The following is a 115,343-nucleotide window of genomic DNA, read 5'->3' as shown; positions in this document are numbered from 1 at the left end:
AATCACTTTTTAAAATTGGTTTTTTCTCAAACAAACGAATCTTAGGCGGTATTTGTTTTGAAGTGATTTTAATTGCATGTTTGATGTATGTCCCGTTTTTACAAAAATTATTTGGCACCACCGGCATTCAACTACAAGATTGGCTATTTCTAATTTGTATTCCTCTACCTCTGATTATAATTGAGGAAATCCGCAAGAAAATGATTCGCAAAGCTTAAATTTAGCAAAAAAACCATCAAGGCAGACCTTGATGGTTTTTTTAGCTTATTTTTAATGAACAGGATGAGCTGCATGTGTTTGGCGATGATTTAAAATAAAGCCTACTACAATGGTAATGACCGGTGCCAACAAAGGAAAAAAGGCAAAAGGGACATACGCCATAGCACTCACTTTTAAAGTACCCGCGATAAATGTACCGCTAACCCCCCAAGGAATCAACGCATTCACACTAGCACCTGCATCGGCTAAAGTTCTAGTTAAATAGCGATTGTCTAATTTCGCTGTTTCAAAAGATTTTTTGAATGTTTCTCCCGGTAAAATAATCGATAAGTACTGTTCCCCCACAATAATGTTTACCCCGATACTGCTAAGAGCGGTCAAACCGATCAAACGAGACGGACGATCCATTTTACTTTTTAGTGCTTCAACAATATTTTCCACAATTTGATATTTCAATAATAAGCCGCCTAAAGCCAACGCTAAAATAATGAGACTGGCCGAACCCAACATACTCATAATACCACCACGGGATAAAAGTGTATTCAACTTCTCACTAGCTGTTTTGGCCGTAAAACCATTCATTAAAATAGTGGCAACTTTTTGCACCGTTAAAGTATGATCATGAATAAAACTAAGTCCAATCGCAACGCTGGCGCCTGTTAATAGTGTCGCAATCGCTGGAATCTTCTTGACTGCCATAATAAATAATATAATCAAAGGAATTAACGTCCAAGGTGAAATCCAAAAATTATTTTCCATATTGGCAATCATTTCATTCACACTCGTCAAATTAGCTGTTTTACTTGTATGACCTAAAAAGACGTATAAAATAAAACTAATCACAAAAGCAGGTAAATCGGTGAAACGCATATTGGCAATATGTTGAAACAAATCAATTTCGCCAATTCCAGCTGCCAGATTGGTCGTATCTGATAGCGGTGAAATATTATTGCCTAAAAAAGCCCCCGAAACAACTGCTCCTGCTGTATACGCATCGTGAAAGCCTAAAATATGGCCAATCCCTAAAAAAGCAATTCCGATCGTGGAAATTGTTGTAAATGAACTTCCTACGGTTAACCCGACAATCGAACAAACGACAAAAACTGTTGGTAAGAAAAAACGTACCGAGATAATTTTAAACCCATAAACCATGATCGTCGGAATTGTTCCTGCTAAAATCCAAGCGGCCACTAACACGCCAATTAATAAGAAAATAATGATGGGAATAATACCTGGGGTAATGCCACTGATAATCCCTCCATGAATATCATCCCACGAAAATTTTTTCATGCGACCATATAATAATAGCAGCATGAAAACAAATAAAATCGGAACATGAGGACTTAGCTGAAAGCCGATAATTAATATTCCCAAAATTGCTAACATGGCTGCCAAAACCGCAGCACTTTCTTTGGTTGAAATTTTTTTCATGTAAATACCTTCTTTATTTTTTCAAAGTAAAAACGCCCTGCCGCAAGGACTTACGACAGAACGCTTAGTAAATTGTTAATGACTATGGTGCAAGTGGTCTGCAGAAGAGTCAGTAACAGCAACTTTCCAGTCATTTTTCTTAAAGTGATTAATGACCAAAGGAATAACAAACATCACAACTGCAATAGCTGCAACTAACAACGCATTCGCTAAAGTAGATGTCCGTAATGTCGCATACGTAACGACAACGATTGAAAATAGCAACATGATGCTAACAACCCATACAAAAGCATTCCCTTTTTTACCAATTCGGTAAGGACGAGCCATTTCAGGATGATGTTTCCGTAATTCTAAAACGGAAATTGCAATTAGAACATATACGATACAATAAACGATTGTCGTAGCGTTCGTTAAAGTTAAGAAAACAGTGCTGACATCATCCATAACCCCATACAATAACGCAAATAGTGAAATAACGATCGATTGCGTCAAGACAACATTTTTAGAAACGCCATATTTATTTTCTTTTTGGAAGCCAAACTTAGGTGGTAAGAAACCTTCTCTTGCAACTTGAATAATAGTTTTTGAAGGACCAGTTACCCAAGCAGAAAGTTGTAACAAGACACCAATAAACACCATGAAACTGAAAATATTACCAATAATTTTTGGCAGACCCAAAATTTCGCAATAAATGATGATTGGTTGGGTAATATTGGCCAATTCCATTTTGCCCGCTGGGACTACATTGGCAACAAGCATTGCATTAATAACGTTTAGTAAAACTAAACCAATTAAAGCGATGAAAACTCCCTTGGTATAATTTTTCGTAGAATCTTTCAAACGAGGCATATAAACTGAACTCATTTCAATCCCAACGAAAATAAAGCTAATACCTGCTAAATATTTTAATGTTTCAATATGTTGCAAGTCTGGTAAAACCTTTGACCAAGAAAAAGCACCCAAATATCCATTTGATACTAAGCCAACCTTGAAAAAGGCAAATAAGCCAAGTACAAACATTACAACAACGGGGATATATACGCCTAACCAAACGCCGATGTTACCACCGACTTTGGCCATATCAAATTTTAAATTCAAAATGGTAATAATCCAGTAAATAATTAAAATACAAGCTAAAACAAACCAGTGATTATTGCCTAATGCGACATTACCAAATGTATTTCCTAAAAGTGGGCCTAAAGTTGAGGCTACCATTACCATTCCTGGGAACATTTGCACCCATAGTAACCACGCAACTACAAAACCCCATTTGCTACCTAAGGCAGTTTTTACCCATAATTGTGGGCCGCCTTCTTCTGGCAACATGGTAGAAAGTTCACCGGAAATCATTGAGATTGGGCCGGCAAAAAAGACAACTGCAAAAATTGAATAGAAAATTAATGTCCATCCAACTGCTGCTAAAGTTGGGATACTCCGAACGGTGGCACACAAAGCCATTGTTAGACCAATAAAAGTCCCCAAACTAATTTTATTAATATCTGACTTACTCACTTTTGACACGCTCCTTAAAATTGGACCGCAGTCGATCAGTTACCTGACGGCAACTGACCCTGCCGTCTACTGACTGATTAGTGTGCTGAATGTACTAATTTTTCTGCATAGATTTTTTCCAATTTTTCTTGAAGCGCAACTTTGATTTTTTCAGCATATTGTTCAAAGTTTTCTTCTTTATTCATATATGGTGTCATTACGCTGGCACGCAATACGGTAATTTTTTCCACCCGACGCCATTCAGCATCTGAAAAACCAAGTTGGTTAACAAATTGTAATGGGCTATCACCATAATCAGGCACAGCAAAGTCAGTATGTGAAGTTAAGAATTCATTACCATAAATGCTTCCCTTGACATATGAAGAGTAGTCATAAACATCATGATTTAATTTATTCATTGCTTCTAAATCATCATTACCTTTTTCTTTGAAGACATAGTCTACCATGTTGAAATCAGGATAAGTTAATGGGTGTACTTCAATTTCTTTATCGCCAACTTTAAAGGACAAGTTATTTAAGAAGTTAAAGAAACGGTGTGAACCTTCAATAGATGCCCCCATTAATTTACCATACCCGGCAACATTCAATGGTAAAACATGATGTGCAGCCCAAACACTGGCAGCTGTTGCACCGGCTTTGGAACCTTCTAAGATATAAGCGCCTAGTAAGGCAGGAATATCAGCGCCTTTTTCAAAAACGTAAGTTGCAAAATAAGAAATTACGTCCCGCATCCGAATATCTTGGATAACAATCCCACCAGCAGAATAAGGAACATAACCCATTTTATGCGGGTCAATTGTAACAGATTCAGCTTCTTTTATGGCACGATAAGCATTGTACACTTCTTCTAAAATATAATTTTTATTTTCAGTGAAGACCCCATTTTCAAAATGAACATCTTTTAATTCTTCAAATGGGATAAAGTTATTATCTTCGTCTAAGAAAATGGCACGACCATAACCACCATAAGCAGCGTCTACGTGCAAGTAGAAATAAATACCGTCTTTTGCTAAAACGTCGCGTAGGGCAGCAATTTTATCGATTGGGTCGATTGCGCCTTCTTCTGTTGAACCAACAACACCCACAACACCTAAGATTGGTGTTTTATCAGCGGCTAAATTGCGCACGATTTTTTCAAGTTCATTAACATCCATCCGGTAATTGTGATCCACTGGTACTGGAATAACTTGATCCAAGCCAATCCCAATAATGTCAGCAGCTTTCAACCATGAGTAGTGTTTTGTTTGTGGAACTAACCATTTTCCTAATTTTTCTAGGTTTTTACCACTACGGGCAGAAGCAGCTTTAATATCATCAATTTTTTCGGGCACTGTTGCAAGTAAGTCCATAATTTCTTTCGTAGACAAATTCAAAAGTTCCCATTCTGACTTACCACTAACCAATTCTGGTGTAACTTCTTTCATGGCAAGCGGTAATGATTTAATGTTGCGGGCATACCATAAGCCTTCTAAGTTTGCTAAAGAACCGTCAGCAACAATATGTCCCCAACCATCGCTATAGCTCATTAATTGCGCAAATTCACGCCCTACTTCTTCTTCCATTTGGCTTGTAGCAGGAGATGATTCATAGGCTACGTTATTGCCGTTCCAAAGCATAGCAAAGTTATAGGCTAACAATGATGGCATTAACGTTTCTGAGTTCATATGTCCCCAGTAACGTCCGGCAGTATGCCATGGGACAGAATGACTGCGCATCCGTGATGAAATTTCAGATAAAACATCTTCCATTTTGTTGACAGTGTTTTTAAAACTTTCACTGCTTTTTTCTTCAGGCGTAATAATTGGCATGTCTTGTGGCATGTAATTTTGGCGCCAGCCTAAATGCTCGTCTACTAATTCGTTTAACAAAGCTTTGTAAATTTGGCCATTTTCAGCTTTGTCCCCAATAAATAGGGCATTTAGATTCAAATCGTTTCCTTGTTCACTCATGATGAACTCCTCCTAAAAAAGTATTGATAAAAATTTTGTCGTCTGTAGGTTACACCTGTTCTTTTTAAAAGGAAAATCATATCTGGACTGTTTTTTAATCAAATTCTTAATTGTTAAATTGTTTTAAAGTTCAAGTCAATTGTGAAAATTTAATAAACCAGTCCGCATGATACTTTTTATCTGAAAATTCTAAACAGATGTAAAAACAATCGTTATTTTAAGTGGCGGAATTTTAGTCAATTTTTTTATTCGTGAATTATTTTTAGGTTAACCTCAATCTGATAGTCATTATCTTTGTGAAGTCATTTTATTTTACATACGATAAAAAAAGAGCACTCTGTCAAGACAGAATGCTCTTTTTCGTAACGTATTAACAGTGATCTTTACTTTTTTAAGACCAGTTCATCATTTGAAATGGAAAATGAAAATCATTGTTTTTCAAGGTAAAAAATTATTGAATTCTAATTTAATACTTTGGCCAAAAAGTATTTTTTCTTACCTTTTCTGATAACAACGAATCTTCCTTCGAAATGATCAGATGGTGTTACGACAAAATTTAAATCAGTGATACGATCACCGTTAATACTTATAGCTCCGTTTGAAACATCTTCTCGTGCTTGACGTTTTGATGGTTCAATTTTTGTTGCTACTAATAATTCCACGATATTTTCAGGGTCGTTGGAAATTTCAACTGTTGGCATTTTGCCAAAACCTTGTTCAATTTCAGTAGCATTTAAATCTTTGATATTACCAGAGAATAACGCTTCGGTAATTTTTTGCGCTTCGTCTAAATCTTCTTGGCTGTGAACAAAGCGGGTCACTTCTTCAGCTAAGCGGCGTTGTGCTTCCCGTTTTTCCGGTTCAGTCGCAACTTTTTGCGCTAATGTATCGATTTCTTCTTTATCTAAGAAAGTAAAGAATTTCAAGTATTTAATGACATCCCGATCATCTTGGTTCAACCAAAATTGGTAGAATTCAAATGGGGAGGTTTTCTTAGGATCTAACCAAACAGCGCCTCCGGCAGTTTTGCCAAATTTCGTTCCATCTGCTTTTAGCATTAAAGGAATTGTTAAACCAAAGGCTTCTGCTTCTGGTCCTTCTAATTTTCTGATCAAATCAAGACCAGCTGTAATGTTTCCCCATTGATCGGCACCACCGATTTGAAGTTGTACACCAAAAGTTTTGAATAGGTGTAAAAAGTCGATGGATTGTAAAATTTGGTATGTGAATTCGGTAAAGGAAATCCCCACTTCCAAACGACTTGAAACAATATCTTTTGCCAACATTGTGTTAATGTTGAAGTTTTTACCGTAGTCTCTTAGAAATTCCAATAATGAAATTTTTGATAACCAGTCAAAGTTATTTACAAAACTGATGTTAGCATCTTTACCAAATAACTTGCGCATTTGATTGGATAATGCATCCACATTATGTTGCACTGTTTCCATTGTTTGCAAAGTTCTTTCTGTTGTACGACCACTAGGATCCCCAATTGTTCCTGTTCCACCACCGATTAAAATATAAGGACGGTGGCCCGCCAATTGAAATCTTTTCATCATCATGAAAGGAATTAAATGTCCAATGTGCATGGAATCACCTGTTGGGTCGACACCACAATAAAGCGCAATGCTCTTTTCATCTACGAGTTTACGTAGACCTTCTTCATTGGTTTGTTGGTTGATGGCATCCCGCCACGTTAATTCATCAATAATATTCATCTTATTGACCTCCGTCTATATTTATGAAAGCAGTAAACTGCTGGCATAGCAAAATTTTATTTTGTTATTAAAAAATGTTTTTTATTACACGACGTTCAAATGTAAGTAATTTTTAATTTAGGATATAAAAAAAATCCCTTGGCAAAATTGCCAAGGGACGAAAATTCGCGGTACCACCCAAATTATATGCTATAAAAGCTAGCATATCACTCAAACATTTAACGCTGTCGCGCGGCTTTACGCCAAGACTCCGGAAGTGTAATTCACACAATTAGCATGTACTGGTTTGCAGCTCCACCAGCTCTCTTTAACAGCGGCTATTGTCCTACTGTGTTTCCATCACAGTCATCATTTATTAATGTGTCTACATCATAAAACTGTACAATCGGTTTGTCAACAAGAAAGACGTTATTTTTTTCAGAATAACATTTTTTGAAATAAAAATTACAGCGCTATTTTCCCCAAAAAAATTAGCTGTCACAGCATAATTATTCATAGTGAATAAGCTATGGTACATCACTTTGACAAGCTTTTTCCATCGGTATAAAAATTGCAGGTGTCACCGACAAACACCTTACTATAAAATAACAAAAAAAAGGCTGGGATAATAGGATAATCCCAGCCTCTTTCACTTTATTTATTCTTTACCCATCGCTCTTTGGAAAGCTTTCACAATTTCCACGACTGGAATAATCGCAAAGGATGAACCAACAACAATTCCCCATTGATATAAATCAAGATGTGCAACGCGGAAGATATCATTTAATCCTGGTACAACAATGATTACCATCATCAAGAAGAATGAAAGTAAAATTGCCCAGTTGAATGATTTGTTGCGGAATGGCCCAACTTTAAATAAGGATTGGTGAACAGATTTCACGTTAAATGCGTGGAATAACTGCATCAAGCCTAGGGTTGCAAATGCCATGGTTAAAGCATCACTATGAATTGCTTCATAAGTTGCGTGTACTGGCCACTGGATAGCAGACCAATAAACAAATAAAACCGTAGCCGCTTCTAAAATACCTTGATAAATGATACTTGAGAAGACACCGCCAGAAAACAAGTTGGAGTTGCGTCCTCGTGGTTTATGACTCATTAAATCTTTTTCAGCCGGTTCCATTCCCAAAGCAATTGCTGGGAAAGTATCCGTTACTAGGTTAATCCACAATAAATGAATTGGCAATAAAGTATCCCAATTTAACATCGTTGCAATAAACAACGTCAAAACTTCACCCAAGTTAGCTGCCAATAAATATTGAACAGCTTTTTGAATATTAGAGAAAACTTTACGACCTTCTTCTACAGCCACAACAATTGTTGCAAAGTTATCATCAGCTAAGACCATATCAGAAGCCCCTTTAGAAACTTCTGTACCGGTAATACCCATACCAACACCGATATCTGCTTGTTTTAAAGCCGGAGCATCATTAACACCATCGCCTGTCATCGCAACAACTTTGCCTTCTTTTTGCCACGCTTTAACGATACGCACTTTGTGTTCTGGAGACACACGGGCATAAACAGAATAGTTTGCAACTTTTTGCGCAAACTCATCGTCAGACATTTGATTTAATTCAGCACCTGTTAAAACGGCAGCATCATCCCCGGCTTTAATAATCCCAAGACGTGCCGCAATTGCTTCTGCGGTATCTTTGTGGTCACCAGTAATCATAATCGGACGAATACCGGCTTCTTTGGCTACCTTAACAGCATCTGCAGCTTCAGAACGTTCTGGGTCAATCATGCCGACTAAACCCGCAAAGATTAAATCATTTTCGACTACTTCTGTTTCTAAATCAGTTGGAATAGCGTCCACATATTTATACGCCATACCTAAAACACGCAATGCTTGTTTGGCCATATCTTTGTTATTGCTCAAGATTTTTTGTTCTTCAGCGTTTGTCATTGGTTTTACTTCATCGAATACTTGATACTGTGTGCAACGACCTAGTAAAACATCTGGTGCGCCTTTAACAGCAACTAAATAGCGACCATCTGCTTCTTGGTGAATGGTTGACATTAATTTACGATCTGAATCAAAAGGTAATTCTGCAACCCGTGGTTCTGCTGCTACTTTTTCAGTAACATCAAAGCCTTGTTCTTGTCCAAATTTCACAAGTGCAGTTTCTGTTGGGTCCCCAATTAATTCGCCTTCTTGACTGAATTTTGTGTCATTGGCGTAGTTCATAATTTTAAGGGCCATATTGTTATCTGGAATATGTTCAGACGATGGATATTGACGATCATTGGTATAAAGTTTTTCAACTGTCATTTGGTTCAGCGTTAACGTCCCTGTTTTATCTGAGGCGATGATATCTGTTGAACCTAATGTTTCTACCGCTGGTAATTTACGGATAATCGAATTACGTTTTGCTAATACTTGCGTACCTAAAGCTAAAATAATTGTAACGATTGCTGGCAAACCTTCTGGAATTGCAGCAACGGCTAGAGATACAGAGGTCAATAGCATATCCATCCAAGGTGTACCGTTAACTAAAGTTCCAAACAGGAACATGATCACAGCAATAACTAAAATTGCAGCTGTTAAGAATTTACCTAAGTGATTCAAGTTATTTTTCAGTGGTGTTTCGGTTTCATCCGCAGCTGCCAACATACCTGCAATCTTACCAACTTCGGTATTCATCCCTGTATTTACAACTACACCTTTACCACGACCATAGGTAACATTACTGTTGGAATAAGCCATATTAATACGGTCGCCAATACCAATTTCAGTACCTTCTAAAACAACCAATTCTTTTTCTACTGGTACAGATTCTCCAGTCAAAGCCGCTTCTTCAATTTTTAAAGAACTAGACTCAATCAGACGCATATCAGCTGGAACAACATCGCCGGCTTCTAACAATACGATATCCCCAGGCACAAGATCTGTACTCTTAATTGATAACGCATGACCGTCTCTTACAACATTGGCATTTGGTGTGGACATGTCTTTTAAAGCTTCAATCGCAGCTTCTGCTTTTGACTCTTGGACAACACCCATCACTGCGTTAATAATGACAACTAGCAAAATAATGATGGAATCAACCGGCTCGTGAGGCGCAGAAATAATTGCGGCAACCAATAAAACTAAAATCATCAAGTCTTTGAACTGTTCAAAGAACTTTTGGACCATTGATTTTTTCTTGCCTTCTTCCAGCTCGTTTTCACCGTATTCACTTAGACGCTTTTTGGCTTCTGCGGCACTTAGACCGTCAGCAGTTGCATCTAACTCTTTTAGAACCTCATCTGGCGTTTGGGAATAAAACGCTTGGCTCAACTGCTGTTTTTTGTTTTCTTCTGACAATTTTGTTCCTCCTTTGAAATTATCATCCACAAGTCAGCTAAAAAAAATAGACTTGTGTATGTGCATAACATACATAAGTCTCACTAATTAAGGCAACACCAGAAAGTTAATTTCGGTTGGTGATGTTGCCACAGCTTATGCTGCTAGTTACTCCCTCATGAAAACATATAAATACAAGAAACATTATATAGTAGATTGCAGCCATGGGCAAATACTTTTCGCAAAAATCCATGGTAGAAACAAATTAAGGTTAGCTTTTTTTCGCGCTTCTTTTTCCTAAAAAAAACGCTGATTAAATAATCTTTGCCACTAGCTTTCAACTCTTTAAAAGTTAGAAGAAAATTTTCGAAAATTGTTGCACAAATTTTTGAAAATTCTATACTTTACTTACAGTTTAAATAAAATAATAAAATAAGCCATATTACTTACGTGAAAACGTAAGTAATATGACTCGTTTCATTAGGCGATCACTGAACCATTTGGCATTTGTTTTGGTGCCTCCACAATGGCTAAGTTTCCTTTTTCATCTTCTGCTGATAAGATCATCCCTTGACTCACTTGTCCCCGCATTTTTCTTGGTTTCAAGTTCGCTACGATTACGACCTTTTTACCAATCAGCGCTTTAGGATCAGGATAAAATTCCGCAATCCCCGATAAAATTTGGCGATCTTGACTGTCACCAGCAGCTAGACGAAATTGTAATAATTTGTCTGCCCCTTTGACTTTTTGACAGTCAATAACCTCTGCGACTTTCAATTCTACTTTATCAAAATCATCGTATTTAATTTGTTTTTCTTTTACTGAAACCAATTCCGTTTCTTCTGGATCCCATTTTACTGCTTCTTCTGGGTTACTTACTCCTTCAGTCATTTTCTTTTGAATGTAAGCAACTTCTACTTCTTGATCCAAACGAGGGAAAATTGGCGTACCTTTGGCAACAACTTTCGTATCACGTGGAAATTCCCCAAAACGTAGATCTTTTAAGTCCATTGTTTCTGGATCCAAGCCTAATTGTTGGAAAATTTTCTTTGGTGTTTCAGTCATAATCGGTTGTAATAAAATTGCCGCAATACGCAGACTTTCAGCTAAATGCACCATCACACTGTTCAATTCAGCTTTTCTTTCTTCATCTTTGGCTAATACCCAAGGCTCTGTTTCATCAATATATTTATTGGCACGAGAAATCAACGCCCATACTTCTGATAAAGCAACGCTAAATTCCATTTTATCCATCGCTTGGTGATAACGCCCCACCACATTTGCCGCTGTTGTTGATAATTCACTATCGAAAGCGGTAACTTTTGATGCATAGGCAGGAACATTGCCATCACAATATTTATTAATCATGGCAATTGTACGGTTCAATAAGTTCCCCAAATCATTGGCTAAGTCATAATTTACCCGCGCAACAAAATCTTCTGGGGTAAAGACACCATCAGAACCAAAAGGCATTGCCCGCAATAAGTAGTAACGCAGAGCATCTAAGCCGTAACGTTCCACGAGCATTTCAGGATAAACCACGTTACCTTTTGATTTACTCATTTTGCCATCTTTCATTAATAACCAACCGTGACCAAAGATTTTTTTTGGCAATGGTAAATCTAATGCCATTAACATAATCGGCCAATAAATCGTGTGGAAACGAACAATTTCTTTGCCTACCATATGCACATCTGCTGGCCAATACTTGTCAAATAAATGCGTATCGTCTGAACCGTAGCCCAATGCCGTAATATAGTTTGACAAAGCATCGATCCAAACATAAACAACGTGTTTTGGATCAGATTTAACTGGAATCCCCCACTTGAAAGTCGTTCGTGAAACCGCTAGGTCTTCTAAACCTGGTTTAATAAAATTATTGATCATTTCATTTTTGCGCGATTCCGGTTGAATAAACTCTGGGTGTTCATTGTAATATTCTAGCAGGCGATCTGCGTATTTACTCATACGGAAGAAATAAGATTCTTCTTTAACCAATTCAACTTCATGACCACTTGGCGCTTTACCGCCAATCACTTTACCATCTTCATCACGATAAACTTCGGCTAATTGGGTTTCTGTAAAATACTCTTCATCAGAAACTGAATACCAACCTTCGTATTCTCCTAGGTAAATATCACCTTGTGTTAACAGTTGATCGAAGATTTTTTGAACAGCCGCTTTATGATAGTCATCTGTTGTCCGAATAAATTTATCGTAACTAATATCTAATGTCTTCCATAATTTTTGAATGTCTGCGGCCATTTTATCCACATATGTTTGGGGTTCAACCCCCAACTCCAATGCTTTTTTCTCAATTTTTTGACCGTGCTCATCAACACCAGTTAAGTAAAAAACATCAAAGCCCATTAAACGTTTGTAACGAGCAACGGCATCACAGGCGATTGTCGTGTATGAATTTCCGATATGCAATTTGCCGCTGGGATAATAAATTGGGGTTGTAATATAAAAAGTTTCTTTGCCAGCCATGGATTTTCCTCCTAGTTAATAAAAAAGTTAAATGACTTACCTTAAAAATACAGTCAAAAAAATAAAATAAACACCAAAATAGGCTGCTAACCGTACTTTAACCAAGGTAGTCAAACTAATTTTCAAGTACACATCACGTAAATGATTCTTAGCTAGTATACCACAATTCCAACTTTCTTTAAGTCCTTTTCCTTGTAAAAAACATCGGCAAATTCATTTTCCCTCTATTTCGTCGCCTTAAAAAAAGTTTTTTTGGTATAATAAAAGAGATTAACGAAATTGAGGGAAATAATATGACTAAAAAACATCGTCTTTTAATAGCGGCAATTGCCATTTTAACGCTCTTGCACATGGTATTTTGCGCCTTTTACAGCCGCTTGTACGGCTATTTTAATTTACAAGATAACTTACGACTATTTCTTTTAGCAACATTAATATTTCGCGGGATTTTCTTGGCTGTTATTGCGATTTCAGGCTTTATTAGCCTAAATGACAAAGCTAGTAAAGTAACGCCCTTTTATTTGATTTTCTTTTTGTTTAATTTGATTATTCCATTTGTTTTTAATTAAAAGTAGAGGTGAGCCGTTTATGCCAGAATTTGCAACATTAGCTGAAGAAAAACAATACTATGAACAAGTCGCCACCGAAGAAGAATTTCTCCAGTGGTATAAAAAACAAGATCACCCAGAATACGAAAAGCCATCTTTAACTGTAGACATGGTTTTAATGTGTTACAACAAAGAAGAAGATCAATTAAAAATGCTTTTAATCAAACGAAAAAGCCATCCTTACCGTAATTCTTGGGCTCTTCCAGGTGGTTTTGTTATGCCCAATGAATCAACGGATGACTCTGTCTTACGAGAAACGCAAGAAGAAACTAGCGTCGAAATTTCTAAATCAAATATTGAGCAGCTCCATACTTTTAGTACGCCTAATCGCGATCCTCGGGGTTGGGTCGTCACCGTCAGCTATTTAACTTTTATTGGTGAAGAACCACTAAGTGCCGGTGATGACGCCGATGACGTTCGCTGGTTTACGATGGAAAGAAAAGGTAGTGAGCTTTATTTAACCAGTGGTCACGATGTTGAAATCATTTTGAATTTAAAAACCGGCGCTTCTTCTGGCAGTGACTCTTTGGCTTTTGACCATAGTCAAATTGTCTTAAAAGCATTCAACCGGGTAGCAGAAAAAATGGAGCATGAACCGCGCGTCTTACAAGTCTTAGGACCAACTTTCACGATTACCGAAGCTCGTAAAGTTTTTGCGAAATTTTGGGGCATGGATTTTAAAAGTATTGATCATTCCAACTTCAAAAAAGCTATGTTGCAATACTTTGTTGAAATCGGAGAAAAACCATTGGGAATTGGTCGTCCTTCAAAAATTTATCGTTTAAAAGATGATGTCCTGTTGGCAAAATTTTGATCAAAAAAGCTCTCGGTACTCATTTAGACCGAATAATCAATCAATTTTTTAGAAGACTTCAGCTTATTTTTTAGCTGGCTGGTTTACAAAATCAGCTAAAAAAACGTCATTAAGGCCAATGACATTTAACTGTCAGCCTTTAATGACGTTTTTTTATTTGGTTTATCATAATTAGTGAACGGATTCCTAGAAACAAAGCCAAGCTTTTTTATCCCCTAGGCGAGCCCTGGAGTCCCTTCCAGTTAAACTGTTTAACTGATTTTTCGCACCGTTTTAGCGGCTGTTAAAAAAATCACTTTTTTCCCGTACCAATTGGCTTTATACTGCAACTTAACTAAAAAACTTTGCCAGTCCGCCAACGTAAAAGATCCCTCTATCCCATTTTTTGGGACTTCAACATATAAAAAATCATAGTTTTTAATCAGATGCATTGTTAGTTCGTCAATCCACGCTTTTTTTTGCTGTTGCTTATGATGGTACAATTTTTGTACCTTTAATTTTTGTTTTTGATAGTTTTTGGCCTCTGCCAATCTCACTTTGCGTTGCTGTGCACTTTTGGCTTTTATTTCCAATTTTCGTTTGGCTTTTTTTAACTTGGTTTCAAGGTCATTTACACAAAGTTGACGACAAAATTTTAATTGATTGCCTACAACAAGCTGATTTGGAGCAAAACGTAATTCAATTTCAGTTTTAGTCTTAGGCAAATGACAAACTTCTTCTTCACATAATAATGAAACATAAAACTGTTGCAAATTCTTTGCAGTAATTGTTGCAGATTTAATTTTGCCTACCACTTTTCGATGACAAACAACGGCAATGGGCTGTTTTAATTTAGGTACCTTCAATAAGTTATCCTTTAACCAGATTGTCTGTTGCTGATTATTCGTGGTGTAAGACTGCCACGTACTTTTTTTGATCTTCATTTTTGGATGCCCACTTCTACCTTGATAATAATTTTGAAATGCGCGCGCTAAATTTCGTTGTGCATTTGCTAATGCCAAGCTATCGGTTAATTTTAAAAAAGGAAATTCCTTTTTTAAGGCAGCAGGTGTCAGCTTTTTACTTGCTTCAATCGTATTGAACTGACGCTGTTTTAAAAGCGTATTGTACGTAAAGCGAACGCAACCAAAAGTTTGAATTAAAAATTTTTGCTGTGCTTTGGTTGGATAAATGCGAAACTTGTAAGCCTTTAGCACTTTCCTTTGGTTTTTCCCCATAATTTCCCCTTAAAAAGCATACTCCCCAACAAAACAACAAGCCGGCAATTGCTGGTAACTAGCAATTACTTTTTCTTCAATATAAAATGCAACACTTGAATTTTCTGAATATTGCATCTTTTATCTTTGTAAACAATTTTAAAGAATCTTCTGAAAAATTGCAAGTCCGTTTTTACTTCTGAAAAATTTATACATTCCAATTAAAAATACTCGAACACCTTTAGTTAGCTAGCAGACCAACTTTAAGGTTATTCGAGTATTTGTTGTGCTTATTTATTCTTCTGTTAGTTCTTCAAAATCACCAATTCGCTTTGCCATAATAATATCTGGTTTAAACCAGCCGTTTGCGTCTGGAATCACGCCGGTAATTTGATAGCTCATTTTTTGATAAAAACTGTAGGGGTGATTCTTTAGATTTTTTATTTGCGCAATCGTGCCAAAAAGATCGTGATACAAATCCACTTGACTTAACGTTGTTTCATCATTTTCGTCATCGGTACCTAAATAAATAGTAATGCCACCGCGAGATGCAATTTCAGATTCTAAAAAAGATACTAAGCGAGCCCCGATTTTTTGACGTCTAAAATCAGAAACGACAACTAATGGATGCATTTCCCAGCCGGTTTGACCATATTGTGGAATTGCCCCAACAAAGCCGACTAAGTCATCTTCCACCAATGCGGCTACGGCAATACGCTCTGGTGCTAACAATTTTTCAACTTCTGCTTTTGCTGTTTGTCCATAATCTTTCGGCCAAGTTTTCGCTAAAAGATCCGCCAACTGGTCTCTTAAAATCCGATTATCTCGTTCAAATTCTGTAATTAACATTGGCATGCGCCTCCTGTAGTATTATGGGTAGTTTATCAATAATTAGAAAATGTCGGAAATAAAATGCTTTTTACTTCTTTTCAATGAAAAACGCAACGTCATTTTTAGCTTTTGGAAAAAAAGCACGCTGTTTAAGTAATAAGCCAAAACCAGGGCAAAAAGGCTGACCGATGATAAAAAAGTTGAGATAAAAGCCAGGCTGACTTTCATCTCAACTTCAAAAATTTTTCTTTCGGATATCTGAGTGGACGTTAATTCATCTCAACTCCTATTTGCAAATAAACAGTGTGACAAAAGGAGCTTCTTTTGCGATAAGTGCAATTCTTGAAGAGGTAGCGCTTGTTCCAACCGATCTTAAGCTTGCTGTTTTTGCTTTTGTTTTTGCTTTTGTTCTTGCATTTTTTTACTACGTAATTGCCCGCAAGCCGCATCGATATCTGTTCCGTGTTCTTTGCGAATAACACAATTAATCCCATTGCGTTTTAAAATATCGTAAAAACGTAAAACATCCGCTTTATCACTGCGGGAGTATTGATCGTGCTCACTAACTGGGTTATAAGGAATCAAGTTCACGTAAGCTAATTTTTTCTTATCTTTTAATAGATCTGCCAACTCTTGCGCATGATGTGGGCGATCATTTACATTATTTAACATAATATATTCAAAAGTCACCCGTCGATTTGTCTTTTCAATATATTCGTCGATTGCTTCCATTAACACTTCAATTGGATAGCTTTTATTGATGCGCATCATGGAACTTCTCACTTCATTATTAGGTGCATGCAATGAAATCGCCAAGTTAACCTGTAACCCATTGTTTGCAAATTCTTTAATTTTACGCGCCAAGCCACTAGTTGAAACAGTGATATGGCGAGCACCAATGGCTAAACCTTTGGCATCATTAATGACTTGAATAAAGTTCATCACGTTATCATAATTATCAAATGGTTCACCAATTCCCATTACCACAACATGGGAAACACGTTCATCTTCACCGCGTTCATCAAAGTAATGTTGAACCAACATAATCTGCGCAACGATTTCTCCGGTAGTTAAATCCCGTTGTTTGCGCAAAAGCCCACTGGCACAAAAAGTACACCCAATATTACAGCCAACTTGGGTCGTGACACATACAGACATTCCATATTCTTGTCGCATCAAAACAGTTTCGATCATTAATTTATCGGGCAACTCAAACAAGTATTTGACCGTTCCATCACTCGCTTCTTGCACAACCAGTTGTTTTAATGGATTAACGATGAAATGCTCTTCTAACTTTGCGATTAAATCTTTAGATAAGTTGGTCATTTGGCTGAAGGCTGTAACCCGTTTTTCATAAAGCCATTCCCAAACTTGGGTCGCTCTAAATTTCTTTTCGCCATTTTCAATAAACCAATGAATTAATTCTTCTTTATTTAAACCATATATCGATGGTTTCATTGTAGGTTTTCTCACAATTTTTCCCCTTTTTGACAGATTTGCTCCATACTATAACAGATTTATTGTCCTTATTTCAATAAGGGCAGGATTTTTTTATAGAATAAGAAAAATTTAAAATTCAAGTGTGGCTAAAAAGTATGCTAACTTTTTAACGAAGTATCTAAAAAATTGCGACATATTGGTATTTTTATCATAAAAAATAACCACTTTATCTGACTTGTTCCCTATTTTACTTTTTCAAAAGCAAGAAGGGAAACTGCAAATAAATAGTGGTTATTTTCTCAGGTGCGGCTAAATTACGCCGTTACAGCTTGATAGACTTTTCGGAAGTAAAAGATGCGCGCAACCAAGTAATAAATAATTTGGATGACTACAAAAACGCCAAGAACTTCCCAACCAGCTAGCTGCATCCCCATTTTAAACATATGATACATGGCAGTTAGTGCCACTGCGCCATGAATAACCGACACAATAATTGGGGTAAAGAATAAAATACCGATTTGTTGATAAATCATCTTTTTCAGCTCTTTTTTGGCCAAGCCCATTTTATAAATCATCTTGAATTTTTCAATATCAACATCCATATCACTATATAAACGGAAATATAAGAAACTACCGGCAGATACGAAGAAGACAATACCAATGAAAATTCCGACAAATAAAACAGGTGCATAACTTTGGATAACCATATCTTTCATAAATTCGACTGAAACGATATCAGTATTTTTTTCGACCGCTTTACCGGCTTTAATCTGATCTTCTACACTTGCATTCGGGGTAAACCAATAAACATAGTGATTTGGTTGATAATCTTTCATTGCAACTTGATCACTAACGACATAAGTTGGTATAAATGTACTCAAAATGGAAGTATCTTCTTCTTTTGTGACTTCTAAATTACTACCTGCCACTGTCACATTTTTTGTTGTTGCTGCATTTTCCATCCCACTTGTGTCTTTTAATTGAATCGCAGTCCCCTCTTTTAGCGCTAAGGCTTCCGTTTTAGTAGCCTTGGCTAATTTATTGTATTCACTTTGGCTAATAACTTGAATACCTTCACCAGTATAAACACTCACGGGTACTTCATCAGCTTTAATATCATATTTTTCAAGCGCGCTATTTACAGCCTGCACCGAAGTTTCTTTAGCATCAAGTGCTTGAAAGGCATATGACGTAGCATCCATATTACCTACCAACAATTGACGGAACCCATATAAAGAACCAATTGCTGAAAAAGCTACGGTAGAAATAATCGCAACTAAAAAGAAGGAGCGCGCATTATCTTTCATCCGAAAAGCAAGATCTGAAAAGACGACCATATTGGTTTTCTTCCAAAAGACTTTTTCGTTTTTCCGTAATTTTTCAATAATCCAAACACTTAATTGATCAAACAAAAATTTCGTGCCCACAATAACTACAAAAACAACTGGTAGAAAAACGATAATGACCGCAGTTTCTGGTGCTAGTAAGGCAGTAGCGTAACCTGCTGCAATCAAAACTACAGCTAAAATACTTTTCCAACGAGAAACTTTAAAGGAGCCCTTACCTAATTCACCGGCTTTTAATAACGTTTGCACGTTTAGTTTAGGTAATCTAAATTGAATGACAAAGGAAATGACAAAAAACAGTGCCATAAAGGCCACAACAGTTAACGCTAATGCTTTAACCGGAAAATAAAAGCCTAAATCAATTCGCATTAAAAATTTTGATAGCCATAAAATAAGCTGTGAAAATAAAACACCTACTAGACTACCACTAATTGTCGCAAAAAAACCAATGACAATATTTTCAATAAAAACCATCTTTCGTAACTGTTTAGGGCTCATCCCTTGAATCATTAATAGTCCGAATTCTTTTTTTCGGGATTGTAAAAAAACATCCATGGAATAAAGAACAAAGAAAAAAGCAAAACCGTAAATAATGATTGCGGCTCCTAGCATCCCCACTTGGGCTTTTGAATTTAAGGCATCCCCAACAAGTTTGGGATGAAAAGCAAAAACGCTAAAGGTGAAAAAAACCATCACCGCAAATAAAGTACTTAAAAAATAAGCAAGGTATAGGTGTTTGTTGCGCATCGTATTACGCACAACGAATTGTCTAAAATTCATTGTCAACCCCCTCAATTGCGGCTAATTCCTCCATGATTTGGTTATAAAAGGCTTGCTGACCATTTTGGCGTCTGATTTCATGAACCAATTCTCCGTCTTTAATAAATACGATTCGTTCACAGTAGCTGGCTGCCAATGGGTCATGGGTTACCATTAAAATTGTAGCTTTTTCTGCTTCATTTAATTGTTGCAATAAACCCATCACGTCTTTTGATGACTTGGTATCTAAATTTCCGGTTGGTTCATCGGCCAAAACCAATTCTGGTTGATGAATCATCGCTCTTGCAACTGCCACACGTTGCGCTTGTCCGCCGGATATTTCAGCAATCCGCTTTTTCAATAAATCCCCGATCCCTAAGCGACTTGCGACTTCTTTAACCTGACGTTTCATGATCGCTACTTTTTCACCATCTAAGGTTAGCGGTAAAACGATATTTTCTTCCACTGTTAATGTTGGTAATAAATTAAAGCTTTGAAAAACAAAACCCAGTTGATTGCGACGAAAAGCAGCAATCTCTTCTTGATTTAACGCATGAGGGTCTTTGCCATTTAGCAAAATCTTGCCACTAGTTGGTTCATCAATTGTGGCCAATAAATTTAGAAATGTTGATTTCCCACTTCCTGAAGGTCCCATAATACCGATGAATTCACCATCGTCGACTGTTAAGTCAATTCCTTTTAGTGCTTCATATTTCATGGTGTCCCCATAAACTTTACGTAAATTTTCAACTTGTAACATCTTCGCACTTCCTTAGTCATTCGTATTTGATAAAAATAATTTGTCTGATTTACCTGTTACAATCAGACCTCCTGTTTACTCTTTTAGTTTACGAAACTTTCAGCTAACACAAAATAGATAGGGCTAACAAGGGCCTAACACTTTTGTTAGGTGTCTTCATGTAATAAATAAATTTGATTGGTACAAAAAAACCTGAATAACTAACTTTTCTTATCCCGCCATAAGCTTCGTAAGAAAAGTTAATTTTCAGGTTTTATTTTTGAACTTTTTGAACGCTTAGAAATTTTTTGACTTTATTTTCCCTGTTCTTTTTGCTTTTGTTCTTTTTGTTCCAGTTCACCGTATGCGTTACGAGCAAAGGTATTCCCGCTTGCGGCTCCACTATTACGTGATAGACGGGCGATTTTACGCAATAAATTTAGCAAGAGTTCTTTCATGCTTCACCTACTTTTGGCAAATAGCAAAGCTAAAGCAATCCTTCACCCCTATGCTATCCTCCCAATTTATATCTTCTTTATTGTTAAGAAAAGCTACTATAACTCCCTTAATCCTTACGTGATCCGGGTAAAATATTACGAAATTGGAATTACTGTTGGAATTTAAAAAAATTTCGCCTTATTGTAAACATTAGCGTTTACACAACTTGATCTGAATATGTTTACCACAAAGCATAGCCAAAAGGGAACAATATATTTTTAGCGTTGAAAATGAAACTATTTATTCAAAATCTTGCGGAAGTTCTTCTGGTTCACTTGGTTCAATTAAAACTTTACGGGGTTTACTACCTTCTGAAGGCCCCACAACACCATGCATTTCTAATTCATCGACTAGGCGTGCTGCTCGGTTGTAGCCAATACGAAAACGGCGTTGCAGTAAAGAAACACTGGCAGTTTGCATTTCAATGACTAAATCTTTTGCCTGTTCATACAACTCATCTTCTGGTTGTGCATTGGCGCCACTGTTTGTTTCGTCTTCTTCGGTTACCATCATTTTCTCTTCATACTCAGCACCTTGTTGTTCTGTGATGAATTCCACGACACGTTCCACTTCATGATCGGAAATAAATGCGCCTTGAACACGAATCGGTTTATTTTCGCCCATTGGTAAAAAGAGCATATCGCCACGACCAAGTAGTTTTTCTGCGCCATTGCTATCTAAAATGGTACGAGAATCTGTACCGCTAGAAACAGCAAAGGCCATACGTGAAGGAACGTTTGCTTTAATAATCCCGGTAATAACATCGACACTTGGCCGTTGTGTAGCCAAAATCATATGAATACCCGCTGCTCGTGCCATTTGTGCTAGGCGAATAATCGCATCTTCCACTTCGTTTGAAGCAACCATCATTAAATCCGCCAATTCATCGACAATAACAACAATAAATGGCAAAATCGGATTGTTTTCCCCATGACTTAAATTACGGGCTAAAATCATTTCATTGTAGCCGGTAATATTTCTAACACCAGCTGCGGCAAATTTCTCGTAACGTTCTTCCATCTCTTTAACTACTTTTTGCAATGCTTGCGCGGCTTTTCTAGGATTTGTTACAACCGGAGTTAAGAGGTGAGGAATACCATTATAGACATTTAATTCCACCATCTTTGGATCAATCATCATTAATTTGACTTCATGAGGTTTTGCTCGCATCAAAATGCTGGTGATAATCCCATTGATGGCTACTGATTTCCCGCTACCAGTGGAACCAGCAATTAATAAATGCGGCATTTTAGTTAAATCAGCCGTTTGTACCCGCCCGGAAATATCGCGGCCAAGTGGTACTTCTAATAATTTATCAGGATGATCTGGCTGTGCCTCAATGACTTCTCTAAAGGAAACTGTACTGATACTGCTATTGGGAACTTCAATCCCAATTAAAGATTTTCCGGGAATTGGTGCTTCCATCCGCACATCTTTTGCCGCTAGTGCCAATGCAATATCATCGGTCAAGCTAACAATTTTGCTAACTTTAACACCAACAGCCGGTTGCACTTCAAATTTTGTTACTGCTGGTCCTAAACTAGCCTTCACAACTTTGGCATCGACGCCAAAACTTTGGAAGGTTTTTTCTAAGACTCCAATATTGTGTTCAATTTTTTGATACTCATCACTTTGATCAGTCGGTGGTAGTGAATCTAATAATGCAACATCTGGCAATTGATAATCACGATCTTCTGCTTCTGCAGGAATTTCAAAGTCTAAATCTTCACCGTCATCTGGCATTTCTGCCGTAGTTTCTGAAAGATCTGGTGTATTTTGCATTTTAGAATCCATTTTGGGTTTTGCTGCCACTTTTTCTTGGAAGTGATCAATCGGCACAAAACTCAATTGTTCAGCTTCGACTGCCGCGTCAACTTTTTCTGTCGCTGCCAATTTTTCTCCAGCAGTCATGGGACGCACTTGATTTTTTTCATTGCGGGCCAACTCTTCTTTAGCCGCTGCTTTTTCTTCTGCAATTTTTTCGGCCTTTCTCGCCGCTTTTTCTTCTTGTCGCGCTTTTTTCGCCGCTTGTCGCGCAGCTTTTTTCGCAGGATCACCAGCTAAAAATTCTTGTAAATTATCCCCTATATTTTGCAAGTGTTCTACTAATTCACCGCCACTCATCATGCTGACTAAAAACAACCCTACTATTGCAAGTAAGAAGGCCAAAAAATAGCTCCCCACTTGGGAAACAAGAAAGTAACTTCCCTGATACAAAATTGCCCCCAACATACCGCCGCCGACATTTTGACTAACTTGATTAGAGCGAATGTCTCCTAATAATGTTCCCCAAGTCGTAGTGATAATATTGGGTGTGCCGCTAATCACATTGCGGAATAATAGAGCATGCAAAAATAATAACAATGCCGCATAAATCAGCAAGCCACCAAAAAAGCGGCGAAAACTTTCAAACTTTGCTGCTGTCGTTTTAACCATTAACCACAAGCCATACAAAGCTAAAGCCACAGCCAAGATAGGATACGTATTTCCACCGATAATTCGCAAGCAATTTGCAATTAAGGTGCCTAAAAAGCCTAACTTAAATAAACCCAATCCGGCAAATATAATAAATGCGGCGCCGATTGCCGCCAACATCATTTTTTCTTGTTGCTGTTGTTGTTTTTTAGTCACGCGTTTCTTTTTCTTCTGGCGTTTTGGTTGTGCCATTTTCAATCCCTCATTTCATCTTCTCCATTATACAAAAAAAAACAGGCGAACAAAAGTTTTGTTCAGCCTGTTAAAAGTTATCTTTTCGCAATTATTTTGGGGCGACATCTTCACCAAACCATTTTTCAGAAATCTTTTTAAATTCACCGTTGTCTTTTAATGTTTTAAGTGCTGTATTAATTTTTTCTACTAAAGCCTGATCATTTTTTCTTACGCCAATTGCGTAGTCTTCATTTTCAAAAGGACCTTTGATGATATTGTAATCATCCATTTGCTTTTTCTGCGTTAAATAATAATCAGCGTAGACTTTATCGATTAATAAGCCATCGATTCGCCCATTTTCTAAATCAATAAAGGCTTCGTTAAAGCTAGCGTATAAGACCGCATCATTATCGGCCACAATATCTTTTAATACTTCTGGTTGCTTTGTAAACAAGTCATACCCAGAAGAACCTTCTTGCGCGCCTAAAATTTTTCCCTTCATATCCTTAAAAGCAGTTAATTTACTTTTCTTTGGTGTTACTAACACTTGGTCATTTTCCATATACGTATCTGAAAAAAGAACTTTTTTCTCCCGTTCTGCCGTTTTGGAGTAGCCATTCCAAATGACATCAATGGTCCCGTTATCTAGTTCTGTCTCTTTCATAGACCAATCAATGGATTGAAATTTGACCTTTTGTCCTGTTTCTTTAAATACTGCTTTGGCTAAATCAATATCAAAACCAACTAAATTTCCCTTCTTGTCTTTAAACCCCATCGGCACAAAAGTATCGTCTAAACCCATAACAACTTCTTTTGGTACTTCGTTTGCTTTCGTTTTAGGATTTTCCTCTTTGCTTGCACAAGCCGCCAGTAAACCCAGACTTGCCACTACTGTTAATAATGCGCTCCATTTTTTTAATTTCATTTTCCAAACCTCCATTTTTTCCCATTTATTTTGGTGATACTTTTAACGTTTGATCAGCAATATGTTCGGCAAAGGCCCAATCATGGGTAACCACAATTTGAGTGACGCCTTCTTTTTTCAAAGATAAAATTAGTTTTTCCACTTGTTCTCTTAAGGCTGGATCTAGAGCACTCGTTGGTTCATCATAAGCTAGAACTTGCGGGTCCATTGCCATCGCCCGAGCAATCGCCACCCTTTGTTTTTGACCACCAGACAATTGGTAAGGATAACTTTGTAATAAATCTTCTAAGCCTAGTTGAGCTGCTAATTTTTCGGCTTTTTTAGTATAGACAGCTTGTGTTTCTTTTAAGACTAACTTTGGCGCCAAAGTTATATTTTCAAAAACGCTCAGGTGAGGAAATAATTGAAAGTCTTGAAACACCACACCAACAACTTGTTCTTGTTCATTTAAGGCAGTGGGATTAAAGGCTTTACCGTCTAATAAAAACGTCCCGCTATCTGCTTTTTCCAAACCTGCCAACATCCGTAGTAGCGTTGTTTTTCCTCCACCAGAAGGACCCACAATAGCTAAAATCTCGCCGTCTGGAATATTTAAATCCAAATTTTCAAAAATATTTTTTTTACCAAAAGCCTTGTTAATTTTTCTTAATTCCAACATTTCTACTTCACCTGCCTAACGGTAATAATTTAATTTATTTTCTAAAAGTTTCATAATTAACGTAAATAAACCAGTCATTACTAAGTATATCAAACCAACACCAACTAACGGTAGTAATGTTGTATCCCGTTCCATCGCAATTTTGCCGATACGCATCATATCTGAAAGGCCTAAAATGTAAACCAATGAAGTATCTTTTACTAAATTAACAACTTCATTTCCCACGGAGGGAAGAGTAATTTTTACAACTTGCGGAATAATAATTTTTTTGATTGTCTGCATTTTACTTAGGCGTAATACTTGGGACGCTTCATATTGTCCTTGGGGGATGGATTGAATCCCGCCACGAAAAATTTCAGCAAAATAGGCAGCATAATTAATCACAAAAGCCAATAGCGCTGCATCAAAGCGATCTAAAACCAAAGCTGGTAGCAATAAAGGCAACCCATAAAAGATAAAAATTAACTGTAGTAGTAAGGGTGTCCCCCGCATTACCCAAACATAGACTTGCACCAATAGTTTGAAAGGTTGCAGGTGACTCGCTAGAACAAAAGCTAAAATAATCCCTAGCGGAATCGATCCCAATAGCGTTAAACCAAATAATTTTAATGTGATGCCTGCACCAGACAACAATTGTGGTAAAACAGAAATTAAATAATTCATTTGTTTCTCTCCTTTATTTTTCTAATTCAAAAAAGTGGAAGACACTGGGTCAGACGCAACTTTTTAACCTGACAAATTAAAAAGCAAGTGTATGAATCCCTCACGGTCTATCTTTTGATAAACGAAAAATTTTCGTGTGAAAATTTTTACTTCCAGATAAAAAAAGCCCTCTGACTTTTACATCAGAGGGCGTAACAACGCGGTGCCACCTCTTATTTTTTACTTTTTCACAAAAGTAAACTTAAGCAGTCAAATCAAAATAGCAAAGCTTAAAAACTTCCTTGTACTAAAAAACAAATGGGAAATTTAAGAAAAATTATACCCAACCGTAAATTCCGCCTTCGTTTTTTAGCACTAGTTTGTGAAGTTTGACTATGGTAACAAAGGAATTTACGAGAAATTCGTAATCCGACTATAAAAAAAGTCCTTTAGCGCATGCGCTAAAGGACGTAAATTACGTGGTTCCACCTTTTTTTACTCTTGTTTTACAACGAGAGCCTCCATAAGTCATCTATCAATGACTGCTGCTGTAACGGGCATACCCGGATTTTCTTACTTTTATTTCAGAAAAACAACTCCAAGATGTGGTTCACAAATTGCCATCGTCTCTTTTCACCAACCAGAGACTCTCTTTGGATAAACAAACTTGCTACTCTTCTTATCGATGTCGTATTATTAGGTTGTCTTTAACTTTAAAAGGTCAAATGCATTTTGTCAACTATTTTCTTTGAAGGGAGTTTTTTTCATGACTGCAACACAACAAGAAGCGTACCGCCTGTTAGCTGATTTAAATATTTCTTATCAACGAGTGGATCACGAGCCCATTACTTCTGTTAAAAACGTGCCCTTCTCATTACCTGGACCACAAGTAAAAAATTTAGTTTTAAAGCCTCGCAAAGGCGAACATCGTTTTTTAGTCATTTTACCTGATGAAAAGCAAGCAGATTTGACACATTTAGCCGAAATTTTAGCGGAAAAGCGTCTTTCTTTTGTTTCTGAAAAAAATTTGTTAGAATTACTCAATGTGCCTGCAGGTTCAGTCACACCTTTAGCTTTACCAAATGATCATGATCACAAAATCACAGTGGTCATAGACAAAGCCATTGATCAAAATGATACCGTTGGTTTTCACCCAAACATCAATTCAACGACGTTAATCATGCAATTTGCTGACTTTGCCAAACTATTAGATCATCTTGGCTACAAGCCGCTTTATTTAGCAATTTAATAAAATTACGAGGTGTATTTGCTCTTATGTTATTCTTATTTATCTTCACCCTAATTGCCGGTGGTGCCGGCTATTTATTTTATTTATTAACAAAAGATTCAATTCGCGAAGTTTATGAACAATTAGATGACAAAAACAAAAAAGTTCGCAAAATAAAAGCAGTCTGTTTAGGGGTTTTTCACTTAATTGCCTTTTAATCGATAAAAAAAGCGGCAGGAAATTGTCCAGGGTTGAGCTATAAGACCAAGATTTACGAAAACGGCTTTTTCTTTTTAGCAAATTTCGACTTTGATCGCAGGATTTATTCGTGAAACTAGGCAATTCAAAAGAATGGACAGCGCTAAAACATTCAAAGCAATGTTGTTTTGCCAAAAATTTATACTCCTTCCATAGATGAAAAAAACGTCTTTTAGCATGTATCAATCGTAACGGGTTAACTTTTCGATTGATTAGCTAAAAGACGCTTTTTTTATGTAATTTTAAAGCTTGAAAAAATATGTACTATACCAGTAAATCCAATCCCAAATATTTCAAAACTCCTAACAACACACCTGCCAATATAATAACAGATAAAATCATAAATAATATCAACCCAACTAAAAACCGACCTCGACTTCGCATTGACAGCCCTCCTTAAAATGTTCTACTTGCATATTTATACTAGCATGTACGAAGCCAATTCTTGAAAAAATGTGAGATATTTTAGTGCTTTAACCCACTTTTTTTATATCCTTCCCACCTAAAAAAAGATTTATTAAAAAACACAGCTAAAAACTTATAAATAACGATGTTATGTATTAAAAATTCATTTCCCCTCGATAAATCACGCGACAAAAAATGTTGTTTCAAAGTCTTTTACACGCAGTAAAACAACTTTGAAACAACATTTTCTTTTTTAATTTCTCATTTTTTTATCAGATGATTACTCAGAATAAGAACACACTGTATCGTTATACTATCTTTTGCATTTGATTAGCATCGGTCTTTTTATTTATTGTGCATCATAGGCAGTTAATATAACGTTGCCATTTAAATATTCACCTAAATAGATTTCGCCAATCCGCTCATGGCCTTGTTTTTTTACCTCAGCTTCTAGCCAATCGCTGTCTTTTTCAATGATTTCTAATAAATCAAAGTTAGCTTGCCCATCTACTATAATAGGATAGCGGATCATTTCTGCACCATATTCAATCACATTTAACTGGCCATTTTGTTCCATCACAGCCAGCTTCACTTTCTCCACTTCAAAAATACCATTAGAACGTAGCTTAAACATCAAATCATTTGCAGAAATACCAATACGTAGGCAATCTTGCACATTAACAGCCCCATTGCGAATTAACGTGACCGGTGCGCCGTCTATAACGCGTTTGACCCAACGATTGTGTTCTTTTGCAAATTTCAAAACCAAAACTAGCAGCGTCCAAATAATTAAGACCAATACAAACTGCAAGACAGTAATGGCTTCATTATAAATCACACCGCCAATAATGCCCCCTAAAACGAAATTTTGTACTTGATCCATGGGTGAAGTTGGAGCCAAATTGCCTTTACCCATAATCGTAATTTGTAAGATTAAACAAATTAGGCCTAAAGCAAACTTAGCCAAAATTGGTAAATAGTAACTCATTTTATTTCCCCCTATTTTTGTTTCACAATTTGGTCTTTTGATGTCAACAAAGCAACCGAATCCAATTTGAAATTCGTACCATCTTGACTTAATGTTACCCGGTAACAATCATCACCAATCAACACGAGCATTTGATCAGACAAAGTCGTGCTGTTTACATATACTTCTTCGGGTGTGACAACTTCATCTTGTGCCACTCTTTTAACAAAATGCACCATCTGAGATGATTGAGAATGATTGGTTTGATCTTGTTTGTAATCAGAATATTGCACCCCTAATAAAAAAAGCAGCAACAACAGCATAATAATCGTTAAATCTCGATATTTGGTATCTAACCGATGCCGTAAATAAGCGCTAAATACAAAAATCAAAAAAAGCAAGGCGGCAAAAATCAGCCCATATTTGATATAGTCGTTTACGCCAGCATTATTTTGCAAATAGCTTATGCCGTAAAAAGTCATTTTAACTCCTCATTTCTTCATATACTTATCCTTATTTTAGCATGAAGACGAATTATTCTTGATATATTTGATTTTTTTACAGCTATTGTTTGACATTGCCCTAAAAAGTCTTGATAATGTAGCTTAATTAGGGGAGTAGCACATAGATGAGCTATGGTTTTAGATCAACAACTCGCGTAAATCGCTGGTCTAAAACATAATTGCCAGACCTAAGTTAAACCAAAAATTCACTAATAAAAAAATTTTGGTTAATTTAAGCAAACTTAGGAGGAAAAAATGAGTCAGCAAAAAATGTCAAAAGTAACAGCAGCTGGTCTGCTAGTCGCCATGGGGGTTGTTTACGGAGATATCGGGACAAGCCCTCTTTACGTTATGAAGGCGATTGTAGAAGAAAACGGTGGCCTAAAAAGTTTAAATCCCGATTTTATTTTGGGCGCAGTTTCTTTAATTTTTTGGACGTTAACTTTTTTAACGACCATCAAATATGTAGTGATTGCTTTAAATGCCGATAACCACGGTGAAGGTGGGATTTTTTCTTTATATACTTTGGTCCGTAAAAAAAGTAAATATCTCATTATTCCAGCCATGATTGGCGGTGCAGCTTTACTAGCCGATGGCGTCTTAACGCCTGCTGTAACCGTGACAACAGCCATCGAAGGGCTTCGCGGCATTCCTGCTTTTTATGAACACTTTGGGATGAATCAAAATATCATTGTCATTATCACCTTAATTATTTTATTGATTTTATTTACGGTGCAACGTTTTGGGACAGATGTTGTCGGTAAAGCATTTGGACCGGTAATGTTTTTATGGTTCACTTTTTTAGGTGGGATGGGACTTTTCCATTTTGGTCAAGATCTATCGGTTATTCGCGCTCTAAACCCGCTGTATGCCATTAAACTTTTGTTTAGTCCAGATAATAAGTTAGGAATTTTAATTTTAGGAAATATTTTTCTAGCGACTACCGGGGCAGAGGCTCTCTACTCGGATATGGGACATGTAGGAAAGAAAAATATTCGGGTCAGCTGGCCTTATGTCAAAATTTGTTTATTGCTAAACTATCTTGGGCAAGCAGCTTGGCTTTTAAGTGTTTACCAAGATCCTAAAACACAAGCAATTGAACAGTTAAATCCATTTTTCCAAATTTTACCGGCAAGCTGGATGATCTTCGGTGTCGTCTTTGCTACGATCGCTGCTGTCATTGCTTCACAGGCTTTACTTTCAGGTTCTTTTACCCTTGTTTCAGAAGCGATTAAGTTGCGCTTGTTACCGCGCATGAAAATTATGTACCCTGGTTCTTCAATTGGGCAAATGTATATTCCCGCGGTAAACTTTATTTTATGGCTAGCTTGTTCTTTAATTGTTTTAACATTTAGAACCTCTTCTCATATGGAGGCTGCTTACGGACTATCGATTACCGTTACGATGTTAATGACCACCTTGCTTCTTTATTTTTATTTGGCCCAAAAACGCCACAATCGTTTATTGGCAGCTTGTGTGAGTCTTTTCTTTGCCGCAATTGAAACTATCTTTTTTATTTCCAGTGCCGCCAAATTTTTACATGGAGGTTTTGTCGCAGTCATTATGGCCCTTTTCATTTTAGCTGTCATGATTATTTGGGAGTGGGGCAATATTATCCAAGAAAAAGCCAGCGATACTGTACATCTAAAAGAATATGTACCACAATTAACTGCATTGCGTAGCGACGAAAGTGTCCCGATGTATCAAACAAACGTCGTCTTTATGGTGCCCCACGTTACAAATGATGAAATCGGCAAACAATTTGTTTACTCTATTTTGGATAAACGACCAAAACGGGCGCAAACGTATTGGTTTGTCAACGTCATCGTAACAGACGAGCCTTATACTAAAGAGTTTTCAATTGATACATTAGATACTGACTTTATTGTAGTCGTTCGCCTGTATTTGGGCTTTCGCGTCAACCAAGAGGTCAATGTTTATGTCCGTCAAATTATTCACGATTTAATGAAAGACGGGCGTTTACCAGAACAACCTCAACGTTATTCCTTAACACCTGGCCGCATTGTTGGTGATTTTCAATTTGTATTAATTGAAGAAGAATTGTCCAACAATACAGAATTGGATAGGTGGGAACGCCAAATTATGCAGGCAAAACTCTTTATTAAACGCCATACCATGTCTCCTGAAAATTGGTTTGGACTAGAGTATAGCGATGTCTTATACGAAACAGTCCCACTAATCATCGGCAAGATGAAAAAAACGCGTCTTATCGAACGATCAAAATAAAGAAAAAGAGCTAGGATTTTTATCCTGGCTCTTTTTCTTAGAATAAACGTTGTTAAATTGCCTGTAATAAATCGTACTGGGATTGATACAAGTGATAATACAAACCCCGTTGTTTCATTAACTCTTCGTGATTGCCACTTTCAGCAATGACGCCCCCAGCTACATAAAAAATACGGTCTGCATTTTTTATCGTTGATAAACGGTGCGCAATAATAAAGGAAGTTCTTCCTTTTAGCAACTGTTGCAATCCTTCTTGCAATAGTTCTTCTGTTTTGGTGTCAATACTTGAAGTAGCTTCATCTAAAATTAAGATTTTAGGATCCGCCAATAATGCTCTGGCAAAGGAAATTAATTGACGCTGTCCTGCCGATAGCGTACTTCCTCTTTCTTCTACCACTGTTTCATAACCATCTTTTAAATCCTTAATAAAATCATGGGCTCGAACAACTTTAGCAGCGGCGATAATCTCGTCTTTACTAGCATCGAGTTTACCATAGCGAATATTTTCAATAATGGTTCCAGAGAAAATAAACGTATCTTGCAGCATAACCCCCATTTGACTCCGTAATGACTGTAATGTCACCGCGCGTACATCAATGTCGTCAACTTTAACACTACCGGAATTTACATCGTAAAAACGACTAAGTAAATTAATTACAGTGGTTTTACCCGCTCCAGTAGGCCCAACTAATGCAATACTTTGGCCAGCTTCCACATGGAAATCAACACCATTTAAAATATTTTTGCCCTCTTCATAACGGAAAATTACATCTTCAAAATCAACATTTCCTTTAATTGGCGGTAAAACTTTGGCATCTGGTGCATCTTGAATATCGGGAATTTCATCTAACGTTTCAAAAATCCGTTCCAAATAAGCACTCGCCGTAATTAAAGAATTATAAAAGTTTCCAATATTAATAACAGGATTCCAAAAATTATTGATATAGCTTAAAAAAGCAATCAAAGTCCCCGTCGTGACATTAACCCCTAAAGAAGAGATACCAACATAATAAATAATACAGGTTGTCAAAACGGCAATATTTTGCACACCGGGCCATAAAAGAAATTGAATTTTGACAGCCTTCATCCAAGAAGTCCGATATTCCCCACTAACTTCATCAAAAACACGGGCGTTTTCTTTTTCCCTGGCAAAAGATTGCGTAATCCGAATCCCTGCAATACTTTCATGAATATAAGCATTCAGATTAGATTGTTTGTTACTCAATACTTGATAGGCTTTTCGCTGCTTATTTTGAATTATCAATACCATGACAAAAAGGACTGGCAATAAGATCAAGCTGTATAACGTTAAACGGACGTCGATAAAAAACATAAAAGCTAAAGTAATGACGACACTGAAAATATCTGAAATTAAATTAATTAAACCATTACTTAATAAATCGCTCAGGGTATTAATGTAATTTACAACCCGAATCAAAATTTTGCCATGGGGACGATTATCAAAATAAGAAAAAGGCAATCGTTGTAAATGTTCAAAAATATCAAAACGCATATCTTTTAACATATCTTGCCCAATTTCTGTGATGTGCATGATGCGATAGTGCATGCACCACCCAATCACCACTAAAGACAAAAGAAAAATCCCGCCTAAAAACAACAAACGATTACTGTCTTGTTGCGGAATAACAGTATCAATAGCAATTTTGGTTAGATAAGGACCTAACATCCCCAGGCCATTGGCCAAAATGATGGTAGCCAACACGACAAAAATCGCTTTTTTATAAGGTGCGACATAGCTTAATAGCCGTTTTAAATCGCCCCAGCGAAACTCTTGGGCTAACTCTTCATCTTCATCAAAACGATTACGCGCCATCTTCTTGCCCCCCTGTCAAACCAAGCTGCTTACGATACACTTCATAATATTTTCCACGCTTTGTAACTAATTCTTCGTGGGTTCCTTGTTCTACGACATGACCTTTTTCCATTAAAAGAATCAAGTCCGCATCTTTGACAGAAGAAATGCGATGGGCGATGACAAACGTCGTTTTTTCTATCGTCAGTTTTGCCAATTCGTGCTGAATTTTCGATTCTGTCTCCATATCCACAGCCGACGTTGTATCATCTAAAATTAAGATAGAAGGATTTTTTGCCAAAGCGCGAGCCAAGGAAATCCGCTGTTTTTGCCCACCAGACAAGCCCACGCCTCGTTCTCCGACGACAGTCTCATACCCTTGTGGCATCCGCGCAATAAAGGAATCGGCATCTGCAACTGTCGCCATTTGGCGGATAAAGTTTTCATCAGCATAAGGATTACCAAAAGCAATATTATCAGAAATAGTATTTGAAAATAAAAACACATCCTGCATTACCATGGAGATATTTTCCCGCAATTGTCGCACGGGATATTCTTTTGCATCTTTGCCATCAATCAAAACGCGTCCTTTTGTCGGGTCATAAAAGCGACCAACTAAATTTACTAACGTCGTTTTACCAGAACCGGTTTCCCCTAAAATACCGACTGTTTTACCTGGTCCGGTTTTAAAACTGATATTGGATAAAACATTATGTTCCGGATCATCTGAAAAATGAAAACTAACATTTTCAAAGACGACTTCTCCTTTAATCGGATTAAGTGTCTCCTCTTCTTCTACTGGAATACTTGATTTTTGCCCTAGTAATTGACGAATCTTAATACATGCGGCGTTAAAGCGCTGGACATCATTGATTAACCAACCACTCATCCGCAAAGGATTATTTAACATCCACAAATAACCATTAAAAGCTACCAATTGCCCTAACGTCATGTTACCGCCAATAACCAAAATTCCCCCGAAAACCAGTGTGATGACTGCTAATGTACCAGCAAAGCCATCCAACCATGGTAAAAAGCGGGCCGAGACTTTAGCCGATTCCATATTGCGTTGTTTAAAATCTTCGTTGTATTGCTTAAATTTATCTAACTCAAAATCTTCTCTAGCAAAAGCCTTTACCACTCGGTTACCACCGATATTTTCTTCTACCATAGAATTTAATCGTGAAAAACTCTCCCGTATTTCAAAAAACTTAGGATGCGCCTCTTTGGCCATTTTATTAGTTAAAACAAAAATAATCGGCGTAACGATCAACAACGCCAAAGTCAGCTGCCAACTAATAAAAGCCATCACGATGACTGCTGCCAAAAACCATAAGACACACTCTACGAGATTGTAAGTTACCCATGCGACGAAATGCCGAATTGCATCCACATCCCCTGTCATGCGCGCCATGATATCGCCCACCCGCGTATGGTTAAAAAAATCAAAATCTAAGCTTTGCAATTTGTGATACATATCCTCTCGCAAGGCATAAATTGCATTTTGACTCATTCTTTCACACAAAATTTGATACAGGTAACGGACAATTGTCCGAAAAACAGTTGTACCAATCATCAGTGCAATCAAAGGTAGTAACCACGTTTTTTTCCCTTGATTAATGACATCATCGACAATTAATCCTCCAACATAAGGATTCACCACAATTAAAGCAGCATTGATTATAATAAATAAGCAAATAAGGCCAAAATGATTACGCGATTTTTTTACATACTGCCAAATCCATTGCATATTAGACATCCACTCACCTCCAACTTCTTGTCTATAAACATCTTAGAGCAATCAATTGGAAAAGAAATGGGATATCTTCTTTAAAATGATGTAAAATATTAACAAAGACGATTTTCAAAATTTATTATTCCATTATTTTTTTAATCAATTTTTTAAAGCGATTGCAAAAATTGTATTTTATTTTATTACTTAGACTATTTTTAGTTAAATACAAAATATAGGAGCCTATCATGCATTTAATTAACGCCCAGACTTTTAATCCCGAAATATTATATCTCTTTGATGCCTGTTGTGATGAAGACTGGGTCGGTGAATTTCACGCCCACGATTTTTTAGAAATTTCTTTAGTGCTAGAAGGCGAATCCGAGTATTTTTTTGAAGACTTACCTCAAACAACTATTCGAGCAGGACAAGTTTTATTGTTTAACCCGGGCTACCACCATATGGAGCGCCATGTAAAACAAACGTCTCATCAATTGCATATCGGTATTAAGAATTTTACTTTACAAGGTTTGCCGAGAAATACATTTCCCCATAAAAGTCCCATTTTAAATTTGGGTCGTCACCAGCAAAATGTGTTGCAAATCGCTTGGCGCCTCTTAGAAGAACTGTATCAAGACGCACCAGAAACCCTTGTTTTGCGCAAAATTCTTGTTAGTGAAATGCTGGTGCATATTTTACGCGGCTTAGATGATACCAACGAGCGGCAACCGACTTTTCTTTCCAGTCGCCAACAACGGCAGCAAAAAATTGTTAACGATACTATTTACTTTTTGGAAAATCATTTTAAAGAAGAAATAACATTAGAACAGCTGGCACAAGCACAGTTTGTCAGCCCAGCCTACTTATCGCGCCTTTTTAAAGAAATAGTCGGTGAAAGTCCCATCAATTACTTAATCAAGTTGCGTTTAAAAGAAGCAAAGCATTTATTAAAGACGACACCTTTAACGATCAAACAAATTGCTCAAGCAACAGGTTATCAAGATGCTTACCATTTCAGTAAATCTTTTAAAAAACAATTTGGGATTGCCCCTTCTGGTTTAAGCGAAAAAAAGACATCATAGTTTTATAACTTTAGTGAAAAGTTTTGATTTGAGGAATTCTCCTTGCTATCTGCCTTTTTGTAGTGTATATTTTTAACAGCAAAAAAATTCACCTCTGAAAAATTATTTTAATAGCTGCGGCTGTTAATTTTTTTCAAGTCATCCTTTAACATAGTCCAGAGAGGCTAAGAAGGGTCCGTTGCAAATCAATTGGGGAAGTTTATCTCCATTGTAGCCATTGACGATCCTCCTGCCTAAAAGGGTAGGATTTTTTTGTACCAATTTTTTAGGAGGATTCTCATGGAAGAAAAAAATGATATTCACTTTCACAATGATGATGTCGTCTTAGACATCCACGATCGACCAGCGCCATTACATTGGTTTGGCCTAAGTTTGCAGCACTTATTTACTATGTTTGGCGCAACAGTTTTAGTACCTATCTTAGTTGGGATTAATCCAAGTATCGCTTTAGTGAGTTCAGGACTTGGCACACTTGTCTACTTGACTGTTACGAAAGGAAAAATTCCAGCCTATCTCGGCAGTAGCTTTGCTTTTATTGCGGCAATGCAAATGTTAATGAAAACAGACGGCTATCCTGCTATTGCTCAAGGTGCATTGACTACAGGTATGGTTTATCTCATCGTTTCATTTATCATCAAAAAAATCGGTACCAATTGGTTAGATAAAGTTTTACCACCAATTGTTGTCGGACCAGTCATTATGGTTATAGGTCTTGGCCTAGCTAGCAACGCCGCCAACAACGCCATGTACAACGCCAGTGGAGCATATGATTTCAAATATGTCGCAGTTGCATTGTTGACGCTTGCTGTAACGATCGTCTTCAATATGTTTTTAACAGGATTTCTAGGTTTGATTCCGATTTTATTAGGTATTATTTCTGGCTACTTAATTGCATTGGTTGCTGGTATCGTTGACTTCCAACCTGTTATTGACGCTCCTTGGTTCCAATTACCAGCCTTTGAAGTCATGTTTGTACAATATCAACCTAAACTTTATCTAAATGCCATCACAACCATGGCTCCAATTGCTTTTGTAACAATGACTGAACACATCGGACATTTGATGGTTTTAAACAAATTAACCAAACGTAATTTCTTTAAAAACCCCGGGATGGATCGTACACTAATGGGAGATGGCTTGGCACAAATCGTAGCTGGATTTGTAGGGGGACCACCGGTTACAAGTTATGGCGAAAACATCGGTGTACTTGCTATTACTCGTGTTCACAGCGTTTTTGTAATTGGCGGTGCCGCTGTTTTAGCTATCGTTTTAGGCTTCGTAGGAAAATTAAGTGCATTAATTTTAAGTATTCCTGGCCCAGTTATTTCTGGTATCAGCTTTGTTTTATTTGGAGTTATCGCGGCTAGCGGACTAAAAATTTTAGTTGAGAATAATACCAACTTTGATAAAAAGAAAAACTTATTGATTACTTCAAGTATTCTTGTAATTGGGATCGGTGGTCTAGTTTTTGAAGCTGGTACCTTCACATTATCGGCTATGGCGTTATCGACGTTAATCGGGATTTTCTTAAATCTAGTTTTGCCAGACCGTTAAATAAGAAAGGCGCCATGAACTTAATCGGCTCTTTAGTAATAAGATAAAAAGCTTCGTGGACACCCTTAGCTTTTAAGCAATATAAAAAAAAGTACCAGGGCAAAAATCTTGCCACGGTACTTTTTTTATATACGACTTTTCCTCAAAATAAGACTGCGTTTTTTTTGAAACAAAACGTTTCTGTTACGCTTTCTTTATTTTTTCAAAAATTCTTTTATTTCAGCCTGTGTTAACGCTTGCCATGGCGCCTCGTCAGAATTTGCCCCAGATTTTTCTGGATTTTCACCTTGATTCCACCATTTCGCTTCGTAACCAACGCCTTCAAACATAACCCGATCGCCGCTATGATAAACGACTTCGCTATTCCACTGAAGATAGGCATCGGCTGGTAATTGGACTTTGGGTAATGGTTTTTCCCCAGGTAAAACGGGTCCGACTAATTCCCATGGAATTTCACTTGATTGTAAAACTGGACTATCTGGTGCCTCGCCTTTTGTCCACCACTTTGCCCGATAGACATTGTGTTTCCAAACAACTTTAGTTCCTGCCAAATATACCCCTGCTTCTTGCCAAATTTCATAAGGTGAAGTTGCTGGATCATCGGCTTTTTGCAACTCTTCTTCACTTAATTCAGATACCGTTTCTCGTTTTGCATCTGCTTTGATACTTCCAGTCAATCCTTCTTTTAGTAGGTTGGCAAATTCGCCTTCTTCTTGTTTTACTCCAGTGGCGTGATTGGAAACTACTTGCGTGTTAATATTACTTTCTCGCGATTTGCGGTCACGATTGGCTGACCACATCGAAACGCGACCTAAATTTTTCTTTTTGGCAAATGTATTTAACTTGCGCGCGTCTTGCAAAGTGAAAACTTCAGAAAGAACATCATTTTGCCCAATCATTGGTGTTGCACCTAGCTTGGTCCATAATGTTTCATTGGTCAAATTAATATCTTGTTCTTGATACAAGATTTTTAATTGACGATGCGTTTGTTTTAACGCATTAATTGAATTTTCTGCCATGGACAATTTTTTATCGCGACTATCCCCATAATTCATAGTCATAATATTGACACCCGCTAAGTCAACACTAGCTGTTAATAATGTCGCCACTGCATCTGTTCCATCTTTGGTTAATCCTTTTGGTGTTGCTGGTAAGGTCAGCCAAATCGCTAATTTTTTATTTGCCTTTTTTTGTTCGGCTTGTAACTGCGCTAACGCCTCTCCTCGGCGTTTTCCTGCTTCTTTATCCGTAAGTCCTTTGTTTTCTAAATCTAAATCAATGGTATTTAATTCATAACGGTCGATGACACTTTTATAGGCTTTAGCAAGTTCTGCTGGCTTTTGGTAGGCCAATGCTAATTCATCATTTAATAAACCACCAAACGAGACAATGATCTCGCTGCCTTTTTGACGGAGACGTGCAATTCTACGATCCAAATCTAAATCGTTACTGGCTTCATCTAAAGAATATGCTGCCCCCCAACTTGGTTTTTGTCCATTTTTTTGGGCCACTACAAAAGATAAGACCACATTATCAGCGTATTGTTCAAATGCGTATTGCGGCGTTAACGTCGTATCTACATAAGACGCAAACCAAGGTGCAGTAGTTTGCTGTTTTACTTCTTTTTTCTTTGTTCCTGTCGCTACTAATTTGTCGCCATTCAAAAATAAAGTGACCGCCCCACCGATAATTACTAACACAACGAGACACCGAAAAAGCGAAAGGCGTCGGCTTTTATTTTTCTTATCATTGCTCATCACTTATTTTTCCTCCTGTGGGGTCACACTTTGGCCTAGGGCAACAGATAATGGTACTTGTTCTGAATCATCGCCATAATACAAAACAGAGCGCCAATTTAATTCTTCTTTTTTGCGATCCTCACCTGCATCTTTTGTTTTGACATCAACAAAAAGCCAGTTGATAAAATTGCAAACAAAGTCCACAATGGTATTTTTAATTCCAATATAAGCTAAGGCTGCCCAACTTGCCGTAAAGGCATTGAAGCCGGCAAAGATTGCGTTTGGAAAATTTCCGGCCGTATAAGAACGCCAGCAAATAAAAGCTGAAAAAGTAATAATTACAAGCGGCGCTAATAAATAAAGCGTTGGCGAAGCTGTGCGGTCATTTACTTTTGGTGTTCGTGCAAAAGGAATTTTTTCGCCGGTTAGATATTGTTGAATGGATTTCACTACGCCAGCTAAATTAACAGCTAACAAAATTAAATTAAAACCATAAATTCGTAAAATATCCAAGCGTTTATACCGACAGTAATGTAAATCACTCGCCATTGCGATAAAATACGGCGCTGCTGCACAAATAATATAAACACTTAATAAATTATCATCAAAGGGATAGGCTAAAAGGAAGATTAGGCCAAAACTTGCCCAAGCAATTGAAGCCATATAATTTAAGCGCATGAAAATTTCCATCATTTTAAGTGGATTTCCTTGTTGGCGCCGCTCTTTTATTGTGGCAAATAATTTGGGTAAAATTAATAAACCACCATTCGCCCAGCGTCGCCGTTGAATAATTAAAGAACCAAAATCCGGCGGTGTAGCACTATAACTTAAACGCTCCGGATAGTTATACAATTCCCAGCCATGTTTTTCTAAGTCAACACTAGACTCTGTATCTTCAATAACGGTTCTATCTTGAATAAACCGTCGGACTGGAAATCCTTGCACGATTTCTGTTTCGGCAATATCTTCTAAGGCACACTTGCGGATAACTGCATTCGCCCCTACCCAAAAAGTCGCCCCATAATGGGTTGTTCCTTGGTGCAAAATATGTTGAATGTCTGTCGTCGCACCGGCAATTCGTTCAATTCGTGAAGGACAACCGCGAAAAGAAGAATAAGGTGTTTGCGTTACCGCGATTTTTTCGTTTCCAGGTTGATTCAATAAATAAACTAGGCGCAGACAATATTCTCTTAATAAAAGTGAGTCTGCATCTAAGGTTAGTAAAAACTCACTATCTGGTACTACTAAATCGGCTTTTTGTGCTGGTGCTACTGGCAATAAGACTTTTCCGACTTCAGTCTTTTTGACTTGATAATTTTTACCCATTAAGTCGATATAAGAATTCAAATTCATTGCCTTATTGGCCTCGTGGGATAAAGAAATATATTCTTTACGTTGGAAGTAGTCCACCTCTGCACCAAAAATCCAAGTTAAGCGGCAGTATAATTGTTCAACCCGTTCAACAGGTAACTGACTCTTTTCTTCTACAACTTTTTCAACTGCCTTTGCAGTAATTGCTAATTCTTCTGCTAAGTCTAAAATGACATGATTCACAAAAAAATCATCCACGTGATCTTCATGCGGTTCGCTGGCAGCAAAATTTTGTAACCATTTGACAGCAAAATGATATTCGGCAACGACTTTTAACAGCTCCTGATTTTTAACAAAATTGGGCTGTTGTCCAGCTTTAAATTGCTCCAGAGCCTTTTTAAAACGTTGATGCGGTTTTGCCAACAGCTGATTAATGTCGCGTGCCAATTGCTTTGTCTGTTGTAGTTTAGCTGCCGCTTCTGGTGTACTCGGATTTGGTTTATCATCGATTAATAGTCGAACCAATACTTTAGGGTACTCTTGCAAAGCAGCGGATAATAGCGTTTGTCGAATGACGGTAACTTCTTCATCATAAGAAGGAACCAAAACGGTAATATCTGATTGATTTTTGGCAAAGTAGCCGTCCAACATTTCACGGGGAATGCGTTTATGCGCTTTAAAGCGTAATAACGCCCCTTGGCGCGAAAATAAATAAATCATTGCCGAAAAGCAAAGCGTGGTTACGATAATAATATAAAGTGCCGCTTCCACCGCTTTTTGAAAACTGCCATTACCCTTGGTAATTTGATAATAAATTGTCGATGCTACGTACACTGCCCAAAACACCATTGTCAAAATAATGTAGATTCGATTTAATGTCACTTTGACAACGGAAGCTTTCTCGTGCTGCTGTGGTAATGGTTGCATATTTTTTTCTGTGTTAAATTGGCGCTTCATCTTCTTGTTTTCATCTCCCCTATAATTATTCCCCTTAAAATCCCAATGCGATGCTACTACACTCGTCATTATCTAACTTTATAATTGTCAGAAAATTGCGAGCATAAAGTCACTTGTGCAGTTTAACACAAAGTTTTTTTACATAACAGTTATAATAAAATGGCGAAATAATTGTGAAAAATGAATTTTATCTCTAAGATTATCTCAACTTTACTTGCTAAACACTTTAGAAAAAACGCGTATTTATCACGATTCTTTTTTTGCTGATAAAATAAATTGGCGCAGTTTTTCGTTGTCTTATTATAAAAAAATACTCGTGATAAGTTCGATAACATATGTATTTTTACAAAAATTTGCTCATTTGGTTTTGTTATCAGCATAAGAAAAGAAGATTTTTTTCATATACCAGCCGGAAAAATTAGAAAATCAAAATAACAAATAAAATATATTAAATATGACTTATTTTGACAAATAAAATTTTACTTTGATTTTATTACAGCGTGAAGATGCAACCATTTTACTAAAAAAAGAGCACACCTACTTGGCTGTGCTCTTTAAAGGACTTTATTTTACTGTTGTTGATTCAAAATTTTAAAAGGATCAGTCTTCTTGTTTTAGTGCTGCCTTCAAGGCTAAAGCCAATGGACTTTCTGCAGCTTCTTCTTGTTGACTGTATTTCTTCACTAATTTTCGTTCTTCGTGTTTGGTCATCTTTTTATTGCGGGCTTTTTTATCAGGAATTTTTTCTGTGATCCCACAATATTTACATTTAAAGAAGGCACCATTTTTGCCTTCTAAAATTTCCATTTTTTTATGACATTGCGGACAACGATGATTGGAAATTTTGGGTTCTTTTCGCCGGCGATAGCTACACTCGCTATTGGAACAAAGATAAATTTTTCCATCTTTGGTATTTCGTTCCTTTAACTGAGAGCCACATTCTGGGCAAATTTTCGTTGTTAAGGAATAATCTTTATAGGTCTCCTTGGAATTTTTAATTTCACTAACCAAACGGGCCGTATCTTTCTCAATTCCTTTTAAAAAGGCGGTCGCAGATTCTCGTCCTTGTGCAATATTTTCTAAGCTTTTCTCCCATTTTGCCGTTAACTCTGGACTAACCAAGGAAGTATTGACTAGGCTCAACAGTTGGCGCCCTTTTGGTGTAACAGCTAAAGCATTGCCACGACGTTCCATTAGTTCTGATTTTAATAATTTTTCAATAATCTCTGCTCGAGTAGCTGGTGTTCCTAACGCATATTTTTCCATTTGTTGTAATAAACTGCCCTCAGTTGCAAGTTTGGGCGGTGTCGTCAGTTCTTTATTGATCGCAAATTGCCCTTTGACACTTTTAACCTGTTGCCAGTCAGTTTTTTCAGCTACTTTTTCATTAGCTTTTTGCCAACCACTTTGTAAAACTTTTTCTTGTCGGAAAATAAATTCACCCTCAGGAAATTGGACAACTGCCTTTACATTAACGGTAACATATTGTTCTGCAAATAAGCCTAAGAAGCGTTCTATAATAAGGTGATAAATCCGGCTTTCGTCTGTAGACATCTTTTCAAAGCGAGGCCGCTCTTCAGTCGGAATTAAAGCATAGTGGTCTGTTACTTTGCTATCATTGAAAACAGCTTTTTGTTTTACTTGGGCCCCATTTTTTAAATATTCTTTTGCCCGCGCATCCACATTTGCTAGTGCTTGAAGTCTTTCTTTTAATGTTGCCGCCACATCTTGTGGTAAATATTTCGAATCCGTCCGAGGATAGCTGACTACTTTATGGGTTTCATACAAGCTTTGGACTAATGATAATGTCTTTTTCGCTGAGTATTGATACAGGCTATTTGCTACTCGTTGTAATTCCGTTAAATCATAAGGCAATGGAGCAGACTGTCTTTTTTCTTTGGTCGTGACATCTGTTACTTTACCAATTTGGTTTTGCCAATTCGCCACAACAGCTTCTGCTTCATTCCGGTTTTGAAATTGTTGTGGATTTTTCAATTGCAGGCGCCCTTTTTCATTGCCATAAAGCAGATCCACCGTGTAATAAGTTTGTGGGATAAATTTTTCGGATTTTTCTTGCGCTTTTGCCACTAGTGCAAGTGTCGGCGTCTGTACTCTTCCGGCACTTAGACTGTCGTGATATTTGACAGTTAAAGCACGGGTAACATTTAAGCCTACCAGCCAGTCAGCTTTTCCTCTGGCAACAGCAGATTGGTATAAATTATCGTATTGTTTTGCCGGTTTTAATTGGTTAAAACCCGTTTTAACAGCTTTGGTTGTCTGAGAAGAAATCCATAGGCGTTCTAATGGTTTAGTAAAACGAATCCATTCAAAAATATAGCGCCCCACAGCTTCACCTTCACGTCCACCATCTGTGGCGATAATCCCACCGGTAATATCTTTTCGTTTGGCTAAATTTGCGATTAATTTTAATTGACGATTTGTTTTAGGAAGTGGCTTAATGCCGATGTGTTTTGGAATCATAGGCAAGGTTTCCATATTCCAAGTTTTCCACTCTTGTTTAATATCTTCTGGTAATTTTAATGTTAATAAATGACCATAGGCCCAAGTGATGACGTATTGTTCATTTTCAAAATAATCTTTTCCCTGTGGCTTGGCTCCTAATACTTTAGCAAAGTCTTTGGCCACACTTGGTTTTTCAGTTAGTACTAATTTTTTCCCCATACTGGCTCCTTTAAGAAAATTAATTGCAATCTTTTTTAAACATCTTGTTTATGATGTAAAATAATTCAATTTTTCAAACGCAATTTTGATAAATTACGTGCCTTTCATTATAACAGCTCCCTTAAAAAAGCTAAACTGCTATTAAACAATCTTACAAACTCTATTTAAGCTAGTCTTTAGTTTTTTTGATTATGAGACTTTCGACAATAAAAAAGCTTAAACCAGCCACCACAGCCAGTTCAAGCTTACAAATAATGATTAGTTGGCAACTTTACGTTTACAAACTCGTAATTTACCTTCACCGTTGATGGTTTGACACAAACGATTGGAACTTTTTTCAACTACAGCGTTGTAGTCTTTCAATAAAGCTAATCCGGTATACTGCTGCAAGTAATCATCACATTCTTCACACCAACGCTCATCGCTTTCATTCCAAAAAGCAGCTTGGTAATTCGGATGTGATTTCAAATTTGAAAAACGCGGGCTCAACTCAAGCCACTTATTTTCGTAAAATTGTTCTGCCGCTGTTAAATCGTTAAAGGTATACTCTTCTGTTACATCAGCTTGCCAATCTTCAAAAAACCACCACGGCTCATTATCCCCATACATTATAACAACCTGGTACATAGTTTATTGCTCCTTTTATTCCCCATTTGCATTAATCATACTCACGAAACGTGTGGATGACAAGAAATTCGCACCAAACTTAAATAACTATAATTATTTTTATTTAATTTGATTAAGTTTGTGAATTTTATTCTTTTTAAGAAAAAAATTTTGACAAAAATAGGCAAAAGTTTTTGCTTAGGATGCTTATTTTTTTAAGCATCCTAGACGATTGTTTTTCAAGCGGATGCTTAGTTGCCTATTTTATTTTTAAAGTTATAAAATCTGTATTTTTTTATTACTGCTCTGTTTTAAATTAAGTATAGAATAGTTTTCGTGAAACAAAACACTTTTTTTATATTTCTCATTATTTTTTTCAATAGATAAAAAAGAGAGTTAAAAACAAAAAAATACCTGAATATCAGGCATCTTCTGATCTACAGGTATCAGAAGACGCCATTTATTTCAGATATTTCAAAATTTTATTCATAATGATCATGTAAATATTGTAAAACATTCGGTGCTAATTGGGTAGCCGATTCATTATCTTGACGATTTTCTAACATACTGATAAAGAGATAGCCACTATTTTTTCCTTCATAGGCAAGTAAGAAGCTATTTTCTTGGCCCCGTTCATCTTGTTTTTCTTTAATTTCGGCGGTACCTGTTTTAGCAAAAAGTGTAAAGCCTAGACTGCTTAAACTATGAGCCGTACCATTTGGATCACTTACAACAGCCTTTAAGTCTTCATTGACTTTCTCTACACTGGAAGATTTTACAACTGCGGTTTTTTCTTTTTCTTTCGCATCTGTTACAAGCTTGGGATAAACCAGCGTCCCTTCGTTAGCAAAAACAGAATACATGGTAGCTTGTTGGATGGGATTAATTAGCAGTTGCCCTTGCCCATAACCGGTATCGGCTAACAAAATTTTGGAATCAAAACTTTTTTCGTTGCTAATTTGAGCGGGATTCATCGCTAGTGGCAGATCCATTTTTTCACCAAAAATAAATTTGTCTAAGCCACTTCGAAAAGCTTTTTCACCCATTTTCAATGTTTCTTGCGCCATGTAAATATTATCGGAATAAACCAACGCGTCTTTTAAGTCCACGCTGGCTACATCAGCTACCCGCGTGACATAGTAATCTCCCCAAGAGGAATCTTGTTGCCACTTCAAACCATTAATCGCTAATTTTTCGTTAGGATTTAGACTACCATTATCTAATCCAATCGCAGCTGTAATTGTTTTAAAGGTTGAACCTGGTGCATAACCTGTTACCAAACGATTTAAAAATGGTTTCTTTTCATCTTTTTCATAAGCATCATAATCTTTTTGGGAAATCCCATTCGTCATCTTATTAGGGTCATAGCTTGGGCTGCTAACTAAAGCTAGTAAATCGCCAGTTTTTGGTGCATTAACAACAGTCGCACCAGATTTTTCAGCCAACGCGTGATAAGCTAATTCCTGTAGCGTACTGTCGATAGTTAACTGCACTGTTTTGCCATCTTGCTTGGTATTTTCTAGTAAAACAGTTTTTTCGTTTCCTTTTTCATCGGTAATCGCTAATTTTCCTCCTGCTTTTCCCCGCAGCGTTTCATCATAAGCTGCTTCTAAGCCCGCGCGCCCAATTTGTCCTTCGCTCGTTAATTCCGGATGTTTTTTCAAATCTTCAGCCGTAATTTTACCTAAGTATCCCACTAAATGTGCTGCCGCTGCTCCTAAAGGATATTTTCGCCCCGTAATTTCTTTAATACTTGCACCTGTGGGCAAACCTTTTGCTTCATCCACAATTTTTAATGGCACAAAATAATCTGGCTTTACCCAGCTTTGTTCTAAAGCTTGCGTAATTTGTTTTTCAGTTAAATTGTAATCTGTGGCGATTTTCTTAATATTCTTTTCTTTTTCAGTACCTTCACCTAGTTTTTGCGGTACTACGCCTAATTGTTGCAGTTGTCCATTTTCTGCTAGAGGCTGATTGTTTCGATCTAAAATTTCCCCGCGCACAGGTTCATCTACTGTTAGACTTACTTTATCTTTGCCACTCATTTGAGGAAAAATCATATTTGGTCCCCATTCCAATTTAGGCTGCTCTTTTTCATAAGCCAAATACGTTTGGTACTTTAAATTTTTCAACTGACCCATAGCTGTTGCAAGCGACAATTCATAGGTCACTTGATATTTGTTATCTTTTTGTTCTGTTATTTTCAAATTAGTCATTTTGATATTTTTTGCATCGATTGCAGTAAAAATATTTTGATATTTTTCGATAATTTCTTTGTTGCTGTAGCCATTTCTTTGCGCAGTATCTGCTAACAATGTTTTAGGCAGACTTTCGTATTTTCCTTGCGCCAAATAGCGGGTGAAATCTTCCACGAGAGCTATTCTTTGTTGCTGTTTTTTTTCTGCTGTAACATGAATAATAAATCCCGCTCCTGCTACTAGCAATAAAATAATTGGAACGATAATAAAAATCGGCTTAAACGCCTTCTTTTTTTGATTCTTTTGACTTCTTAAATGTTCTGTCATTTTTATGCTCCTAATAAAATAGTTATTTTATTTTACCTTATATCCTGGCGTATATTAATTTAATGCACGCATTTTTAATAAAAGTTAACGAATTTCTAGAACTATATTTGTTTTATTTTAAACATAATAAAAAGATGCACCCGAAGGCACATCTCAATTTTTAGACATATTGTAAAACTTTTTCTTCTTTATAAGCACGGTCAATTAATCCGCCGCCAAGACATTTATCCCCATCATAAAAAACTACTGCTTGTCCGGGTGTAATTGCCCGTACAGGTGCATCAAAAATGACTTCGGCTTGGTCATTAGCTAACAAGCGGACAGTCACAGGAACATCAGCCTGACGATAACGGAATTTAGCCGTACATTTGAATTCTTGTGGCATCTTTTCATTGGTGGTGAAATGAATTGTACTTGCATCCAAACGATCTGCATACAATGCTTCATGATGGAAGCCTTGTCCAACATAAAGCGTATTGGTCGCCAAATCTTTTCCGACCACAAACCACGGATCATTTGAACCACTGCCGCCGCCAATCCCTAATCCTTGGCGTTGACCGATTGTATAATACATTAACCCATCGTGCTCACCTTTCACTTGTCCATCAAGGGTGACCATCTTTCCTTTTTTCGCAGGCAAATAGTTACTTAAAAACTTCTTGAAATTCTTTTCGCCAATAAAACAAACCCCTGTAGAATCTTTCTTCTTCGCAGTTGCTAAACCTGCCCGCTCAGCAATGGCACGAACTTCTGATTTTTCCATGCCACCTAATGGAAACAATGTTTTAGCCAACTGTTCTTGAGATAATTGACTTAAGAAATAAGTTTGATCTTTATTATTATCCACACCCCGTAACATGTGAACGACGCCATTTTCATCTTTTGTAACGCGCGCATAATGTCCAGTGGCCACATAATCGGCACCTAATTCTAATGCATAGTCTAAAAAGGCTTTGAATTTAATTTCCTTGTTACACATAACATCAGGATTTGGCGTACGGCCAGCACGATATTCTGCTAAGAAATATTCAAAAACGCGGTCCCAGTATTCCTTTTCAAAATTGACTGAATAATAAGGAATCCCGATTTGAGCGGCTACTTGCGCAACATCTTTATAATCTTCAGTTGCAGTACAGACGCCGTTTTCATCTGTATCATCCCAATTTTTCATGAAGATACCTACGACATCGTATCCTTGTTCTTTTAGCAAAAGTGCGGTTACAGAAGAATCCACTCCGCCACTCATGCCCACGACAACGCGTGTGTTGCTGTTGTCTGTCATGTAATCACCATCATTTCATTGTTAATTCCGAAAATTTAACGATTTGAAGGTCGCAACTTTTCAGTATTTGTCATTATACAACAGATGGCTAATAATTTCATGTACTTGTTTTTAAATTAGGATTTTCTTTAAAGGCAGGTTAATTAATATAGCAAAAAAAATGCCAAATATGAAATTTTATGTTTAAAAGGAAAACTTATCCGTTAAAAACAGCTTCATATTTGGCATTATTTTTAGTTCATTTTGCGATTGCGCCACCAGTAATAAAGACCTGTTAGCCCTGCAATACTACTTAGAGCAGCCGCCATAATTAAAAAGATCTGCGTGCCCCTTCCCCCTGTTGCAGGCATAAAACCTTCTGGGCGTGAATTTGTGACCGTAAATGCTATCACCTGCGTTTTCTCATCGATTACAAATTCATTGGACTCTGTTTGATTGGTTTCATTGTAATATTTAACCGAAAATTCTTTTGGTTTATTGACCTCGACTAAACGATATTTTACACCTGTTGTTAAATATTGGCGCCAATCTTTTATTAATACTTCTTTTTTAGCGGTGGTGTAAAATTTTATCTCACCTTTTGTCTTTCCTGCTTCAATTTCCCCACAACCATAGGCTACAATCGTAGCATCTGCTACTGTTTCAATGTTAAAATCAAAAGTCGCTTTTCCTGTTGCACCTTGAAGTATTTTTTTAGCTTCAAAATCAAAGGGCGGACGTTCATCGTTGGCTACATTTAAAGTCAAGTTCAAATTATCCGCTGAGGCAGCAAAATGATAATGCTCCGTCAATGTAGCTGTTACATCCCCGGCTTCATCGGTAATAACTGGCTGCTCTTTGTCTAAGGTGAAATAAGCATATTGTGAAAATAGTTGGTACCCTTTTGGTGCTTGGACTTCTTTAATGCGATAATCACCTGATCTAAGTCCGGTAAAAGATAGTAGTCCACTGTTGGAAGTTGAGGCTTCAGCTTGCTTGACGTTAATTTCTTGCCAGGTGTCTCCGTTCTTTTTTTCTAAAATGAATTTCGCACCCGCCAAGGCCTCTTCATCTTTGGAATGTTTTTTTATTGTCAACATTCTAGCATTTCCACTAATGGTACCAGAAGCACTGACATTTCTGATCTCAATTTTTTCAGTATGCGTGTTTGTTGATTTTTCACCCCACTTAATTTTGATGTGATTTTCAATATAACTTTGCTCGGCTTTTTTAGGTTTACCGCTGTACTCAATAATTAAAGGTGTACTCACCACGAAATCTTTGGCAAAGGAAATTTTGAAGCCGCCATTTTCCCACTCAAGTTGATAAGCCTCAGTTTCTACTTCACCGTCTTTGTCTATTTGTGGTTTCCAAGTATTCGTTCCTTCTTTTATTGTTTCTAAATTGGCATAATACAATTTAATTTTACCCGGAATTATATCTTGGTCTGATGAAGTATCTTCAATCACTAAGTTATGCAACCGAGCACCTTCAGGATTAACGATAGCTGTCCAAGGGATTTCCATGGTCTCTACATCAAAATCTGAAGCTGTTTTATAAACCCCACTTGCCACTTTTGTATACGATACACTAGCGGCACTTTTTGTCGTGCCACTATTCGTTACCAGCGCGGTTGTATTTAAGATTTGATTTTTATTGCCTTTTTCAGCGGCCATAATCGCTTTATCAAGTTGCGTTGCAAAACTGACTTTAAAAGCGGCATATCCCATATCTTTTTTAAACCGGATGGTAAAGCCCTGTGCTAAGGTATCTTTTGTTTGTTCTAAAACTGGTATTTCAGACCACTGCTTGCCGTCATTTTTTAGCGGGATTATTTCATAATCTGCATTGATTTCTAATTTCACTTTTTTGTAGTCGTGATACCAATCTGTAGTCGAATTTTTTTCTTTATCATCTTTTGTTTCCAACTGATAAACAACGATTTCTTGCAAATCTTGTAATGTCATACGCTGAATGAAGCTCGTGGTGTTATCATCAAATTTCCAAACATTCATATGGTCGACAATTTCATCTCCAGCTTTGATGGCGTATCCTCTTGTGTTTGCTAATATTTCCCAGGTGACAGAAGAATTTTTTATATCAAGCGTTCCTCTTTTTTTCAATGCATCAGCAACTTGGACATTGTTCGTCCACCCCGTATTCGCCTGGGCATGGCCTTGATACGTGCCTTGTAGTGCTTCGATTGTATTAAACAAATAATTACTAATCGGCACTTGCGGTACAAGTTCTGGTGTATTGCCATATTTTGTCGCAATTGCTAACCAGATTTTTTTACCAGCATGTTTTTCATTAATCTTCAACTGAAATCCAGCTGCTTTCTCCCCTGTTTTCAATGTATCAGATTGCAATGCAATTCCAGCATCAGGATCGGCTATTATTGTCCCTGCTGTTGTAGTTAACTTGCCGTTATCAATCGTAAGCGTGATATCTACTGTGGGAATTTCACGAAATTCTCCATTTTCATCTTGATAAGCGACAATTATGCCTTTTTCCTTTAAATAGGGTTGATTAATTCCTTCATTAAATTTTTTTCCAGTTACAAGGACTGCCTCTTTTGCCAGCGTGCTATCTTTATTCCAATAATAAGCGAGACCATTTTTATAAAAGACGCCTTCTTTTAACCGTAATGCGGCATCGTTAATTAAAATCTCACCTGCACCTGGTATTGTCACAACCGAAGCTGACCATAAAATCGTTTTATCGCTAAAGTTACTATCAACACTTTCGTCAAAGAGCGTTTGTCTGATTACTTGTTTTTCAACAGCTAACGAAGTAAACGTACTAGAAGCTGCCGTTAAGTCGCCGCCGCTGATTTTATTTTCCACTAAAGTCTGGCCTTTAGTATCCTCATGCTTACTTTGATAGGTGACGATATAGCGCCCCTTTGGTATTTTTTCACTGAAGGATAATGTAAACTGACTTTCTTTTGTGTCTTTAAGCGTAATTAAATCGTGGTATTGTTCTGGTGTAGTGGCGATATTAGGAAATACTTGTTGCCCTTTTTTTAATTCGGCAAAAACTTTAAGTGTCTTAAAATCGATTTGACCATCGTTTAATTCATCAATAAAGTCAATTTTCTCATTTTTGTCCCGATGATAAATGACGGTCCATTCAATAATACCGTTGCCCTTACTAACAGCTGACTTTTGCAAATGATCATAGTAGTATTCCGTTTTGGCTATTGCCTCTAACTTACTACTGCCGGCGATGTTACTTTGAACCCTGTTGCTAATCTCACTGGGATGATTGTCTTTTAAAATCGTGGTGTATTGAATTTTGACCGGCCCTGTTATCTGGGTATCAATTCCGTCATTCCAATGGTAAAACAGCAAGGAAAATTTACTATCATTATTTTTGTCATACGTAATTTTATAATCTTTTCCTGCTAGTAATTCTTTGGCCTTACCGTCAACTTCCATTGTAATTTTAAACAATTGAAAATCTGCCAATTCGCTAATCTTTGCTGCCAAATCTGTCGGCGGCAAGTAAAACCCGGCCTTGGCGCCACTCTCTGGATAAAGTGTTGTGATATCTTCATCGGCAATGCGCAAGTCTTTAATTGGAACAAATTTACTTGGATCCTTTTTATCCCGACCAGGTGTAACGGTGATTTCCCACTCCAAGAGATGGTAGTCTTCTTTAGCTAAAGTAACCTTAGTGGGCGCTTTACTTACACCTTTTTGCAGGCTGTACTCATTTTTTACCGGTTGAATTTGAATCGTTTCTTTAATTTCAGCATCTTTATCAAGCATTACATCAATGCTTTCTGTCACTTCTTCTATGACCACTGTAGAAGTTAAGTTCATTTCACCTTGAACATTCTCTTTACTCCAATTTTCATTATTAAATGTAACCGTCCATAAATGATTTTTGCCGTCTTTGCCCCCATTTTTTTTAATGGTGAATTCTCCTCTTTTTTCACCATTAATTGTCAGCATTTCTTTTATATCACTTTCCAAATAGATATCCCCAGAAATTTCAAAACTAAACTCAAAATTTCGTTCTCTATTTTCATCTGCATCAATTTCTGCTTTGACTTTTGCTCCTGCTGGTGTCTGAAAAAACTGATCCAAATTAAAGTGATACTGCAGGCGAATCGATGTGTCTGAAAAAATAAATGGTGGCTGTGTTTCATCTACACTTTGCCAGTCGCCATTACCTTGTTTTGTTTCAAAGCTGACCTTATCAATCGGCCACCCTGATAGATCTGTTGGCATTTTAATCGTAATTGGTGTCACTACTTTTTGCTTTACAACGGGTGGTGTTTTTTCAGTTGCTGTCTGATCAACGGCGTGTTTTTTATCTTCATCATTTTCTTTTTGATGGGGGTTAGTTAATGTATGCGTTTTCTCTGTTGCTGATAAAGCATAATTGGGTGTTGGTTCTTCTTGCAACAAGTCAAAATGAATCGTCGGACGGACGTCTTTTGTTGTGGTAAATGTAAATTGCCCTTCACTTTTTGTTGTGCCACTAGTCTTGTCTGACTCACTTTTTTCCTTTAGCCAATTTGTTTCTGTAAAAAAGTCGTTTCCAGAAAGCGGCTGAACAATTTTGTCATCACTAATTTTTATCGCAAGCTGTGTTGCGGTTACACCGGTGTTTTTAACATAATGAAATGTCCATAATAAATGATCATTGCCTTGTATTTCTACTTTGTGGTCGATCTTCAAAAAATCGTTATTGACCAAATAATTTTTATCACTGCTTGCTTTGGGACGCCACGTAAACATACTCCCGCTCATAGCTTCTAAAAAAGGAAAAAGTAGACAGATGCATACCATAAAAATTATTTTCTTATTTTTTATCTTCATATTTAACCTCACAATTCTTTTTATTTTCTAATCTTTTTATAATTATATAACAATTATGCTTTCCGGCGCAATTTTTAACGGCAAGATAAAAAGACGGTAAACGCTTGCTATTCTCACAAAATTTCAAATTAGAAATAAAAAAATTTATTTAAGAGATAATTTTCAGAATAAAAAAAAGAAACAAAAGGAAAATTCCTTTTGTTTCTTTTTGAAGATCCAACTTTTTAAAAAAATATTTTAAGGTTATTTTATTAACGAAGTTTAGCCAATTCTGCTTCTTTCTTGGCTGCAATCAGATCAATTTGATTTTCTGAGATGGGAGTTCCAAAGGGCAATTTTTCTGGTAAGAAATCAATTTCTGGTGCATCGACGCCGACATTGATATTTTCTTTAATCGGTACACTATAATGATGCACATGTCCATGCAAATTACGAATGTTTTTGGTGACCCCCAACAACATGGGATAATGCGTCAAATAATACTGATGGTGATTAAATTTGATAATGATCCCCACATCTGCAAACTGAAATTTTGGCTGACCATTTGATAAGATTCTATTATTTTTTTCTAAAAATTTGAAAAACGTGCGATGATCGTGATTTCCTTTAATAAAAATTATCTGCCCATTCAAACGCATCAGTAAAGCTAAAATCTCCGGGTAGCCTGCCTCATAAGCAGGATGCATTGCAACATCCCCTAAATGGTATACAGTATCGCCTTGTTTTACAACAGCATTCCAGTTTTTTATCATTAATTCATGCATTGTTTGCAGATCTTCAAATGGGCGCGGTGCAAAATCATTGTCCCCTAGTAAATCTTGATGGAAATAATGAGTATCGGATGTAAAAAATTTCATTTCGCTCACCTACAATACTGCCAATGGCTGCTTTTTGGTTGGAGCAAGATAACGTGCTGCAATTTTTTGCCACTCTTTTTTGGTTAACTGGATTTTTGCTGCAGCTAAGTTTGTTAGGACATGATCTTTGTTGCTCGATTGCGGAATTGCCAATGTCTTTTCATCCCGAATTGCCCAAGCTAAAAGCAATTGAAAAATAGAAACCCCATGACGAGTAGCAATTTCTTGTAGTCCACCATCTTGCAAAAATTGATTACCTAAACTATCCCCTTGTGCAATCGGAGAATACGCAATTAGTGGCACTTGTTGCTTATTCAGCCAAGGAAGTAGATCAAATTCAATGCCGCGGCTACCTAAATTATATAAGACTTCATTGGCAGCACAGTTTTTGCCAGCTGGTAGTTGCCACAGTTCTTGCATATCGGATACATCAAAATTTGAAACGCCCCAATTTTTAATCAAACCACTTTTTTTAGCATCCTCTAATGCAGTGACTGTTTCAGCTAAGGGCACTTCTCCTGGCCAATGTAGTAAATACAAGTCAAGATAATCCGTCTTTAATCGCTTCAAACTAGCAGCTAAACTTTGAGGCAATTTTTCTTTTGTAGCATTCCAAGGGTAAACTTTTGAAATTAGATAAACGTTTTCCCGCGAGACAGACTGTAGCGCTTTTCCTACTAACTCTTCTGAATTGCCATCTCCATACATTTCGGCTGTATCAATTGCGATTTTTACCGTTGAACTTGCTTGTTTGAGACCCGTTTGCAAAGCTGCTAATTCTGCTGTTCTTTTTACTAAGTCGTCTCCCATATGCCACGTTCCTAAACCAATCGGGTAAATCTTTTCGCCAGCAATTTCCATGTGTCTACCTCCATCTCGCTTTTCTTACTTCAAGTATAAACCAGCTTTATGATTGGGTAAAAAAATTACTATTAGCAAATATAAATTTCCCAAATTTCTCAAGATTTTGACTTATTGTCGCTGCGAGTTCGTGCATAAAGCTAGCCACCTAAAAAAGCTGGCTGCACGCGGTCTGCACGCTAACGTTAGCAACATGACAAATTTTTTCGTACAAAACTTATGATTGGTTACAAAAAAACCACCAGCAAAAGCTGGCGGCGGCAAATTTTTAAGCAACTTTTTCAAAGAGGCCACGACTAATAAAGCCATCCATTAAAAAGTAAAATTTATCTTGTAACATTTTATGTTGTGGGTCTTTAAAAATATTTACTGCTTTTAAACCATTAGCTGTCGTAATTGACATTTTTAAAGTTTCTATTTCCCCATCAACGGTGATTTTCAATTTGAAGCCTTCCTTACTTTGAGGTGTTGCTTCAAGTGGTTGAATTAATTGAAAATTCCCCCCATTTGTTTCTTTAAAACCATTATCGCGCAATGTGTATTTCTTTGCCTCTGGGTCTAATTGGTACATAACGTTTGCACCTAACACCGTTGCCTTTTTTTGAAATGCCATCTATTTTCCCCCCTGCTTTTTAATTGCTGGTAATAAAACTTGCCGCTTTCATAAAAAATTAGCCTTAACTTTTGCAATCTCTTATTTTTACTACTGACTTTATTACCGCTACAATCTGATTGTCTCTTTAATTATAAAAGTTTTCTGAGTGTTTGACTACTGCTCTTTCGTTATTTTTGGCAAGCCGCAATTAGTTTTTCAGCAAAATATGCGACATCTTCTGCCGTATTACCAAAACCAAAGCTGACGCGAATGGATTCGTGGATTGCATCACTGTCTTTGCCATACATGGCTGTTAGAACGTGAGAAGGTTCAATGTTGCCGGCCGTACAAGCAGAGCCTGTTGAAATCGCTTGGCCTTGTAAATCTAATTTCATTAACAATAAATTGTTATCCACATCATTCAATTGTAAATTTAAAACATGTGGCAATTTATGCGTCACATCACCATTTATATGATAAGCAATTTTTGCTTCGTCTAATTTTTTTAGCAGTAATTCTGCCAATTTTGCGTAATGAGCTTTATTTTCCAATTGTTTTTCTGGGGTTAGAATTTCTACCGCTTTTGCCATGCCAATAATTCCCACTAAATTTTCAGTCCCGGCACGTCGCTTTTCTTCTTGTTCTCCACCATGAAGATAACTTGGTAAGTTTACGCCATCTTTTTTAAACAAGAAGCCTACGCCTTTGGGTCCGTTAATTTTATGCGCTGAAATACTGAATAAATCAATATTATTTTCGTAAGGATCTAAAGCAGTTTTTCCAAAAGCTTGAACTGCATCCGTATGAAAAATAGCAGGATGATCTTTTAACAATTCACCGATGGCTTTGATGGGTAATAAATTCCCTGTTTCATTATTGGCTGCCATCACAGATACTAAGATTGTCTCCGGACGCAAGGCATCTTTTAGCGTTTCTATTGCTAATTGGCCTTTTTCATCGACGGGTAAATAGGTAACTTCAAAGCCCTGTTTTTCCAAATAGTGCATCGATTCTAAAACAGCCGGATGTTCGATTGCAGTGGTAATCACATGTCGCCCTAGTTCTTGACGAGCAAGAGCGGTGCCGATAATTGCGGTGTTATCTCCTTCTGTGCCGCCACTGTTAAAAATAATTTCATGGGCTTTCACCCCTAAACTTTTGGCAATTAATTGCCGACTCGCTTCTAATTTTTCGTGGGCTTTGCGACCAAAGCCATGTACGCTAGAAGGATTCCCAAAAATTGGCATCGCTTCTGTCATCGCTTTTATTACTTCTGGGTGTAGCGGTGTTGTTGCCGCATGATCCAAATAAATTTCTTTCACTCTCTTCACCTTTTCTTGTGCATACTAGGGTCATTCTAGCATAAAAAGAATTTTTTATTAATTGATTACCATTTTTCCTTTTTCGCCAAATAAAAAAACTGTACCAAAAGTTTGATACAGTCCAAATCGTAATTGTATTAGCTTAAGCGAAATCTTTTTCTTCCAAACGGAATAGGGGACTCATTGGTGTATTTTCGTGAATTCGTTTCACAGCTTCTCCCATTAATTGACCACAAGTGATATACGTCAAATTATTAGGATGGCGACTTTCATCTGTAAAACAAGAATCTGTCACACAAATATCTGTAATATCTGCACTTTCCAAGTTTTCTTTTGCTGGCGGTGATAATAGTGCATGGGAAGCACAAGCATAAACTTCTTTGGCACCTGCTTCTTTTAACAAGCGCGCTGCAACTTTAAATGTATTCCCCGTATTTAAAATGTCGTCCACCATAATACAAGTTTTTCCTGTGACATCGCCGATTACATAACCGCCGTTTTCATCACTTTCCTCTTGGTCGACAATCGCCAATGTTGTATTTAGATACTCTGCTAAGCTGCGGGTTCTGTTGACCCCGGAGTTCTTCGGTGAAACAACCACAAAGTCGTCTCCAAACATTTTCTTTTCCCGATAATATTTGGCAAAAAGCGGCATCGTAAATAAATTGTCCACTGGAATATCAAAGAAACCTTGAACTTGAACGGTATGTAAATCCAACGTCAAAATTCGGGTTGCACCAGCTTCTTGTAACATATTCGCCACAAGCTTAGCTGTAATTGGTTCATGAGGTCTAGCTGTTCTGTCTTGACGAGCATAACCATAATAGGGTAAGACAACATTAATTGTCTTCGCACTTGCTCGTTTCATTGCATCGATCATAATCAACAATTCCATATAATAATCATTAACAGGTTGATTTGTTGCTTGAATCAGATACACGTGCGCACCTCGCACACTTTCTTCGATACTAATTGAAATTTCACCGTCGCTAAATTGCTTAATCGCACATTGGCCTAATTTTGTGCCAAAGACAGCAGCAATTTTTTCTGCTAACGGTTCATTTCCATTCAAGCTAAAAATTTTCAACGATTGATCCTGGTATTGTTCCCCCATGATAGCCTCCTTAGTTATTGGCAGTTCTTTGCGCTAGTCATTTTTTATGACAAATTCTTTTTCATTCTAACATCTTTTCACTCTTTTTTGAACTGTAACAGCTGGTTTCCCTCTTATCTATTTTAAGGTAACGAAATGGTCCCATTAATCCAGCTAGCAGGGATAACTTTATGATAGTTTCCCCAGTTATCATGAACTTTAAGCCATTCTTTCCCTGTTTCGTCTTTTTTATAACCATACGCTACTACCCAGTGGTTCCCATAGGTGCTTCCTTTAAGTTTCATTAAACCGACAATTACTGGTTTACCTTGTAGCAGACGTTTTTTTACCCGTTCTAAGCCACCAACAGGAGTTTGACGGGCTCTAAATGGTAATTTAAACAAACGAAAATAGCGGGAAAGACCGTGGGAAACTTGTAAAGAAATAGTTGGAAAATCAAAAGGTTGAATGATTACCCGTAGTAAATCTTGCAATGCTTTGGTATTTTCACTGCCATTTTGACGAATGTGTTCAGGCACAATTGTTTTTACAAGATGATCTTGGTAGTAACACAAAAAAACTGTTGCCGCGCTTGTGCCACATAGATAACCTGATTTGGTGGTGATGTTGCGATAAGGATAAAATTCTGATTCTGAAATCCCTAGCCATTCATTTGTAATTGTCATCTTCTCACCTCGCGATAAGTATAGCATAAGTTTGTTAGTTGAGATTTTCTGAGCTAACGTCAAAAAATTCTGAACGTTTTCTTTGTGAAAAAGCTTTCTGTGTATGATAATAGGTAATGATACGAAAAAATGGGCAGATTGTCCCAAAATTGTCTTAATTTTACGGAGAATTGAGATATTAGAAATAGGAGGATGTGGTCTTATGAACAACTTACTAAAAGATGATTTTTATGAATACGTCAATGGTGATTGGATGAAAACCGCTGTCATTCCAGCTGATAAACCAGCCACAGGTGGGTTCCAAGATTTAGTCGATGGCATTGATAAATTATTGCAAACAGAATTTAAGGATATGTTAGCTGATGAAAGTAAAATTCCCCAAGGAAAAATGAAAGACGTCATTGCCTATTACGAATTAGCTAAAGATTATAAAACGCGAGATGAACTTGGCGCTGAACCGATCCAACCGTTATTAAGTAGAATTCGTGGGCTAAAAGATTACGAAGATCTAAATCAACAATTAACTGATTGGGTTTTAGAAGGTCTCCCGCTACCTTTTAGCTTAAACGTGGATCAAGATATGAAAAATACCCAACAAAATGTTTTATTTGCTTATCCGGCTGATACAATTTTGCCAGATAAAACATATTATGCAAAAGAACATCCTCAAGGGGCAAAATTATTGGAAGTTTTTGCAGCTATGACAATTGCTGTCTTAGAAAAAATGGGCCATAACCAGAAAGAAGCCCAACAAATTACTGAAGATGCGCTGGCTTTTGATCGCCTAATTGTCCCTCACGTAAGAAGTTCAGAAGAAAATGCCGACTATAGCAAAAACTATAATCCCCGCAGCTTTACTGAATTTTGTGCCTATGCACCTGTCTTAGATTTAAAAGAGCTGGTAGAAAATTTAATTAAGACCACACCTGAGACAATTATTGTAACTGAACCCGATTATTTTGACGCATTAAATACACTGCTGACAGAAGAGAACTTCTCCTTATTACAAAATTGGCTGTATATTCAAACTGCATTGGGATACACCAATTTATTAAGTGAAGAATTGCGGCAATTAGGCGGCACTTATTCCCGTCAATTGTCTGGTGCGCCTAGTGCCATGCCACAAGAAAAAGCAGCTTTTTACTTAGCGAATGGTCGTTTTAGTCAAGTAGTCGGTCGCTTTTATGGAACCAAATACTTTGGTGAAAAGGCAAAGCAAGATGTTGAACACATGGTTCACACTATGATTGGCATCTACCAAGACCGCTTGGAAAAAAACGACTGGTTATCAAAAGAAACCAGTGCCAAAGCAATTACAAAATTAAATAAATTAGGCGTTCAAGTGGGTTATCCTGAAACAATTCCTGCTTTTTATGAAAAATTTGATACTACGCCAAAAAACGCCGGTGGCACGCTGGTGGAAAATAGTCGTAAATTTAGTCGAATTGTCAGAGAAGATAATTTTAGTCGTTATGGAAAAAGTGCTGACCGCAACGAATGGGAAATGAGCGCTGCGACTGTGAATGCCTATTACCATCCCTTCAAAAATATTATCGTTTTTCCTGCTGCGATTTTACAAGCGCCATTTTATAGTTTAGAACAATCGACTAGCGCCAACTATGGTGGTATTGGTGCCGTTATTGCCCACGAGATTTCCCATGCTTTTGACAATAACGGGGCGAAATTTGATGAGTATGGCAACATGAACAATTGGTGGACGGATACTGATTTAGCGCATTTTGAAACATTATCTGCTCAAATGATTGCAGAATTTGACGGTATTGCCTTTGCCGGTGGCACGGTTAACGGTACCTTAACCGTTTCAGAAAATATTGCCGATGCCGGTGGTGTTAGTTGTGCTCTAGCTGCAGCTAAAAAAGAAGCAGATGTCGCTTTTGAAGACTTCTTTGTCAACTGGGCAAAAATTTGGCGTACAAAAGCACGGGAACAATACCAACAATTGTTACTAGCTATTGATGTCCATGCGCCAGCAAAATTACGGGCGAATATTCAGTTACAAAATGTCCCTGAATTCTTTGAAACTTACGGAATTAAAGAAGGCGATGGTATGTATAAAGCGCCAGAAAAACGCGTGCATATCTGGTAATTAAAAATTAGAGCAGTAAGCTTACGTAGAAATAAATACGTTTAACTTATTGCTCTTTTTAACAACTTTAAAAGAGGTGATCTACTTTGGAAAAATATGCACAAAATAGTTATTTAACTGAAATTGAAACAACTATTACAGAACGCGGAAAAGATGAAATTGGCAATTTTGTCTGCTTAAAGGAAACTGTCGTCTATCCTGGTGGTGGCGGTCAACCGGCTGATTGTGCTTGGATTGCGGGCAATCCTATTTTAAAAATACAAAAAACAGCAGACAGTGTATTTTATTATCTCGACATTGACGTTGAGACATTGCCTGAAAAAGTTCTTGTCAAAATAAATTGGGAGCAACGCTTTGACTTCATGCAGCAACATACCGGCCAACACATTTTAGCCCGAGTTTGCGAAGATCTATTTCAAGCAAGAATCACAAAAGAACAAATGACATTAAAAGATTCATTTTTTGAAATTGATGTGAAACTTGATAAAACACAATTGCAAACGGCTTTAAAACGGAGCAACGAAATTATTCGGGCACAAAAACAAGTCAGTATTCTATTTCCCACTGAAGAAGAATTGGCAAAAGAAACGCTCTTTACCGCGCCACCAAAATACTTTAAAGATCTCCGACTAATAAAAATTGCCGATTTTGATATTATTGGTTGTGGTGGTACTCATGTGAAAAATACTGCCGAAGTGCAAGCTATTGCTTTAACGCAAGTAAAAGAGCACAAAAAAACAACTACCTTGCATTTTGCTTGTGGTAATCGTTTGTTGCAACAATTTGAAACAAATCAAAAACAATTGACGGCATTGACACTACAAGCTAACGTTCCTGTTGATGGGCTAGCTTTAGCTTTCCAAGAACAACAACAAACAATCAAGTTTTATCAAGGGCAAGTTGCGCTTTATCAAGTAAATGAGTTGGTGGCAAATGCCAAAGAACTGACACCACATTTCATTTACAGTGAAATAACTGACACCGAAGCAAAAGAATTACAAACAGCGGCAAAAAAAATAGCCGAAATTTATCCTGATAAGCTGATTTGTACCGCCACAAGTGATGAGGATAGTTTACGCTATCATTTATACTTAAAAACAGCTGATCCAAAGCGTCCAATTGGCCAAGTAATTCGGACCGCCAACCAAAAATTTGCCGGACGCGGTGGTGGTTCACCTACAAAAGGCGATGGTACTATACCTTATTTGCAAAAGGATGCTTTACTACGGTTTTTACAACAATAAAAATTCAGAAAAGCTCCTCAAACGCATGGAACACACCTGCAATAAGGCGAACTTCAATAAATTATTTCCCAAATTTCTTGAAGTTTTGCCTGATTGTCACAGTGAGTTCCTTTGAAAGAATGGCCATCGTCAGAACTGTCCCTTTAATGTTTTACTGCTAAAAAAAAACTTATGCTTTCTTATACGTGAAAAACTCAGTGATCGTAACAGCTAGTTTTAGCTGACTTTCCACTGAGTTTTTTTGAGATAACTTAACGTTTTAAGGCTTTTTTTAATAGTTCTTCTAAATTTGCAAACTGTGAGTTATGGTTAATAACACCGTCAATTTTTTCTTTTGCAGCAGGATTTTGTAGCAAATTACTTAGTTGACTTAAATCATGAATCCCCAACTTATCTAACAATTCATCTTTATCGTTAAAGTCCGTAAATTGTTTAATAAAATCGTTGCTTAGAATTTTATCAAAGTTCAAATTGCCCTCTTTTTGCAAGTCACCAATAATGCCACTGATATCGGCTAAATCAAAGCCGTCTTTCAAACGATCAAAAATACTCATCTTTTTCTCCTTCACTTAGCTCTAAAAGCTCTGCTCCTAGCGTATTTTGAAAGTGTGTTAACGCCCAGTTATGTCCCACTTCATCAAAGCTTGCCACTGCATCTTTTACAATGTGTAACTGATAGCCCAGATTATACGCATCTACTGCGGTGTGCAAAACACAAATGTCTGTACAAACACCTGTTAAGTACAAATCAGTAATTCCTCTTTCTCGCAAACGTATATCCAAGTCGGTACCACTAAAAGCCGAGTAATGTCTTTTATCAATCCAATAAACCGTTGCAGCATCTTTATTTTTTTCGTACAAGGAATTCAAGCTGCCATAAAGATTTCGCCCAGTCGTTCCAATTACATTATGGGGCAAAAACAACTTATTCTCTGGATGATACGCATCATTTGGATCATGGGCATCAATGGCAAATACAGTATAGTTGCCCGCTTCAATAAAATCTTTGGTAAATTCTACCAATTTTTGTTCGATTGCTTGCCCAGCTGCACCCGTGGTCAATTTGCCATCTGTTGCGACAAAATCATTGGTGTAGTCAATTGAAATTAACGCTTTTTTCATCTTATGCCTCCAGTCTTTTTGATGCAATCTTCCTACCTTATTTTAAAATGCGAATAAATTCTAAAACAAGTTCTGCCGAACGTTTGCCTGCTTCTTCGATAAACTCATCAAAGCTAATTGTAGCGCTGTGATCAGCAGTATCGCTAATAGCCCGCACTACAAGAAACGGAATAGCAAACTGACTGGCCGTTTGAGCAATTGCCGCGCCTTCCATTTCACAAGCTAAGGCTGTTGGAAAATCATTTAAAATAGCATCCACCTTAGTCGGACTGTCGATAAAACTGTCTCCGGTTACAATCAAGCCCTTTTTGATTCGATGCGCTGTTTTTTCTGCTGCTTCAGTCATGACTTGTTGCAAATAAGCACTAGCATCATAATAAAGGGGAAATCCCCCCGGTAATTGGCCTTTCTTGTAACCAAAACCGGTAACATCGACATCAAAGTAAGCTAATTTTTCGGAAATTACTAAATCGCCGACACTAAGATCGGCTCCGATTCCGCCAGCCGAACCAGTATTAACAACCATATTTACCCCATATTGCTGAATCAATAGACTCGTTGTGACAGAGGCTGCCACTTTGCCAATACCAGACCGTACAACAATAGCTTCATGATTGCCAATGCGGCCAGAGATAAACAAAGCATCCGCCCTCTCCCAAGACAGTGGACTGTCAATGGCGCTTCGCAAAATTTTAATTTCTTCTTCCATAGCACCGATAATTCCAATTTTCACACAAATTCCTCCAGCTTTTACTTCTATTATTTAGCCTAATAGTACCAGTTTCTAAAAAAAATTTCACTCGATAAGAAAAGCTTTATGTACTCGGTCAACTCGCTAGCAATAAGACGAAAATCTTGATAAATTGTTCCTCAAATTTTTCAAGATTTTGACTTATTGTCGCTGCGAGTTAGTTCATAAAGCTAGACAACTAGAAAAGATTTACAAACTCGTTTAGGACGCAAAAAATAAGAACGAGATTTTTGAAAATTGTTCTTCAAATTTTTGAAAATTTTGACTTATTTTTTTGGGGGCTAGTTTGTCTAGCTAGACACCTAGAAAAGATTTACAATCTCGTTTAGCTTTTGCGCATTAAGACAGGATTTCAATAAATTGCTTTTCAAATTTTTTGAAATTTTGACTTAAGGCCGAGAAAGCTAGTTTGTCTAGCTAGACACTTAGAAAAGCTTTATGTACTCGGTCAACTCGCTAGCAATAAGACGAAAGTCTTGATAAATTGTTCCTCAAATTTTTCAAGATTTTGACCTATTGTCGCTGCGAGTTAGTTCATAAAGCTAGACACTTTGAAAAGCTTTACAAACTCGTTTAGGCCGCAAAAAATAAGAACGAGATTTTTGAAAATTATTCTTCAAATTTTTGAAAATTTCGACTTATTTCTTGACGGGCTAGTTTGTCTAGCTAGACACTTAGAAAAGCTTTATCTACTCGGTCAACTTATCCTAAAAAAAGTTGAAACCAAGTAGCCTAAACGGCATTCCATGATTTCAACTTATTACTTTGTGCTAACTATAAAAAGAAGGTTGCTAATAAGACAACGCCGATTAATAATGAGACGACAATAATCGCCCCCACTAAAAAACTGTTTAGTTCACGGGATTTGCGGGACTCACCACTTCTCGTTTTTGTTAGTTCTTTTTGTCTTTTCGCCTCTTTACGATAGAAGTTTTTAATTTTTTCATCTTTGCGGTCGTATTCTTTTTGTAACTTCATCGTGTTTTTTTCCCGCACCGGTGCATCAAATTCTTCTACAATACCAGCCTTTTCCTTTTGACGGCGCAATTCACTGCGGGTAATTAATGGACCTTTACTCACTTACGCTCCTCATTTCTGTAATAATTCCCAATAGGTAATAGCATACATCGTTTTGGCATCACAAATTAAACCTTTTTTCACTGCATCTTTTGCTTCTGAAAGGGTCAAGGTATATAGTTCCAGCACCTCATCGTCATCTTGTGCTCGTGGATTTTCTACTTTAATTAAATCTACTGCATGATACAAATGTAGCATTTCATTTGAAAAGCCCGGTGACAAATACATGGAACCAACATGCTTCATTTCTTTAGCAGTAAAACCAGTTTCTTCTTCCAATTCCCGCGCACCCGTAATTTCAGGGTGGCTTCCTTCACCGGGATCAATTTTACCGGCAGGAATTTCCAAAATAACTTTTTCCAAAGGTTTTCTAAATTGTTTCACCAAAAGCAACTTATTTTCTGGCGTAATGGCAATAATCCCCACACCGCCAGGATGAAATACTAATTCCCGTTTGGCTGTGCCGCCATTAGGTAAAGCAACATCGTCTAAAAAGACATCAATGATTTTGCCGTGAAATAATTCTTTTCGTTGAATTGTTTTTTCTTCAAAATCTGCAAAGGAAAGCATCTTATCCCTACTTTCTATCCGTAATATTTATTTACTCTTTGCTTAAGCAAAGCAACCCACAAACCAAGTCAAAAAAAGAACTTGTTGTTTATCAAAACTAAATACTATTATACACAATTTCACGAACGGGAAACTTAAGATTGCGATAATAAATCTTATGAATTTTCTAAATCGCAAAAATCCACCCTTGGTCTGATTTTTTTCCACCTTCCCCCGTGGTAAAATGAACTCGTGAAGTTAAGGGAAGACCTTTAAAAGATAAATCACCCAAATTATAGGAGGGTAAAAAAATGAAGAAGAAAACCAGCACGCTCTTACTGGTAATTATCGCTTGTTTACTACTATTTGGTTTACTAAAATCCGGCAATTCAGATGAACTTATCCCATTTGTACTTGTCGTAGGTGGGGCAGCTTTGATTATTTACGGCGTGAAAAATCGTCGTCGCAGTAGTAGTCCTTCTGCATTGCCAATTATGACCAAAGAAAAAGAAGCACATTACTTAGAAAGTGGCATGACAGAAAAAGAAATTGAATTTTTCCGAGAAACAATGAACCAAACAAAAAAACAAGTTTTACAATTACAGACAAATATTAATAAAAATGCCAAGTTAAAAGCCATTGACCTGCGGCATGATACTTTACGGGCATCAAAAGCGTTGTTTAAAGAGTTGGTGAAAGACCCACAAAAATTGCATTTTGCTAATCACTTTTTATACACCCATTTGCCAAACATGGTTGATTTAACGGACAAATTTATTGAAATCAATGGTCATGAAATTAAAACAAAAGAAACATATGAAAAAATTGAAGAAAGCTCCCAAATTATCGATCAAATGGCGGCGTTAATTGCAAAAGATTATCAACAATTTGTCGCTGATGATTTAGAGGATTTAGATGTAGAGCTTTCCATTGCCAAACAAAGCTTAAAAAGAGATAATAGTTTGTAAGCGGGCGCTTACAGAAAAAAATCTAGCGCAAGCTAGATTTTTTATTAAACACTTATTTAGGTCAATGACTTAATATTGGAGGAATGAACATGGCGGATACACCCGAAACACAACAAAACGTCGATCAAACACTAGACGATTTATTAAACAATCCTTTTACTACACCAGTAGGTTCTTTAACACAGACACAGCAAAACGAAATTAACGTTTTGAAAGACCAACAAAAAGCAGAGCGGCTTGTCGATAAACTCCCAGAAGATCGTAAAGTACAAGCACAAGAGCTCGCTGCAAAAATCGATGTTAGCGATCAACAAGGCGTTATTACTTACGGCGCAGTAGCACAACAAAAATTAAGCGAGTTTTCTCAATCCATGTTAAATCATGTGCAAGCAGCGGATATTGGTCCTGTTGGCGATTCGTTGACAGATTTAATGTATCGTTTAAACGAAGCCAATCCTGACGATTTAAGAGCTGGGGAGGGCAATGTTTTTAAACGAATGTTTGGCAAAGTAAAACAATCAATTTATGAAATTACGGCCAAGTATCAAAAAATCGGGGCCCAAATTGATAAAATTGCCGTTAAATTGGACAAAGAAAAAGATGGCTTATTAAAAGATAACTTAATGTTGGAGCAACTTTACCATAAAAACAAAGATTATTTTGATGCCTTAAATCTTTACATTGCCGCTGGTGAATTAAAGATGGAAGAATTACAAACCAAAATTATCCCAGAAGCAGTAGCCAAAGCACAAGCATCCGGTGATCAAATGGATGTCCAAATCGTCAATGACTACAATCAATTTTTAGACCGTTTGGATAAACGAACCCATGATTTGCGTTTAGCGCGTCAAATCACGATCCAACAAGCACCGCAAATTCGTTTAATTCAAAATACCAACCAAGCATTAGCAGAAAAGATCCAAGCGTCTGTTAATACAGCTATTCCATTGTGGAAAAACCAAGTTGTGATTGCCTTGACCCTATTACGTCAAAAAGATGCTGTAACAGCACAACGTCAAGTTTCTGAAACAACCAATGAATTGTTGAAGAAAAACTCTGAAATGTTAAAAGTTTCTGCAATTGAAACAGCTAAGGAAAACGAACGTGGCATTGTGGATATTGAGACCTTGCAAAAAACTCAAAACGACTTAGTCGAAACTATCCAACAAACCTTACAAATTCAACGAGAAGGTAAAGAAAAACGCCGCGCCGCTGAAGTGGAATTGGGCCATATGGAGGCTGATTTAAAACAACGCCTCTTGGAATTAACCCAAAGCGAAAAATAATTTTTGATAAGCTACCTGAGTGCTAAAGAAAAAAAGTCAATCGGACTTTCTTCTTTAGTACTTTTTTATTTCACATAACAGCTTAAAACCCTCTGCAAACTACAGCTGCACTGCAGTATTTTCTTTTACTTGTGCATATTTTTTTAGGATAGCCAAACGTTGCTACCTCTGCTATCATTAAAATGTAGGAAAATTCTGTTAATTAAAAGGTGGGCTTACCATGACAATTTTAAGTTTTGAAGCAGTCAATTTAATTCGTAAACAAAAAGTTTTATTGAATAATATCAACTGGAGAATTGAAAATGGCGAAGATTGGGCTATTTTAGGCTTAAATGGCGCTGGTAAGACATTATTATTGCAAATGATTGCCGGAAATATTTGGCCGTCAAATGGTAAACTAACTGTTTTGGAATCTGAATTTGGGAAAGCAAATATACCTAATTTAACAAAACGGATCGGCTGGGTCAGCAATGTCGTAGAGGCAAAATTGTATCAAAGTGACACTGCACTTTCCATCGTCATCTCTGGTAAATTTGCCAGTATTGGCTTATGGCAAGAACACAATCTGGCAGATGAAGAAAAAGCAGCTGCCCTATTAACCACATTAGGAGGCGGCCAACTGCTGCAAAAGCCTTATCAAATTTTATCCCAAGGAGAAAAACAAGTTGTTTTAATTGCCCGCGCCCTCATGGCTGACCCCGAGCTTTTAATTTTAGATGAGCCTTGTAATGGTCTGGATCTATTTGCAAGAGAAGACTTATTAGCAAAGATTACCAAACTAAAACAACAAAAAAATGCCCCAACGATTTTATTTGTCACCCACCACACCGAAGAAATTTTACCATTTATTTCACAAGTCCTGATGATTCGCAATGGTCAAATTTATGCCAAAGGAACACCCGCTGATTTAATCACCGCGCCTGTTTTAAATGACTTTTATGAACGGCCGATTCAAATTACGACCTTAAATCAAGACCGCCTGCTCGTTTATCCAAAATCATAAATTTTCTAGCTAAAATGAAAAAAGATGTCAAAAACTCCCTACTTAATTTGGAAGTTTTTGACACCTTTTCAATTTATTCGTTGTTCATCTTACTGTTGCGATACCCATAGAAAAAGTAAATTGCTAAACCTAATACTAACGTTACAGCAAAAACAAGATACGTGGTCACGCTAAACTGTGCAATTAAAAAGATACAAGCCAGCACCGATAAAATTGGCAACAAGGGTACAAAGGGCACTGCAAATTGGCCTTTTTCTGGTTTACCAAATTCTTTCCGTAATTTCAAAATACCACCAGAAACCATCATTAAGTAAACCAAGGCCGCAATGTTCGTCAACTCCGCCAAAATCTGCAACGGAAAAGCAGCGGCAAAGAATAATGCAAAGGCTCCCGCGACAAAAGTCGCATTTTTTGGTGTACGCGTTTTTTGATCAATTTTTTGCATTTGCTTTGGTAAAAGACCATCTTTGCTTATGGCATACAATAAACGCGCTAAAGAATACATCATTGAAATTGTTACCGTTAGTAGTGTTAAAATGGCCCCCACAGAAATTACAGAACCTAAAAAGCCGTGTCCGGCATAACGCATCACAAACGCCATTGGATCAGATACTTGTAACTTAGCAAATGGAACAACCCCGGTCGAAATCAACGTTACAATAATATATAAAATAGTTGCAATACCAATAGAGCCGATAATTCCTTTTGGTACATCCTTTTGCGGATTTTTCACTTCTTCTGCTGCCATTGCCACTGAATCAAACCCTAAAAAGGCAAAGAAAACTAAAGATGATCCACGAAAAACACTACTGGCACCATTCGGCATAAACGGTGTCCAGTTATTGGGTTTAATATAAAAGATTCCAACCGCAATAAATAAAATAATAATGAAAAATTTCACCCACACCATCGCATTGTTTAAGCGTAATGCTTTTTTGGCTTCTTGGCTCACCCAAAAAGTAATAAAAACAATCACCAATGCAGCAATCAAGTCGATATATGTGCCATTTGCAGCATTATATCCAGCTGTTAGCCCCTTGGGTAAATGAATACCCCAGCTACCCAAAAATCCCTGCATATAACCTGACCAACCAGAAGCGACTGATGAAACAGCTAATAAAAACTCACAAATTAAAAACCAGCCTGTAAACCAAGCGGCAAATTCACCAAAGACAACATACATGTAGGCATATGGTCCGCCGATAACAGGAATACGCGCTGAAAATTCAGCAAAACAAAGTCCTGATAAACCCACTACTACCGCTGCTAAAACAAAAGATAACGTTAATGCCGGACCAGCATGATTGGCGTCTGGCACCCCCGTAATCACAAAAATCCCCGTTCCGATAATAGCGCCAATTCCCAGCATAATTAAATCTTTTAGCTGCAAATTACGCTTTAAGTCATTAGCATAACCTGTTTCAATCTCTTTTTTGCGAAAATTCATTGGGCTCCCCCTCATAATTTAACGATATTTCTTTTAGTCGACTTTTAAGATAAAGCCTTCATATATCCTAAAAGAATACCACCAAAAATAACAAGAAGGCAACCGATAATGACATAAAACATTTCTTTTTTCGTCTTGTGTTCACCTAATAAGAAAATTCCACCCAAAGTCGAAATAATAATACCCATTTGTGATAACGAAAATCCGACCGCCAGGCCAACGGTTTGAATGGATAACAGCATACAAATATTTCCGATCCCCCACAAAAGGCCCGAAGTAATATTGCGCCAGACATATTTATCAAAGGCAACTTTTCGCGCTGAAAAACATAACGCACCAGTTAACATCCCAATACTTTGAGGTAAAATAATTGCTAAAGGATCAAGTCCAGCCCAAGTAATGATAATCGTATAAAGACCATAGCCAATTGTCGAAATAAACAAGAAACGAAACCCTTTGCCAAAATCATACATTTTCATACCGGCTTCTGGTTTACTTTTACCATTGGGATCTTTACGGGAAGTTAAGTAAGCTCCCGCTACTAATAATGCCAAAGCTAAAAATCCTAAAATAAAATCTCGCCCATGACGCCATTCATGAAAGAAAATAGCCCCAGCAATTGTATTTAGCATCAATTGCATCCCTGTTGAAAGTGGTAAGCCAACTGAAACGCCCATGGCCTTCATGGCATGAAACTGGCCATTTTGTCCCACAAACCAAAACAAGCCTGAAATAAAACCAATCATAATTGTTAACATATCAATGCTTGGTCGCATAACAAAAAAGATTCCCAGTGAAAAAATAAACGCTCCCATCGTCATTCCAAGGGTTTGTTGATTGGCATCGCCACCTAATTTCCCACTTACTAATCCAATGCTGCCCCAAGCAAACATTGGTACTAAAGCTACTAATAAAGCCATTGACATTCTCCTCAATCTATATAATCTAAAAAGACACCCAATCAGTGTAGCAGTGAAAACGTTTTGCAAACAAGAAAAAACTCGCAGTTTCCTACGAGTTTAGCGCTGTTCTTGATAATAAGAGACATACGGAAAGAACAATGTCATGGCTGTGCCAACTCCTACGGTTGATTCCGCTGTTAATTCTACACCCAACTGACTTGCTAAATTTTGCGCTAAATAAAGCCCTAAGCCTGTTGCATGCATTTCAGAAAAGCGACCGTTTTGGCCAGTAAAACCTTTATCAAAAATACGGCGTAAATCTTCTTTGGGAATCCCAATTCCACTGTCTTTTACTGTCAAAGTTACCCCTTTATCAGATTTATCGAGCAAAATGAAAATTTCACCATTTTCCGGCGTATATTTAATCGCGTTACTTAACAGCTGTTGAAAAATAAAACCAATCCACTTCGCATCAGTTAGCACACTGTGATTTTCACCAATAACTTGATACCGCAATTTCTTTTGAATAAAATAGTTGGCATTGCTCCGCATAATTGGCTGTATCACACTCTTTAACTTCGTTTCCTCAATTAAATAATCTTTTGAAAAATTATCCAAGCGAGCAACGTATAAAACTTGTTCAACATAGCCATCAATTTTGCCTAATTCATTTTCTAATTGCATATATTTTTCATCAGAAATATCAAATTCTACTGCATGCAGCAAAAGACGACTAGCTGCTAATGGGACTTTAATTTCATGAACCCAAGAGTCGATATAGTCTTTTTGCTCTTCTTGGGCCGCTATTATTTTTTGCATATGGACTTGATGTTCCCGAATAATTTGGTTAATGAAGTCTTGTTGTACTTGTTCTTCATAAGTTCTTGCCCCAGTTAAATAATTTTGAATGGGACTTTCTTCTTCAGCAGACTGTAATTTTTGCCACCAGCGACGCTTATAATAATAATGATAAATTAGAATTACCGCAAAAAATACCCCTTCGATTAAGGCCAAATAGCCAACATTGCGCCAACTCATCTGAAATCCTGGTGTTAACCACATCACAAATGCCGTTAAAAAGACAAAACCGACCCAACCAAAAACTAATAACCATTGATCTTTTAAATATTTAAAAAAATTCATGTTCGCTCCTAAATTTGAAATTCTGACCTGTTGTACCGGGGAAAAAATAACTTACGGAACAATATAACCTTGTCCTACTTTAGTTTCAATGTAGTCTTTCACACCAGCCTGTTCAATTTTTCGACGCAGGCGATTAATATTCACGGTTAACGTATTATCATCAACATAACGTTCATCATCCCACAACGCCCGCAGCAATTTTTCACGGGATAAAATTTTGCCATTATTCTTCATTAAGATGTACAACAGCCGGTATTCATTTTTACTCAAGTCAATTACTTCATCGTGAATCATCATGGTACTGTTGTCCACATTCAACGTTAAACCATTGTGGACCAACGTTTCAGCATTTGCTTCGGAATAATTGTAAGAACGGCGTAACAAAGCATTAATTTTTGCGACCAAGACATCCAATTCAAAAGGTTTTGTGACAAAGTCATCTGCCCCCATGTTCATGGCCATAATCATATCCATATTCGTATTGCGACTCGAAATAAAAATAATCGGCACCTTGGAAACTTCACGAATTTTTTGACACCAGTAATAGCCATCAAAAACTGGCAAATTAATATCTAATAAAACCAATTGTGGTTCTTCTTCACTAAAATCACTAAAAACATTTTCAAAATTGGTGGTGCCAAAGACATCAAATTGCCACTTTTTTAACTCTTCCATAATTAACTGACGAATGACTCCTTCGTCTTCTACTACCATAATTTTTGCCATGATATCCTCCTATCAGACACATTCGTTTAAAATACTCGCTAGTATCACGTTAGCGCATTTTAGTTTTTGTCGCAAGTTCTGACTGCTGATTTAAAAATAACTTAGCTAATTTAGACTGATACAAGGTCACGATTGAAGTTACTTATAAAACGCCGTCTAGCTAAAATAAATGACTGTGCCAAAAATATTGGCACAGTCATTTATTATGTCTATTATAATTTATTCAATTAATAAAATGCCCTCTTCCACTAATTTGGCTATAAATAAAAATATTCCATCAGCAAATAAGACACTCATATTAACGCCAAAGTATAACGCTATTTTTTCAAACCAATCACTGGGCCGATTTTTCAAATAACGATATGCTAAAAAATTACTCCCATACGTGATTACTGTTGCACCAACTAAAACCCAACCTATCATTTTTCTTACCCCTTTGACTAAAACCTTTTCATCTTTAGTTTTACCCAAGTTTGACAAATTTTGCAAGCGTTATCCAGACAGAAGTTATTTTTTGTCAAAAGGTGCCAAGTCCAATTCAGTAAATGTAGCAAAAAACTCACGTAAAACCGGCAAAACTTTTTCAATCATGCCCACTTCATCGTTTTCTACTTGTAAAACCAACAATGGTTCATGCAAACTTAGTCGTAATAAAAGCCAGCCTGCACCATAAGGTTCACTCAGGGTCAAGCGCACCCCTTCTTCGTTTTCCTCATCTTCTTTAAATCCGACAAAATCGGCTGCTCTTAACGCGTCAATCACTTCTTGACCATAAACTTTAAAATTGCTTTCATTAATTTTTAGCCGAATTTCTAAAGTTTCCGCTGGTTGGTTTAACTGGTCAATCAAATCGGTGATTGTTTGACCTTGTGCTTTTAATTGAGGTAACATCATCAAAATTTTAGCAACAACATACGCACCGTCATCTAAATTGTAGTTTTCTTTAAAGGCGGCATGTCCACTCGTTTCAATAGCTAACTGTGTATCAATCCCCTCTGCATTTAAAGCAATCATTTTATTAATCACATTTTTATATCCCGAAATGTAGCGAACCTGTTGCCCTCCTTGTAAAACGATGAAATCTTTTAGGTGGTCACTCGTCGGAGAATTCGTCACAATTGTCGCTCCAGGATGTTGGGTCAAAATAATTTTACTTAATACCGCAATTAGATTATTCCGATTTAAGACAGCGCCATTTGGCCCTACTAAAGCCGCTCGATCTACATCCGTATCAAAAATTACTCCTAAATCAGCTTTTTGTGTTAAAACAGCAGCTTTGATGCTGGCCATTGCTTCTTTATTATCCGGGTTTGGGATATGGTTGGGAAAATTCCCATCAGGGTTTAAAAATTGCGAACCATTTGTATCGGCACCTAGAACTTGCAAGACTTTTTCTGCAAAAAAGCCACCTGCCCCATTGCCGGCATCCACAACAATATGCCAGCCTGTTAATGGTTTTTCACCAAAGTCTTTAGTTGCAGCTTTTATTTTTGCAACCAAATCAGCACTATATATAGAAATCAAGTCCGCAGTTTGATAGGTTCCTTCAAAATTATTTTCATGAATTTCAGGATGGGCCATGATGTAGCGAATGTCCTCTTCTTCTACACCGCCGGCTTTGGTAAAGATTTTTACACCATTATAATAATAAGGTAAGTGACTTGCAGTCAGCATAATGCCCGCATCACAGTTAAATTGTGCAAATTGCGTACTCATAAACATTGCTGGGGTCGTTGCAAGATCAAAATCAATCACATTTACTCCTTGCTTTTGTAAAGCAGCAACAAAAGCTTTTTTCAACTCTGGACCACTAATCCGGCTATCTCGTCCAATTCCTACCCGTAATTTTCCGCTCTTATATTTTTGCGCTAAGCCTTTATTTTGTAAAAATTGAATCAGCCCTGCTGCAATTTCTGCCATTTCTACTGGTGTCAAATTTGCTATAAAATCTGTTGTTGCTACTGCAATTCCACGAATATCTGAACTTAATGCCAATGGTAATTTCTTTGCCAAAATAAGCACCCTTTCTGAAAACGCTTTTCCTTAGTATAACAGATTCTTTTTTAACTCGCATTACTTTTTTGGTAAAAAATACTTTTATGCTCTTTAAATAAATTTGCGCATTTTTAATGAGTAAAGCCATAATTTTTCCGTTCAGTTTTTTCGTGAAAAACCAAATGACTCTGCTCTAACTCTGTGATTTCCACCTTTAAATCTTCAATAAAATCATGCGCCATATTCATCCCAAAATCACTCCGAACTACAATCCGCTGAATTACTTGATTATCTAAAGACTTCGGCAAAGGATAGGTAGGAACTTGCCAGCCTTTCATTAATAGGCGATCAGACAAATCATAAAGTGTCCACTGCCGTTTTTCGTCGGGGTGTAACTGATAACACACAAGCGGTAATTGCTTACCGTCATTAATCAATTCAAATTGATGCGACTCTTTTAATTTTTCTGCTAGATACATGGCAACATCATGGGTGCGCTTGTGAATACTTTGATAGCCGTTAAAGCCAAAGCGTACAAAATTATAGTATTGTCCAATCAACTGTGCAGCACTATGGGAAAAATTGATTGCCATCGTTGGCAACTCACCACCTAAGTAGCTCACCTTAAAAATTAATTCTTCTGGTAAAAATGACTTATTCTTCCATACCACCCAACCAACACCAGGATAAACTAATCCATACTTATGACCTGATGCATTAATTGAGATAACATTTTCTAATTGAAAGTCCCATTTTAAATCTGGTTCTACAAAAGGTGCATACAATCCCCCTGAAGCTGCATCTACGTGGATATAAACCTTGTGTTCTGTCTGTTTGTTATATTCTGTTAATTTTGCATCGAGTTTTTCTATATCATCGTATTGACCTGTGTAGGTAATGCCTAAAATTCCCACGACGCCAATGGTATATTCATCAATTTCAGCCATTGCTTTTTCAATATCTAAAGAAAGACAATCAGCTGTCAATGGTATTTCCCGAAGCTCAATGTCCCAATAGACACAAAATTTCTCCCAACAAACTTGATAACCTGACGAAATAATTAAATTGGGTTTTCTTTTTTCAAGCGCCACGCCTAGTTTTGCAGCCCGTTTACGCCATGAAAACTTCATCGCCATCCCCGCTAACATACACGCCTCGGAAGAACCGATCGTAGAAGTCCCGATAAAATCTTCTTGTCCATGCCATAAATCTGCAATTATATTGACACAGCGATTTTCAATTTCGGCAGTCCGAGGATATTCGGACTTGTCAATGGCATTACGATCTAGCGTCTCACTCATTAATTTGACCGCTTCTGGCTCCATATAGGTTTGGCAAAAAGTGGCTAAATTTAAGCGCGATTTCCCTTCATCTAACAAATCATCTTTAATCATTTGGTAGGCCACCCGCGGTTCCATTGATTGTTCTCCTAGTTTATAAGAAGGTAACATTTCATCTTCATCTCTAGTTCCAAAGATTGGTTCTAAATATTCCGCTTCACGGCGATTCTTTTTTTCATAAAGCATTTTTTTCACTCCATTTCTCTCATAATGATTGTAAAAATAGCTATCTATTGATGAGTAAAAGACGGTAAGCCTGATTTAATCCTTTGACTAAATCTTAGTAATCACTCTACTGGTACTCTTTACCAAAAGCCAATTTGAAAATTTATCCAAAAAAGTTCCTTTACACTGATATTGGTAAAATGAATTTTTATCGGTAAAAATCTGTAACCTCTTGATAATGCAACCGCAAAAAAAATCCGCAAAGAAAACGATCTTTAGCGGATTTTCATTTTTACTTAGACTATTTGCTCCATTAATTTCTCCATAACTTTTGCAACTTCCTCTGGTAAAGCATTATAACCTTCATTTTCTTTAGTTTGCGCCAAGATAAAATCAAGGCGTCCTTGCATCCGCACTTTCAATTGTGTGAGATAGGTTGGATCTGTAAAGTCCACCTCAAAGCCTTCAATTGGCAAATAGCTCATATTTTCCAAAGGACCAAATGGTATAAAATCGGCAGTTGCCTCTACAATTTTTTCAATCGCCCCTAATGTATCTTGAGGTTTAACTTTTTTGCCTTTATAAAATCCGGTATTTAAAATATAACAAGCAGTGTCTGTCTTTTCGTTTGCAAAAATTTCTCGAAAATCAGCATAATCTTGACCTAATGGATAGCAGCGGAACGGATTGGCAAAAGGTTCAATTACCAATTTGTCCAAATCAACATTGCCAACGACATTTTCTGCTGTCGTCCGCTTTGTTGCAAGCGTTAAGCCAAAAACTGCCGCTAATGTTGGATCATCGATTTTAACAATCGGTGGTAAACTATCGTCTTTCATAATCCAAAAAATTGCATCGACTGCTTCTTTTAAATGATCGACGCGATTTGGTGTGACATAACGCGACTTAACCGTACGGCCGTTACCATTGCGAATATCTTGTGTAACAATTACTTTCTTTTCTTCATCGTCTAATGTTACCCCTACATTTTGGCAAGTCAGAAAATATTTTACTGCCTCATCTTCCAGTGGATAGTCTTGCGTTTTGTCGAAATAAGCCGGCTCTAATGCCGTTGTCGACCCGTGTTCTTTGTTGATGACAAAAGCATCATCATGTAAGACATCCACCTGATATTTATCCCCGTGTTTGGCTAGAGTGATTGTTGATTTACCTGAACCAGAAAGACCAAAAGCAGCCATTGTAAACTTGCTGTCATCTTTATGATATTGTTTCATACCACCGTGACATGCGACAAAACCATTGCGGTGTGCTGTTGCCCAAGCCAGCGTTAACGTAGCTTTTTTTAGTTCTCCGAAATAATTCAAGCCCAAAACAGCAGCGACGTTATGTTCTGGATCAAATAACGCTAATCCATGTGGGAAATCCGGATGTGTCCATGTAGGATCTGCGTACAAATAAATATCATTTTCCGGATACTCAATTGAAGTTGCGTACAACTCTTGAAATTCATTGGTTAAAATTTGAAAATTTAGTAGATAAGAATAAAAGTTGGTTTCATAGCCTTCGGGCAATAACAAATGTCCCTTGACCATAAACTCCGGATCTAAGCCAACTGAAACTTCACCGCGGTAAAAGTTGTGATGCTGCCCGTCATACAAAGCTTGACGCAAAACGCCTTCATAAAAAGTGCGATCAATTCCAGGTTGCCCAATCACACGTCTTGCAGCAGCGGTACGCCCAGTGATTTTGCCGTCATTAAAAACAATCACCTTTGCATCTTGTGGTAAGCCTAACTCTTTAGTGTGAATGACTGGCATATCCGTGATGACTGCGCCAGGAACATTTTTTGCTAAGTCATAAGCGGTGGCTAAATCTTTTACCAGCGTAACATTGTTTCCATAAAAAACAGACTCCACCATTGTTTTAAAGCTTGAGAATAAATGATTATCAGGGTTAATAGCCTGATGTGAATAAGTGCCAACAGTTGCCATTTGTTCTCCTCCCATCGTCTATATTAAAATTAAAGTGTTTACATGATAATAAATTAATTATAATACAACGTTGGTTTCTTGTCTTTTCATTTCCTTAAAAAAATTTTAATATGCAAATTCAGATATTCCTTCTTGCCGCAATAGCGCAACTTTCATCTCTATTCCGCCACGATAGCCCGTTAAGCGCCCGTTCTTTCCAATAATGCGGTGACAAGGTACAACAATCATAATCGGATTACGACCGACAGCATTGGCTACTGCCCGTACGCCTTTTTCATTACCAACTTGTCGTGCTAATTCACTGTAGGCAATGGTCTTACCATAAGGGACCGTTACTAATTTTTGCCACACTTGCTTTTGAAAATCGGTTCCCACAAAAGCCAAAGGAAAATTAAATTCTTCTAATTGACCATTAAAATATGCTGTTAATTGTTCTTTTACGTCCTGACTGCTCCCAATATCTTCCGTTATCGGCCAGCCTTTAAAAAACTTCGTCAACTCTTTTTTTGCTACCGCTGTCGTACCAATATAACAAACGCCGGCTTTAATGCGACCAACGACAAAATCATGGCCGCTACAAGTAAAACGATCCATCACAATAGTTTCCATCTTTTTCACCTCATTGTTATTGTACCTTGAATGTTGAAGAATTACTCTTCTTATGTTTTTGGCTAAATTTCATTTTTACGTTATACTAAACCCACTAAAAATAAAAAAAAGAGACGAAATAATGACTTTACAAGATAAACTAAAAAATTTACCAGAAACACCCGGAATATACTTAATGAAAGATACCCATGGCGCTATTATTTATGTCGGTAAAGCGAAAAATTTAAAGCGACGCGTTCGCTCCTATTTTCAAAAAAATCAACAACATACCAAAAAAGTCCAACGTATGATTTTCAATATTGCTGATTTAGAAATTCGTCCAGTTGATACAGAATTAGATGCACTATTATTGGAATGTCGCCTAATCCAAGAAATTCATCCTCATTACAATCGCATCATGAACTATTATCAAAATTATTGTTACGTTGACTTTACTAAAACGGGACCTATCTTAACTGATATTCCCACTAAAACCAGCTTGGGCCCTTTTCGTCAATATAAAAAACTGCCTCAAATTTTAGCACTATTAACGGAAAACTATCTGCTGCCAAATGTGAATAATGTAACCAAAAAAATGATTCTTCAACAATTGCCCACAGTGGAACAAACACCACTCTCAGAGCGTCTAAAAAATTGCCAACAATTTTTTGCCGGTAAAAAGACAAACTTGTTCAATTTATTAAACGCCCGCATTGCTTACAGCGCCAAGCAGCAAAATTTTGAACACGCTCAGTTGATAAAAGAGCAATTAGAACTTTGCCAACATTTCTATCATTACCTGCTGCAGCGCAATGAATTCTGTCAAAAAAAGCAATTGACGCTAAAACTTCCCTTAGGAGACGACAGAGAAAAAATTTATTTTATCGCTTATGGCGTCATTGTAGATACACAGATAAAAAAAAGCAGCCCAGCTGTCACTTTTCCAGACAAAAAATTTTCACCTGTAATCTTACAAAAAGCAGACGTTGACCCTTTGGATATTTTAAGAAGCTATTATGCCCGCTATCACTAGGCTCATTTTAATTTTCCTTTTACTTGATAATCAAAAAGACCAGCCCAAAAATCTAAAAGATTTTTTTGGCTGGTCTTTTATTTATTTGTCCCGCGTATCCATAATGATGGTTACCGGTCCATCATTGATTAAAGAAACTTGCATATCGGCGCCAAATTCACCCGTTTCTACCTCAAGTCCCTTTTGACGCAAACCATCGTTAAATGCCTCATACAGCGGAATGGCCTGCTCTGGCCGCGCCGCTTTGACAAAACTCGGACGATTTCCTTTTTTTGTATCAGCATATAACGTAAATTGTGAAATGCTCAAAATACTACCAGAAATAGCATCAATGCTTAAATTCAGCTTACCTGCTTCATCTTCAAAAACACGCATCATGGCAATTTTACGCACTAAATAGTCCACATCTTCTTTTGTATCTTCTTCATGAATGCCAAGTAAAATCATAAACCCTTGATTAATTTCTCCAACGATTTTTTCATCAATTGCCACGCTGGCTGATTTTACCCGCTGTATAACTGCTCTCATTTTCTACCCCTTTGTTCGTCTGACACTGTAAACTTCAGGAATTTGTTTGATTTTATCAACAATCTGTTTCAAATGTGTTAAGTTCTGAATACCCACGGTAATGCGAATCGTTGCCATTTTATCTTTATTTGATTTGGCTTCTACACTTTGCAGGCGTTTGGTCATAGCGTTAACTGTTTGCAAGACATCATTTAAAAGACCCGAACGATCGTAACCATAAATTTCTAGATCGGCATCGTATTCTTTAGAATTATTGGAAGTATCTTCCCACTCTACTTCAATGAGCCGTTTTTCAGCCGTTGGAGTGTTGACATTGGGACAATCTCGGCGATGAATCGAAATTCCCCGACCTTTGGTGATATAGCCGACGATATCATCGCCTGGCACTGGATTACAACAACGACTGATTCGAATGAGTAAATTATCTGCGCCTTCAATCACGATACCGCCATCATGACGAACTTTCATACGGTCTTCTTTTTTAGTCGCCGGCTGATTCATCATTTCTTGCACTTTTTGCTTTTCTTTTTCTTCTTTTTTCTGACGGCGTTCTTCTTCTGTTAAGCGATTTGCGACAGTTGTCGGACTAACTTCACCATAACCAACAGCAGCATACAAATCATCTTCTGATTGATAATTAAAACGTTCCAAAAGATCTGCCATTTTGTTTTTGTTCATATAATCTTTTGGTAAAAATTCCATTTCTTGCAATGTCTTATACACTGCATCATGGCCTTTTTGCACATTTTCTTCTCGATCTTGTGCTTTAAAGAAGCGTTTAATTTTATTTTTGGCTTTACTTGTGGCAACAAATTTCAACCAGTCACGACTCGGTCCAAAAGAATTCGGTGAAGTTAGAATCTCAACGATATCGCCGTTTTTCAGTTTATAATCCAACTGCACCATCTTGCCATTGACCTTTGCACCAGTGGTCTTATTGCCAACATCTGTATGAATGCTGTAGGCAAAGTCTAGTGGTCCAGATCCTTGGGGTAATTCCGTTACATCCCCTTTTGGTGTAAAGACGTAAACTTTATCGCTAAAAATGTCCCCCTTAACACCTTCCATGAATTCTGAGGCGTCATAGCTTTCATCTTGTAGTTCCAAAATTTCTCTAAACCAACTAATTTGGTTCGTCATTTTATCTGGTTTTACTTTGTCTGTCTTACCTTCTTTATAGGCCCAGTGTGCTGCTACCCCAAACTCTGCAATTTCATGCATTTCATGGGTTCTAATTTGAATTTCAACAGGATTGCCTTTAGGACCAATAACAGTCGTGTGTAACGACTGATACATATTGGCTTTTGGCATCGCAATATAATCTTTAAACCGACCTGGCATCGGCTTCCATTTTGTATGAATGGTCCCTAAAACAGCATAACAGTCTTTAATCGTATCTACGATTACGCGAATTGCCAACAAGTCATAAATTTCTTCAAATTTTTTCTTTTGATCTACCATTTTGCGATAGATGGAGTAAATGTGTTTGGGACGACCATAAATTTCCGCGTAAATGTCTAACTCTTCTGTGGCCACCCGAATTTCTTCCACTGTTTCGGCCACGTAAGCTTCCCGTTCATCTCGTTTTGACTGCATTAAATGAACGATACGGTAATATTGCTGTGGGTTCAAATACCGCAAAGCCGTATCTTCTAGTTCCCATTTAATTCGACTAATCCCCAAACGATGTGCTAACGGCGCATAAATCTCCAATGTTTCTTTGGCGATTCGGCGCTGCTTGTCTTCTCGCAGATGTTTTAATGTTCGCATATTGTGCAAGCGATCTGCCAATTTGACCATAATAACTCGCAAGTCTTGTGCCATGGCAATCAACATTTTACGGTGATTTTCAGCTAGTTGTTCTTCATGGGATTTGTATTTAATTTTCCCCAGTTTTGTGACGCCATCCACTAACATCGCCACATCACTGCCAAAATCTCGTGTCAAATCGGCTAAAGTTATGGGTGTATCTTCTACCACATCATGCAAAAATCCTGTTGCAACGGTATGTGGGTCCATATGCAATTCAGCTAAAATCCCCGCAACTTGAATGGGGTGAATAATGTAAGGTTCGCCAGATTTACGAAATTGTTCCTTGTGAGCTTCCGTGGCATAATCCAATGCTTTTTGCACAAAGGCCACATGTTCTGGGCTCATATATTGACTAACTAAACGAATCACACCGGGGCCTGTTACGATTTCATCTTTTGCCACAAGCATACCTCTTTTCTTTTGAAAAACTTTGTAAAAAATCATTTTTAGCTACTAAGGCGAAGTCTTGATTTACTACGTCGAATTATTCAAAATTTCGCCTTAATATCCTCAAAAACCACTAAAAAAAACAAGCAAACTTTAATTTAAACTCGCTAAATTTTGGTTTAAATTATTTTTCATTTTATGAAGAAAAGTACCGACAATAAAGCGGTACTTTGCGAATAATTAGGGTTATTATACACTAGAAACTAGCGAGATTTCAATTGCTTAAAACTTGCTTAAAACTCCCTTAATTCTGCCGTTAAATCCAAATTAGCTAAAGTTAAAACACCAAAACTATCAGCGCCACTTAAAATTAACTCTTGAAGCTGTTCGCTTGTTACACTGGTTAAATTGATTTGTAGTTTGACAGTTTTACCCGCGTCATAATCAAAAATTGTCGCATCGTGCTTGGCATTGTCAAAAGAATCCCCTTCACCTAAGATTAAATGGTGCCAGCCCAATTCTTTAATTTGTTGGGCAATTTCGATTTTTTGCAATTCTTTTAAGTTGCGGCTGTCTATCCGGAGGCGTATTTCACCCCACGCCATTGCTAAAGATTGTAATGTTTTGTTTAGCTCTTTTGCTTTTGCACTTTGTTGAATGAGCATCGTAGGTGAAACAGTAATTTCCAAAAAATCGGCGCCACTTTGAAATGCTTTGCCAACCTCAAAAGCTTTTTTTGCAATCGTACCATTGCCTAAAGGATAGTCAATTACCGTACCAATTTCAATGGATGTCTTCGCTAGAAGCTGTTTTGCCCGCTCCAAATGATTAGGCAAGACAACAATTTCTTTTAAAGGCTTGTTCTGTAATGACAAAAGTTGATCTTTAAAATCCCAGTCTGTAATCGTCGGATCAACCAAACGTAAACTGATAATCTCACTAACTTTCATAAGCTCACCTCTTTACAATAATTCCCACTGATAACTAATCGCACTTAGTAAGTATAAGGGGGCTGTTTCTGTTCGTAAAATCCGTGGACCTAGACCGCATAATTTACCACCAGCTGCACGCATTTTTTCTATTTCACTAGGTGTAATCCCACCTTCTGGGCCAAAAATTGCAAGTAACCGGCTGCCAGCTGGCAATTCTTGCAAAATTTGAACCAATTGGGCCTTTTCCCCTTCTTTAGCAGACTCTTCATAAGCTACGACAATTCCGTCGTATTCTGCTAATCTATCCCACAATTGCCCTTCATTAGCTAAAAGTTCTACATTTGGCGTTAATTGCCGTTGTGATTGCTCAGCAGCTTCTTGGGCAATTTTTGTTAAACGTTGTTTTTTCTTTGCTAGTTTTTTTTCATCCCATTTTACAACCGAACTTTGAGCAGGAAAGCCAATAAATTCATAGGCACCCAGTTCAGTTCCTTTTTGGACAATCCATTCCAACTTATCGCCTTTTGGATAACCACTGGCAATCGTAACCAAAAGAGGTAACTCTTTATTTTGCATTTCTTTAGCGACTTCCCTTAAAACGACCGTATTTTCTTCGACGGCGGTGATTTGGGCAATAATAGCAATCTGATCTTCATAAACCAGATATACTTCTTCTGCTGGCTTCATCCGCATGACACGAATCATATGATGAAAAGCTTCCCCTGCTAACCGGATTTCACCGCTTTGATATGGCGCGGAAATAAAGTAGCGTTGCATCTTAAACTTCCTCTTTTTTCAAAATAATCGCAAACCAATCTTTTTGCTGCAAAATTTGCGCTACATAAAAGCCATAAGTGAATAAGACTTCCAGCACTTCATCTTTTTTATCTTCAATAATGCCAGAGACAATCAATGTTCCATCGGATTTTAATAAACGGTTGGCATCTGGAATCATTTTGATGATAATATCAGCTAAAATATTGGCAACGATAACATCAGCTTGAATTTCTACGCCATTTAATAAATCATTGGCACTTACTTGAACATCTTTTGCAACTGGGTTTAAGTCCATATTTTCTTGGGCCGCGCGTACAGCTACTTCATCTAAATCAAAAGCATGAACGTCATTTGCGCCCAAAAACTTGCTGGCTATACTCAATACACCAGAACCTGTCCCCACATCCAGCAGCGTTTCGCCACCGCGCAACGTCATTTCCAATGCTTGCAAAGTTAAATTAGTCGTTGGGTGTGTCCCTGTCCCAAAAGCCATGCCTGGATCTAATGTTATAATTTTTTCTTCCGGCATTAAAGCTGTATATTCTTCCCACTGGGGCACGATGGTTAGAAAACGTGTGACCCGCACTGGATGATAATATTTTTTCCAAGCTGTTGCCCAATCTTGCTCAGAAACTTCACTCGTCGTAACAATATTTGCCCCAATAGCTAAACCAAATTCCGGTAATTTATTAATCTGGTCTTTGATAAAAGGCAATATTTCTGGTAAAAATGTCGTTTCGGGAAAATAGGCTTGAACTGTCGCTGCTCCTTTATCTAACTTAGTAAAGTTTTCTTTGTCTAACAATTCACCAAAAGCGTCAGATTGAAAATATTCTGCATCCAAACTATCTTCAATCGCAACTCCGCTAGCGCCAGCCTCCATTAAAATATTTGCTACAGCTTCCACCGCTTCACTAGCTGTTTCCACTTTAATTTCATTCCATTTCATTTTTGTGCTCCTTTATAAAAGTTTTCGCAATAGCTGTTACAAACAGTCACTAAAATCAGTTATTCTTGCCTGTTTTTAACTATATTAATAAGCAGGATAGGAAATATAACTATCCCCATCTTTTTTATAGCTGTTCATGATAGAAAATAAGACGTCATGATCAAAAGTTAGTGCAAAAACTTCTGCTGTTTCATCCGCCAAAAAATCCAGCAAATCACTTTGCCCCTCGTCTAAAACCAATTGTAAATAATCTACTAAACCATCTAACATCGCTTTTGGCATTCCCTTTTTTCCTTCATAGGGCAAGACAGCTAAATAGTCTGTTTCCTCAAATTTTGATTTTTGTGGATTAAATAATAAAATACCATCCTCAAATTCAATAATTTCTTCTTCTGATTCCACTCCAGCTGCATCATCAATTGTTAGTTTTGCCTTATTTTCAGCAAAAAGTCGCAGGACAATCTCAATGGTATGATTTTTCTTATCCCAATCTAGTGCAACATCATAATCGGGAATTTTTTTGGTTAGTGCTTCATCTAAATAAGTTAAAATATTGGTTTTCATTTCTATTTCCAGCCCCAATCTTCTGTAATTTTAGCTTTCTTTTGTTGTGAAATATAAGGATTGCCGGCAAGTGCATAACGCAATGGCATCTGCGTCCACTTTCCTTTATTGGGAATGCCGATACGTGGCAAGCGTAAAATTTCTTTGGGTTCTCGCTTTTTACTCGGCACAAGATGCAACGGACTCGAAAAAATCGAATCGCCATATAAATCTTTGCTAATCCCTAAAGCAGCCACTAATTTTCCTGGACCATTACTAATTTCTGGGCCGTATTTGCCACCACGATTTGCTTGCATTAATGAAATGCCCGCCGCCGGTTCAATCCCTCTGATCATGACCCCTTGAGGAATACCGGGCTTTTGAGTGACCATATTCAAAATTAAATGGGTATGCATGGTATACAAATAAATCGAGCCCGCTTTTTCATACATCGCACGAACTCGTGGTGTTTTGCGCATGCCATAACTATGGGCAGCTTCATCTTCTGGACCTAGGTAAGCTTCACAGTCGACGATATAACCACCAGTAGTTCCTTTTGGCGTCACATTTTCTACATACATCCCAATCAAATACTCAGCAATTTCCGGCGTCGTTTTTGTATTAAAAATTTCTTGTGCTTCATTTAATGTACTCATCTCATTCACCTTCCCTCATTGTACACAAAAGACCTGCTTCTGACCATGAAATCAGTTGGTTTTTAAGGATTTTCCACAATTTCAAAAGATTTAATTGTCAAAAAGCTATGTTATACTTTAACCATCCTATATTGTATTCTAAAAAAAACAGAAAAAGCCAAACTAGCGAATTTCTCTTTAAAAAAATATCCCCCTATTCTGACGTTTTTTGTCTGTTGCATGTTTTCAAAATTTCAAAAAAATTGGCATGGGATACGGGATCAAAAAGTTAGCAACACTATTTTTTAAAGAGCTGCATTTTAGCTTACAACACACTATAAACCCTACAAAGGAGGCTTGCTCTCATGCAAAAGCCACTTGCTTTTCGCATGCGTCCCCGTAATTTAGATGAAGTGGTCGGCCAACAACAATTGGTAGGCCCAGGCAAAATTATCCGACGTATGGTGGAAGCCAAAATGTTATCTTCTATGATTTTATATGGACCACCTGGAACTGGTAAAACCAGTATTGCCTCAGCAATTGCTGGTTCGACCAAATACGCTTTTCGGATGCTAAATGCGGCAACAGATACCAAAAAAGATTTACAAGTTGTCGCCGAAGAAGCCAAGATGAGTGGAACAGTCATTTTATTATTAGATGAGGTCCATCGCCTAGATAAAACCAAGCAGGACTTTCTTTTACCTCATTTAGAAAGCGGCAGTATTATTATGATTGGTGCTACAACTGAAAATCCCTATATTACAATTAATCCAGCGATTCGCAGTCGATGCCAAATTTTTGAAGTCAAACCCCTTTCAGAAGCTGATATTTTGCAAGCTGTCGATCTCGCGTTAAGTGATTCTAAACGAGGCTTAGGAGATTTTCCTGTTAAAATTGATGAAGACGCACGCCTTCATTTATCCCGCGCTACCAATGGTGACCTGCGCAGCGCCTTAAACGGACTAGAACTAGCCGTTCGCTCTACGCCAGAAAAAGACGGAGTAATTCATTTAACCCTTAGTATCATTGAAGAATGTATCCAAAGAAAAGCCCTTACCCACGATAAAGACGGTGATGCCCATTACGATGTTATTTCAGCCTTTCAAAAATCAATTCGCGGTAGCGACGTGGATGCCGCACTGCATTATTTAGGACGGCTAGTTGAAGCCGGGGATTTAGCGATTATTTGTCGCCGCTTAATGGTTATTGGCTACGAAGATATTGGCTTAGCAAATCCCGCCGCTGCGGCACGGACTGTCAATGCGGTTTTAGCGGCTGAACGTCTTGGTCTGCCAGAAGCACGAATTCCACTAGCAGATTGTGTCGTTGATTTATGTTTATCGCCTAAATCAAATTCTGCTTATGCCGCTCTTGATGCTGCCATTACTGATATTAGAACAGGAGCTACAGGGGATGTTCCCGATCACTTACGGGACAGTCACTACAAAGGGGCAAAAGATTTAGAGCGGGGAGTGGGTTATCAATATCCCCACAACTTCGAAGATTTTTGGGTTAATCAACAGTATCTCCCCGATAAAATCAAAGACGCGCATTATTATCACCCTAAAGCATCGGGAAAATATGAACAAGCATTAGGCCAACAATATTATCGTATCAAAGATTGGCAGCATAAAAGGCGACAAACCAAAAAGCTGTCAGATAGTTAAAGATAGCGATTACAAAAACAAAAGCAATCTGGTTGCTACTTTTGTCCCCCTATGCTACTATGTAAGTGGGAATTCTGTGATGTACGAGTTATCCTTTTTGTGTGTTGACCGAACATTTTTATTGATATATTGGGATCCGTCCTGTGTGTGAGTTGGTAACATGCCTTTTCTTTTGGTAGTTCGATACTTAAACCGTGGAACCCACCTGCTAGAAATTGCGGGATCAATACTATGGGACGAATAACGGCATCTACGGATATTACCCATTCTTTATGAATGTAGCCGCCTGTCTTTTGACAGACGGCTTTTATTTTTAGCTTAGAAATGGAGTTTACTTTTATGATTCGTGTTTTAGTCATTTTATTTGCTTTATTGTTATTACTTTTAAGTTATGTTTTATTGAAAAAACCGCAATTATTAACCCCATTATTAATACAAGAGGAAATTCCGAGCTTTTTAAAAACCTATGGTCACTTCTATTTAACCTTTGGTATTTTGGGCTTCATTGCAGCAATCATCAATTTAAAAATCATTATTTTGCTTTATATTTTTCTTGTCCTTATACTTGCAGCAAGTTTTAGTCTAAAGCTAGCAAAATCACTCAAAAAATAATTCTGATTTTGATAGCTTCTTTTTTGCAATTCACCTAAAGTAGTTTACAATAAAATTGTAGCTAACAAGATGCTTTGTAGTTAGGGCGTTGTAAATGTAAAGGAGTGGGTAAAATGTTACAACAATATAAAACAATTATGGTGGCAGTCGATGGTTCTAGTGAAGCTGAACTTGCCTTCAAAAAAGCTGTCAATGTAGCAAAGCGAAACGAGGCAAAACTATTAATTGCCCACGTTATTGATACAAGAGCTTTTCAAACAGTTTCCTCTTTTGATGGTATGTTAGCTGAACAGGCCACAGAAATGGCAAAACAAACATTAGCAGATTATACCGATTATGCAAAAGAACAAGAATGCCATGATATTAATACCGTTATTGAATATGGTGCACCAAAACCTATCATTGCAAAACAATTGCCACAAGAACACAACGTAGATCTAATTATGTTAGGGGCTACCGGGTTAAATGCAGTAGAGCGTCTTTTTATCGGTTCTGTTTCTGAATATGTTATCCGTAACGCACCTTGTGATGTTTTAGTTGTCCGGACTGACTTAAATAACAAAGTTGTCAAAGAAGAAAAAGAATAAGCAACAGTCCGTGTTTTCGTGTTGCATTCCTTAAAAAACAAATAATACCTAAAGATTTCTAGTGTTACGAGCTTATAAGCTGGTAATGCTGATATCTTTAGGTATTTTTTTATGAGAAAAAATCCAGAGTAAAATTCATCCACGTCGTTTTTTTATTTTTCTAGCGGGCTAGCACACAACGATTGATATGATCATTAATACAAGTTTGTAAACTAATCCGTTCACCTTTTTCATCTAACATGCGTGGTAAAACGTCGTCTTTTAAGTCATTGGCATTATATCCTTCATCCGTCACATCAACGACCTCGTACACATGATATGTTTTTTGCTTACCATTATCATCATAAACAGTGAATCGGCGCTCCTACATAAAGCTCCATTACCGTCGCAAAATCACCGGGATTATGTCCAATAAAATGTGTTGGTGCACTATCGTCCACAAGCCCTTTTCCAAGCCAAGTAGCGGCTCCTTCATCAGGAGCAGAATTAGCACCTGTCGCATGCGAATAAGAAATTGTCTGACCGTTAAACTGGATAACTGAAGTGAACTTGTCAGGTGACTTCAAATCAGCCTTTGTTGTAGGTGAAGCTAGATTCTCAGCAGAACTTTCTTTTTGTGGCGTTTTTGCCGTATTGGGTGCTGTTGTCTTTTTCAAACTATTTTGAAGAGACAGTGGCTGTTCTAATTTTTCCGCGTGACTACTCGTGCTGGAAACAATTTCTACTACTACTTCTTTTTTAGCAGTATTTCCTGCCTGATCTTTTGTGCTTATTACGACAGTCTGCTTACCAACTTTATTTGTATCAACTGCGCTAATTTTACTTTTATCTAAGGAAATGATCCCATCAACCGTGTCATAAATTGAGAAATAGTCCGCCCAATCAATCTTGGCATTGTGTGGAATAATTAGGGCTTTCTTTTGTCTAATGACGGGTTTTGTTCTGTCGCGTATTTGAAGTGTAATCTTGCGGGTTATAACTTCATCAAATTGAATATATATCTTAACGATGATTTCATAAGTTCCTGGCTTCATATCTTGAATAGATTCTAAATTAAGGACGTCTACTTTTGTCACTTGAGGAATTTTATTGATATGGGCAGCGACAAGCAATGCCTCTTTACTCACAACTTCTTTGGCGCTAGCGTCAAATGTTACATTTTCGACTAATACTTGATCCAAGCGTCGCTGGGCACTTGCATAAACTTTAAAAAAGCTAATACTAACAACTATCAGACAAAGCAACGTTAAACTCGCCAGTAGCAATTCGCGTTTTTTCATGAGTTCCACCACCCTTCAACCTCTCTGCTTGTTTTTTTATGGTCACAAAAAATAAATTTTATTATTTTCAAAGAATAAAATAATATTATTTTCCCATTGCTATTCACCATTATTATAAAGGCTATCGTCTCATTAAGTTACCTTATATGCACTCTTTTTTCAATTAAATAACCCTCATTTTATGAACACAATTACGTCATTTAATTAATACCTATTTCATTATTTTAATGTAACGTATGTTTTTTATTCAGCGGATTTTGGGGCTAGAGACATTGGCTTGAATTGTCTTTCAAAAAATTTGGCTTCTGACCTGTAATTGCTGTTACTCTGTTTATCTAAATACACCAGTTAAAGGGTAGAGTATTATTCGCACAATTTAATTGGTTGTGTTAAAATCAACTTACATATGATTAAACAATCATATGTAAGTTTTTTATTTTTTACCTCTTTATAAAAATGTGCTTAATATTTATCGAATGAAATTGGAGGTCATCCTTATGCATGAGCATCATTTACACACGCCCACCACAAAAACTAAACGCGCTTTTAAAATTGGAATTATTATTAATCTCTTATTTGTTGTAATTGAGACTATTTTTGGTTTTTCGGCCAACTCTTTGTCTTTAGTCGCCGATGCTGGTCACAATTTAAGTGATGTTTTAGGACTAGTTATTTCGTGGATCGCAATCTTGTTAAGCGCCCGTCCACGAACAGCAACTAGAACTTACGGCTACAAACGCAGTTCTATTTTAGCGGCCCTCTTTAATGCTATCTTTTTATTAGTGGCTATTGGTGGCATCTTAGTTGAGGCCATTTCTCGTTTGCAAAATAGTCAACCCGTTGCTGAAAATAAGGTCATTCTAGTAGCTTTAGTTGGAATTATTATCAATGGTTTTACTGCCTACCTCTTTATGAAAGACCAGCAACACGACTTAAATGTAAAGGGCGCCTTTTTGCATATGGCAGCTGATACATTAGTTTCTGTTGGCGTTGTCCTAGCAGCTATTATCGTTAAATTTACCAATTGGTTCTGGCTAGATTCTGTCATTAGTTTAATCATTGCTGGGATTATTTTTATCGGTACTTGGGGATTACTAAAAGGTGCTGTGAACTTATCTTTAGATGCTGTTCCAGAAGCTGTAGATTATGATGAAGTTAAAAAATTTATTGAAAATAGGCCAACCGTATTAGCCATTCACGATCTTCATATTTGGGGATTAAGCACCACCGAAAATGCACTAACAGTCCACGTTTGTCGTGATACGTTAGCAGATAACAATCAATTTTTGGAGAACTTGGATCATGAGCTGACGAAAAATTTTGTCTTATCTCATATTACAATCCAAGTTGAACTTGGAGAAATCAGTGATGAATCGGTGAAACATAGTATTTAATCAAAAGAACTGTCTGAATCANNTGATTCAGACAGTTCTTTTTTAATCTTCTTTTGGCACCGGTTGTAGTACGCCATCAGTCATCTTCAAGACCCGGTCACTCCACTGCGTCATGCGTGGATCATGGGTGACCATGATCGTAGCTTTTTTATTTTGATGGGCTTCTTTTACCAATAATTTTACTACTTCAAAGGCGTGATCCGTATCCAAAGAAGCAGTCGGCTCATCTGCCAAAATCACGCTTGGATCATTATACAAGGCCCGTCCAATTGCAACCCGTTGCCGTTCACCGCCAGATAAGTCACGGGGATATTTATCCTTTAGGTCAAAAATATCCAATGAACGTAAAATTGTTTCGACCTTTTCTTTGTCCAAATTAGATTTTTTAACTTTATCTACTAAGAAAAATTGTTCCTCGATTTTTAAAAAAGGAATTAAATTAGATGCTTGTAAAATAAAGCCGATTTCTTTGAAACGCAGTTGACTACGTTTTTTTTCATTTAGATTCGTAAAATCATGTCCATTGATTAAGATGCTCCCACTAGAAGGTGTCTGTAAGCCACCAGCAATGGTCAAAAAGGTACTTTTCCCAGAGCCCGAAGGACCAATAATCGAGACAAATTCTCCTGGTTGAACAGCAAAATCAATTCCTTTTAAAGCGGTAATTTGTGTATGTCCGCTACCAAAAACTTTTTTGACATTATTCATTTCTAAAGCATTTTCCATATTCTTAACCTCCAATGGCTGTAATTGGATCGACTTTGGTCACTGTTCTAATTGAGAACAAACCACCAACAACAGCTACAACTAACAAGACGACACCGTATAACAACCAATCATTTACAACAATTTGAAACGGCATGGCACTTGGTAAAATCAGACTCGTTAAAAAGGCTAATAAAGCAGCTCCTAGCACACCCATCACACCTACCATAAAGGATTGTGCAATAATTGATTTTGCGATAAAGCTAGTAGAAATACCTTCTGCTTTCATAATCCCAAAGGTCGCTGTCTTTTGCAGTGTCATCACGTACATGAAAATACCGATTACGGCAGCCACAACAATAAATAAGAAATAAATCATCCCATTCAAAGTTAAGTTTTGCGCAGAATAACCTGGAATTGCTTCAATAAAATCTGCCAAAGTTAGTGAATCCAGATCTTCTTTTTGTTCTGATGTAAAAGTAGGACGCCCTTTTTTTACTAAAATTCCATTAATTGGCGTCTTTGTTTTATCTTGTGGAATTTGACCATTGTATTTTACATTAACAAATGTTTCCGTATCAGAATAAATAACTGGCGTAACTGTGTAATACGTCGCTTTGAAAATTCCAACGATCGTTAATTTTTCTTCGTATTTGCCTATCGTGATCTTATCGCCAATCTGATAACCCTCATCCGCTAAATTTTGCGAAATAATAATATCATTTTTCTTTAGATTGCGATTACCTTTAGTGACTTTGGGTAACATAAACGCATCTGCGTCAGTTCCAAATAGCGTAATATCGGTAGTTTTTTTATCTAATTTTGCAGCACCATTATAAATACTAATGGGCGCCTTCTTGCTGGTGGTAGCTACGTCATTAAAATCTTGTAACGTCAACTGGGAAGCGTTTAGTGACTTATTCGCATCTTTGGCTAATACTACCGTGTCGGCCTGCCAGTCACCTGCTGCTTGCATAAATTCTTGTGCCAATCCCGACGCTAAGCCCGACAACAAGAAAACTACGTAAGAAACTAGCAGCATAATGCCAATGATTAGGCCATAGCGTAACTTCGCATAGCGCATTTCTTTAATTGCTAAAAACATATTCATCATCCTTTATTTACAATTTCATTAAGTACGGTATTCACTTTAAACGCCCAGTAACACTTTGTCACTAATTCTGCTTACCAATTGCAAATTGCTTAATATTTTCTTAATATTTATAAATGCAAATGAAGTCCAATCTGCGCATAACACAAATGATTTCTAAAAATTTCTTGCAATTTATTTTCTGGTGTTTTGCCAACTTTAGCTTTACAAATATTCGAGTGTGAAATCTGACGTGACGATATTTGTTGTAGAGCGTTTTATTCTTGTCAAGATTTTATATTTTCTTATAGTCAAAAAACCAGATACCTGCTTTAAAAATAGCAAAATTACTATTTTTTAGCTGCAAATACCTGGTTTAATCTGAACTATTTTATTTTTGTTGAATACCCTGTTTAAGCCATTTAATCCGTAATTGGTAGACATCTACCAATTCTTTTTCACCCCAGTCATTTACAATAAAGGCAGTCAATACTTCCATCACTAAATCCATAATTAAAAATAACAATTCTTGACTTTCTGCTAGCGTATCCAAGCTAATATCGTTCTTGATCAAAAGCTCTTGCCATTGCAAAACCATCGCATTCTGACCGTTATTATGACTATTGCGCTTGGCAAAAATGGTAGGATTGGCTGTTAACAACTGGATTTGTTGCCATTCTTTTGCTGTTTTATCTACTCCTGCGATTTTTTTCAAATAGGTTTTAATCCCGGCGAACAAATCATCTGACATCGTATAAACAAAAGTCAAAATATCCCGATGAACAGCAACTGAAGCTTTTTGCACCACATATTGGTGCGCATCTTCCAAATCATTAAAATATTTATAAAACGCTCCCCGTGACATCCCCATTTTTTCAACAATTTCAGATACTTTCACCTGAGAAATGTGACGGTTGTAAAAAGTTGCCAATAAAATCATTTCAATTTTTTCCTGTTTATCAACAGTTAAATTCAAAAAAGTAGCTTTTGGCATCTCATCCCCTCCGTTATTTACCTAACTCTCGACTTTTTTTGGTTGCGGCACTCACAGCTTTCATTGCTGCAGCACGTAGCCCTTCTGTCTCTAATACTTTCACGCCGGCAATTGTCGTTCCACCAGGTGAAGTGACGCGATCTTTTAAAGCAGCTGGATGTTCTTTTGTTGCCACCACCATTTTTGCGGCACCAAGAACCGTTTGTGCTGCAAATTCATAAGCCGCTTCTCGCGGCATTCCCTCAAAAACGGCACCATCAGCTAACGCCTCAATAAACAGATAAACAAACGCCGGTCCGGAACCACTTAGCCCCGTTACAACATCCATCATTTTTTCAGGCACAGCCACAGCTTTGCCAAAACTACTAAAAATCGCCAAAGTTTGCGCTAATTCTTCCTCGGTAACGTTTTGATTGGCACAAACAGCTGACATCCCCTCGCCAACTAAGGCTGGCGTGTTAGGCATCACCCGTAAAATTTTCTGGTCTTCTCCAAGATAATCAGCGATTGTCTCTATTGTAACTCCTGCAGCAATACAAATTACTAATTGCTCTTTTTTAATAACTTTGGCTACTTGCGGTAAAACTTTAGGTAAAACATCTGGCTTAACTGCGAAAATGATACTATCACTTTTTTTAATTAACGTATCAGCAGCTTGAAGTGTTCTCACACCAAAATCTTTATTGATTTTTTCTAGGGTAGGCGCATATGCATCGTAGACAAAGATATCAGCTTTATCATATAGCTTTGCCTGTAATAGTCCCAAAAGCATCGCCTGCCCCATATTTCCCCCACCATAAAACCCAATTGTTCCCATTTCCTTCACCCTCTCTTTGCTTTAAGTTTGCTATATTTTTTCATAAAAAGCTACTGTCAGGTGAATTTTTATTTGCTATGTACATCATAAAAAACATCCTATAAAACACGATTAACTTAAAACTTCATTACCTAGTTTTAAGCTAATCGTGTTTAAAAGACGTTTTATGAATTATTTTTTTTTGAAATGCGCGGTGTCTTTCCAGCTTCAATTTCAATATGGTAGCTTTCTCCATTAAAAATAGTATTAAAAGCCAGACGTTGCCATGATTTTGGTAACTTGGGAGTGACTTGCAACTGGTTGTTTTTCACAGACAAACCACCAAATCCTTTTATAGCTGCTAGCCACGCCCCGCCGTTAGCAGCAGGATGGGTACCACCAATATAAATTGTTCCCGCATATTGTTTTGTCTCTCCAGTTAAGTCAACAGTGGCAGTTTTCATAAAATAAGGATAGGCCCAGTCTTGATTATCAAACTGGCAAGCAACTAAAGCATAGATACAAGCACTCAATGAAGATCCATGTTCGGTTCTTGGCTCGTAGTATTCCCAATTTTTTTGAATTTCACTTTTCGTGTAGTCTTCGCCAAATAGATGCAGCATAAAAATAACATCTGCTTGCTTAATAACCTGGGTATCTGCAGCAACACCATATGCGCCACCCCAATACTCTTTGTCATCTAGTAATCGCTTTCTTACTGCTGTAACCGAAACATCTTCTAAAGAAAAATAATTGTCAAATTGTTCGATTATTTCTGCATCATTTGGCTGTGGTACATAAATTTCATTATAAAATCGTTGAAATTTTTCTTTATCTATTTCCATTAATTCGGTTGCCGTTAAAATTTCAGCCAAATCTTCTGGCGCATTTTCAGCTAACATTTCCCATAAATCCAACGCAATTTTCATTGTTTTTTGTGCAAGTTTATTGGTATAGGCATTATTGTAAACCCGTTCATGATATTCGTCTGGCCCGATTACATCAATTAATTCAAAGCGATTTTTTTCGACTTTATAATACGCATAAGAATAATAAAATTTGGCACATTCAAAAATAACTTGTGCACCACCTTTTAAAAGCAGTTCTAAATCCTTTGTATATTCATAGTATTGCCAAAAAGCATACGCAATATCACCAGAAATGTGAATTTGTTTATCCCGAAAATAAGTTCGCATTGGCCGCTTGGTAAACACATCGACCACATTGTAATCAGATGTTGCATCTTGACCTAATTCTTGACTTTCCCATGCGTAAAAAGCACCATTAAATCCGTACTCTTTTGCTTTAGCTAATGCGCCAGGAAGTGTATAAATGCGATACGATAAAATATTTTTAGCAACTTCTGGCAAAACATGCATAAAAAATGGGAGCATAAACATTTCAGTATCCCAAAAAATTGCACCCTTATAGGTTTGCCCAGATAAACCACGAGCTGGGATAGAAACCGTATCGGAATGTCTCGGTGCAATGGATAACAAGTGATAAAGACTATATCGAATTGCCTCTTGGGCTTTACTGTCGCCATCAATTTCTACATCCGCTTTTTCCCACAGACCTTTCCAAATCTGCGTATGTTCTTTTTTCAAACTAGCAAAGTCCATTGCAAAAGCCACATCTAATTCTTTTTTGGCAGCCTCTTTGGGATTTTGACAGTCATTAGCATTAAAAGTTGTTGCAAAAATATGAAAAGTTATCGGTTCAGGCGTTAGCGTGACCTCATAGTAGGCAAACTGCCCCTCTTTTTTTAAACAATTCAGTTTAGAAGCATTCACTGCTTGTGCTACTGTAATATTTTTGTGTTCCCTTTGCGTTTTGGCTGACAAAATAATCTGATCTGCTAAATCTTCTGTTTCAAAATTGATCAAATGTGGGCCATTAATATCCCAAACTGCTGTATCAATCCCAATTTTCACTTGTAATGTTATTGGCTTTTCAGCAGCTAGCGTTATCTCGTCTACCATTAAATGCAGTCGCTTCATATGCAAAAAACGTTCAGCTTGAAGAGTGATCGTGTTTTCGTTATAAGAAAAAGCAGTTTTTCTTATATGCAAACCTTGTTGATAGTCTAATGTCTGCTGATGAAATGACGGTTTTAGCGTTAGTAAGCTGATTTCAGTTGCTTGGTCAAAAAGCTTAAAAAATAGGCCATTTGGTGCATTTACTGGTTCACGCCATTTATCTCCGACTTGATCATACAAGCCTAAAATAGTATTTGCAGCTAATTGTTCAGCACCATACTCTTCCATTGTACCGCGATAGCCCATATAACCATTTGCCAAGAGAAACTTATTGCCATTTGAAACAATTTGGTTAGGGTCATAACCTGCTCTAACTTGCCAAGACATCTAAGTTCCTCCTAATAGTTTCTTTTAATTTCATAGACTTCGTCATTTAATGTAACAGCTTTATCATAGAGACTTATTGTGATATCAGGACCAGTAATTTTGGTTAATGAAACGAATTTTTGGCTTACTTTGACGGCAATCAATGCGTTTTTATAGGTAAACTTAAATTCATAATCATGCCAATTTTCCGGAATAGTTGGATTTAACTGAAGTATTGGACCATCCGTTCTAACACCGCCAAAGCCATAAACGATATTCATCCAAGCTGCTGCAATAGAAGTTGTATGCAAACCTTCTCGTGTATTGCGATTATAATTATCCAAATCCATACGGGTTGCAAAACCAAAAAATTCGTATGCCGCCTCGTTTTTTCCCAATTCCGCTGCTAAGATAGAGTGGATTGAAGGTGACAATGACGACTCATGGATCGTTTTGGGTTCATAAAACTCATAGTTGACTTTCTTAGATTCAAAAGAAAAATCTTGATTATACAAAAATTGAAACATTAAAACATCCGGTTGTTTGATCATGTCATTACGATAAATGCGATCATAGGACCAATGATGATACAACGGAAAATCTTCAATTGGAATTTCTTGAATATCAAGATGTGGCAATTTGAAAAATCCATCATGCTGTTCAATCACGCCATCTTCTCTTATTAACATCAGTGTTTTATCTGCGCACAATTTCCATAACTCTTGTTCTTCTTGCGTCAATTGCAATTCACTGATTAACTCTATTTTTCTTTCAGGTTTTACTCTTGCAATCTCACTTAACGTTTGTAACGTATATTCAAATGTCTTTTTAGCCATGTAATTCGTATAACCATTATGATTTACCATCATTTGAAATTCATCCGGCCCCATCACACCAAAGAAGCCAAATTCTCCAGTTGGACTAAAATCACCCCGGCTAGCCAAAAAGCGACATATTTCAATTAACATTTCAATTCCATGACCGTATAAAAATTCTGTGTCGTCTGACAAATTCATATAATGAAAAATACCATAAGCGACGCCGGTACTTGGCTGAAACTGAAGACTGGCATGTTGCCACAGATCACTTGCTTCATGACCGTTTAATGTTGCAATCGGATAACAAGCCCCCTTACAATCCAATTCAGTTGCTCGCAGTCGTGCTTGGGACAATGTCTCATAGCGAAATTCTAATAAATTTTTTGCTGCATCTAAATTGTTCAACAAATAAAATGGTAAACAACAAGTTTCTGTATCCCAAAATGCCAATCCCCCATAGGATTCACCTGTTAAACCTTTTGCGCCAATATTGTTGGTTTTATTTTGTCCATGATACGTCTGTTGTAATTGAAAAATACAAAATCGAATCCCTTGTTGATTCAGTTCATCCCCATTAATGGTAATATCATATTTTTCCCAAACTTTCTTCCAATAGACTTTTTGATTAATCTTAGTTTGCTCATAGCTAATTTGTTGTTGTCTTTGACTGTCACGAATACCTTTTTGCCATAATTTTTCTGTCGCAATAGGAGTTTTGCTGACAATATTGTTCACGTGTTTTTCTACTTCAAAACAATTATCACGACTAAGTTTAACGTTAAACTTACGACCGATAAATTTATCCCTCGTCACGACTTCACTTGACAGGGATTGATTGTTTTTTAGATAAAAGCCACTAAAAACTTTTTGTTTGGTTGTTAGCGTTTCTCCTAGAATTCCAGTCGTTTCTCCAACTGTATCTTTTTTTATTTCTCGCCAAAAATTTTGTCCTTGTGAAACATGTTCACTATTAAAGTCAGCCCCTAATGTAAGCTCCAACTCTACGTTCTCGGCTTTAGTACATACAGAGATTTTTTGATAGCCCCATTGTGCTTGCTCCATATCCAAAAATCGTTCGAACTTAAAGAATACTTCTTTATCTGTTCCTGTTGTAATCTGGAAACTCCGAGTTAAAATACCACTACGTAAATCCAGTTCACGGTAATAATCCCTAACAGCAACACGATTTAAATCCAAACGTTGTCCATCAATGATAATTTCCGTCTTTAACCAGTCAACTGCATTTACCATAAAATGACTACGTTTAACAATTCCCTTATACTGTACCCGATTTTCTTCCGGACTATTTTCATAAATGCCATTAAAATAACTGCCGAGTAAAGTAGCGCCAGAAAAACCTTCTTCAAAATAACCTCTGACGCCCATATATTCATTTCCCAATGCAAAAATCGCCTCTGAAACTTCGCTCCGATTTTTATCGAATCCTTTTTCGGCAATCTTCCATGGATCTAATTGGTAATAAAGATCTGCCACTTTTGCCATTTCTTCACTTCCTATTTCTTATTTTTATGTTCATAAACGGTTTGTCGAATCACCAATTCGCTATTCAAATTGAATACTTCTGAATCTTTTTTTGTACCATCAATAACGGATACTAAAATTTCCATTGCCTTTTGTCCTTTGGCAAGCTGATCTAGTCTCACAGTTGTTAATGGTGGGTCATTTAAGGCCGCATATTTAATATCATCAAAACCAATAACAGAAATTTTCCGTTCATAAAAGATCTTATTTTCCTTAAGAAAATGAATCAACTGCATTGCCAAGTAATCCGCTGTAACCAAAATAGCTGTAAAAGATTCGCTAGTAGACAACAATAAATCAAAGTCTTCTTCTGTAAAAATCAATTTTTCATCAACATCGATACCATGCGCATTGAGTGCTGACATATAGCCAATGTAACGCTGTTGCACAACGCCAGATTGCGTCAAATCAAAATCATAAGATAAAAATGCAATTTGTTCGTGTCCTTTTTGGATCAAATATTCTGTTGGTTTGTAAGCTGCATTAAAATCATCTGTATTCAAAAAGTACCGATCAGGATATTCGTGCAAATTATTGTAGACGCGCTCGTCAATATGCGTATCAATAAATACAATGGGAACGCTGATGCTTTCATTAATCAACTCGAAGAATGCTTGATTGAAACCAACGGCGATTAAACCATCAAACTTCCAATTTTTTTGAATATCTTCAATATCTTGTTGAGAGGTAATATTATGAATCAACGTAAAAAAACCTTTTTCTTTTGCAACACGTTCAATACCTTCTAAAACTTCAGAAACAAAAGGATCTGTGAAATCTAGACGGGGACGTTCAGAAAAATACAACAAGCCGATTAAATGTGAAGATGACTGAACTAAAGCACGTGCATTCATATTAGGAGAATAGTCATACTTTTTAATAATTTGATTAATCAGCTCTTTTTTCTCATCTGAAACACGATTAGCCTTATTATTGATTACATTTGAAACAGTTGTCACGCTCACTCCTGCTTCTTCTGCAATTTTTTTTATGGTGATTTTCATGTTTCTTCGCCCTTTCTTTTTTCACTATCGCCTTTGGTTAGTTTCTATTTAATTGCACCGCTAGAAACACCGGCAATAAATCTTTTTTGAAATACTATATAAATGACTACAACTGGAATAATCGAAATTGCGGTAGCAGCAAAAAGTCCGCCATAATCTGTACCATATTGGCCATTAAACAAGCGTAATCCAACTGATAAAAGTTGTTTTGATTCATCATTAATCATTAAATACGGCCATAGAAAATCTTCCCAGCTCCACAAGAATTGGAAAATTGCTAAACTGGCTATTGCATTTTGGGACATTGGTAAAATGATGCGATGAAAAATATAAAAATCACTTGCACCATCTACTCTTGCGGCTTCAATCAATTCGTCAGGAATTTGCGAAATCGCTTGACGGAACATAAAGATTCCAAATCCCGAAACCATTGATGGAATAATTAGCGCCTTATACGTATTCAGCCAGCCAAAGTCTACCATCATTTCGTATTTAGGAATAATAGTTACTGCCCATGGTAACATCATCGTACTTAAAACAACACCAAATAGTAAATTCTTTCCTTTAAAACGAAACTTCGCAAAAACAAACCCCATCAATGAACTAGTATAAATGATAATTACAGTTGTTAGTACTGATACAAACAAACTGTTTGCAAACATGCGCATAAAGTTAAATTTTTCTTGCACATCAATATAGTTCTGAAAAGTTGATGGCGTAGGAAATAACGAGCCAGTAATTTTTACAATCTCACTGTTTGGCGCAAAAGAAGAAACGAGCATCCAGATAAAAGGGATAATTGTCACCAAAGCCAATAACAACAAGACAACATTTAAAAGAATCGAACGGATATTTTTCATTGATTTTTCTTCCCTTCACCGGTGACTTTAAACATAATAATTGTTAAAATACCAATAATTACAAACAAGATAATCGCCATTGCAGAGGCCGAACCAAAGTTATACTTTACAAAAGCTTCATCATAAATCAAATAAGAAATAACATATGTTGAAGTCCCTGGTCCGCCGTCAGTCATGATCAAGATTTGGATGTAAGCTTGTAGATACGTAATTAGAGATGTAATTACAACAAACAAAGTCGTTGGTTTTAATAATGGGACTGTAATTTTCCAAAATGTTTGCCAAGAGGTGGCACCATCAATTTCAGCAGCTTCAAAAACATCTTCTGGCAATCCCATTAAGCCACCTAAAAAAAGCACGGTAGCATAGCCAAAGTCCTTCCAAATAGTCATAATAATAATCGCCGGTAACGCCCAGTGTGTATCTTTTAACCAATTAATATCAAGATGAAAAACCTTGTTAATCAGGCCAAATTGCGGATCAAACATCCACATCCAAACAAAAGAAACAGCTACTAATGGTGTGATGGTCGGCATATAAAATAGACCTTGAAACAATGTTTTAGCTTTGGTTAGTTTTGAGGAAATTAGCAATGCTAGTCCTAATCCTAGCACTACGCGGAATAAAACCGCAAAAAAAGTAAAAACAAATGTATTGGACATTGATTTCCAAAATAAATCACTGGTTAATACATCTTTGAAATTATCTAAACCAACAAAATCGTATTTATCGATCATTGGATTCCAATCATGTAAGCTTCCAGCAAATGCCTTGTAGATTGGGTAAACAAGAAAAATGGCAAAATAGATAATCAATAAAACGACCGCAACATTTTTCAGATTAAAAAAATTTCTTTTTTTATTAATAGCTTGCATTTACTTCACCCCTTTTTTACGTCTGCGTTAGCATATATAATTGAATAGTCATTTTTCCGCTAACTTTTTTAGAAAAAGGGTGTGTCAAATTTGTGACACACCCTACCTGACAACTTATTTTGCTTCGTCAATATGTGCGTAGCTATTTTCTAATGACGTAAAATCTGTATCCTTCATATCTTTTTCCATCTTTTCTTGTCCTGATTTTACGGCTGCATTCAAGTCTTTACCATTGAATAAAACATCTTCCATTGTTTGCGTTCCAGTACTTTCTACTGTAGCAGGGAATGGACCTGGCCAAATTAAACGCTCAACGCGAGGTGCAATAGCTTCTAAAACAGGATTTGCCATAATATCTTTATCGTTTGCTAATGATTTTTTTGTAGGGAACGATGCTAATGCTAAAGCACCTGTTTTGGAATATTCATCATTTGCTAAACAGTATTTTAAGAAATCTTGTGCGACAGCTTGTTGTTCTTTGGCTTGATTTTTATTAATTCCTGGTGTGCTCTCCCCATTGAAACGATCATAGGCTAAAGGTGTATCTTCAGATGGTGTTGGTGTTGCAAAAACACCAAAATCCACATCTGGATAGTTGGTCTTTAATTCATTTAAATACCAACCCCATTTATAAACCATTGCAGATTGACCATTCCCAAAACTTTGTGAAGATTCTGCTCCAAAGTCTTTTGAACCTACGCCATCTTTTTCATATAGATCAATTAAAAATTGTAAATTTTCTTTTGTTACATCATTATCATAATTTACTTTTTTGCCATTATCTTTAAAGAGTAACTCCCCTTTTTGGTAATTTAAACCTTCGTAAATCGCACTATATGTTTCGCCGTTCCAGTTAAATCCAGCTTGCGTAATTTTACTACCATCTTTTTTGGTTAATTTTTTTGCAACTTCACGGAATTGATCCCATGTTTTTGGAATATCTTTATCTGTTAAACCAGCATCTTGCCATAATTTTTTATTGTAATAAATATTGCCTGTGTTAATCATGCTATCGGTGTAATAAACTTTCCCGTCAATAATGTGAGGATCAACGGAAGTAAAATCTGCTGTTAAATCTGCTGTTTTAATGTCATAAGGTGCTAAATATGGAAACAACAAATCATGTTGTGAATTATGAATATTAAAAATTGCTGGTCCATTGTCCCCTTTTAGCGCCAATGGTAATTTTGTCCAATAATCATCCCATGGATGGTTTACAACTTTAATAGTGACGTTCGGATAAATTTTTTCATAATCTTTTGCCATTGTGATGGCAGGATCACCTTCGTTCCAAGTCCAATACTCAATTTGGATTGGTTTACCATCATTGACTAGTTTATTGGGGTCAAATTTTACATGCTCCCCCAAAACTTCCATCCCTTTATCTTCTTTGGTGTCAGTTGTACCTTTTGCACTATCTTTGCTTGATGAACCACAGGCTGCCAAAGTGCCTACCATCAAAACTGTTGCTAGTGCTGTTAAAACTTTACTCATTTTCATGAAGTTCTCCTCCTTGTTAAGTTTAACGTTCAACTTCTCTTGTAGTTTAACGTTAAACTTAATTGTTGTCAACGCTTACATTATTATTTTTCAAATAAATAACAATTCATGCTCAAAATATGTATTGGCCAATTTATTAAAAGAAGAAAAAATCACAATTATTGCCTGCGAATATTTTGTACTTTTTCTTTTAAGCTAATACATTAAAAGTGAGTACCTCTGAAAGGAAGGCAAAATCCCATGCCTGCAATTTATAATATACTCCCTCAACAACCCACTGATAAAATCCATTATCAATTACTATTACAACCTAAAAAAACAACCCATCCCTAAAAGGATAGGTTGTCATAGTCTTCAGTCTTACTAAACCGCTGATAAGGGGACGTTCTTAACAAAAGTATTCAACTACAGCCTGAAAAAGCCCGGAAACAAAGTAATCTTAAAATTGGTTTTTAATAATTTTTATCCGTTTATTCTTGAAGCTAGTGATGAAATGCCCTTTTTAAACTTCTTACTATCTTCTATTTCTTAGGAAAATGTGCTAGTTTAGCGTAGCCTTCCAATTCTTCTTCAATCCGTAAAAATTGATTGTATTTTTCCACTCGTTCACTGCGGGCCATAGAACCTGTTTTAATTTGTCCGGCATTCATTGCGACAGCAAAGTCAGCAATATAAGTATCACCAGTTTCTCCTGAACGATGGGAAATCATTGTATTGTAACCATTTTGGCGCGCCAATTTAATAGCTGCAATGGACTCAGAAACTGTGCCAATTTGGTTTAGTTTGATTAAAATTGCATTGGCGACGCCTTTATCAATGCCCTCTTTAAAAATAGTAGGGTTGGTAACAAAAATATCATCGCCAACTAGTTGAATGTTAGCCCCCATCGTATCCGTTTGTTTTTTAAACCCGTCCCAATCATGTTCGGAAAAACCATCTTCAATTGAAATAATAGCAGGGTATTTCGCTACTAATTCTTGGTAGTAGGTTAACATTTCGCCACTGGACATTTCTTTGCCTTCAAAATTATATTTATGGGTATCCTCATTATAAAATTCGCTTGAAGCTGGATCTAACGCAATCGCAATTTCTTCTTTTGGCATGTAACCAGCAGCTTTAATTGCTTCATACAATGTTTCGATAGCAGCTTCTGTACTACCTAGTTTTGGCGCAAAGCCGCCTTCATCCCCAACCGCTGTTTCAAGGCCTTTTTTAGCTAAAATTCCTTTTAGTGTGTGGTAGATATTGGCAATTTTTTCTACTCCATCACGGAAACTTGCTCTTTTAACTGGCGTGATCAAAAATTCTTGAACATCAATGCCCGAATCTGCATGGACACCACCATTAATTACGTTAAAAAATGGTTGTGGTAATTCTAAATCAACACCACCTAAATAACGATACAAAGGTTCCTTTTTGCTAGCGGCCGCGGCTCGACTAACCGCCATCGAAACACCTAAAATAGCGTTAGCACCCAACCGACTTTTATTGGCTGTACCGTCTAAATCAATCATGATGTGATCAATTTTTTCTTGATCAAATGGACTCAACCCAACTAGTGCATCTTTGATTTCTGTGTTTACATTGTTCACTGCTTTTAAAACGCCTTTGCCTTGCAGACGATCACCGCCATCGCGCAATTCGACAGCCTCACGATCGCCAGTTGAAGCTCCTGATGGCACTTGTGCACGTCCTAATGTTGCATCAGATAAAATGACATCGACTTCGACAGTTGGGTTACCTCTTGAATCAAAAACTTCTCTTGCTTTAACATTTTCAATCACTACTGACATGATAATTCCTCCTTAGATTCTTTGGGTGGCAAAATTTGAAATGCAAAAAAACACCTGTTGTAAAAGTATTTGAAAACATCTCAAATAAACTCTTACAACAGGTGTCATCAGCCATTTCAGCACTTATAGGGAACACCATCCCTTTACGTGAAAATAATATCGCCATTTTCAAAAATTGTAAAACAAAAAGACTTTTGCTTTTAATTAGCCGTAAATTTCAATTTTGTCCGCTAAATAAATAAGATGAAATTTAAGTAACGGTTTAAACCGTTTCATAAATTTCATCTTATCACTAATGGTTATGCTAGACTTTTTTAATCTACGACTTGTTCATTTACATATTTGGCATATAAAGGATGCGTCGCAATTAACTCACGGTGTGTCCCACTACCTGTGACTTCTCCATGTTCGATAAAGTAAATTTTATCTGCGTCAACAATCGTTGATAGGCGGTGCGCAATTACTAATGTTGTCCTTCCTGCCATTAACTGATCTAATGCTCGCTGTACTTTTTCTTCTGATTGGGAATCTAAGCTTGCGGTAGCTTCGTCTAACATCAAGATATTCGGATTGCGTAAAAAGGCTCTGGCAATCGCAATTCGTTGCTTTTGTCCGCCGGATAATTTGACGCCCCGTTCGCCAATTTGCGTGTCCAATTGATCAGGAAAATCGCGAACAAACTGATCCGCATACGCTAATGACAAACCTTCCCACATTTTTTCATCTGTTAATAACTGATTTAAACCATATTGTAGATTGTCTCGAATACTACCGGCAAAAACCGCGCTATCTTGTGAGACATAGCCAATTTGTGAACGCCAATCTTTCAAAGACAAATCATTAATGTTTTGTCCGCCAATGGTAATGGTGCCCGATTTTGGTTCATAAAAACGTTCCAACAGACCAAAAATCGTTGACTTACCTCCGCCACTAGGTCCGGCAAATGCCACCACCGTATTAGGTTTAGCTTCAAAAGAAACATCTTGTAAAATCACTTTTGATTCATCGTAACTAAAAGATAAGTGATTTGCTTCAATCGTTTTACCTGTGACAGCGATATTAGTATCCACTGTAATCGTTTCCGTTGGCGTTTCTAAAATTGCTTGAATCCGTTCTGTTGCCCCCATTGCTTTTTGCACTTGAGAAAAGAAGGTAGCAAAGCTAGCTGCTGGTGTAATGATATTGAAGAGATACAATAAGAAAGCGACCAATTCACCACTCGTTAGTGTCCCTGCTTGCACCCGCACTGCGCCATAACCTAAAATACCAACAAATAAACCTAACATCGTCGTCATCATTACCGGTTGCAAAACAGCTTCAACTTTGGCATCTTTTAAACCCAGTTTAAAGATTTTATCAATATAGCGACCACCATTTTTAATTTCATAGCTTTCACCATTACTGGATTTAATTAAGCGAATCTCAGATATCTTCTCTGTCGTATCCGCATTAAAATCTGCTAGCGCACCTTGCATTTGGCGCCCAATTTTCATCATCACTTTTCCAATTGGCATCATCACTAACATGACAATGGGCACAGATATAAACATTAGCGCCGCCATTTTCCAATCCATGATAAATAAGATAATCACCGAGCCAACTAATTGAATAGCCCCCGTAATAAAATTAGGAAATTGGGTCGTTACCAAGTCCTTGATTACACTGGTATCGTTCACCAAACGAGAGCTACTTTCACCAGATTTATGGTCGTCATAATATGCGACAGGCAAATGTAACAAATGGTGCCATAATTTTTCTCGTAATGTTTTGACAGAGCTTTCCCCGACATAACGTAAAAAATAACCGCCAATTGCACCGAAACCTAAATATACGATAAACGCCAGCACCAAGACGGCAACCATTTTACCATCGATTTTTGCTAATTCACTCGTATCTACTAATCCTTTTGTTAACTGTGGCACAACAAGACTCGCACCACTCGTGATTAAGCTTAGTAATAAACCAAAAGCAAAAAGTGCTTTTTTGGGGCTCACACTATTAATTAGTTTCAAAAAATCTTTAAATTTAAATGTTCCTTTAGCTTTTGGTAATTCATCCTCAAAAATTGCAGCTTCACGGCCGCCTCCACCTTGTGGCATTGTAAATTCCTCTTTTCTTCATTAAGCATCTGGCATTACGCACGTGTAAAGAAAAACCGCCTGTAGCCTTTACAAACTTGAAATTTTTTGTAAAAAGCATCTGCCAGACTAAATCTTTTTAAACATAGTCATTTTAAAACGTCGTTAACGCTTTTAAAAATCTTTCCATTCATCTTGATCTTGTTGATCTTCTTTGCCGTGATTTGGCTTCATACCGCCAAATTTATTCTTCCAACAATCAAACCAGGCCTCTTGTTGTTCTTTGGTTGCATGGGGGTGATTTTCGTGAAAATTACGACCGCCATGACGGCTGCCACGACCCCCTCTTGGTCCACCACCAAAACCACCAAAGCCTCCACGGAAATTACGCATTTGTTCTAAATCTTCAAATGACATTTCCCGCATTTTTTTCTGCATTTCCCGACGTAATTTGTTCATGTCCGCAGCATCCATTTCAGCCCATTCTTGCCCAAACTGTTCTTTAAAAACTTCCTGCATATTTTGAATAGCTGCGAGACGATCAAAAGGATCTACAAAGGCTTCGGCTTTTTGTTTCATGTCATCATTCCAGCCGTCTTTAATTTTTTGTAATAAATCTGCTAGTTCCGTCATTTCCTCTTCCGTCAAGCCATCAAAGAAATGTGCACTTTCACTTGTTTGTGCTGTCTGTGCCGATGCTTCTGCCTGCTTTTTGCCTACTTCGGTCAAAAATACTTTCTTAATACGTTTGTCCTGCTCATCTTCAATGCGTTTTATGGCGCCACTATTTTCTAATTTCTTCAATAATTCTGCCAGTGAACTAGGACTCAAACCCAAAATGTCTGCTAAATAGCCTTGGGTTAATCCGTCTTCCAAGCGCAATACTGCCAATACTCGCTGTTGCCCTGTTAATTTTTGTCTTTTACTCATAAACGCATTGCCAGCATCACTAATGAAACGAATTTGTTTTAATAATTGGTCACTAAATGTATTCATTAAAATTACCTCGCTTTTATTACGGTACCGAATATTTCGGTACCGAACTTTATTACATTAGTGATTATATTTCGGTACCGAACAATTGTCAATACTTTTATCTCAAAAAAAATTAGTTAAATCTTTTATAGGACAGTCTCTGTCTTATAACAAAAAAAGATTGTGACAAAAGTTTTTCAAACTTTTGTCACAATCGCTTTTACGATTTCGTTTTAACAATCTTTGCATGCCCGGCTAAACCCAGTGCAACCCCTAAAAACAATCCTAGAACGAGAAATACCCCAAAGGCTATGCCAAATAGTGATCCTGTATAAATAATCTGAGTAATTATTCCCAGCATGGCGCCAATCACGATTCCTAAAAATATCCGACTGCCATAAGTTAAGCCAATTGCTTCTTCTTCTGCTACCGATATATTTTCATAGTGTGCCTGATAAGCTTCTTTACGTTTTTCCTCTGGATTTTTGGGTTGTTCAGCAAAAATGACTGCTGCTGCTTTTTCAAGGGCATCTTCTTCACTTAGCCCATTTGCAATTAATTCTTCTACATAATCTTGGATATAAATTTCCAGCTCTGCTTCATCTTCTTTTCGATTAGGATAAAACTTTTGTCTGGCTTTTTCTTCGATTTCATCAAATTTACGCGCAACTTTTTCAAAATAACTTAATTCATTGCTGCTCAATGTATTCTTAACAGCTTTTTTAGCCAATGTTTCAATTGCTGTCTGGGTCTTATCCGTTAGTGTCATCTCAATTAACTCCCTTATAAAATGTGTTCATTAATTTTTCTATAAACAACCACTCTTGCTTTTTGTGTCGCAAAAATGCGTTGCCTTTAGTGGTAATATGATAGTACTTGCGCTTAACACCTGTGCCAGATTGCCAATAACTGGTAACATACCCATTTTTTTCTAAACGCTTAAACGCAACGTATAACGTCCCCTCTTTTAATTCAAAAGCTTCTTGACTAATTTTTTTTGCCTTTTTGGCAATATCATAGCCATAACTATCCTCTTCATTTAAAATTGTCAAAATAATTGGATCAATATAGCCCCGCAGTACTTCTTTATCAATCTCCATTTCCTCACCTCAATCAATACCTCGTTACACAAGTATAATAAAGCGAGGTATTCAATAAGTCAACAAAAAAACACCAACTTTTATTATCCATTTGGCGTGAATAATAAAATAGTTGGTGTCAATTTCGCTAAAATGCGAAAGAATGATTCTAACGAATTGAAGTTGAACGTTAGCCTCACAAATGTATTATACCTGATTTTCATTACATTTGTCCTTAATAATCTATAGCAAGCTGTCACTTACAAGCTAAAAAATTGAATCCCAAACCAAGCTTTACGCTGTCACAAAAATTTTGACTAGCGATGATGCGAATCGAATTATCCCCAAAATTTCCAAATTCTTCTAGCTGTTTGTTTCGTCCTGAAGCTTTCCTTTTGAAACCTTTACTTTATAAGTAGCCAGATCCAAACAAAAAAGCCGCCCACTGACTTTGCTGGAAACGGCTTTTATTATAAGCAGAACTACAATTTAGAATAATGTTGCAATATAAAGTAAAATCGCCGAAGCAACTGCTAAAATACCGAAGGCTTTCAAACCCACTTTAAACCATTTTGAAAAGTTAATTTCTGCAATCGCTAATCCGGCTAACAACACGCCACCTGTTGGGGAAATAATGTTCATTAACCCATTGCCAAACTGATTACTTAAAACAATAACATCACGATTTAGACCTAGTAAATCACCTAATGGAGCCATTACTGGCATCGTTAAAGCAGCAGCCCCCGAAGATGATGGTACAAAGAATGTTACTAAAACTTGTGCACCTAACAAAATGGTCGAAAATAATGCCTTGGGTAGTCCCCCTAAAAGAGTGGCCAAACTATTTAAAATCGTATCGATAATCATGCCATTTTCTAAGATTACCAAAACTCCCCGTGCTAAACCGATGATCACAGCAGCATAGGCAAAATCTGCACAGCCTTCTACAAAAGCCTCCGCGATCTTCTTTTGTCCAAATTTAGCGACAACACCAGCAAATAAGGCCAGTGCGACAAACAATGCCGAAATTTCCACCATGTACCATCCTTGGGCAATAATCCCCCAAATCATAACGCCTAAACCGCCGATAAATCCAGCCACAATCAACTTATCACCATTGGAAAAAGGCTTGTCTTGCTCAAAATTTTGAAATTTACTTTTGACCAATTGATCGCTAGCATAAACGATTGAACTTTCAGGATTCGCTTTTACTTTACGGGCATAATTCATAGTGAAAATAATAGAAATTGCAGTTAAAATGACCCAACAAATGACGCGATAGCCTAATAATGGATTGCCATGTACACCTGCAACGCCTTGGGCAATCAAAACATTAAAGGGATTAATCGTTGATCCAACATAGCCCACTTGCGTTCCCAAAAATAAAATTAAAATTGCCGTCATCGAATCATAGCCTAATGAAAACATCAACGAAATAAATACTGCAAATAAAGGAATCGCCTCTTCACTCATGCCAAAAGTCGAGCCGCCAAGACTAAATAAGATCATAGACAGCGGAATTACTAAAATTCCTTTATCCCCAAGAGAAGTTGCTAATGAAAACAAAGCGCGGTCCACTGCTCCCGTTTTTAGAATAACCCCAAAAGCACCACCAACAACCAACACAAAAGCAACTACTTCAACCGCCGAAATAATTCCCGCAGCTGGCGCCTCTAAGATATCACCAATTCCTTGACCATAGCCAGCCTTAGCGATTTGGTGATACGTCCCCGGAACAACTGTTGTTTTTTCTGCGCCGTTAATATTTTCAACAACTGTCTCAAATTGACCACTGGGAATAACCCAAGTTAAAATTGCAGCTGCGATAATCAAGCAAAAAATCAATGTATAGCTATGGGGAAAGACAAATTTCTTTTTTGCTTTTGTTTCTGTTACTTCCATTTCTTTTCCTCCTTCAATTACAAAAATACGTATCAAGACGTTATGCTTTTAACTAAATTTTTTTAACTTTGGTAAACGACCTGCCCATCAATATAGGTGGCGACTACTTTTGCTTTAGTTAAAGCCATAATATCATGAGTCGTTAAATCCTGATCAAAGATTGCTAAATGTGCTTTTTGTCCTTTACATAAAGTACCACAGTCCAGCATACCATTTGCGGCAAAAGCATTTTGGGTAAAAGTTTGCAGCAAGGTAAGACAATCCAGCCCTCTTTTTTCTTGCCAGCGTTTCTGTCCATGAGGAAACTTACGCCAAACGCTGCGGATAATGGACTCTGGTAAATCTGTCATGAAAAGTGGTAAATCAGTACCACTGGTAAGCAATACCTTTGCATCTTTTAAGGTGCCATAATTAAAGAAACGCTCAGCATATTTTTGTGGCAAAACATTTTCCATATAGCTTTTTTCATAACTATCATTTAGTCCCAATACTTGCGGATAGATTTCTGCTACAATCTTGTTATCTGCCATTTTCTGTGCAGTTTGCTTAGTGACCATTTCTAAATCACTGATAGAATTATAAACACCTTTAGGTAAACGCTTACCATTTCGAGCTAAAATTTCAGCAGCTTTTGCTGCCGCTTTATCGCCTTCTGTGGTTAAACAGCAAGGAATATTTTGACTATTGCACGCTTTCACTAAATTATAAATAGCAGTGTAATCAATCTGTGGCTGTATTTGCTCAGAAGAATAGTTTCCAAAGGTAGCACCTGTTTCATCTGCTACTACGCCATCTACCATAATTTTTGCACCGCCGAAAGTGATATTTTTTGCAAATTCAGCTTGCTGATATTGGATTAACTGCGCTATATTCAAGGGTTTTGCCACCGCTTGAACATAAAATCGTGTTTGAAGTTTCCCTTGTGGACGTCTTTTAAAATAATCGGCATTGTCAAAAACAATTTCTTTTGTTGCGACCACGCCACGAGAAAGCAGGGCTCTTTCATACTTTTGATAAACACAAGCCAGCTCAGCTTCATTCCTTAATAACTCGTTAATCAACTTTTCAGCTGCCTCAGCACTGGTATCCGTTTCCTTAAAACCATAGCGCATTTTAGCAGCACGATTTAACCAACAATACGAACGATTTTTATCGATGCCGCTAATTGCACCGGCATAATTTAGGTTATCTAAATCTTGTTGCGTTGGTTTTTCTGACCATTGTGTCAAGTCAAAGCCGTGAAAATAAATCGGCTCTCCTTGTTTTTTTGTTGCTGCGGCCTTGATCTTTTTTAAAGCAGCATCTTTATCTAAACACTGGCTTAAATCAAGACCTGCATTCATCCGCAAATAGCCGCTAAAAAAGACATGATTATCAAACAAGCCAGGCATCACAAAATAATCATCATATTCAAGTAGTTGGCGATTATTAGAAATTTCACCATATTCCCAGTTGAAAAATTTCGCGGTAATCTGGTCATCTTCTATCACAATGTGGCCTTTTTGAACGGGATGAATACCATCAAAAAGCAAATTGGTGCGAATAATTGTTTCCATGATTCCTCCTCCAGCAAATTGCTTGGCGGCAAATCAAATACTAAAAGTATAGGCATCACCTAAATAAAACTGCTTACCAAAATGAATTGGGCGCATATTTTGATCCTTCACTACTGTCTGCATGTAAAAAAACGGTGTCCCGATCGCAACGGCCATTGTCGTAGCGATAAAATCATCGGCAGAAACAATTTCTAATGTTGTTTCTCCTGGATTAATTGGTAAAATATCATGTTCTCTTAAAATAGCATATAACGAACCGGTTAAATCTTCTGTTTGTAAAAAAGAAAAACGTTCAAAATCAAAATAGTTATTTTCCAGTAGTAAAGGTACACCATTGCCTAGACGTTTTCTTTGGGTGTATAAAACTTTAGCCCCCACCGGTATTTCTAATTTTTCCGCTAGTTCTTGATTTGCGGCTAGTACTTCTTTTTTTAATAAAATACTCGTCGTCTTTAACTGACTACTTTTTCCGCTATCACTAAAACCGGTCACATACTCAATTTTGCGTAATACTTTGTGACCGCTAATAAACGTTCCTTTGCCTTGTTTTTTTACCAAATAACCTTCTGCCACCAATTCTTCAATCGCTTTACGAACTGTAATCCGGCTGACACCATAATTTTCAATAAATTCTGGTTCTGTTGGGATGCGTTTGTTTTCAGTATATTCGCCGGTATTTATTTTTGTTTTGATTACTTCTTTTAATTGTTTATATAGTGGCAATTGTGCATTAGCATCAAGCATATTAGTCCCTCACTTAGTTTTTGATCAAAAAGATCTCTCCTCAAGTAGAGTACCAAATGCCCTTGTTTAACACAAGCCGCTAGTAGGCAACACCATAACCAAAAGAGCCTTCTATAAGGCAAGATTCTCCTGCAAAATTATTTCCTGCTTCCATGGCTTCTATAATGCCTGCTCCTTTTAAATAATGAATTAAAAAGGCCGTCAAAAATGAATCTCCTGCTGCCATTGTATCCACAGGTTCCTTTAAAACTGGTACAACTTCATAAAAATTTTGACCATCATAAGCAAAAGCAGACTTAGCGCCGCGAGTAACAATTAAAACTTCATTGTTACCGGTAAAATGCTCATGCAAAAACT

General features: G+C 37.1%; 93 protein-coding genes, 1 other RNA gene, 1 riboswitch and 2 other annotated features (2 of these 97 cut by a window edge). Of the genes, 19 read left to right on the top strand and 75 right to left on the bottom strand.

Going from position 1 to position 115,343, the window contains the following annotated elements; all coding sequences use genetic code 11:
- Positions 1-218, top strand: the final stretch of a protein-coding gene (locus JZO76_RS00820) for a cation-translocating P-type ATPase (RefSeq protein WP_431520960.1). Its footprint begins 2,530 nt before the window's first position; only the last 218 of its 2,748 coding nucleotides appear in the window; the start codon falls outside the window, past its left edge; the stop codon is at positions 216-218.
- 52 nt (positions 219-270) lie between these two features.
- Here the strand turns inward: JZO76_RS00820 and nhaC are convergent, their stop codons facing one another.
- The 6 genes from nhaC to metG all read right to left on the bottom strand — a co-directional run bounded on the left by nhaC (position 271) and on the right by metG (position 12,608).
- A complete protein-coding gene (gene nhaC, locus JZO76_RS00815; protein WP_206902278.1) occupies positions 271-1,650 on the bottom strand; it encodes a Na+/H+ antiporter NhaC in 1,380 nt (459 codons plus the stop codon).
- Between the two features lie 75 nt (positions 1,651-1,725).
- Positions 1,726-3,162: a tyrosine-tyramine antiporter gene (gene tyrP / locus JZO76_RS00810; RefSeq protein WP_206902277.1), complete on the bottom strand. Its 1,437-nt coding sequence runs from the start codon at positions 3,160-3,162 to the stop codon at positions 1,726-1,728.
- A gap of 77 nt (positions 3,163-3,239) precedes the next feature.
- Positions 3,240-5,111 (bottom strand): tyrosine decarboxylase, encoded by a 1,872-nt coding sequence (gene tdc / locus JZO76_RS00805; RefSeq protein ID WP_206902276.1) that lies wholly within the window; start codon positions 5,109-5,111, stop codon positions 3,240-3,242.
- 461 nt (positions 5,112-5,572) lie between these two features.
- Entirely contained in the window at positions 5,573-6,829 is a 1,257-nt protein-coding gene (tyrS, locus tag JZO76_RS00800) for a tyrosine--tRNA ligase (RefSeq protein WP_206902275.1), read from the bottom strand.
- A 150-nt stretch (positions 6,830-6,979) separates the two neighbouring features.
- Positions 6,980-7,181 (bottom strand) — a binding site (T-box leader).
- A 285-nt stretch (positions 7,182-7,466) separates the two neighbouring features.
- On the bottom strand, positions 7,467-10,139 hold the full coding sequence (locus JZO76_RS00795) for a cation-translocating P-type ATPase (protein WP_206902274.1): 2,673 nt from the start codon (positions 10,137-10,139) through the stop codon (positions 7,467-7,469).
- A gap of 459 nt (positions 10,140-10,598) precedes the next feature.
- Positions 10,599-12,608 (bottom strand): methionine--tRNA ligase, encoded by a 2,010-nt coding sequence (metG, locus tag JZO76_RS00790; RefSeq protein ID WP_206902273.1) that lies wholly within the window; start codon positions 12,606-12,608, stop codon positions 10,599-10,601.
- Between the two features lie 293 nt (positions 12,609-12,901).
- Here metG and JZO76_RS00785 point away from each other — a divergent pair, with 293 nt between their 5' ends.
- Positions 12,902-13,177, top strand: coding sequence for a hypothetical protein (locus JZO76_RS00785; RefSeq protein ID WP_206902272.1), 276 nt, complete (start codon positions 12,902-12,904; stop codon positions 13,175-13,177).
- 19 nt (positions 13,178-13,196) lie between these two features.
- On the top strand, positions 13,197-14,030 hold the full coding sequence (locus JZO76_RS00780; protein ID WP_206902271.1) for an NUDIX domain-containing protein: 834 nt from the start codon (positions 13,197-13,199) through the stop codon (positions 14,028-14,030).
- A 251-nt stretch (positions 14,031-14,281) separates the two neighbouring features.
- Here JZO76_RS00780 and JZO76_RS00775 read toward each other — a convergent pair whose 3' ends face one another.
- The 10 genes from JZO76_RS00775 to JZO76_RS00730 form a co-directional block, all read right to left on the bottom strand.
- On the bottom strand, positions 14,282-15,247 hold the full coding sequence (locus JZO76_RS00775; protein WP_206902270.1) for an RNA-guided endonuclease TnpB family protein: 966 nt from the start codon (positions 15,245-15,247) through the stop codon (positions 14,282-14,284).
- A 273-nt stretch (positions 15,248-15,520) separates the two neighbouring features.
- Positions 15,521-16,075: an aminoglycoside N-acetyltransferase AAC(6')-Ii gene (gene aac(6'), locus JZO76_RS00770; protein ID WP_206902269.1), complete on the bottom strand. Its 555-nt coding sequence runs from the start codon at positions 16,073-16,075 to the stop codon at positions 15,521-15,523.
- A 354-nt stretch (positions 16,076-16,429) separates the two neighbouring features.
- Positions 16,430-17,515, bottom strand: coding sequence for a 23S rRNA (adenine(2503)-C(2))-methyltransferase RlmN (gene rlmN, locus JZO76_RS00765; protein WP_206902407.1), 1,086 nt, complete (start codon positions 17,513-17,515; stop codon positions 16,430-16,432).
- Between the two features lie 296 nt (positions 17,516-17,811).
- On the bottom strand, positions 17,812-19,623 hold the full coding sequence (locus JZO76_RS00760; protein WP_206902268.1) for an FtsX-like permease family protein: 1,812 nt from the start codon (positions 19,621-19,623) through the stop codon (positions 17,812-17,814).
- Positions 19,613-20,362 carry an ABC transporter ATP-binding protein gene (locus JZO76_RS00755; protein WP_206902267.1) on the bottom strand — a complete coding sequence of 250 codons (750 nt, stop codon included), beginning with the start codon at positions 20,360-20,362 and terminating at the stop codon, positions 19,613-19,615. The genes JZO76_RS00760 and JZO76_RS00755 overlap by 11 nt, the downstream gene beginning before the upstream one ends.
- A 293-nt stretch (positions 20,363-20,655) precedes the next feature.
- Positions 20,656-20,799: a hypothetical protein gene (locus tag JZO76_RS00750; protein ID WP_206902266.1), complete on the bottom strand. Its 144-nt coding sequence runs from the start codon at positions 20,797-20,799 to the stop codon at positions 20,656-20,658.
- A gap of 280 nt (positions 20,800-21,079) precedes the next feature.
- A complete protein-coding gene (locus JZO76_RS00745; protein WP_206902265.1) occupies positions 21,080-23,506 on the bottom strand; it encodes a DNA translocase FtsK in 2,427 nt (808 codons plus the stop codon).
- Between the two features lie 91 nt (positions 23,507-23,597).
- Complete coding sequence (locus JZO76_RS00740; RefSeq protein WP_206902264.1) at positions 23,598-24,413, bottom strand: amino acid ABC transporter substrate-binding protein; 816 nt, start codon at positions 24,411-24,413, stop codon at positions 23,598-23,600.
- 25 nt (positions 24,414-24,438) lie between these two features.
- Positions 24,439-25,071 carry an amino acid ABC transporter ATP-binding protein gene (locus JZO76_RS00735; protein ID WP_206902263.1) on the bottom strand — a complete coding sequence of 211 codons (633 nt, stop codon included), beginning with the start codon at positions 25,069-25,071 and terminating at the stop codon, positions 24,439-24,441.
- A 15-nt stretch (positions 25,072-25,086) separates the two neighbouring features.
- Entirely contained in the window at positions 25,087-25,734 is a 648-nt protein-coding gene (locus tag JZO76_RS00730; protein WP_206902262.1) for an amino acid ABC transporter permease, read from the bottom strand.
- A gap of 440 nt (positions 25,735-26,174) precedes the next feature.
- Positions 26,175-26,408, bottom strand: a binding site (T-box leader).
- A gap of 71 nt (positions 26,409-26,479) precedes the next feature.
- On the opposite strand from JZO76_RS00730, the gene JZO76_RS00725 reads away from it, so the two are divergent.
- Together JZO76_RS00725 and JZO76_RS00720 are read left to right on the top strand one after the other, a co-directional pair.
- Positions 26,480-26,962: a prolyl-tRNA synthetase associated domain-containing protein gene (locus tag JZO76_RS00725; RefSeq protein WP_206902261.1), complete on the top strand. Its 483-nt coding sequence runs from the start codon at positions 26,480-26,482 to the stop codon at positions 26,960-26,962.
- 26 nt (positions 26,963-26,988) lie between these two features.
- Positions 26,989-27,159: a hypothetical protein gene (locus JZO76_RS00720; protein WP_206902260.1), complete on the top strand. Its 171-nt coding sequence runs from the start codon at positions 26,989-26,991 to the stop codon at positions 27,157-27,159.
- Positions 27,160-27,953: 794 nt separating this feature from the next.
- On the opposite strand, the gene JZO76_RS00715 is transcribed toward JZO76_RS00720, so the two are convergent.
- Together JZO76_RS00715 and JZO76_RS00710 are read right to left on the bottom strand one after the other, a co-directional pair.
- Positions 27,954-28,592: a DUF421 domain-containing protein gene (locus JZO76_RS00715; protein WP_206902259.1), complete on the bottom strand. Its 639-nt coding sequence runs from the start codon at positions 28,590-28,592 to the stop codon at positions 27,954-27,956.
- Between the two features lie 11 nt (positions 28,593-28,603).
- Entirely contained in the window at positions 28,604-29,053 is a 450-nt protein-coding gene (locus JZO76_RS00710) for a DUF3290 domain-containing protein (RefSeq protein WP_206902258.1), read from the bottom strand.
- Positions 29,054-29,329: 276 nt separating this feature from the next.
- On the opposite strand from JZO76_RS00710, the gene JZO76_RS00705 reads away from it, so the two are divergent.
- The gene (locus JZO76_RS00705; RefSeq protein ID WP_206902257.1) at positions 29,330-31,321 is read left to right on the top strand and encodes a KUP/HAK/KT family potassium transporter; all 1,992 of its coding nucleotides are present in this window, start codon (positions 29,330-29,332) and stop codon (positions 31,319-31,321) included.
- 52 nt (positions 31,322-31,373) lie between these two features.
- On the opposite strand, the gene JZO76_RS00700 is transcribed toward JZO76_RS00705, so the two are convergent.
- Positions 31,374-33,155, bottom strand: coding sequence for an ABC transporter ATP-binding protein (locus tag JZO76_RS00700; protein ID WP_206902256.1), 1,782 nt, complete (start codon positions 33,153-33,155; stop codon positions 31,374-31,376).
- Positions 33,145-34,893, bottom strand: a complete 1,749-nt coding sequence (locus tag JZO76_RS00695; protein ID WP_206902255.1) for an ABC transporter ATP-binding protein — start codon at positions 34,891-34,893, stop codon at positions 33,145-33,147. Before JZO76_RS00695 ends, JZO76_RS00700 begins: the two co-directional genes overlap by 11 nt.
- 221 nt (positions 34,894-35,114) lie before the next feature.
- Here JZO76_RS00695 and JZO76_RS00690 point away from each other — a divergent pair, with 221 nt between their 5' ends.
- Together JZO76_RS00690 and JZO76_RS00685 are read left to right on the top strand one after the other, a co-directional pair.
- A complete protein-coding gene (locus tag JZO76_RS00690; protein ID WP_206902254.1) occupies positions 35,115-35,948 on the top strand; it encodes a helix-turn-helix domain-containing protein in 834 nt (277 codons plus the stop codon).
- 279 nt (positions 35,949-36,227) lie between these two features.
- Positions 36,228-37,502, top strand: coding sequence for a solute carrier family 23 protein (locus JZO76_RS00685; RefSeq protein ID WP_206902253.1), 1,275 nt, complete (start codon positions 36,228-36,230; stop codon positions 37,500-37,502).
- Between the two features lie 194 nt (positions 37,503-37,696).
- On the opposite strand, the gene JZO76_RS00680 is transcribed toward JZO76_RS00685, so the two are convergent.
- From JZO76_RS00680 to JZO76_RS00620, 13 genes are all read right to left on the bottom strand, one after another.
- Positions 37,697-39,259, bottom strand: a complete 1,563-nt coding sequence (locus JZO76_RS00680; protein ID WP_206902252.1) for a chitinase — start codon at positions 39,257-39,259, stop codon at positions 37,697-37,699.
- A gap of 3 nt (positions 39,260-39,262) precedes the next feature.
- Positions 39,263-41,509, bottom strand: coding sequence for a glycosyltransferase family 2 protein (locus tag JZO76_RS00675; protein ID WP_206902251.1), 2,247 nt, complete (start codon positions 41,507-41,509; stop codon positions 39,263-39,265).
- Positions 41,510-42,109: 600 nt separating this feature from the next.
- The gene (locus JZO76_RS00670) at positions 42,110-44,191 is read right to left on the bottom strand and encodes a DNA topoisomerase 3 (RefSeq protein WP_206902250.1); all 2,082 of its coding nucleotides are present in this window, start codon (positions 44,189-44,191) and stop codon (positions 42,110-42,112) included.
- 258 nt (positions 44,192-44,449) lie between these two features.
- A complete protein-coding gene (locus tag JZO76_RS00665) occupies positions 44,450-44,818 on the bottom strand; it encodes a DUF1033 family protein (protein WP_206902249.1) in 369 nt (122 codons plus the stop codon).
- A gap of 461 nt (positions 44,819-45,279) precedes the next feature.
- The gene (locus JZO76_RS00660; protein WP_206902248.1) at positions 45,280-47,322 is read right to left on the bottom strand and encodes a penicillin-binding transpeptidase domain-containing protein; all 2,043 of its coding nucleotides are present in this window, start codon (positions 47,320-47,322) and stop codon (positions 45,280-45,282) included.
- 160 nt (positions 47,323-47,482) lie between these two features.
- Positions 47,483-48,604 (bottom strand): tRNA 2-thiouridine(34) synthase MnmA, encoded by a 1,122-nt coding sequence (gene mnmA, locus JZO76_RS00655; protein WP_206902247.1) that lies wholly within the window; start codon positions 48,602-48,604, stop codon positions 47,483-47,485.
- Positions 48,605-48,837: 233 nt separating this feature from the next.
- Positions 48,838-53,334 (bottom strand): SpaA isopeptide-forming pilin-related protein, encoded by a 4,497-nt coding sequence (locus JZO76_RS00650; protein WP_242595713.1) that lies wholly within the window; start codon positions 53,332-53,334, stop codon positions 48,838-48,840.
- 332 nt (positions 53,335-53,666) lie between these two features.
- Positions 53,667-54,272: a metallophosphoesterase gene (locus JZO76_RS00645; RefSeq protein ID WP_206902245.1), complete on the bottom strand. Its 606-nt coding sequence runs from the start codon at positions 54,270-54,272 to the stop codon at positions 53,667-53,669.
- A 9-nt stretch (positions 54,273-54,281) separates the two neighbouring features.
- Entirely contained in the window at positions 54,282-55,133 is an 852-nt protein-coding gene (locus tag JZO76_RS00640; RefSeq protein ID WP_206902244.1) for an aldo/keto reductase, read from the bottom strand.
- A 268-nt stretch (positions 55,134-55,401) separates the two neighbouring features.
- Positions 55,402-55,746, bottom strand: a complete 345-nt coding sequence (locus tag JZO76_RS00635; RefSeq protein WP_206902243.1) for a DUF1831 domain-containing protein — start codon at positions 55,744-55,746, stop codon at positions 55,402-55,404.
- Positions 55,747-55,916: 170 nt separating this feature from the next.
- Complete coding sequence (locus JZO76_RS00630; RefSeq protein ID WP_206902242.1) at positions 55,917-57,050, bottom strand: cysteine desulfurase family protein; 1,134 nt, start codon at positions 57,048-57,050, stop codon at positions 55,917-55,919.
- Positions 57,051-57,192: 142 nt separating this feature from the next.
- Positions 57,193-58,164: a ribose-phosphate diphosphokinase gene (locus JZO76_RS00625; protein WP_206902241.1), complete on the bottom strand. Its 972-nt coding sequence runs from the start codon at positions 58,162-58,164 to the stop codon at positions 57,193-57,195.
- A gap of 122 nt (positions 58,165-58,286) precedes the next feature.
- The gene (locus tag JZO76_RS00620; protein WP_206902240.1) at positions 58,287-58,829 is read right to left on the bottom strand and encodes a hypothetical protein; all 543 of its coding nucleotides are present in this window, start codon (positions 58,827-58,829) and stop codon (positions 58,287-58,289) included.
- 202 nt (positions 58,830-59,031) lie between these two features.
- On the opposite strand from JZO76_RS00620, the gene JZO76_RS00615 reads away from it, so the two are divergent.
- Together JZO76_RS00615 and JZO76_RS00610 are read left to right on the top strand one after the other, a co-directional pair.
- Entirely contained in the window at positions 59,032-60,936 is a 1,905-nt protein-coding gene (locus tag JZO76_RS00615) for a M13 family metallopeptidase (RefSeq protein ID WP_206902239.1), read from the top strand.
- An 86-nt stretch (positions 60,937-61,022) separates the two neighbouring features.
- Complete coding sequence (locus tag JZO76_RS00610) at positions 61,023-62,180, top strand: alanyl-tRNA editing protein (RefSeq protein WP_206902238.1); 1,158 nt, start codon at positions 61,023-61,025, stop codon at positions 62,178-62,180.
- A 251-nt stretch (positions 62,181-62,431) separates the two neighbouring features.
- On the opposite strand, the gene JZO76_RS00605 is transcribed toward JZO76_RS00610, so the two are convergent.
- From JZO76_RS00605 to JZO76_RS00585, 5 genes are all read right to left on the bottom strand, one after another.
- Positions 62,432-62,734 (bottom strand): hypothetical protein, encoded by a 303-nt coding sequence (locus JZO76_RS00605; protein WP_206902237.1) that lies wholly within the window; start codon positions 62,732-62,734, stop codon positions 62,432-62,434.
- Positions 62,721-63,302 (bottom strand): cysteine hydrolase family protein, encoded by a 582-nt coding sequence (locus JZO76_RS00600; RefSeq protein WP_206902236.1) that lies wholly within the window; start codon positions 63,300-63,302, stop codon positions 62,721-62,723. Before JZO76_RS00600 ends, JZO76_RS00605 begins: the two co-directional genes overlap by 14 nt.
- Positions 63,303-63,339: 37 nt before the next feature.
- Positions 63,340-64,035 carry a 5'-methylthioadenosine/adenosylhomocysteine nucleosidase gene (locus JZO76_RS00595; RefSeq protein WP_206902235.1) on the bottom strand — a complete coding sequence of 232 codons (696 nt, stop codon included), beginning with the start codon at positions 64,033-64,035 and terminating at the stop codon, positions 63,340-63,342.
- A gap of 792 nt (positions 64,036-64,827) precedes the next feature.
- Positions 64,828-65,133 (bottom strand): cell wall synthase accessory phosphoprotein MacP, encoded by a 306-nt coding sequence (macP, locus tag JZO76_RS00590; protein WP_206902234.1) that lies wholly within the window; start codon positions 65,131-65,133, stop codon positions 64,828-64,830.
- Between the two features lie 9 nt (positions 65,134-65,142).
- Entirely contained in the window at positions 65,143-65,700 is a 558-nt protein-coding gene (locus JZO76_RS00585) for an NUDIX hydrolase (protein ID WP_206902233.1), read from the bottom strand.
- A 290-nt stretch (positions 65,701-65,990) separates the two neighbouring features.
- Between JZO76_RS00585 and JZO76_RS00580 the strand changes: the two genes are divergently transcribed.
- The 3 genes from JZO76_RS00580 to JZO76_RS00570 all read left to right on the top strand — a co-directional run bounded on the left by JZO76_RS00580 (position 65,991) and on the right by JZO76_RS00570 (position 68,936).
- On the top strand, positions 65,991-66,647 hold the full coding sequence (locus JZO76_RS00580) for a 5-bromo-4-chloroindolyl phosphate hydrolysis family protein (RefSeq protein ID WP_206902232.1): 657 nt from the start codon (positions 65,991-65,993) through the stop codon (positions 66,645-66,647).
- A gap of 89 nt (positions 66,648-66,736) precedes the next feature.
- The gene (locus tag JZO76_RS00575; protein WP_206902231.1) at positions 66,737-67,933 is read left to right on the top strand and encodes a toxic anion resistance protein; all 1,197 of its coding nucleotides are present in this window, start codon (positions 66,737-66,739) and stop codon (positions 67,931-67,933) included.
- Between the two features lie 220 nt (positions 67,934-68,153).
- Positions 68,154-68,936, top strand: coding sequence for an ABC transporter ATP-binding protein (locus JZO76_RS00570; RefSeq protein WP_206902230.1), 783 nt, complete (start codon positions 68,154-68,156; stop codon positions 68,934-68,936).
- A gap of 73 nt (positions 68,937-69,009) precedes the next feature.
- Here JZO76_RS00570 and JZO76_RS00565 read toward each other — a convergent pair whose 3' ends face one another.
- The 9 genes from JZO76_RS00565 to JZO76_RS00525 form a co-directional block, all read right to left on the bottom strand.
- Positions 69,010-70,383, bottom strand: a complete 1,374-nt coding sequence (locus JZO76_RS00565; RefSeq protein WP_206902229.1) for an amino acid permease — start codon at positions 70,381-70,383, stop codon at positions 69,010-69,012.
- Between the two features lie 44 nt (positions 70,384-70,427).
- Positions 70,428-71,303, bottom strand: a complete 876-nt coding sequence (locus tag JZO76_RS00560; RefSeq protein ID WP_206902228.1) for a GRP family sugar transporter — start codon at positions 71,301-71,303, stop codon at positions 70,428-70,430.
- Between the two features lie 99 nt (positions 71,304-71,402).
- Positions 71,403-72,428, bottom strand: coding sequence for a two-component system sensor histidine kinase SapS (sapS, locus tag JZO76_RS00555; RefSeq protein ID WP_206902227.1), 1,026 nt, complete (start codon positions 72,426-72,428; stop codon positions 71,403-71,405).
- Between the two features lie 51 nt (positions 72,429-72,479).
- Positions 72,480-73,154, bottom strand: a complete 675-nt coding sequence (gene sapR / locus JZO76_RS00550) for a two-component system response regulator SapR (RefSeq protein ID WP_206902226.1) — start codon at positions 73,152-73,154, stop codon at positions 72,480-72,482.
- A 219-nt stretch (positions 73,155-73,373) separates the two neighbouring features.
- The gene (locus JZO76_RS00545) at positions 73,374-73,577 is read right to left on the bottom strand and encodes a hypothetical protein (protein WP_206902225.1); all 204 of its coding nucleotides are present in this window, start codon (positions 73,575-73,577) and stop codon (positions 73,374-73,376) included.
- An 84-nt stretch (positions 73,578-73,661) separates the two neighbouring features.
- Positions 73,662-75,167 (bottom strand): phosphomannomutase/phosphoglucomutase, encoded by a 1,506-nt coding sequence (locus JZO76_RS00540; protein ID WP_206902224.1) that lies wholly within the window; start codon positions 75,165-75,167, stop codon positions 73,662-73,664.
- A gap of 113 nt (positions 75,168-75,280) precedes the next feature.
- Complete coding sequence (locus JZO76_RS00535) at positions 75,281-76,675, bottom strand: glutamate decarboxylase (RefSeq protein WP_206902223.1); 1,395 nt, start codon at positions 76,673-76,675, stop codon at positions 75,281-75,283.
- 275 nt (positions 76,676-76,950) lie between these two features.
- Positions 76,951-78,606: a phosphoenolpyruvate carboxykinase (ATP) gene (locus JZO76_RS00530; protein WP_206902222.1), complete on the bottom strand. Its 1,656-nt coding sequence runs from the start codon at positions 78,604-78,606 to the stop codon at positions 76,951-76,953.
- Positions 78,607-78,711: 105 nt separating this feature from the next.
- Complete coding sequence (locus JZO76_RS00525) at positions 78,712-79,215, bottom strand: methylated-DNA--[protein]-cysteine S-methyltransferase (protein WP_206902221.1); 504 nt, start codon at positions 79,213-79,215, stop codon at positions 78,712-78,714.
- 121 nt (positions 79,216-79,336) lie between these two features.
- Between JZO76_RS00525 and JZO76_RS00520 the strand changes: the two genes are divergently transcribed.
- On the top strand, positions 79,337-80,227 hold the full coding sequence (locus tag JZO76_RS00520; RefSeq protein ID WP_206902220.1) for a GIY-YIG nuclease family protein: 891 nt from the start codon (positions 79,337-79,339) through the stop codon (positions 80,225-80,227).
- Positions 80,228-80,308: 81 nt separating this feature from the next.
- On the opposite strand, the gene dtd is transcribed toward JZO76_RS00520, so the two are convergent.
- The 7 genes from dtd to JZO76_RS00485 all read right to left on the bottom strand — a co-directional run bounded on the left by dtd (position 80,309) and on the right by JZO76_RS00485 (position 86,811).
- Positions 80,309-80,755 (bottom strand): D-aminoacyl-tRNA deacylase, encoded by a 447-nt coding sequence (dtd, locus tag JZO76_RS00515; protein WP_206902219.1) that lies wholly within the window; start codon positions 80,753-80,755, stop codon positions 80,309-80,311.
- A gap of 3 nt (positions 80,756-80,758) precedes the next feature.
- Complete coding sequence (locus JZO76_RS00510) at positions 80,759-82,969, bottom strand: RelA/SpoT family protein (protein ID WP_206902218.1); 2,211 nt, start codon at positions 82,967-82,969, stop codon at positions 80,759-80,761.
- Between the two features lie 278 nt (positions 82,970-83,247).
- On the bottom strand, positions 83,248-83,904 hold the full coding sequence (locus JZO76_RS00505; RefSeq protein ID WP_206902217.1) for a deoxyribose-phosphate aldolase: 657 nt from the start codon (positions 83,902-83,904) through the stop codon (positions 83,248-83,250).
- Between the two features lie 12 nt (positions 83,905-83,916).
- Positions 83,917-84,663, bottom strand: coding sequence for a 16S rRNA (uracil(1498)-N(3))-methyltransferase (locus JZO76_RS00500; RefSeq protein WP_206902216.1), 747 nt, complete (start codon positions 84,661-84,663; stop codon positions 83,917-83,919).
- Position 84,664: 1 nt separating this feature from the next.
- Positions 84,665-85,612 carry a 50S ribosomal protein L11 methyltransferase gene (gene prmA / locus JZO76_RS00495; protein WP_206902215.1) on the bottom strand — a complete coding sequence of 316 codons (948 nt, stop codon included), beginning with the start codon at positions 85,610-85,612 and terminating at the stop codon, positions 84,665-84,667.
- 84 nt (positions 85,613-85,696) lie between these two features.
- Positions 85,697-86,176: a DUF3013 family protein gene (locus tag JZO76_RS00490; RefSeq protein ID WP_206902214.1), complete on the bottom strand. Its 480-nt coding sequence runs from the start codon at positions 86,174-86,176 to the stop codon at positions 85,697-85,699.
- Between the two features lie 2 nt (positions 86,177-86,178).
- Positions 86,179-86,811: a DNA-3-methyladenine glycosylase gene (locus tag JZO76_RS00485; protein ID WP_206902213.1), complete on the bottom strand. Its 633-nt coding sequence runs from the start codon at positions 86,809-86,811 to the stop codon at positions 86,179-86,181.
- A gap of 344 nt (positions 86,812-87,155) precedes the next feature.
- Between JZO76_RS00485 and JZO76_RS00480 the strand changes: the two genes are divergently transcribed.
- From JZO76_RS00480 to JZO76_RS00465, 4 genes are all read left to right on the top strand, one after another.
- Positions 87,156-88,457 (top strand): replication-associated recombination protein A, encoded by a 1,302-nt coding sequence (locus JZO76_RS00480; RefSeq protein WP_206902212.1) that lies wholly within the window; start codon positions 87,156-87,158, stop codon positions 88,455-88,457.
- Positions 88,458-88,525: 68 nt separating this feature from the next.
- A non-coding RNA gene (ssrS, locus tag JZO76_RS00475) (6S RNA) lies at positions 88,526-88,720 on the top strand.
- 61 nt (positions 88,721-88,781) lie between these two features.
- A complete protein-coding gene (locus tag JZO76_RS00470) occupies positions 88,782-89,069 on the top strand; it encodes a hypothetical protein (RefSeq protein ID WP_242595711.1) in 288 nt (95 codons plus the stop codon).
- Positions 89,070-89,182: 113 nt separating this feature from the next.
- Positions 89,183-89,656, top strand: coding sequence for a universal stress protein (locus JZO76_RS00465; protein WP_206902211.1), 474 nt, complete (start codon positions 89,183-89,185; stop codon positions 89,654-89,656).
- A gap of 160 nt (positions 89,657-89,816) precedes the next feature.
- Here the strand turns inward: JZO76_RS00465 and JZO76_RS14185 are convergent, their stop codons facing one another.
- The gene (locus JZO76_RS14185) at positions 89,817-89,951 is read right to left on the bottom strand and encodes a hypothetical protein (protein WP_277988628.1); all 135 of its coding nucleotides are present in this window, start codon (positions 89,949-89,951) and stop codon (positions 89,817-89,819) included.
- A gap of 46 nt (positions 89,952-89,997) precedes the next feature.
- A complete protein-coding gene (locus tag JZO76_RS00460; protein ID WP_242595710.1) occupies positions 89,998-90,936 on the bottom strand; it encodes a sortase in 939 nt (312 codons plus the stop codon).
- A 497-nt stretch (positions 90,937-91,433) separates the two neighbouring features.
- On the opposite strand from JZO76_RS00460, the gene JZO76_RS00455 reads away from it, so the two are divergent.
- The gene (locus JZO76_RS00455) at positions 91,434-92,330 is read left to right on the top strand and encodes a cation diffusion facilitator family transporter (RefSeq protein ID WP_206902210.1); all 897 of its coding nucleotides are present in this window, start codon (positions 91,434-91,436) and stop codon (positions 92,328-92,330) included.
- A 42-nt stretch (positions 92,331-92,372) separates the two neighbouring features.
- Here JZO76_RS00455 and JZO76_RS00450 read toward each other — a convergent pair whose 3' ends face one another.
- From JZO76_RS00450 to JZO76_RS00360, 19 genes are all read right to left on the bottom strand, one after another.
- A complete protein-coding gene (locus JZO76_RS00450; RefSeq protein WP_206902209.1) occupies positions 92,373-93,056 on the bottom strand; it encodes an ABC transporter ATP-binding protein in 684 nt (227 codons plus the stop codon).
- Between the two features lie 4 nt (positions 93,057-93,060).
- A complete protein-coding gene (locus tag JZO76_RS00445; protein ID WP_206902208.1) occupies positions 93,061-94,140 on the bottom strand; it encodes an ABC transporter permease in 1,080 nt (359 codons plus the stop codon).
- Positions 94,141-94,516: 376 nt separating this feature from the next.
- A complete protein-coding gene (locus JZO76_RS00440; RefSeq protein ID WP_206902207.1) occupies positions 94,517-95,119 on the bottom strand; it encodes a TetR family transcriptional regulator in 603 nt (200 codons plus the stop codon).
- 13 nt (positions 95,120-95,132) lie between these two features.
- Complete coding sequence (gene proC, locus JZO76_RS00435) at positions 95,133-95,936, bottom strand: pyrroline-5-carboxylate reductase (protein WP_206902206.1); 804 nt, start codon at positions 95,934-95,936, stop codon at positions 95,133-95,135.
- Between the two features lie 164 nt (positions 95,937-96,100).
- Positions 96,101-98,281: a glycosyl hydrolase family 65 protein gene (locus JZO76_RS00430; protein ID WP_206902205.1), complete on the bottom strand. Its 2,181-nt coding sequence runs from the start codon at positions 98,279-98,281 to the stop codon at positions 96,101-96,103.
- Positions 98,282-98,292: 11 nt separating this feature from the next.
- On the bottom strand, positions 98,293-100,581 hold the full coding sequence (locus JZO76_RS00425) for a glycoside hydrolase family 65 protein (protein ID WP_206902204.1): 2,289 nt from the start codon (positions 100,579-100,581) through the stop codon (positions 98,293-98,295).
- Between the two features lie 11 nt (positions 100,582-100,592).
- Positions 100,593-101,624: a LacI family DNA-binding transcriptional regulator gene (locus JZO76_RS00420; protein ID WP_206902203.1), complete on the bottom strand. Its 1,032-nt coding sequence runs from the start codon at positions 101,622-101,624 to the stop codon at positions 100,593-100,595.
- A gap of 44 nt (positions 101,625-101,668) precedes the next feature.
- Positions 101,669-102,484, bottom strand: coding sequence for a carbohydrate ABC transporter permease (locus JZO76_RS00415; protein WP_206902202.1), 816 nt, complete (start codon positions 102,482-102,484; stop codon positions 101,669-101,671).
- On the bottom strand, positions 102,481-103,359 hold the full coding sequence (locus JZO76_RS00410) for a carbohydrate ABC transporter permease (RefSeq protein ID WP_206902201.1): 879 nt from the start codon (positions 103,357-103,359) through the stop codon (positions 102,481-102,483). The genes JZO76_RS00415 and JZO76_RS00410 overlap by 4 nt, the downstream gene beginning before the upstream one ends.
- Before the next feature lie 114 nt (positions 103,360-103,473).
- Complete coding sequence (locus JZO76_RS00405; protein WP_206902200.1) at positions 103,474-104,859, bottom strand: extracellular solute-binding protein; 1,386 nt, start codon at positions 104,857-104,859, stop codon at positions 103,474-103,476.
- A gap of 521 nt (positions 104,860-105,380) precedes the next feature.
- Positions 105,381-106,652: a phosphopyruvate hydratase gene (gene eno, locus JZO76_RS00400; RefSeq protein WP_206902199.1), complete on the bottom strand. Its 1,272-nt coding sequence runs from the start codon at positions 106,650-106,652 to the stop codon at positions 105,381-105,383.
- A 91-nt stretch (positions 106,653-106,743) separates the two neighbouring features.
- Positions 106,744-106,804: riboswitch (Fluoride riboswitch) on the bottom strand.
- A gap of 162 nt (positions 106,805-106,966) precedes the next feature.
- Positions 106,967-108,751 (bottom strand): ABC transporter ATP-binding protein, encoded by a 1,785-nt coding sequence (locus JZO76_RS00395; protein ID WP_206902198.1) that lies wholly within the window; start codon positions 108,749-108,751, stop codon positions 106,967-106,969.
- Between the two features lie 153 nt (positions 108,752-108,904).
- The gene (locus JZO76_RS00390; RefSeq protein WP_206902197.1) at positions 108,905-109,726 is read right to left on the bottom strand and encodes a MarR family winged helix-turn-helix transcriptional regulator; all 822 of its coding nucleotides are present in this window, start codon (positions 109,724-109,726) and stop codon (positions 108,905-108,907) included.
- Between the two features lie 199 nt (positions 109,727-109,925).
- Complete coding sequence (locus JZO76_RS00385; RefSeq protein ID WP_206902196.1) at positions 109,926-110,474, bottom strand: hypothetical protein; 549 nt, start codon at positions 110,472-110,474, stop codon at positions 109,926-109,928.
- Position 110,475: 1 nt separating this feature from the next.
- A complete protein-coding gene (locus JZO76_RS00380) occupies positions 110,476-110,805 on the bottom strand; it encodes a PadR family transcriptional regulator (protein ID WP_206902195.1) in 330 nt (109 codons plus the stop codon).
- Between the two features lie 468 nt (positions 110,806-111,273).
- A complete protein-coding gene (locus JZO76_RS00375; RefSeq protein WP_206902194.1) occupies positions 111,274-112,686 on the bottom strand; it encodes a YfcC family protein in 1,413 nt (470 codons plus the stop codon).
- 62 nt (positions 112,687-112,748) lie between these two features.
- Positions 112,749-114,242, bottom strand: a complete 1,494-nt coding sequence (locus JZO76_RS00370; protein WP_206902193.1) for an amidohydrolase family protein — start codon at positions 114,240-114,242, stop codon at positions 112,749-112,751.
- Between the two features lie 33 nt (positions 114,243-114,275).
- Positions 114,276-114,986: a GntR family transcriptional regulator gene (locus JZO76_RS00365; RefSeq protein ID WP_206902192.1), complete on the bottom strand. Its 711-nt coding sequence runs from the start codon at positions 114,984-114,986 to the stop codon at positions 114,276-114,278.
- A 79-nt stretch (positions 114,987-115,065) separates the two neighbouring features.
- On the bottom strand, positions 115,066-115,343 hold the 3' portion of the coding sequence (locus JZO76_RS00360; protein ID WP_206902191.1) for a fructoselysine 6-kinase. Its footprint extends 535 nt past the window's final position; the window shows 278 of its 813 coding nt (coding positions 536-813); the start codon falls outside the window, past its right edge; its stop codon occupies positions 115,066-115,068.

The sequence above is a fragment of the Candidatus Enterococcus myersii genome, from assembly GCF_017316025.1.
Taxonomy (GTDB): domain Bacteria; phylum Bacillota; class Bacilli; order Lactobacillales; family Enterococcaceae; genus Enterococcus_C; species Enterococcus_C montenegrensis.
Note: the sequence above shows the minus strand (reverse complement) of the source record. Positions and strands in the feature narration are given on the sequence as shown.

Coding starts and splice junctions, on each gene's coding strand:
- nhaC (WP_206902278.1), bottom strand. CDS start 1,650: ATGAAAAAAATTTCAACCAAAGAAAGTGCTGCGGTTTTGGCAGCCATG.
- tdc (WP_206902276.1), bottom strand. CDS start 5,111: ATGAGTGAACAAGGAAACGATTTGAATCTAAATGCCCTATTTATTGGG.
- tyrS (WP_206902275.1), bottom strand. CDS start 6,829: ATGAATATTATTGATGAATTAACGTGGCGGGATGCCATCAACCAACAA.
- metG (WP_206902273.1), bottom strand. CDS start 12,608: ATGGCTGGCAAAGAAACTTTTTATATTACAACCCCAATTTATTATCCC.
- JZO76_RS00785 (WP_206902272.1), top strand. CDS start 12,902: ATGACTAAAAAACATCGTCTTTTAATAGCGGCAATTGCCATTTTAACG.
- JZO76_RS00780 (WP_206902271.1), top strand. CDS start 13,197: ATGCCAGAATTTGCAACATTAGCTGAAGAAAAACAATACTATGAACAA.
- JZO76_RS00775 (WP_206902270.1), bottom strand. CDS start 15,247: ATGGGGAAAAACCAAAGGAAAGTGCTAAAGGCTTACAAGTTTCGCATT.
- rlmN (WP_206902407.1), bottom strand. CDS start 17,515: ATGAAACCATCGATATATGGTTTAAATAAAGAAGAATTAATTCATTGG.
- JZO76_RS00760 (WP_206902268.1), bottom strand. CDS start 19,623: ATGAATTTTAGACAATTCGTTGTGCGTAATACGATGCGCAACAAACAC.
- JZO76_RS00755 (WP_206902267.1), bottom strand. CDS start 20,362: ATGTTACAAGTTGAAAATTTACGTAAAGTTTATGGGGACACCATGAAA.
- JZO76_RS00750 (WP_206902266.1), bottom strand. CDS start 20,799: ATGAAAGAACTCTTGCTAAATTTATTGCGTAAAATCGCCCGTCTATCA.
- JZO76_RS00745 (WP_206902265.1), bottom strand. CDS start 23,506: ATGGCACAACCAAAACGCCAGAAGAAAAAGAAACGCGTGACTAAAAAA.
- JZO76_RS00740 (WP_206902264.1), bottom strand. CDS start 24,413: ATGAAATTAAAAAAATGGAGCGCATTATTAACAGTAGTGGCAAGTCTG.
- JZO76_RS00735 (WP_206902263.1), bottom strand. CDS start 25,071: ATGTTGGAATTAAGAAAAATTAACAAGGCTTTTGGTAAAAAAAATATT.
- JZO76_RS00730 (WP_206902262.1), bottom strand. CDS start 25,734: ATGAATTATTTAATTTCTGTTTTACCACAATTGTTGTCTGGTGCAGGC.
- JZO76_RS00725 (WP_206902261.1), top strand. CDS start 26,480: ATGACTGCAACACAACAAGAAGCGTACCGCCTGTTAGCTGATTTAAAT.
- JZO76_RS00720 (WP_206902260.1), top strand. CDS start 26,989: ATGTTATTCTTATTTATCTTCACCCTAATTGCCGGTGGTGCCGGCTAT.
- JZO76_RS00715 (WP_206902259.1), bottom strand. CDS start 28,592: ATGAGTTACTATTTACCAATTTTGGCTAAGTTTGCTTTAGGCCTAATT.
- JZO76_RS00710 (WP_206902258.1), bottom strand. CDS start 29,053: ATGACTTTTTACGGCATAAGCTATTTGCAAAATAATGCTGGCGTAAAC.
- JZO76_RS00705 (WP_206902257.1), top strand. CDS start 29,330: ATGAGTCAGCAAAAAATGTCAAAAGTAACAGCAGCTGGTCTGCTAGTC.
- JZO76_RS00700 (WP_206902256.1), bottom strand. CDS start 33,155: ATGGCGCGTAATCGTTTTGATGAAGATGAAGAGTTAGCCCAAGAGTTT.
- JZO76_RS00695 (WP_206902255.1), bottom strand. CDS start 34,893: ATGTCTAATATGCAATGGATTTGGCAGTATGTAAAAAAATCGCGTAAT.
- JZO76_RS00690 (WP_206902254.1), top strand. CDS start 35,115: ATGCATTTAATTAACGCCCAGACTTTTAATCCCGAAATATTATATCTC.
- JZO76_RS00685 (WP_206902253.1), top strand. CDS start 36,228: ATGGAAGAAAAAAATGATATTCACTTTCACAATGATGATGTCGTCTTA.
- JZO76_RS00680 (WP_206902252.1), bottom strand. CDS start 39,259: ATGAGCAATGATAAGAAAAATAAAAGCCGACGCCTTTCGCTTTTTCGG.
- JZO76_RS00675 (WP_206902251.1), bottom strand. CDS start 41,509: ATGAAGCGCCAATTTAACACAGAAAAAAATATGCAACCATTACCACAG.
- JZO76_RS00670 (WP_206902250.1), bottom strand. CDS start 44,191: ATGGGGAAAAAATTAGTACTAACTGAAAAACCAAGTGTGGCCAAAGAC.
- JZO76_RS00665 (WP_206902249.1), bottom strand. CDS start 44,818: ATGTACCAGGTTGTTATAATGTATGGGGATAATGAGCCGTGGTGGTTT.
- JZO76_RS00660 (WP_206902248.1), bottom strand. CDS start 47,322: ATGACAGAACATTTAAGAAGTCAAAAGAATCAAAAAAAGAAGGCGTTT.
- mnmA (WP_206902247.1), bottom strand. CDS start 48,604: ATGACAGACAACAGCAACACACGCGTTGTCGTGGGCATGAGTGGCGGA.
- JZO76_RS00650 (WP_242595713.1), bottom strand. CDS start 53,334: ATGTTTACGTGGCGTCCCAAAGCAAGCAGTGATAAAAATTATTTGGTC.
- JZO76_RS00645 (WP_206902245.1), bottom strand. CDS start 54,272: ATGAAATTTTTTACATCCGATACTCATTATTTCCATCAAGATTTACTA.
- JZO76_RS00640 (WP_206902244.1), bottom strand. CDS start 55,133: ATGGAAATTGCTGGCGAAAAGATTTACCCGATTGGTTTAGGAACGTGG.
- JZO76_RS00635 (WP_206902243.1), bottom strand. CDS start 55,746: ATGGCATTTCAAAAAAAGGCAACGGTGTTAGGTGCAAACGTTATGTAC.
- JZO76_RS00625 (WP_206902241.1), bottom strand. CDS start 58,164: ATGGGGGAACAATACCAGGATCAATCGTTGAAAATTTTTAGCTTGAAT.
- JZO76_RS00620 (WP_206902240.1), bottom strand. CDS start 58,829: ATGACAATTACAAATGAATGGCTAGGGATTTCAGAATCAGAATTTTAT.
- JZO76_RS00615 (WP_206902239.1), top strand. CDS start 59,032: ATGAACAACTTACTAAAAGATGATTTTTATGAATACGTCAATGGTGAT.
- JZO76_RS00605 (WP_206902237.1), bottom strand. CDS start 62,734: ATGAGTATTTTTGATCGTTTGAAAGACGGCTTTGATTTAGCCGATATC.
- JZO76_RS00600 (WP_206902236.1), bottom strand. CDS start 63,302: ATGAAAAAAGCGTTAATTTCAATTGACTACACCAATGATTTTGTCGCA.
- JZO76_RS00585 (WP_206902233.1), bottom strand. CDS start 65,700: ATGCTTTCCTTTGCAGATTTTGAAGAAAAAACAATTCAACGAAAAGAA.
- JZO76_RS00580 (WP_206902232.1), top strand. CDS start 65,991: ATGAAGAAGAAAACCAGCACGCTCTTACTGGTAATTATCGCTTGTTTA.
- JZO76_RS00575 (WP_206902231.1), top strand. CDS start 66,737: ATGGCGGATACACCCGAAACACAACAAAACGTCGATCAAACACTAGAC.
- JZO76_RS00570 (WP_206902230.1), top strand. CDS start 68,154: ATGACAATTTTAAGTTTTGAAGCAGTCAATTTAATTCGTAAACAAAAA.
- JZO76_RS00565 (WP_206902229.1), bottom strand. CDS start 70,383: ATGAATTTTCGCAAAAAAGAGATTGAAACAGGTTATGCTAATGACTTA.
- JZO76_RS00560 (WP_206902228.1), bottom strand. CDS start 71,303: ATGGCTTTATTAGTAGCTTTAGTACCAATGTTTGCTTGGGGCAGCATT.
- sapS (WP_206902227.1), bottom strand. CDS start 72,428: ATGAATTTTTTTAAATATTTAAAAGATCAATGGTTATTAGTTTTTGGT.
- sapR (WP_206902226.1), bottom strand. CDS start 73,154: ATGGCAAAAATTATGGTAGTAGAAGACGAAGGAGTCATTCGTCAGTTA.
- JZO76_RS00545 (WP_206902225.1), bottom strand. CDS start 73,577: ATGATAGGTTGGGTTTTAGTTGGTGCAACAGTAATCACGTATGGGAGT.
- JZO76_RS00535 (WP_206902223.1), bottom strand. CDS start 76,675: ATGCTTTATGAAAAAAAGAATCGCCGTGAAGCGGAATATTTAGAACCA.
- JZO76_RS00530 (WP_206902222.1), bottom strand. CDS start 78,606: ATGGCAACTGTTGGCACTTATTCACATCAGGCTATTAACCCTGATAAT.
- JZO76_RS00525 (WP_206902221.1), bottom strand. CDS start 79,215: ATGGAAACTATTGTGATGGATCGTTTTACTTGTAGCGGCCATGATTTT.
- JZO76_RS00520 (WP_206902220.1), top strand. CDS start 79,337: ATGACTTTACAAGATAAACTAAAAAATTTACCAGAAACACCCGGAATA.
- dtd (WP_206902219.1), bottom strand. CDS start 80,755: ATGAGAGCAGTTATACAGCGGGTAAAATCAGCCAGCGTGGCAATTGAT.
- JZO76_RS00505 (WP_206902217.1), bottom strand. CDS start 83,904: ATGAAAGTTAGTGAGATTATCAGTTTACGTTTGGTTGATCCGACGATT.
- JZO76_RS00500 (WP_206902216.1), bottom strand. CDS start 84,663: ATGCAACGCTACTTTATTTCCGCGCCATATCAAAGCGGTGAAATCCGG.
- prmA (WP_206902215.1), bottom strand. CDS start 85,612: ATGAAATGGAATGAAATTAAAGTGGAAACAGCTAGTGAAGCGGTGGAA.
- JZO76_RS00490 (WP_206902214.1), bottom strand. CDS start 86,176: ATGAAAACCAATATTTTAACTTATTTAGATGAAGCACTAACCAAAAAA.
- JZO76_RS00485 (WP_206902213.1), bottom strand. CDS start 86,811: ATGAGTACATTAAATGAAGCACAAGAAATTTTTAATACAAAAACGACG.
- JZO76_RS00480 (WP_206902212.1), top strand. CDS start 87,156: ATGCAAAAGCCACTTGCTTTTCGCATGCGTCCCCGTAATTTAGATGAA.
- JZO76_RS00470 (WP_242595711.1), top strand. CDS start 88,782: ATGGAGTTTACTTTTATGATTCGTGTTTTAGTCATTTTATTTGCTTTA.
- JZO76_RS00465 (WP_206902211.1), top strand. CDS start 89,183: ATGTTACAACAATATAAAACAATTATGGTGGCAGTCGATGGTTCTAGT.
- JZO76_RS00460 (WP_242595710.1), bottom strand. CDS start 90,936: ATGAAAAAACGCGAATTGCTACTGGCGAGTTTAACGTTGCTTTGTCTG.
- JZO76_RS00455 (WP_206902210.1), top strand. CDS start 91,434: ATGCATGAGCATCATTTACACACGCCCACCACAAAAACTAAACGCGCT.
- JZO76_RS00450 (WP_206902209.1), bottom strand. CDS start 93,056: ATGGAAAATGCTTTAGAAATGAATAATGTCAAAAAAGTTTTTGGTAGC.
- JZO76_RS00445 (WP_206902208.1), bottom strand. CDS start 94,140: ATGTTTTTAGCAATTAAAGAAATGCGCTATGCGAAGTTACGCTATGGC.
- JZO76_RS00440 (WP_206902207.1), bottom strand. CDS start 95,119: ATGCCAAAAGCTACTTTTTTGAATTTAACTGTTGATAAACAGGAAAAA.
- proC (WP_206902206.1), bottom strand. CDS start 95,936: ATGGGAACAATTGGGTTTTATGGTGGGGGAAATATGGGGCAGGCGATG.
- JZO76_RS00430 (WP_206902205.1), bottom strand. CDS start 98,281: ATGTCTTGGCAAGTTAGAGCAGGTTATGACCCTAACCAAATTGTTTCA.
- JZO76_RS00425 (WP_206902204.1), bottom strand. CDS start 100,581: ATGGCAAAAGTGGCAGATCTTTATTACCAATTAGATCCATGGAAGATT.
- JZO76_RS00420 (WP_206902203.1), bottom strand. CDS start 101,624: ATGAAAATCACCATAAAAAAAATTGCAGAAGAAGCAGGAGTGAGCGTG.
- JZO76_RS00415 (WP_206902202.1), bottom strand. CDS start 102,484: ATGAAAAATATCCGTTCGATTCTTTTAAATGTTGTCTTGTTGTTATTG.
- JZO76_RS00410 (WP_206902201.1), bottom strand. CDS start 103,359: ATGCAAGCTATTAATAAAAAAAGAAATTTTTTTAATCTGAAAAATGTT.
- JZO76_RS00405 (WP_206902200.1), bottom strand. CDS start 104,859: ATGAAAATGAGTAAAGTTTTAACAGCACTAGCAACAGTTTTGATGGTA.
- eno (WP_206902199.1), bottom strand. CDS start 106,652: ATGTCAGTAGTGATTGAAAATGTTAAAGCAAGAGAAGTTTTTGATTCA.
- JZO76_RS00395 (WP_206902198.1), bottom strand. CDS start 108,751: ATGCCACAAGGTGGAGGCGGCCGTGAAGCTGCAATTTTTGAGGATGAA.
- JZO76_RS00390 (WP_206902197.1), bottom strand. CDS start 109,726: ATGAATACATTTAGTGACCAATTATTAAAACAAATTCGTTTCATTAGT.
- JZO76_RS00385 (WP_206902196.1), bottom strand. CDS start 110,474: ATGACACTAACGGATAAGACCCAGACAGCAATTGAAACATTGGCTAAA.
- JZO76_RS00380 (WP_206902195.1), bottom strand. CDS start 110,805: ATGGAGATTGATAAAGAAGTACTGCGGGGCTATATTGATCCAATTATT.
- JZO76_RS00375 (WP_206902194.1), bottom strand. CDS start 112,686: ATGGAAGTAACAGAAACAAAAGCAAAAAAGAAATTTGTCTTTCCCCAT.
- JZO76_RS00370 (WP_206902193.1), bottom strand. CDS start 114,242: ATGGAAACAATTATTCGCACCAATTTGCTTTTTGATGGTATTCATCCC.
- JZO76_RS00365 (WP_206902192.1), bottom strand. CDS start 114,986: ATGCTTGATGCTAATGCACAATTGCCACTATATAAACAATTAAAAGAA.